Source organism: Acinetobacter sp. GQ146, assembly GCF_059758585.1.
The window spans coordinates 1-115,343 of the sequence record NZ_JCAXDV010000010.1; the positions used below are offsets into that span (position 1 = coordinate 1).

General features: G+C 40.6%; 106 protein-coding genes and 2 tRNA genes (1 of these 108 running past the window's edge). 64 read left to right on the forward strand and 44 right to left on the reverse strand.

The features are described 5' to 3' along the window. Positions 1–168: 168 nt before the first annotated feature. From AC6CHI_RS14335 to AC6CHI_RS14345, 3 genes are all read left to right on the forward strand, one after another. Positions 169–549, forward strand: a complete 381-nt coding sequence (locus tag AC6CHI_RS14335) for a SpoIIAA family protein (RefSeq protein WP_498122083.1) — start codon at positions 169–171, stop codon at positions 547–549. 125 nt (positions 550–674) lie between these two features. Then, positions 675–1,505: a class I SAM-dependent methyltransferase gene (locus AC6CHI_RS14340; protein WP_498122085.1), complete on the forward strand. Its 831-nt coding sequence runs from the start codon at positions 675–677 to the stop codon at positions 1,503–1,505. Positions 1,506–1,656: 151 nt separating this feature from the next. After that, positions 1,657–1,968 (forward strand): ankyrin repeat domain-containing protein, encoded by a 312-nt coding sequence (locus AC6CHI_RS14345; protein ID WP_498122087.1) that lies wholly within the window; start codon positions 1,657–1,659, stop codon positions 1,966–1,968. A 64-nt stretch (positions 1,969–2,032) separates the two neighbouring features. On the opposite strand, the gene AC6CHI_RS14350 is transcribed toward AC6CHI_RS14345, so the two are convergent. Together AC6CHI_RS14350 and AC6CHI_RS14355 are read right to left on the reverse strand one after the other, a co-directional pair. Beyond that, positions 2,033–2,518, reverse strand: a complete 486-nt coding sequence (locus tag AC6CHI_RS14350; protein WP_498122089.1) for a lytic transglycosylase domain-containing protein — start codon at positions 2,516–2,518, stop codon at positions 2,033–2,035. 527 nt (positions 2,519–3,045) lie between these two features. Continuing rightward, positions 3,046–3,723, reverse strand: coding sequence for a TIGR04219 family outer membrane beta-barrel protein (locus AC6CHI_RS14355; protein ID WP_458893176.1), 678 nt, complete (start codon positions 3,721–3,723; stop codon positions 3,046–3,048). Positions 3,724–4,507: 784 nt separating this feature from the next. Here AC6CHI_RS14355 and AC6CHI_RS14360 point away from each other — a divergent pair. From AC6CHI_RS14360 to zupT, 3 genes are all read left to right on the forward strand, one after another. Beyond that, on the forward strand, positions 4,508–5,986 hold the full coding sequence (locus AC6CHI_RS14360; RefSeq protein WP_498122091.1) for a sodium-dependent transporter: 1,479 nt from the start codon (positions 4,508–4,510) through the stop codon (positions 5,984–5,986). Positions 5,987–5,996: 10 nt separating this feature from the next. Beyond that, entirely contained in the window at positions 5,997–6,140 is a 144-nt protein-coding gene (locus AC6CHI_RS14365; RefSeq protein ID WP_498122093.1) for a methionine/alanine import family NSS transporter small subunit, read from the forward strand. A gap of 89 nt (positions 6,141–6,229) precedes the next feature. Continuing rightward, positions 6,230–7,039 (forward strand): zinc transporter ZupT, encoded by an 810-nt coding sequence (gene zupT, locus AC6CHI_RS14370; protein ID WP_498122250.1) that lies wholly within the window; start codon positions 6,230–6,232, stop codon positions 7,037–7,039. Positions 7,040–7,087: 48 nt separating this feature from the next. Here zupT and rsmB read toward each other — a convergent pair whose 3' ends face one another. Both rsmB and fmt read right to left on the reverse strand, forming a co-directional pair. Next, positions 7,088–8,395 (reverse strand): 16S rRNA (cytosine(967)-C(5))-methyltransferase RsmB, encoded by a 1,308-nt coding sequence (rsmB, locus tag AC6CHI_RS14375; protein ID WP_498122095.1) that lies wholly within the window; start codon positions 8,393–8,395, stop codon positions 7,088–7,090. Then, positions 8,395–9,354, reverse strand: a complete 960-nt coding sequence (gene fmt / locus AC6CHI_RS14380; protein ID WP_498122096.1) for a methionyl-tRNA formyltransferase — start codon at positions 9,352–9,354, stop codon at positions 8,395–8,397. Before fmt ends, rsmB begins: the two co-directional genes overlap by 1 nt. Positions 9,355–9,769: 415 nt before the next feature. Here fmt and ilvD (AC6CHI_RS14385) point away from each other — a divergent pair, with 415 nt between their 5' ends. From ilvD (AC6CHI_RS14385) to AC6CHI_RS14405, 5 genes are all read left to right on the forward strand, one after another. Next, the gene (ilvD, locus tag AC6CHI_RS14385; protein ID WP_498122098.1) at positions 9,770–11,599 is read left to right on the forward strand and encodes a dihydroxy-acid dehydratase; all 1,830 of its coding nucleotides are present in this window, start codon (positions 9,770–9,772) and stop codon (positions 11,597–11,599) included. A 342-nt stretch (positions 11,600–11,941) separates the two neighbouring features. Beyond that, entirely contained in the window at positions 11,942–13,627 is a 1,686-nt protein-coding gene (gene ilvD, locus AC6CHI_RS14390; protein ID WP_498122099.1) for a dihydroxy-acid dehydratase, read from the forward strand. Between the two features lie 150 nt (positions 13,628–13,777). Then, entirely contained in the window at positions 13,778–15,115 is a 1,338-nt protein-coding gene (locus AC6CHI_RS14395; protein ID WP_498122100.1) for a hypothetical protein, read from the forward strand. Further along, on the forward strand, positions 15,096–15,383 hold the full coding sequence (locus tag AC6CHI_RS14400) for a chorismate mutase (protein ID WP_458893168.1): 288 nt from the start codon (positions 15,096–15,098) through the stop codon (positions 15,381–15,383). Before AC6CHI_RS14395 ends, AC6CHI_RS14400 begins: the two co-directional genes overlap by 20 nt. Before the next feature lie 117 nt (positions 15,384–15,500). Next, on the forward strand, positions 15,501–16,649 hold the full coding sequence (locus AC6CHI_RS14405; protein WP_498122101.1) for an acetyltransferase domain-containing protein: 1,149 nt from the start codon (positions 15,501–15,503) through the stop codon (positions 16,647–16,649). A 63-nt stretch (positions 16,650–16,712) separates the two neighbouring features. Here AC6CHI_RS14405 and AC6CHI_RS14410 read toward each other — a convergent pair whose 3' ends face one another. The 4 genes from AC6CHI_RS14410 to ribF all read right to left on the reverse strand — a co-directional run bounded on the left by AC6CHI_RS14410 (position 16,713) and on the right by ribF (position 21,634). Continuing rightward, positions 16,713–17,195, reverse strand: coding sequence for an FKBP-type peptidyl-prolyl cis-trans isomerase (locus AC6CHI_RS14410; protein ID WP_498122103.1), 483 nt, complete (start codon positions 17,193–17,195; stop codon positions 16,713–16,715). Then, positions 17,188–17,730: a signal peptidase II gene (gene lspA, locus AC6CHI_RS14415; protein WP_458893165.1), complete on the reverse strand. Its 543-nt coding sequence runs from the start codon at positions 17,728–17,730 to the stop codon at positions 17,188–17,190. Before lspA ends, AC6CHI_RS14410 begins: the two co-directional genes overlap by 8 nt. Next, complete coding sequence (gene ileS, locus AC6CHI_RS14420) at positions 17,723–20,569, reverse strand: isoleucine--tRNA ligase (RefSeq protein ID WP_498122104.1); 2,847 nt, start codon at positions 20,567–20,569, stop codon at positions 17,723–17,725. Before ileS ends, lspA begins: the two co-directional genes overlap by 8 nt. A 63-nt stretch (positions 20,570–20,632) precedes the next feature. Further along, the gene (ribF, locus tag AC6CHI_RS14425) at positions 20,633–21,634 is read right to left on the reverse strand and encodes a riboflavin biosynthesis protein RibF (RefSeq protein ID WP_498122105.1); all 1,002 of its coding nucleotides are present in this window, start codon (positions 21,632–21,634) and stop codon (positions 20,633–20,635) included. Between the two features lie 209 nt (positions 21,635–21,843). Here ribF and AC6CHI_RS14430 point away from each other — a divergent pair, with 209 nt between their 5' ends. After that, positions 21,844–22,974 (forward strand): TDT family transporter, encoded by a 1,131-nt coding sequence (locus tag AC6CHI_RS14430; protein ID WP_498122107.1) that lies wholly within the window; start codon positions 21,844–21,846, stop codon positions 22,972–22,974. A gap of 108 nt (positions 22,975–23,082) precedes the next feature. Then, a complete protein-coding gene (locus tag AC6CHI_RS14435) occupies positions 23,083–23,655 on the forward strand; it encodes a phosphorylase family protein (protein ID WP_498122109.1) in 573 nt (190 codons plus the stop codon). Between the two features lie 56 nt (positions 23,656–23,711). Here AC6CHI_RS14435 and AC6CHI_RS14440 read toward each other — a convergent pair whose 3' ends face one another. The 13 genes from AC6CHI_RS14440 to ubiG form a co-directional block, all read right to left on the reverse strand. Further along, positions 23,712–24,335 carry a TetR/AcrR family transcriptional regulator gene (locus AC6CHI_RS14440; protein ID WP_458893160.1) on the reverse strand — a complete coding sequence of 208 codons (624 nt, stop codon included), beginning with the start codon at positions 24,333–24,335 and terminating at the stop codon, positions 23,712–23,714. A 282-nt stretch (positions 24,336–24,617) separates the two neighbouring features. Further along, positions 24,618–25,427 (reverse strand): ATP-binding cassette domain-containing protein, encoded by an 810-nt coding sequence (locus AC6CHI_RS14445; RefSeq protein ID WP_498122111.1) that lies wholly within the window; start codon positions 25,425–25,427, stop codon positions 24,618–24,620. 10 nt (positions 25,428–25,437) lie between these two features. Further along, the gene (gene ssuC / locus AC6CHI_RS14450; RefSeq protein ID WP_458893158.1) at positions 25,438–26,253 is read right to left on the reverse strand and encodes an aliphatic sulfonate ABC transporter permease SsuC; all 816 of its coding nucleotides are present in this window, start codon (positions 26,251–26,253) and stop codon (positions 25,438–25,440) included. Continuing rightward, positions 26,253–27,428, reverse strand: coding sequence for an FMNH2-dependent alkanesulfonate monooxygenase (ssuD, locus tag AC6CHI_RS14455; RefSeq protein WP_498122112.1), 1,176 nt, complete (start codon positions 27,426–27,428; stop codon positions 26,253–26,255). The genes ssuC and ssuD overlap by 1 nt, the downstream gene beginning before the upstream one ends. Positions 27,429–27,455: 27 nt before the next feature. Continuing rightward, on the reverse strand, positions 27,456–28,451 hold the full coding sequence (locus tag AC6CHI_RS14460; protein WP_498122114.1) for an aliphatic sulfonate ABC transporter substrate-binding protein: 996 nt from the start codon (positions 28,449–28,451) through the stop codon (positions 27,456–27,458). Between the two features lie 17 nt (positions 28,452–28,468). Next, positions 28,469–29,437 carry a sulfonate ABC transporter substrate-binding protein gene (locus AC6CHI_RS14465; RefSeq protein WP_498122115.1) on the reverse strand — a complete coding sequence of 323 codons (969 nt, stop codon included), beginning with the start codon at positions 29,435–29,437 and terminating at the stop codon, positions 28,469–28,471. Positions 29,438–29,875: 438 nt separating this feature from the next. Continuing rightward, a complete protein-coding gene (argA, locus tag AC6CHI_RS14470) occupies positions 29,876–31,225 on the reverse strand; it encodes an amino-acid N-acetyltransferase (protein ID WP_458893155.1) in 1,350 nt (449 codons plus the stop codon). Between the two features lie 130 nt (positions 31,226–31,355). Further along, a complete protein-coding gene (locus AC6CHI_RS14475; RefSeq protein WP_498122116.1) occupies positions 31,356–31,718 on the reverse strand; it encodes an RcnB family protein in 363 nt (120 codons plus the stop codon). 263 nt (positions 31,719–31,981) lie between these two features. Then, positions 31,982–32,380, reverse strand: coding sequence for an RcnB family protein (locus tag AC6CHI_RS14480; protein ID WP_498122117.1), 399 nt, complete (start codon positions 32,378–32,380; stop codon positions 31,982–31,984). Between the two features lie 257 nt (positions 32,381–32,637). Beyond that, positions 32,638–32,793, reverse strand: a complete 156-nt coding sequence (locus AC6CHI_RS14485) for a hypothetical protein (RefSeq protein ID WP_458893152.1) — start codon at positions 32,791–32,793, stop codon at positions 32,638–32,640. 178 nt (positions 32,794–32,971) lie between these two features. After that, on the reverse strand, positions 32,972–33,718 hold the full coding sequence (locus AC6CHI_RS14490; protein WP_458893151.1) for a YciK family oxidoreductase: 747 nt from the start codon (positions 33,716–33,718) through the stop codon (positions 32,972–32,974). 32 nt (positions 33,719–33,750) lie between these two features. After that, a complete protein-coding gene (locus tag AC6CHI_RS14495) occupies positions 33,751–34,440 on the reverse strand; it encodes an HAD family hydrolase (RefSeq protein WP_498122119.1) in 690 nt (229 codons plus the stop codon). After that, the gene (ubiG, locus tag AC6CHI_RS14500; protein WP_498122120.1) at positions 34,437–35,153 is read right to left on the reverse strand and encodes a bifunctional 2-polyprenyl-6-hydroxyphenol methylase/3-demethylubiquinol 3-O-methyltransferase UbiG; all 717 of its coding nucleotides are present in this window, start codon (positions 35,151–35,153) and stop codon (positions 34,437–34,439) included. The genes AC6CHI_RS14495 and ubiG overlap by 4 nt, the downstream gene beginning before the upstream one ends. A 177-nt stretch (positions 35,154–35,330) precedes the next feature. Here ubiG and AC6CHI_RS14505 point away from each other — a divergent pair, with 177 nt between their 5' ends. Beyond that, positions 35,331–35,948 carry a thiol:disulfide interchange protein DsbA/DsbL gene (locus tag AC6CHI_RS14505; protein ID WP_498122121.1) on the forward strand — a complete coding sequence of 206 codons (618 nt, stop codon included), beginning with the start codon at positions 35,331–35,333 and terminating at the stop codon, positions 35,946–35,948. A 40-nt stretch (positions 35,949–35,988) separates the two neighbouring features. On the opposite strand, the gene AC6CHI_RS14510 is transcribed toward AC6CHI_RS14505, so the two are convergent. After that, entirely contained in the window at positions 35,989–36,651 is a 663-nt protein-coding gene (locus AC6CHI_RS14510; protein WP_498122122.1) for a TetR family transcriptional regulator, read from the reverse strand. A gap of 205 nt (positions 36,652–36,856) precedes the next feature. Between AC6CHI_RS14510 and rph the strand changes: the two genes are divergently transcribed. Both rph and AC6CHI_RS14520 read left to right on the forward strand, forming a co-directional pair. Beyond that, positions 36,857–37,573: a ribonuclease PH gene (gene rph / locus AC6CHI_RS14515; protein ID WP_458893146.1), complete on the forward strand. Its 717-nt coding sequence runs from the start codon at positions 36,857–36,859 to the stop codon at positions 37,571–37,573. 150 nt (positions 37,574–37,723) lie between these two features. After that, on the forward strand, positions 37,724–37,885 hold the full coding sequence (locus AC6CHI_RS14520) for an ABZJ_00068 family colistin stress protein (RefSeq protein WP_498122124.1): 162 nt from the start codon (positions 37,724–37,726) through the stop codon (positions 37,883–37,885). 4 nt (positions 37,886–37,889) lie between these two features. Here the strand turns inward: AC6CHI_RS14520 and AC6CHI_RS14525 are convergent, their stop codons facing one another. Both AC6CHI_RS14525 and nadC read right to left on the reverse strand, forming a co-directional pair. Beyond that, complete coding sequence (locus tag AC6CHI_RS14525) at positions 37,890–39,731, reverse strand: LTA synthase family protein (protein WP_498122126.1); 1,842 nt, start codon at positions 39,729–39,731, stop codon at positions 37,890–37,892. Positions 39,732–39,858: 127 nt separating this feature from the next. Beyond that, the gene (gene nadC / locus AC6CHI_RS14530) at positions 39,859–40,704 is read right to left on the reverse strand and encodes a carboxylating nicotinate-nucleotide diphosphorylase (protein ID WP_498122128.1); all 846 of its coding nucleotides are present in this window, start codon (positions 40,702–40,704) and stop codon (positions 39,859–39,861) included. Between the two features lie 169 nt (positions 40,705–40,873). Here nadC and ampD point away from each other — a divergent pair, with 169 nt between their 5' ends. Next, positions 40,874–41,449 carry a 1,6-anhydro-N-acetylmuramyl-L-alanine amidase AmpD gene (gene ampD / locus AC6CHI_RS14535; protein WP_498122129.1) on the forward strand — a complete coding sequence of 192 codons (576 nt, stop codon included), beginning with the start codon at positions 40,874–40,876 and terminating at the stop codon, positions 41,447–41,449. 84 nt (positions 41,450–41,533) lie between these two features. Further along, positions 41,534–43,084: a murein biosynthesis integral membrane protein MurJ gene (murJ, locus tag AC6CHI_RS14540; protein ID WP_498122130.1), complete on the forward strand. Its 1,551-nt coding sequence runs from the start codon at positions 41,534–41,536 to the stop codon at positions 43,082–43,084. A gap of 98 nt (positions 43,085–43,182) precedes the next feature. On the opposite strand, the gene bamJ (AC6CHI_RS14545) is transcribed toward murJ, so the two are convergent. The 5 genes from bamJ (AC6CHI_RS14545) to AC6CHI_RS14565 form a co-directional block, all read right to left on the reverse strand. After that, positions 43,183–43,872, reverse strand: coding sequence for a BamJ family beta-barrel-assembly machinery protein (gene bamJ, locus AC6CHI_RS14545; RefSeq protein ID WP_498122131.1), 690 nt, complete (start codon positions 43,870–43,872; stop codon positions 43,183–43,185). Positions 43,873–44,043: 171 nt separating this feature from the next. Continuing rightward, on the reverse strand, positions 44,044–44,748 hold the full coding sequence (gene bamJ, locus AC6CHI_RS14550; RefSeq protein ID WP_498122132.1) for a BamJ family beta-barrel-assembly machinery protein: 705 nt from the start codon (positions 44,746–44,748) through the stop codon (positions 44,044–44,046). Between the two features lie 216 nt (positions 44,749–44,964). After that, positions 44,965–47,139, reverse strand: coding sequence for a polysaccharide biosynthesis tyrosine autokinase (locus AC6CHI_RS14555; RefSeq protein ID WP_498122134.1), 2,175 nt, complete (start codon positions 47,137–47,139; stop codon positions 44,965–44,967). Positions 47,140–47,157: 18 nt separating this feature from the next. Then, positions 47,158–47,586 carry a low molecular weight protein-tyrosine-phosphatase gene (locus tag AC6CHI_RS14560; RefSeq protein WP_498122135.1) on the reverse strand — a complete coding sequence of 143 codons (429 nt, stop codon included), beginning with the start codon at positions 47,584–47,586 and terminating at the stop codon, positions 47,158–47,160. Then, the gene (locus AC6CHI_RS14565; protein WP_498122136.1) at positions 47,586–48,689 is read right to left on the reverse strand and encodes a polysaccharide biosynthesis/export family protein; all 1,104 of its coding nucleotides are present in this window, start codon (positions 48,687–48,689) and stop codon (positions 47,586–47,588) included. The genes AC6CHI_RS14560 and AC6CHI_RS14565 overlap by 1 nt, the downstream gene beginning before the upstream one ends. Positions 48,690–48,883: 194 nt before the next feature. Between AC6CHI_RS14565 and tviB the strand changes: the two genes are divergently transcribed. From tviB to pgi, 12 genes are all read left to right on the forward strand, one after another. Continuing rightward, the gene (tviB, locus tag AC6CHI_RS14570; protein ID WP_498122137.1) at positions 48,884–50,161 is read left to right on the forward strand and encodes a Vi polysaccharide biosynthesis UDP-N-acetylglucosamine C-6 dehydrogenase TviB; all 1,278 of its coding nucleotides are present in this window, start codon (positions 48,884–48,886) and stop codon (positions 50,159–50,161) included. Positions 50,162–50,216: 55 nt separating this feature from the next. After that, a complete protein-coding gene (locus AC6CHI_RS14575) occupies positions 50,217–51,461 on the forward strand; it encodes an oligosaccharide flippase family protein (protein WP_498122251.1) in 1,245 nt (414 codons plus the stop codon). Continuing rightward, positions 51,449–52,414 (forward strand): glycosyltransferase, encoded by a 966-nt coding sequence (locus AC6CHI_RS14580; RefSeq protein ID WP_498122138.1) that lies wholly within the window; start codon positions 51,449–51,451, stop codon positions 52,412–52,414. Before AC6CHI_RS14575 ends, AC6CHI_RS14580 begins: the two co-directional genes overlap by 13 nt. Before the next feature lie 5 nt (positions 52,415–52,419). Then, entirely contained in the window at positions 52,420–53,490 is a 1,071-nt protein-coding gene (locus AC6CHI_RS14585; RefSeq protein WP_498122139.1) for a glycosyltransferase family 4 protein, read from the forward strand. Between the two features lie 35 nt (positions 53,491–53,525). Continuing rightward, complete coding sequence (locus AC6CHI_RS14590; protein ID WP_498122141.1) at positions 53,526–54,545, forward strand: EpsG family protein; 1,020 nt, start codon at positions 53,526–53,528, stop codon at positions 54,543–54,545. Further along, a complete protein-coding gene (locus AC6CHI_RS14595; protein ID WP_498122142.1) occupies positions 54,545–55,633 on the forward strand; it encodes a glycosyltransferase in 1,089 nt (362 codons plus the stop codon). Before AC6CHI_RS14590 ends, AC6CHI_RS14595 begins: the two co-directional genes overlap by 1 nt. Positions 55,634–55,658: 25 nt before the next feature. Next, positions 55,659–56,687: an NAD-dependent epimerase/dehydratase family protein gene (locus AC6CHI_RS14600; protein ID WP_498122143.1), complete on the forward strand. Its 1,029-nt coding sequence runs from the start codon at positions 55,659–55,661 to the stop codon at positions 56,685–56,687. Positions 56,688–56,690: 3 nt separating this feature from the next. Next, the gene (locus tag AC6CHI_RS14605) at positions 56,691–57,830 is read left to right on the forward strand and encodes a glycosyltransferase family 4 protein (protein ID WP_498122144.1); all 1,140 of its coding nucleotides are present in this window, start codon (positions 56,691–56,693) and stop codon (positions 57,828–57,830) included. Between the two features lie 65 nt (positions 57,831–57,895). Beyond that, positions 57,896–58,504 (forward strand): sugar transferase, encoded by a 609-nt coding sequence (locus AC6CHI_RS14610; protein WP_498122145.1) that lies wholly within the window; start codon positions 57,896–57,898, stop codon positions 58,502–58,504. Positions 58,505–58,542: 38 nt separating this feature from the next. Beyond that, a complete protein-coding gene (galU, locus tag AC6CHI_RS14615) occupies positions 58,543–59,421 on the forward strand; it encodes a UTP--glucose-1-phosphate uridylyltransferase GalU (RefSeq protein WP_498122146.1) in 879 nt (292 codons plus the stop codon). Positions 59,422–59,443: 22 nt separating this feature from the next. Next, positions 59,444–60,709, forward strand: coding sequence for a nucleotide sugar dehydrogenase (locus AC6CHI_RS14620; RefSeq protein WP_498122147.1), 1,266 nt, complete (start codon positions 59,444–59,446; stop codon positions 60,707–60,709). Next, positions 60,706–62,379 (forward strand): glucose-6-phosphate isomerase, encoded by a 1,674-nt coding sequence (gene pgi, locus AC6CHI_RS14625; RefSeq protein WP_498122149.1) that lies wholly within the window; start codon positions 60,706–60,708, stop codon positions 62,377–62,379. Before AC6CHI_RS14620 ends, pgi begins: the two co-directional genes overlap by 4 nt. 205 nt (positions 62,380–62,584) lie before the next feature. On the opposite strand, the gene AC6CHI_RS14630 is transcribed toward pgi, so the two are convergent. Both AC6CHI_RS14630 and AC6CHI_RS14635 read right to left on the reverse strand, forming a co-directional pair. Next, positions 62,585–64,768: a polysaccharide biosynthesis tyrosine autokinase gene (locus tag AC6CHI_RS14630; protein ID WP_498122150.1), complete on the reverse strand. Its 2,184-nt coding sequence runs from the start codon at positions 64,766–64,768 to the stop codon at positions 62,585–62,587. Between the two features lie 272 nt (positions 64,769–65,040). Continuing rightward, the gene (locus AC6CHI_RS14635) at positions 65,041–66,150 is read right to left on the reverse strand and encodes a polysaccharide biosynthesis/export family protein (RefSeq protein ID WP_498122152.1); all 1,110 of its coding nucleotides are present in this window, start codon (positions 66,148–66,150) and stop codon (positions 65,041–65,043) included. Positions 66,151–66,641: 491 nt separating this feature from the next. Here AC6CHI_RS14635 and AC6CHI_RS14640 point away from each other — a divergent pair, with 491 nt between their 5' ends. The 13 genes from AC6CHI_RS14640 to galE all read left to right on the forward strand — a co-directional run bounded on the left by AC6CHI_RS14640 (position 66,642) and on the right by galE (position 84,051). Next, the gene (locus AC6CHI_RS14640; RefSeq protein ID WP_498122154.1) at positions 66,642–68,156 is read left to right on the forward strand and encodes an MATE family efflux transporter; all 1,515 of its coding nucleotides are present in this window, start codon (positions 66,642–66,644) and stop codon (positions 68,154–68,156) included. Positions 68,157–68,991: 835 nt separating this feature from the next. Continuing rightward, a complete protein-coding gene (locus AC6CHI_RS14645; RefSeq protein WP_498122156.1) occupies positions 68,992–69,966 on the forward strand; it encodes a glycosyltransferase family 2 protein in 975 nt (324 codons plus the stop codon). Continuing rightward, positions 69,959–71,026 (forward strand): glycosyltransferase, encoded by a 1,068-nt coding sequence (locus AC6CHI_RS14650; RefSeq protein WP_498122158.1) that lies wholly within the window; start codon positions 69,959–69,961, stop codon positions 71,024–71,026. The genes AC6CHI_RS14645 and AC6CHI_RS14650 overlap by 8 nt, the downstream gene beginning before the upstream one ends. Then, entirely contained in the window at positions 71,019–72,128 is a 1,110-nt protein-coding gene (locus AC6CHI_RS14655) for a glycosyltransferase (RefSeq protein ID WP_498122159.1), read from the forward strand. The genes AC6CHI_RS14650 and AC6CHI_RS14655 overlap by 8 nt, the downstream gene beginning before the upstream one ends. Continuing rightward, complete coding sequence (locus AC6CHI_RS14660) at positions 72,118–73,227, forward strand: EpsG family protein (protein ID WP_498122160.1); 1,110 nt, start codon at positions 72,118–72,120, stop codon at positions 73,225–73,227. Before AC6CHI_RS14655 ends, AC6CHI_RS14660 begins: the two co-directional genes overlap by 11 nt. Then, on the forward strand, positions 73,211–74,086 hold the full coding sequence (locus tag AC6CHI_RS14665; RefSeq protein WP_498122162.1) for a glycosyltransferase family 2 protein: 876 nt from the start codon (positions 73,211–73,213) through the stop codon (positions 74,084–74,086). The genes AC6CHI_RS14660 and AC6CHI_RS14665 overlap by 17 nt, the downstream gene beginning before the upstream one ends. A 653-nt stretch (positions 74,087–74,739) precedes the next feature. Beyond that, positions 74,740–75,873, forward strand: a complete 1,134-nt coding sequence (locus AC6CHI_RS14670; RefSeq protein WP_498122163.1) for a glycosyltransferase family 4 protein — start codon at positions 74,740–74,742, stop codon at positions 75,871–75,873. Between the two features lie 2 nt (positions 75,874–75,875). Continuing rightward, positions 75,876–76,493 carry a sugar transferase gene (locus tag AC6CHI_RS14675; protein ID WP_458893107.1) on the forward strand — a complete coding sequence of 206 codons (618 nt, stop codon included), beginning with the start codon at positions 75,876–75,878 and terminating at the stop codon, positions 76,491–76,493. A gap of 160 nt (positions 76,494–76,653) precedes the next feature. Then, complete coding sequence (locus AC6CHI_RS14680) at positions 76,654–77,715, forward strand: GNAT family N-acetyltransferase (RefSeq protein ID WP_498122165.1); 1,062 nt, start codon at positions 76,654–76,656, stop codon at positions 77,713–77,715. Beyond that, positions 77,708–78,310, forward strand: coding sequence for a GNAT family N-acetyltransferase (locus tag AC6CHI_RS14685; RefSeq protein ID WP_498122167.1), 603 nt, complete (start codon positions 77,708–77,710; stop codon positions 78,308–78,310). Before AC6CHI_RS14680 ends, AC6CHI_RS14685 begins: the two co-directional genes overlap by 8 nt. Positions 78,311–78,319: 9 nt before the next feature. Next, positions 78,320–79,504 carry a DegT/DnrJ/EryC1/StrS family aminotransferase gene (locus AC6CHI_RS14690; protein ID WP_498122169.1) on the forward strand — a complete coding sequence of 395 codons (1,185 nt, stop codon included), beginning with the start codon at positions 78,320–78,322 and terminating at the stop codon, positions 79,502–79,504. Positions 79,505–81,056: 1,552 nt separating this feature from the next. Further along, the gene (locus AC6CHI_RS14695) at positions 81,057–82,931 is read left to right on the forward strand and encodes a polysaccharide biosynthesis protein (RefSeq protein ID WP_498122171.1); all 1,875 of its coding nucleotides are present in this window, start codon (positions 81,057–81,059) and stop codon (positions 82,929–82,931) included. A gap of 97 nt (positions 82,932–83,028) precedes the next feature. Beyond that, complete coding sequence (galE, locus tag AC6CHI_RS14700) at positions 83,029–84,051, forward strand: UDP-glucose 4-epimerase GalE (protein ID WP_498122173.1); 1,023 nt, start codon at positions 83,029–83,031, stop codon at positions 84,049–84,051. Between the two features lie 45 nt (positions 84,052–84,096). Here galE and AC6CHI_RS14705 read toward each other — a convergent pair whose 3' ends face one another. The 9 genes from AC6CHI_RS14705 to AC6CHI_RS14745 form a co-directional block, all read right to left on the reverse strand. Then, positions 84,097–85,467, reverse strand: coding sequence for a phosphohexomutase domain-containing protein (locus AC6CHI_RS14705; RefSeq protein WP_498122174.1), 1,371 nt, complete (start codon positions 85,465–85,467; stop codon positions 84,097–84,099). Between the two features lie 55 nt (positions 85,468–85,522). Next, on the reverse strand, positions 85,523–87,361 hold the full coding sequence (glmS, locus tag AC6CHI_RS14710) for a glutamine--fructose-6-phosphate transaminase (isomerizing) (RefSeq protein ID WP_498122176.1): 1,839 nt from the start codon (positions 87,359–87,361) through the stop codon (positions 85,523–85,525). Between the two features lie 12 nt (positions 87,362–87,373). Next, entirely contained in the window at positions 87,374–88,738 is a 1,365-nt protein-coding gene (gene glmU, locus AC6CHI_RS14715; protein WP_498122178.1) for a bifunctional UDP-N-acetylglucosamine diphosphorylase/glucosamine-1-phosphate N-acetyltransferase GlmU, read from the reverse strand. A gap of 19 nt (positions 88,739–88,757) precedes the next feature. Continuing rightward, positions 88,758–89,306, reverse strand: coding sequence for a phosphatidylglycerophosphatase A family protein (locus tag AC6CHI_RS14720; protein ID WP_498122179.1), 549 nt, complete (start codon positions 89,304–89,306; stop codon positions 88,758–88,760). Then, positions 89,257–90,174, reverse strand: coding sequence for a thiamine-phosphate kinase (gene thiL / locus AC6CHI_RS14725; protein ID WP_498122181.1), 918 nt, complete (start codon positions 90,172–90,174; stop codon positions 89,257–89,259). The genes AC6CHI_RS14720 and thiL overlap by 50 nt, the downstream gene beginning before the upstream one ends. Before the next feature lie 17 nt (positions 90,175–90,191). Continuing rightward, positions 90,192–90,641 carry a transcription antitermination factor NusB gene (nusB, locus tag AC6CHI_RS14730; protein ID WP_458893097.1) on the reverse strand — a complete coding sequence of 150 codons (450 nt, stop codon included), beginning with the start codon at positions 90,639–90,641 and terminating at the stop codon, positions 90,192–90,194. 3 nt (positions 90,642–90,644) lie between these two features. Next, complete coding sequence (gene ribH, locus AC6CHI_RS14735) at positions 90,645–91,115, reverse strand: 6,7-dimethyl-8-ribityllumazine synthase (protein ID WP_016165653.1); 471 nt, start codon at positions 91,113–91,115, stop codon at positions 90,645–90,647. 11 nt (positions 91,116–91,126) lie between these two features. After that, a complete protein-coding gene (gene ribBA / locus AC6CHI_RS14740) occupies positions 91,127–92,248 on the reverse strand; it encodes a bifunctional 3,4-dihydroxy-2-butanone-4-phosphate synthase/GTP cyclohydrolase II (protein WP_458893096.1) in 1,122 nt (373 codons plus the stop codon). Between the two features lie 313 nt (positions 92,249–92,561). Beyond that, positions 92,562–92,984: an Lrp/AsnC family transcriptional regulator gene (locus AC6CHI_RS14745; RefSeq protein ID WP_458893095.1), complete on the reverse strand. Its 423-nt coding sequence runs from the start codon at positions 92,982–92,984 to the stop codon at positions 92,562–92,564. A 205-nt stretch (positions 92,985–93,189) separates the two neighbouring features. On the opposite strand from AC6CHI_RS14745, the gene AC6CHI_RS14750 reads away from it, so the two are divergent. The 8 genes from AC6CHI_RS14750 to alr all read left to right on the forward strand — a co-directional run bounded on the left by AC6CHI_RS14750 (position 93,190) and on the right by alr (position 103,809). Continuing rightward, positions 93,190–94,461, forward strand: a complete 1,272-nt coding sequence (locus AC6CHI_RS14750; RefSeq protein ID WP_498122183.1) for a Glu/Leu/Phe/Val family dehydrogenase — start codon at positions 93,190–93,192, stop codon at positions 94,459–94,461. A gap of 67 nt (positions 94,462–94,528) precedes the next feature. Beyond that, positions 94,529–95,746 carry an aspartate aminotransferase family protein gene (locus AC6CHI_RS14755; protein ID WP_458893093.1) on the forward strand — a complete coding sequence of 406 codons (1,218 nt, stop codon included), beginning with the start codon at positions 94,529–94,531 and terminating at the stop codon, positions 95,744–95,746. Positions 95,747–95,758: 12 nt separating this feature from the next. Continuing rightward, positions 95,759–96,790 carry an arginine N-succinyltransferase gene (astA, locus tag AC6CHI_RS14760; protein WP_458893092.1) on the forward strand — a complete coding sequence of 344 codons (1,032 nt, stop codon included), beginning with the start codon at positions 95,759–95,761 and terminating at the stop codon, positions 96,788–96,790. Further along, positions 96,790–98,259, forward strand: a complete 1,470-nt coding sequence (astD, locus tag AC6CHI_RS14765; RefSeq protein ID WP_498122185.1) for a succinylglutamate-semialdehyde dehydrogenase — start codon at positions 96,790–96,792, stop codon at positions 98,257–98,259. Before astA ends, astD begins: the two co-directional genes overlap by 1 nt. Before the next feature lie 22 nt (positions 98,260–98,281). Beyond that, positions 98,282–99,622 (forward strand): N-succinylarginine dihydrolase, encoded by a 1,341-nt coding sequence (gene astB / locus AC6CHI_RS14770; RefSeq protein WP_498122187.1) that lies wholly within the window; start codon positions 98,282–98,284, stop codon positions 99,620–99,622. 21 nt (positions 99,623–99,643) lie between these two features. Further along, positions 99,644–100,615: a succinylglutamate desuccinylase gene (gene astE / locus AC6CHI_RS14775; RefSeq protein WP_498122189.1), complete on the forward strand. Its 972-nt coding sequence runs from the start codon at positions 99,644–99,646 to the stop codon at positions 100,613–100,615. Between the two features lie 407 nt (positions 100,616–101,022). After that, positions 101,023–102,522 (forward strand): amino acid permease, encoded by a 1,500-nt coding sequence (locus tag AC6CHI_RS14780; protein ID WP_498122191.1) that lies wholly within the window; start codon positions 101,023–101,025, stop codon positions 102,520–102,522. Positions 102,523–102,582: 60 nt separating this feature from the next. Next, positions 102,583–103,809 (forward strand): alanine racemase, encoded by a 1,227-nt coding sequence (alr, locus tag AC6CHI_RS14785; RefSeq protein ID WP_498122193.1) that lies wholly within the window; start codon positions 102,583–102,585, stop codon positions 103,807–103,809. Positions 103,810–104,007: 198 nt separating this feature from the next. On the opposite strand, the gene AC6CHI_RS14790 is transcribed toward alr, so the two are convergent. After that, positions 104,008–104,083 (reverse strand) — tRNA-Gly (locus tag AC6CHI_RS14790). A gap of 42 nt (positions 104,084–104,125) precedes the next feature. After that, positions 104,126–104,201: transfer RNA gene (locus AC6CHI_RS14795), tRNA-Gly, on the reverse strand. Between the two features lie 199 nt (positions 104,202–104,400). Here AC6CHI_RS14795 and AC6CHI_RS14800 point away from each other — a divergent pair. From AC6CHI_RS14800 to AC6CHI_RS14820, 5 genes are all read left to right on the forward strand, one after another. Beyond that, positions 104,401–104,709 carry a BolA family protein gene (locus tag AC6CHI_RS14800; RefSeq protein ID WP_498122195.1) on the forward strand — a complete coding sequence of 103 codons (309 nt, stop codon included), beginning with the start codon at positions 104,401–104,403 and terminating at the stop codon, positions 104,707–104,709. Between the two features lie 15 nt (positions 104,710–104,724). Further along, on the forward strand, positions 104,725–105,114 hold the full coding sequence (locus AC6CHI_RS14805; RefSeq protein WP_498122197.1) for a SirB2 family protein: 390 nt from the start codon (positions 104,725–104,727) through the stop codon (positions 105,112–105,114). 83 nt (positions 105,115–105,197) lie between these two features. Then, a complete protein-coding gene (locus AC6CHI_RS14810) occupies positions 105,198–106,037 on the forward strand; it encodes a ParA family protein (RefSeq protein ID WP_498122199.1) in 840 nt (279 codons plus the stop codon). A 14-nt stretch (positions 106,038–106,051) separates the two neighbouring features. Beyond that, positions 106,052–106,438, forward strand: coding sequence for a hypothetical protein (locus AC6CHI_RS14815; RefSeq protein WP_498122201.1), 387 nt, complete (start codon positions 106,052–106,054; stop codon positions 106,436–106,438). 222 nt (positions 106,439–106,660) lie between these two features. After that, positions 106,661–107,251 (forward strand): LysE family translocator, encoded by a 591-nt coding sequence (locus tag AC6CHI_RS14820; RefSeq protein WP_458893082.1) that lies wholly within the window; start codon positions 106,661–106,663, stop codon positions 107,249–107,251. Positions 107,252–107,255: 4 nt separating this feature from the next. On the opposite strand, the gene AC6CHI_RS14825 is transcribed toward AC6CHI_RS14820, so the two are convergent. Then, complete coding sequence (locus tag AC6CHI_RS14825; protein WP_498122203.1) at positions 107,256–107,891, reverse strand: DedA family protein; 636 nt, start codon at positions 107,889–107,891, stop codon at positions 107,256–107,258. A gap of 189 nt (positions 107,892–108,080) precedes the next feature. Between AC6CHI_RS14825 and AC6CHI_RS14830 the strand changes: the two genes are divergently transcribed. The 5 genes from AC6CHI_RS14830 to AC6CHI_RS14850 all read left to right on the forward strand — a co-directional run bounded on the left by AC6CHI_RS14830 (position 108,081) and on the right by AC6CHI_RS14850 (position 111,799). After that, a complete protein-coding gene (locus AC6CHI_RS14830) occupies positions 108,081–108,497 on the forward strand; it encodes a DoxX family protein (RefSeq protein WP_498122205.1) in 417 nt (138 codons plus the stop codon). Positions 108,498–108,686: 189 nt separating this feature from the next. Next, positions 108,687–110,255 (forward strand): glutamine-hydrolyzing GMP synthase, encoded by a 1,569-nt coding sequence (gene guaA / locus AC6CHI_RS14835; RefSeq protein WP_458893079.1) that lies wholly within the window; start codon positions 108,687–108,689, stop codon positions 110,253–110,255. Positions 110,256–110,507: 252 nt separating this feature from the next. Then, positions 110,508–111,038 (forward strand): PadR family transcriptional regulator, encoded by a 531-nt coding sequence (locus tag AC6CHI_RS14840; RefSeq protein WP_498122207.1) that lies wholly within the window; start codon positions 110,508–110,510, stop codon positions 111,036–111,038. Continuing rightward, positions 111,007–111,462 carry a transcriptional repressor gene (locus AC6CHI_RS14845; protein WP_498122209.1) on the forward strand — a complete coding sequence of 152 codons (456 nt, stop codon included), beginning with the start codon at positions 111,007–111,009 and terminating at the stop codon, positions 111,460–111,462. Before AC6CHI_RS14840 ends, AC6CHI_RS14845 begins: the two co-directional genes overlap by 32 nt. 25 nt (positions 111,463–111,487) lie before the next feature. After that, a complete protein-coding gene (locus tag AC6CHI_RS14850; protein WP_498122211.1) occupies positions 111,488–111,799 on the forward strand; it encodes a DUF3861 domain-containing protein in 312 nt (103 codons plus the stop codon). Between the two features lie 36 nt (positions 111,800–111,835). Here AC6CHI_RS14850 and AC6CHI_RS14855 read toward each other — a convergent pair whose 3' ends face one another. After that, positions 111,836–113,116: a GGDEF domain-containing protein gene (locus tag AC6CHI_RS14855; protein ID WP_498122212.1), complete on the reverse strand. Its 1,281-nt coding sequence runs from the start codon at positions 113,114–113,116 to the stop codon at positions 111,836–111,838. A 300-nt stretch (positions 113,117–113,416) separates the two neighbouring features. Here AC6CHI_RS14855 and AC6CHI_RS14860 point away from each other — a divergent pair, with 300 nt between their 5' ends. The 3 genes in view from AC6CHI_RS14860 to AC6CHI_RS14870 are tightly spaced (at most 57 nt apart) and all read left to right on the forward strand, a layout consistent with a single transcriptional unit that may run on beyond the window. Then, entirely contained in the window at positions 113,417–114,364 is a 948-nt protein-coding gene (locus AC6CHI_RS14860; protein WP_498122214.1) for a pirin family protein, read from the forward strand. A gap of 15 nt (positions 114,365–114,379) precedes the next feature. Then, the gene (locus tag AC6CHI_RS14865; RefSeq protein ID WP_498122215.1) at positions 114,380–114,787 is read left to right on the forward strand and encodes an OsmC family protein; all 408 of its coding nucleotides are present in this window, start codon (positions 114,380–114,382) and stop codon (positions 114,785–114,787) included. A gap of 57 nt (positions 114,788–114,844) precedes the next feature. Next, positions 114,845–115,343, forward strand: partial view of a glutathione S-transferase gene (locus AC6CHI_RS14870; RefSeq protein WP_498122217.1) — the 5' portion only. It continues 152 nt past the right edge of the window; 499 of the gene's 651 nt are visible here — the first part of the coding sequence; it begins with the start codon at positions 114,845–114,847; the stop codon falls past the right edge of the window.

A 115,343-nucleotide genomic window follows, 5' to 3' on the forward strand; every position in this document is an offset into this window, starting at 1 on the left:
TGGAAAAAATAAGGAAATTAAGACGAATACAGAATTAAAACCCGTTGTAACTAGAATAACTCCATAAAAAGACGGAAAAAGAGCAAAATTAATGAGTGAAAGGTTTTGCTATCTTATTTTCTATATTTTTCATGCTGTATTAGGACATATTAGAACGAGGTGGTTGCTATGAGTAAAGAGCATCACGGAATTACGATAGCTATTGAGACTATCGATTCAGAGTCAATTTGGATATTCAAAGTTACTGGAAAGTTAACCCATCATGATTATGAGCAAATTATTCCTGTTTTGGAGTCTAGCCTTAAAGATATCAACTCTGAACATATCAAAATGCTAGTTGATATAACTGATTTTTCAGGATGGGAACCACGAGCAGTTTGGGATGATTTTAAGCTGGGTTTAAAAATTGGTTTTAACATAGATAAAGTCGCAATCTATGGTGATCAAAAATGGCAGGAATTGGCGGCTAAGATTGGAAATTGGTTTATCTCTGGTGAAGTGAAGTTTTTCGATGATTATCAATCTGCTCATAAGTGGTTATTAGATTGATATAATTGAATTTTTATTAAAATGATTAGACTGATCTTTTTAGTAACATTGAGATTTTAAAAAAAATGGCATGATTTAAGTCAGTTGTGAAGAAAAGTGAACATTTTGATGAGGAGGTCTCATCGATGAAATCAGATGTCAATAATGTCATTCAGACGCATTATACTCGTATAAACTTGGGTGAGATTATCTTAGCTGCACTCGAAAAAGCAGGAAAAGATGTTCACTGTCTAACACCTGAGGATTTAGCCCCGATTGATGAATTTCATATTCGTGGAAGAGCTGCAACACTCGAATTAGCACGAGCAGTCGGGCTTGAAAAAAGCATGCATGTCCTTGATGTTGGTAGTGGTATTGGCGGAACGTCACGTTGTTTAGCTGAAGCTTTTGGCTGTCATGTTACAGGTATCGATTTGACAGAAGAATACTGTCAGGCTGCCGAGATGCTTTCTGCCCGAACAAACCTTCAGCATCTTGTTGATTTTCATCAAGGTGATGCAACTGAACTGCCATTTGCTGATCAAACCTTTGATGTTGTTTGGACTGAACATGTAGCGATGAACATTCCAGATAAGGCGCAGCTCTATAAAGAAATGTACAGAGTACTAAAGTCAGGTGGGACACTTGCGATTTATGATGTTCTTGCTGGTCCATCTGGGGAAGTGCTTTTTCCTGTACCTTGGGCAAAAACACAAGAGAGTAGCTTTTTGGTTGAGCCTGCTGAACTTCGTCAACTCTTGGTTGATGTTGGATTTACGATTCAAGATTGGTCGGATAGCACAGATGCAGCACGTAAATGGTTTGTGACACTTGCTGACAAGATTAAAAATGAAGGTTTAGCACCTCTTGGATTTCATCTTTTACTTGGACCAGAATTTCAAGTGATGGCACAAAATCAGCGGCGAAATCTTGAAGAGGGGAGAATTATTCTTGTACAAGTGATCGCAAAGAAATAGGTACTATCAAAGACAAGTTTAGGGTTGCTAGACATATTGGCGGTAAGCTTATTTTTAACCTTAGAAATTGATTCAATTTCCCTGTAGAACAGACATGAAATTTAGGTTCTAATTGTGATCTGAGAGCTACAATAAATAACGGTTATATCCTATGAAACTTAACTCTTTCTCACCAATCCCCGAAGATGATGAAGAACTTCATCTCCCAGAGCTTGTGTATTGGTCGTCTTTAGGTGATGCCGATCAAGTGCAACAATTATTACTTGATGGTGCTGATCCGAATCAAGCTGATGAAGATGGCTATAGTGCACTGCAAGCTGCAGCGGAGAATGATCATTTGGAGGTAGTGAAATTATTGGTCAGCAAAGGGGCGAGAATCGACTACCGATCCGAATATACTGCGCTTGAACTTGCAGAAATGGCTGAAAATAAAGCCATAATCGAGTATTTAAAAAGTTTATAAATGAAGAATTTTGAAAATAAGCCCAATTTCAAATTGGGCTTATAATCTTTAATAAAGATTAAATTTATAGTGATCCTTTTAATTTTTCTTCGTGTTGTTTGACTTGTTTGGCGTATTTTTTGCCCTGGCGGCGCATCTTCCAGCTTGATTCGTAACCAGTTGGCCCTACGTTATAGTAGGCAAGGGCTTTCTTCCAGCTTCCTGCAGATTGATTATATTTCGCCAAAATGTAAGTGCCACAATTAATATTACTGGCTTCATCAAATAAATCTCCAGGACACACTTGTTGCCAATATGTCGGCATGACCTGCGTTAATCCGACTGCACCAGCGGGTGAAATTGCATAATTGCGGTAACTTGATTCTTGCCGAATCATCGCGGCAATCAGTAAAGGATCGACCTGATATTGATCTGCACTTTGCACAATCATCGGTGCCACACGGTTTGCTGTTGTCGAGTCGACAGCGAAGGCCTTTTGAATGCCTGAAGATAGCTTGCCTGCACGCTTTTCAACAGAATTTCCCCCCAAACTAGAGCATCCGACCAGCATTAAAAGGCTGCAAGATAAAATGCCAACTTTAATTTCCGAAGATCTTGTTAGGGCAGTGGTATGTGTGAAGCTTTGTGAGCGTGACAAAATATTTTCCAGATTTAATTCAAATGATAAGGATGTTAGGCAGTGCCATATACTGCGTCAATATGAATTATTTTAATGAATTACAGCATTATGTAATTGATATGAGATGCCTTGAGCTTGATGAATTTTACATAGCGCGCTTTGTGCAAGAAAGAAAAGCCCCGTCATCCTGACAGGGATTTCTATATGCGGTGTTAGTCATCAACTGCTGTCAATTACGACCCTTCCTGCGATTTTTATGTTTATTTCATGAGACGTCCTGTCTCTGTATTTTTTCATTTTAATTCATTGATCATGCTGATAATAGGTGAAAATCTCCAGAGTTATCGTAAGTAAAAGCTTACATGGCACGATCATTTGGGTGTGAGCTTGGGATAAATGTAATCGCCAAAAAAAAAGCTGAATGTGCAACATTCAGCTTTTATTCTTTATTCAGGTGATTAGAAGTGCGCATCTAAACCAATATATGGACCTTTAAATTCAAGTTTGATGTCGCTATGGTCATAGTCATCTAAATCAACCGTAAAAATACGGTAACCTGCTTTAAGCCCGACATCGACCAACATCGTGTCAATGAAGTTGTATTGGATTTCAGCCAAAGCATCGGTTAATTGTGCATCATCAAAGTTGCTATAGGTTAATTCCGCCTTAGCACTTAAACCCGTCCAAGGAAATTTGCCGCCTACTGTACCGTAAAGAATAGGATAGGTTTCATCAATATTCGTACGTTTACTTAAACTGTTGATATGACCATTTAAGGTTGTTGCACCTGCACCGATATCAAGGTCGACCACATTATCTAAAATTTCGTAATAGAGAATGAAGTCAGCATGATCAAGATCGAGATCATAAGCATTATTTTTGGTTTGCGTATCCAAATTGACATAGCGAATTTTGGCATTTGGAATAATTGGTACGGGATGTTCAAAAGCCACTGAGAATTGCACCGCGCCATCATTGTCTAATTTCTCTTCTGTACCAGGCACAGAATTGGTCATTTCAGCATGACCATCATAAGCCCAATAACTTACATCACCTTTGAGAGCGATTAAGTCGGCTTGTGCTAAGCCACTTAATCCTAGGCCTAATGTCAATAATCCTGCTTGTACTGCTTTCATACTTTTATCCTAAATTGTGTTGTGTCTTGGTGTTAGAAAAGTTTTAAAAAATAGTCTTTCAGTTGTATTTCAGAGCATCATATAGCGATGTGATGCAAGATGCAGTAGTCAAAATGCTATTTTGCGTAAAGGAACAGATGGATGGTTCTTCAATTTGAGAAGTAAAATAAGTTTTAATATAAAAATCAGAAGTTTGTCGCAAAATAAATTCTGTGAGTCTAGAGATGAAGCCCGATTAAAATGATCTGAAGAGGAGAGGCTGAGTGGCGGATCAGCTCAATTTTAATGGTATGCATTGCGGAATAGTTGCAAAAGCGGAAACAACGCAATCATTTCTTGAAAACTAAGCTGAGTGGATAAATGGCTACACAAAGCAGATTCACTTGGGATAAGAAATAGTGGAAAAAATAGGAGAATTTTCTCGTTTTTTAAAGTTCTTGCTTTTTTTACTTTGTTAACCTATTTTAAAAAATAGATCACTTGAAGAGCTATATTTTGATCAATTGATTAAAAATAGAATATAAAAGCATGATCTTTCATCCAGAAATTACAGCAAAAAATAACAAAAGTGGGTATTGTTCAATTATTAAGAGGTGAAAAAAATCCAGAAGACTTTAACCAAGATTTTGTGTGCATTTCATCTGTTTGCAATTTAGAACGAGACACTCAAAAGGTGGAAGCTAAATCAAACAATAAAAAGATTTTTGAATGGTATTTTTTTGCTTGCCATATTAATCCGTATAACAAGCAGCAATAAAAATACCCCAAGGTTTAGGTGTGTTTCATGGCAGATTCTCGTGAAAACTGGACGTCACGATCTGGTTTTATTATTGCAGCCGTAGGTTCGGCTGTTGGTTTAGGTAATATTTGGCGCTTTCCTTACGTTGCGTATGAAAATGGCGGCGGTGCGTTTCTTATTCCTTATTTACTTGCATTGATTACTGCAGGTCTACCGTTATTATTCTTAGACTATGCCGTTGGGCATCGTAGCAACAATTCTCCACCAAAAGCCTATCGCTCTCTGTTCAAGGGCGGTGAGACCTTAGGCTGGTGGCAAGTATGTGTGTGTATCATTATTGGTTTGTACTATGCCAGCGTACTGACTTGGGCGGGAAGTTATGTGTATTTCTCGATTGGTCAGGCATGGGGTAATGATCCTGAAAGCTTTTTCTTCAGCACCTACTTACAGACTTCCAAGGCAGCAGGGATTGATTTCCAATTTGTCAGTCATTTATTCTGGCCAATCGTTGGAATTTGGGCACTCACACTGATTATTTTATTTGGTGGTGTGAAGAAAGGGGTAGAGCTGTCTAACAAAATCTTTATGCCTTTGTTATTCGTATTGTTCTCTTTCCTTGTGATTCAAGCTTTACGTTTGCCAGGTGCAGCACAAGGTTTAAATGCTTTCTTTACCCCAAATTGGGCGGGATTATTAGACTATAAAGTGTGGTTAGCTGCCTATGGTCATACCTTCTTCTCGCTTTCAGTCGGTTTCGGTATTATGGTGACGTATTCATCATATCTAAAACCAAAAACCAATTTAACGGGTTCAGGTTTAATCGTTGGCTTTGCCAATGCTTCTACTGAAATTCTCGCAGGTATTGGTATCTTTGCAGCATTGGGCTTTATGGCACATGCGGCTGGCACAGAAGTTAAAGATGTTGTCAGTGGCGGTATTGGTCTGGCATTTATTGCATTCCCTAAAATTATCTCGAGCTTAGGAGCAGGTGCGGACTTATTCGGTTTCTTATTCTTCTCGTCACTGTTTGTAGCGGGTATTTCTTCGATGGTCAGTATTTTGGAAGTTCCAATTGCGGCTATGCAAGATAAATTGAAATGGAGCCGTGCCAAAGCTGTATCGATTGTGGGTGGTGGTAGTGCATTAGTTTCGATCAGTATTTTCTCTAGTGTTAATGCCATTAAACTGGTTGATATTATTGATCACTTCATCAATAACATTGGTATTGTTGGCGGTGCATTAGCTTCAATTATCTGTATTGCTTGGTTTAAGCGTTCTGCATTGATTGAATTACGTGATCATGTGAACCGTATTTCGACCATTCAATTAGGTAAAGGCTGGGCATTTACATTAACTGTAATTACCACTTTGATTTTAATTACTACACTAAGCATGACCCTGTTCAACTTAGTGAAGAATGGTTACGACACTTATAGCATGAGCTTGCAAGGTGTATTTGGATGGGGCAGCGTGATTTTCTGTGCTGTTGTAGCAATCGTGCTCAGTAAAATGAAAGATCGATAGGAGAATAAGTATGAATACTTCTGCAATCATTATGATGATTATTTCGATCGTATTTTTATGGGGTGGATTGGCGCTCTCTATCGCCCATCTTATGAAACATCCTGAAGATTTGGATGATGTGCTGGAAGAAGTGAAAGACCAGCACACCTTATAAATAAATTGTTTCAGTAAATACTGAGCATATGCAAATGAAAGCCATTATCATTTAAGATAATGGCTTTCTTATTTTTAGAGCATGGCGGTATGGATCCTCTCTTGCCGTATCAGGTGTGGATCGCCTTTGGCGTGACTTTTCTTGCGGGACTGGCAACGGTTTTGGGAGGTGCACTGGTTTTGTTCTTTAAAAAACCCAGTTATCGTATTCTCTCTTTTGGTTTGGCATTTTCTGCTGGGGCGATGATTTATGTGTCCTTGACCGAAATTCTGAACAAATCCATCCAGTCCTTTACTCAAGCCTTTGATGACAAAACGGGCTATGCCTTAGGGACTTTATCCTTATTGCTCGGGGTCATTCTGGTCCTGATTTTAGATCGTTGTATTCCTAATCCGCATGAAACCATCGAAGAACAAAGTGCGCATGGCATTAACCAGCAACAATTGTTACGGACGGGATTACTGACCTTATTTGCCATTACGGCACATAATTTTCCTGAAGGATTGGCCACATTTTTCGCAACCTTGGAAAGTCCTGCATTGGGAGCACCGCTTGCTGTGGCCATAGCAATTCATAATATTCCGGAAGGGATTGCGATTGCTTTGCCTGTCTACATGGCAACACAGAAAAAAAGCTCGGCCTTAATCGCGAGTTTTGTTTCCGGTTTAGCTGAACCTTTAGGGGCGATGATCGGTTATTTTATTTTGGCACCGTATTTGAGTTTCAGTGTTTATGGGGCGGTGTTTGGCCTGATTGGCGGGGTGATGGTGTATTTGGCATTGGATGAACTGCTACCGACCGCGAAAAAATATGCACGAGGGCATGAAACCGTCTATGGTTTGGTTACCGGGATGGCATGTTTAGCGCTGAGTCTGGTGCTGTTTAAGTTTTTGAGTTAATGCAGTAATAAGGAAACAGAAGACTGAGCTTCTGTTTCCTTGTCTGGTTTAGGCAGTTTTTTCGATTAAGCAATAATAAAAACCATCGCCATGCCCTATTTGTGGGAACAATTGGCGACCATGAATCTGCTCAATCCCCCAATCGGCATTAATTTTAATTTCTTTAGCATCAATATGTTTGGCAAAGAAATCGACCATTTGCTGTTCATTTTCTGCTTTTAAAATTGAACAGGTAATGTAGAGCAATGTGCCGCCCACTTTGAGTTGTTGCCACATATTTTCAAGAATCTGCTTTTGGAGCTCAACGGTTTGGGCAATATCACTCGATTGACGTAGTAAACGAATATCGGGATGACGACGGATCACGCCAATGGCGGAACAAGGGGCATCGAGGACGATACAATCGGCAAGTTCAGGCGATGTCCATTTCACTGCATCGGCAGTGATAATTTCCACTGGCTCTTCGCTTAAAGCCAAACGTTCTAAGTTTTCAGCGACACGTTTTAAGCGTTTTTCATCTTGGTCGAGGGCGATCAGTTTTCTAGGCTGATATTTCTCTAAAATATGCGCTGTTTTGCCCCCAGGTGCTGCACAGGCATCAATCACAAATTTGCCATTTAAGTCGGGCAACAAGGTTGCACAGAGTTGCGCATGTTCATCCTGTACTGAAAAACCGCCCACTTCAAAACCAGGAAGGCTAGGCACATGAATACTCTCATCGAGCACAATACCGACATTAGAAAGTTCACATGCATGTGCTTCAATGCCTTCATCTTCTAAGATTTCCAAATATTCGTCACGGCTGACCTGTAAGGTATTGACGCGCAAGGTTAGGGGGGCAACTTGTTTTAGCTCATAGCTGATTTCAGCCAGTTGATCCCCCCAGTCTTTTTTCAAACGTTTGGATAACCAGCTTGGCAAATTCGAGGCTTGTTCTAAGACATCGTAGAACTGCTCTGTTTCTCGGGTTGCACGGCGCAAAATCGCATTGACCACACCACTTAAGCTTTCCATACCCAATTGTTTTGCAGCATCTACCGTTTCAGAAATCGCAGCGTGGGCGGCAACGCGAGTACACAGCAATTGGTATAGACCTACGTATAAACAGGTTTCAACCACTTGATTTTCTAATGGTTTAGACAGCAATGGTAAGGTCACCTGTTTCAGTGCATGCCATTGGCGTAAACAGCCAAGAACTAATTCATGGTACAAGGCACGGTCTTTGTCGGACACAATCGCCATGTGTTGTTGAAGCACCGATGCCAGTGATTGACCATTTTGGACCGCCAATAACGTTTTAACAACCTGAGCACGTAAGTTTAAGGTCTTACCTGAGGCGTGGGGAGATTGTTTCATTATAAAATTTGTCCAATATTCAGTTTTTGGGTTTGTAAAATTTGTACAGCATTCAGTGGCTTGCCACCTGGCCATTGTAACGTTGTGAGTATGATGACGGTATGATTGGCACAGGCAACATGTACACCGTGTTTATCAATCGCAATAATTTCACCCACTTGGGTCTTGTCTGTCATTTCATCTGACAAGACGGAATTCCAGACTCTTAAGTTATTTTGCTCATCGAGTGCGATAAATGCCACGGGCCATGGGTTAAAAGCACGAATATTACGATCAATGCTTATCGCGTCTTGTGACCAATCAATTTGTGCTTCAGCTTTGCTGAGTTTATGTGCATACACCGTTAAGGCTTCATCCTGCACTTCACGCTCGGCTAAATATTGTTGTAAAGTCTGTTCCGACTGCAATACCGCCACAATCGCTTCAGCACCTTGGATGGCCAATTTATCGTGCAGCGTCGCAGAGGTATCTGTGGCTTCGATTGGGCAATAGGTTTTGTACATCATGTCACCCGTATCTAGGCCTGCCGCCATTTTCATAATGGTCACCCCTGTTTCGGCATCGCCCGTAGCAATGGCACGTTGAATGGGTGCAGCACCCCGCCAGCGCGGTAACAGTGAGCCATGAATATTGAGACAGCCATATTTCGGGGTATCCAGCACCACTTGCGGCAAGATCAGACCATAAGCAGCCACCACCATCACATCAGCATTTAACTCTTTGAGCTGCTGTTGTGCGGCTAAGCCTTCTTCAGTGGAGGATTTGAAGTGTAAAGGTTGATAGACAGGTAAATCATGTTCCAGCGCCAACTGTTTTACTGCAGATGCTGTGAGCTTTTGTCCACGACCTGCTTTGCGGTCGGGTTGGGTGTATACCGCAACAATTTCATGTTCTGTTTTGAGTAAAGCAGCCAAAGCACAAGCAGCAAATTCAGGTGTACCTGCAAAGATGATTTTCACACATCAAATTCCATAGAAAATTGCGCCTATTATATGCCAAAACCAGCACCAATCCGACTGAAGAACATCTGCTGTAACATTCCAATGGCTGCTGACCTGTTTTTTTCACAAGCCCGTGGAGGCCAAGCTAGATTTGAAAACTTTTAGTTATGCAAAATTAAAAAAATATTCATGAAAGTTTTGTATTTAATTTGCCTTGCGCAGTTTATAGTAGGCTCAGTAGAGTTTTCTTTGAGATCATTTGTCGAAATATAGCCGGTATTTTGTGATGCAGCAAAGTGAAAAGCTGGTTGTCTGTTAAACACTTAAGTATGATGTTGCCTATGTTTCGACTGATTCAAGATCAAATATCAGTCTTCTTTAGCCAGAGTGAATCGCAGATTCATATCAAGCACAAACTTTGTTGGAAACGCAAATGCCTGATTATCGTTCAAAAACATCAACACATGGAAGAAATATGGCTGGCGCACGTGGTTTATGGCGCGCGACAGGTATGAAAGATGAAGATTTTGGCAAACCGATTATTGCGGTGGTCAACTCTTTTACCCAATTCGTTCCGGGCCATGTGCATCTTAAAGATTTAGGGCAGTTGGTTGCGCGTGAAATTGAAGCTGCAGGTGGTGTGGCGAAAGAGTTCAATACCATTGCGGTCGATGACGGGATTGCGATGGGGCATGATGGCATGCTGTATTCATTGCCATCACGTGATTTGATTGCCGACTCAGTTGAATACATGGTCAATGCACACTGTGCCGATGCCATGGTCTGTATTTCGAACTGTGACAAAATTACCCCAGGGATGCTGATGGCATCGATGCGTCTGAATATTCCAGTGGTGTTTGTGTCTGGCGGTCCAATGGAAGCGGGTAAAGTCAAAATCCGTGGCAATGAACACGCGATTGACTTGGTTGATGCCATGATTGTGGCGGCAGATGACAGCTTTACCGATGAAGAAGTGGCTGAATACGAACGTTCTGCATGTCCAACGTGTGGTTCATGTTCAGGCATGTTCACTGCGAACTCAATGAACTGTTTAACCGAAGCTTTGGGTCTTTCACTTCCAGGCAATGGCTCAACTTTAGCGACACATGCGAATCGTAAAAAATTATTCGAAAAAGCAGGTCAATTGATCGTTGAGATCACTAAACGCCATTACGAACAAAACGATTACAGCTTGTTACCACGTTCAATTGCCACCAAAGCAGCTTTTGAAAATGCCATGACTCTTGATATTTCTATGGGCGGTTCAACCAATACGGTTCTCCATTTGTTGGCGGCAGCGCATGAAGCTGAAGTCGACTTTACCATGACCGATATTGATCGTTTGTCACGTCAAGTACCTGTACTGTGTAAAGTGGCTCCTGCAAAGCAAGATGTTCACATGGAAGATGTCCACCGTGCGGGCGGTATTATGTCGATCTTGGGTGAGTTGGACCGTGCGGGCTTGTTAGATACGTCTGTACCGACTGTACATGAAAAAACCTTAAAAGATGCGTTGGACAAATGGGACATCATCCGCACTGAAGACGAAGAAGTGTATCAGTTCTTCCGTTCAGCACCTGGTGGTGTACCAACGCAAACGGCATTCTCACAAGATCGTTACTATTCACGTTTGGATGGCGACCGTAACAACGGTGTGATTCGTAATGCCGAACATGCGTTCTCTCAAGATGGTGGTTTAGCGGTGCTTTACGGCAACATCGCGCTGGATGGCTGTATTGTCAAAACCGCAGGGGTAGATGATTCCATCTTGAAATTCAACGGCACAGCCTGTGTTTTTGAAAGCCAAGATGCTGCGGTAGAAGCGATTCTGGGTGGAAAAATCACGGCAGGCGATGTCGTGGTGATTCGTTATGAAGGTCCACGTGGTGGTCCGGGGATGCAAGAAATGTTGTACCCAACCAGCTATTTAAAATCGAAAGGTTTGGGTAAAGACTGTGCCTTGCTCACCGATGGTCGCTTCTCTGGCGGATCTTCTGGTCTTTCGATTGGTCACGTTTCACCAGAAGCTGCTGAAGGTGGTGCCATTGGTTTGGTTGAAGATGGCGATCGTATCGAAATTGATATTCCAAATCGTAGCATTCACTTGGCCGTGGATGAGGCAACCATGGCAGCGCGCCGTGAAGCACAAGAAGCCAAAGGTTGGCAGCCAGCGGAACCGCGTCCACGTAAAGTGTCTAAAGCCTTAAAAGCTTATGCAATGCATACCACCAGCGCATCCAAAGGTGCGGTACGTGAAATTTAATTTGTAATGCTTTGACAGATTAAAAGGGCACTCCATTCGGGGTGCTTTTTTATGGGGGAATACAAATAGTACAGTCATATTGATCTTTAAGATTGGCCCGATTAGAGCGTAGAAAACTAACAAAACGCCTTTGTTTCCCCTGATATGGCATCCTGACCATACAGTGAAACAGCAAGATCTTTGTCGATTCATCCTATGAGCTGAGTTGGGTAGAAAATAAGAATAGCTGAATGGGATACATCGCAGCTGACTTTCATGTGCAGTCTACTTTCTATACAATTTAAAAAACAGAAGAAATAATCCAGACTCGCACATACGCAGCCCATGCCAAGGACCAATATAATGAGTAAAAACAATATCCGCGAACATTCGGCCCCTGTTTATGCAGGCATTGAAAATGCACCGGCACGTTCCATGATGCGTGCCACAGGCTTTCAAGATGCCGATTTTGACCGTCCTTTTATTGGGATCGCCTCGACTTGGGCCAATGTCACGCCGTGTAATATGCATATTGATGCCTTGGCTCGGGATGTAGAATCAGGTGTAAACACAGCAGGTGGCAAAGGCATTATTTTCAATACCATCACCATTTCAGATGGCATTTCCAATGGCACAGAGGGCATGAAATATTCCTTGCTGTCGCGGGAAATTATTGCGGATTCAATTGAAACCGTGGTCGCTTGCCAAGCCTATGATGCCGTGATTGCGATTGGTGGCTGTGATAAAAACATGCCAGGTTGCATTATGGGGATGGCACGCTTAAACCGTCCTGCGATTTTTATTTATGGTGGAACCATTCAACCGGGTGCAGGACATACCGATATGATTTCGGTCTTTGAAGCGGTGGGGCAATATGCCAAAGGCGAGATCAATGCCATTCAAGTCAAACAGATTGAAGAGGTGGCCTTGCCTGGTCCTGGCTCGTGTGGCGGCATGTATACCGCTAACTCCATGGCGTCTGCGATTGAAGCTCTGGGGATGAGTTTACCCGGTTCTTCTGCACAAGAAGCTATTTCTTCCGATAAGCAGCAAGATTGTCTGCGGGCAGGGGCGGCCGTGATGAATCTGCTAAAACTCGACATTAAACCACGAGACATTATGACCAAAGCGGCCTTTGAAAATGCAATTAAGGTCTTGATTGCTTTGGGAGGCTCAACCAATGGGGTGCTGCATTTAATTGCCATGGCCCATTCAGCAGGTGTCGAGTTGAGCTTGGATGATTTTGTGCGGATTGGGGCAGAAATTCCTGTGGTGGCCGATGTCCGTCCTTCGGGCAAATACCTGATGTCGGAACTGATTGCGATTGGCGGAATTCAGCCTTTGATGAAACGCATGCTCGATGCGGGCATGCTGGATGGCAGCTGTTTAACTGTCACAGGCAAAACCTTGGCTGAAAATCTGGCGGAGGTTGAGGACTATCCAGAAGGGCAGCAGATTATCCTGCCGTTTGCTGCTCCGATTAAAAAGGACTCGCATTTGGTCATTTTGAAAGGCAATTTGTCGCCCACAGGGGCTGTGGCCAAAATCACGGGAAAAGAAGGGCTGTATTTTGAAGGTCCTGCCCGAGTATTTGAGGGTGAAATCAGGGCTATGCGCGGTATTCTGGATGGTGAAGTCCAAGCCGGTGAGGTGGTGGTGATTCGAGGAGTTGGCCCCAAAGGGGGACCCGGCATGCCAGAGATGCTGAAACCGACTTCGGCCATTATTGGCAAAGGGCTGGGCAGTTCCGTTGCACTGATTACCGATGGACGCTTTTCTGGCGGCAGTCACGGCTTTGTGATTGGACATGTCACGCCAGAAGCTTATGACGGAGGACCGATTGGCTTGGTACAAAATGGCGACCGGATTTCGATTAATGCGGAAACCCGAGAAATGACTTGGCATGTCTCGGAACAAGAAAGAGCAGCACGGCAAAACCGCTGGGTCAAGCCAAAACCGAATTATACCCACGGTGCACTGGCGAAGTTTGCTAAACTCACCACTGGGGCTGAAAAGGGTGCAGTAACCGATTTAAATTTGGAACTGTAGCCTGTCGGGAAGGATTGAATATTTAGTCTTGAATTATGCTACGTTTTGCTTGAGACTTATTGTATTTTAAGACTTTCTGTTCACTGTACTGGTTATTTTTCTGCGAACTGGAAACCCTTTCATTCGCTATTTCTAGATTAGAGGCAACTCATGTCACTGTTACGCCGTTGGTTCGATCCGATCCGATCGAGATGGTTTTATCAAAAGCCAACTCGTCAAGAGGTGTTGCCTACGGAGCATGGTTTAAACATTCATTTACGTTTAGATGATGTGTATAGTTATTTGGCCGTGCAGCAGTTGCCGCAACTTGAAGAAATCTTGAGTGATGAACTTAAACCACTGAAAGTGATTATTTCCAGCCGCACGCCTGAACCTCCCAATCATATGTCGGCGCAGGAATGGCAACAGTATTGTTTGAATGATGCGCAGATCTTATCCAAGCAGCATCGCTTTAGTTTCCACGAAACCCCTGAACAGCCCTCACAAGAAGCGATTGCTCAGGCCGAAACCATTCTCAGAAATACCCCCTTGCAAGGGCAGGATTTCCTGTATTTGCTGGAAGATGTCTTCCATATGCTCTGGCAAAAGCAGTATGGCAAGTTGCGCACTTTATATGCCATGGCGAGCAAACATCATCAGGAACAGCATTTCCCAGAACGGGTGTTTAATGATGAGGCGGTACTGGCCAGTTATTTTGAATTCTCGGACCGTAAATATCATGCCGTGGATGATCTGCTACGTTTAACTCGTCGGTTAAAACGACAAAAACTGCTGATCGGCAACCCAATCTTCTTGATTAATCACATTGAATGGCGTGAGCATTTAATCAGTGATGCTGAAGAACTGAATGAGATTCAAGCCCTTGATCCTGAGCTGGATTTGTATATAGCCTTAGAAGACCCAATTTCGTGGCTGTTGCTGGCCTATATTAAGGAAGAATTGGCTGCTTACTATAATATTCAGTTGACGGTTTATCCGCTCAGTTATCATGGCCGTGACTGGTTTGACTGGAGTCTGGCGACGCGCTTGTCTCAACGTACCGAAGTGGCGTTTACCCCGTTCTGCCGTCCGACCAAAGAGTCGACCTATGCCATGGCCCAGTTGTATTACAGTGTGCCTGAAGAACAGCGGATTGAGAGCATGCACCGCATTTTGCAAGCGGTGTGGACGCAAGGGAAGGATTTGTCCTTTAAGGCACATTTTCAGGAATTACAGCATGAATTGGGCATCCTGCAATTGAGTCAAGATGACATTCAAGCCAAACTCAAAGAAAATGATGTGCTGTGTGAAATGAAGTCGCAGCCCGATTTCCCCGTACTCGAATTACGGATTGATGGGCAAAGTTATACCTTTAATAGTCTATATCGGGTCTGGATGATTGAAAGTATTTTCAGTAATGTGTTAGAAGAACAATATAAACTAGAAAATGAAGCGGAAAACTCCAGCTTAACACCAGAAGATCAAACCAATGCAGAAAGAGAAATGTGAGTCACTCGAGCAAGTTCGAGACAAAATTGATGTGATTGATCAGCACCTGATTGAATTAATTACCACCCGACAGTTTTACGTCGATCAGGCGGTACGTTTTAAACGGACTGAACATGAGGTTCAGTCGCCTGAACGGGTTGAACAGGTGATTGCCAAAGTTCGTCAGCAAGCGGAACAGAAGGGCACCGATCCTGACCTCATCGAACAGATCTATCGGGAAATGATTCAGCATTTTATTCGCCGCGAACTCAAAGAAATTCGTCCATAGACTGTATGTACATTTAGCCCATCTTACAACCTACGGACTCAGCCGTGGTTGAGGTTTCTTTTGGGTTCAAAACCGCATAGAATATGTAATATTATAACATATCTATTATATCTCATCATGTCTGCACTTTCTCAGCGCCTTCAGGCGATTGATGCACTGCGCGGTCTGGTCATTTTAATTATGATGGTAGACCATGTCCGTGAAACCTTTTATTTGCATCATCAAGTTTCCGACCCCATGAACATTGCTCAGAGCGAAACCAGTCTGTTCTTGAGTCGCCTGTTGGCGCATCTATGTGCCCCAATATTTGTGATTCTGACGGGATTATCGGCCTATTTATATCAAGCCAAGCACAATAGTCTGCGGATGACGCGTGAGTTTCTGCTGAAGCGTGGGCTATTTCTGGTGGTGCTGGAACTGCTGGTGATTAATTTTGCTTGGACAGGGCAGTTCCCTCCACAAGTGATTTATTTGCAAGTGATTTGGGCCATTGGGATCAGTATGATCGCCTTGGCGGTATTGATTGGACTGCCACAGAAAATCCTCTGGCTGATTGCGGGATTGATTATTTTTGCGCATAACCTGCTGGATCAAATCGCATTATCCCAGATTTCAATTTTGCAGCCATTTTGGCTGATCTTGCATGAGCGTGGCTGGATTGAGATTGGCGAGGTGATTAAACTGCGCACCTCTTATCCTGTATTGCCTTGGATCGGTGTGATTGTGCTGGGCTATAGTCTGGGGCAGGCTTTATTTCAGCCGAGTATCACCGAACAGCAACGCAACAAACGTTTATTGGGATTTGCCTGCGGCAGTCTAGTGTTGTTTTTTATTTTACGTAGTCTCAATGTTTATGGTGATACGGCTTGGCAGATGTTCCCAACACCGCTACAAACGCTGATGAGTTTTTTTAACCTGACCAAATATCCACCTTCTTTATTGTTTATTTTATGGAATGTTGGGGTGGGACTGCTGTTATTACTGGCTTTGGCAAAAGTGCAGCATCGGGCATGGGTACGTCCCCTGATTATTTTTGGTTCAGTACCGATGTTCTTTTATATTGTGCATTTATTGCTGTTAAAGCTGCTTTATCTCGGGGCTGTATCGCTATGGGGAAGCAATCAGGGCCATTATTTTGGGGTAGCTCAGGTCTCTACCCTTTGGTGGATTGCGATTATCCTATCCATAGGGCTTTATCCATTGATGCGCTGGTTTTCCAAATTTAAGCATCAAAACAAGCAGATTGCGCTGTTAAAATATCTTTAGTTTTTCCATGAAATAAAAAACCCTTCTTATGAGAAGGGTTTTTGGGGTTGTAAAAGCGAGCTTTTACATGAATTTCACGCCTTGCTGACCTGCAGGGGTGACTTTGAAGATTTCCACTTCAAAGGTAATATTTTTGCCCGCCAATGGATGATTAAAATCCACTTCGGTAATGTCATCCGCGACGGATTTCACCACGCCGTACAGGCTTTGTTTGGCCTTGTCTTCAAACTCGATCATGTGCCCTTCAACTGGACGCTGCTCAAATTTCACCGTGTCAAATTTCTGTACGTTTTCAGGGTTCCATGGGCCAAAAGCATCTTCTGGCGGCAGACTCACGGTACGGCGGTCACCCGCGCGTAGACCAAACAAGGCTTTTTCAAAACCAGGCAATAAACTGCCATCACCCATCACCAAGCTGACCGGTTCAGCACGGCTACGGCTATTGTCAATTTCTACACCATTTTCAATGGCGACTGAAAAATGAAGATCAACCTTTGAACCTTGTTCAATCCGGGTTTCTTCATTGGGATTCATAATTTCATTCATGATGTTGCGCATCCGCACGTTGAATTCGATGTTTTTCTAAGAAAAACGTATCTATAAGCAACAGAATGGTTCCGAGGGTAATGGCACTGTCGGCAATATTAAAGGCAGGGAAGTGACTATTGTTGTAATAGACATGAATAAAATCGACCACATAACCCAAGGTCACGCGATCAATTAAATTCCCTACAGCACCACCTAAAATCAGCGCAATCGCCATCGGTAAAATAGTGAGGTGTTTCGGCATACGCATGAGCCAAAACACAAAAATCACCGAAACCAATCCTGCAAGTGAGGTAAAGAAATAACGTTGCCAGCCGCCAGCATCGGACAAGAAACTAAAGGCTGCGCCATAGTTATGCAGTAAAGTCCAATTTAAAAAAGGCAGCACAGGTACCGGATCTGCATAATTCAAATGTGTTGAGGCAATCCACTTGGTCCATTGATCTAACACAATGGCCAAAATAGATAACCCCACCCACAGCAAATTGTGTGGGTAGAATTGAAACAGGCCCGCTTTCTGTTGTGGATTAGGCATATTTTCTCTCTTCGCCTTGACCAGTAGGGAGGTTAATAATACAACGCGCACATAAACCTGGATGTTCGTGATGTGTATTCACATCAGGAAGCACATGCCAGCAGCGCGCACATTTTTCACCTTCCGCAGCAGACACTTTCACCTGTAAACCGTCTAGATCAGATGCCTGACCTTGAGCCGTGTCAAAGGCATGTACCTGTACTTGTGAGGTAATCAGAACAAAACGCAGTTCATCGCCTAAACGATCTAACACAGTTTTCAGTTCTTGATTGGCCCAAAGCTCGACTTTGGCAGACAAGTTCGAACCCACCAGTTTTTCGTTACGTGCAACTTCAATATGCTTATTCACGGCAGACTTGACGGCAATTAGGGTTTGCCAGTCAGCTTCAGACAACAAGTTTGCTGTCGATGCCACAGGAATGTCATACCACTCTGTAGTGAACACGTATTTCTCAGTTTGTTCTGGAATGAGTGGCCATGCTTCTTGCGCGGTAAAGCTCAAGATTGGTGACATCCAACGCACAAAGGCTTGTACCAAGTGATACAACGCGGTTTGCGCTGAATGACGTGCTTGTGAATCCGCTTTGGTGGTGTACTGACGGTCTTTGATGATGTCGAGGTAGAAACCACCCAAGTCGTTAATACAGAAGTTGGTCAAGGCATTGGTGACGATATGGAAGTTCATATCTTCATAGGCCTGTTGAATGGTTTTCTGGACATCAGCGGCACGTTGCAAGATGTATTGATCGAGCGCAATCAATTGATCCACAGCTAAGGCGTCAGTTGATGGTTTGAAACCATTCAAGTTCGCCAACAAGAAACGCAGCGTGTTACGAATACGACGATAACCGTCAGAAGCACGGCTAAAGATTTCTTTACCCGCTGTCATTTCATAGCGGTAATCGGCTGAGGCAATCCAGAAACGTAAGCCGTCGGCACCCATGTCTTTAATGATGTCTTGTGGGGTAATGATGTTGCCCAAAGATTTTGACATCTTGCGGCCTTTTTCATCGACCACGAAACCATGCGTCAATAAGCCTTTGTATGGGGCACGTTGATTGATGGCTACCGAAGTCAATAAGGACGACTGGAACCAGCCACGGTGCTGGTCTGAACCTTCAAGGTACAAATCGGCTGGATCGGTCAGTTCTTCACGCTCACGCAGCACGGCATAGTGCGTTGTGCCTGAGTCGAACCAAACGTCTAAAGTGTCGCGTACGCAGTTGTACTGTTCAGCTTCGTCACCAATAAAGTCTTTGGCTTCACGGTTGTACCAGGCGTCAATGCCTTCTTGCTCAATCAGGGTGGCCACTTCTTCAATGAGTTCTGCTGTACGCGGGTGTAGCTCATTGGTGTCTTTATGCACGAAGAACGGGATTGGCACACCCCAAGTACGTTGACGCGAGATACACCAGTCTGGACGACCTTCGATCATGGCTTGAATACGGTTTTTACCCCAATCCGGGACGAAACTGATTTCGTTTTCAATCGCGTTCAAGGCACCTTGGCGTAAGCCTTTGGCATCCATGCTGATGAACCACTGCGGGGTCGCACGGAAAATAATTGGTGTTTTGTGGCGCCAGCAGTGCGGATAGCTATGCTTGATTGGCTTATGTGCCCACAATTTACCTGCATCGCCTAAAGCGGCAATGATTTGTGGGTTGGCTTTATAAATATGTTCGCCCGAAAAAATTGGAGAGCTTGGCAAGTAAACGCCATTGCCACCGACTGGGTTGTCAATGCTGAGGTTATAAGTCAAGCCGACTTTATAGTCGTCGACACCGTGTGCAGGTGCGGTATGGACTGCCCCTGTACCACTGTCGGCAGTCACGTGCTCACCTAAAATTACGGGCACTTGACGCTCAGCGATCAAGGGATGTTGCAAGCTTAAATGCTCAAGTTTGCTACCTGTGAACTCAGCCAAAACTTCAACGCTATTAAAACCATAACGTTCAGTTGCTGACTCCACTAAGTTTTTCGCCAAGATAAAGTTTTGTGGCTCTTTTTCTTCGCCACGTGCTTTCACCAACTGATACTCAAGTTCGGCATGTAAAGCCACCGCTTGGTTGGCAGGCAAGGTCCAAGGCGTGGTGGTCCAGATCACGATGTCGGTACGCTCGGCAACCGCTACGCCTAAACGTGCAGCAAGATCGGCTACATCGACAACACTAAAACCAACGTCAATCGCGTCGGATTTTTTGTCTTCATATTCCACTTCGGCTTCAGCAAGTGCCGAACCACAGTCTAAACACCAGTTCACAGGTTTCAGACCCGGTTCAATATGACCCGCTTTGGCAATTGCACCCAAAGAACGCACGATGTCTGCTTCTTGTTTGAAGTTCATGGTGAGGTAAGGATTGTCCCAATCCCCAAACACCCCCATGCGGACAAAGTCTTTCTTTTGCAGTTCAACTTGGGTGTAAGCGTACTCACGACAAGCTTTACGGAACGTTGAGGCATCGACTTTGACGCCGACTTTACCGACTTTTTCTTCGACTTTCAGTTCAATAGGCAGGCCGTGGCAGTCCCAACCTGGTACGTATGGCGCATCGAAACCGTCGAGGACACGACTTTTAATAATAATGTCTTTGAGTACTTTATTGACGGCATGGCCTAAGTGAATCTGACCATTGGCATATGGAGGGCCATCATGCAGCACATATTTTTTCTTGCCAATACGCGATGCACGAATCTGCTGATAAATGTTGTCGGCATACCACTCTTCTAACCATTTAGCTTCACGTACTGCAAGGTTTGCTTTCATTGCAAATTCAGTACCTGGGAGGTTTAGTGTGGCTTTATAATCCACTGCATTTTCAGGAGTTTGCTTATCGCTCATGCAAGATTTCTTCCAATTTAATCAGCTTTAAGACTGACGCGTTTTACATAAAATTTTCGGTATTTAAAAGGGAAAGGTTGGGTTGTTGTGACGAAACTCAAGGAGCTTCTCCACATCATCATCGATTCCCGCTTTTAGTGCTTCCAGCGAAGGGTAGTTCTTTTCACCATGTAAATAGTTCAAGAAGGTGACCCGCATTAACAAGCCATACAGATTAGCAGAAACATTAGGGAAATGTACTTCTAATCGCCACTCTGGATGTTCTTGTTGGATGGCTGGTCGTGTTCCAACGTGCCCCGCACCAAACAAAGCGTTCGCCTGATAACCCAAAACTCCTTTTTGTTCTGGGCTGTCTTGTCGCACTTTGTCTTGTAAAGAGGTGGTTTCGCAAATGACATCGACCCCATAAATCCCGTTCAGACACGGTTTATGACGGTTTAAACGGACATTAATGGTCGGAAAATCAAGGGTACGGCCAATTTGATCGCCGTATTGCACCCGCCCCGTAATACTATAAGGTCGTCCCAACAACTGGGCTGCCAGTGCCAAATCCCCGGCTTGCAGGGTTTGACGAATACGGGTTGAACTGACGCGTTCTCCATGCAGAGAAATGGTGGTCAAATTGGTGACTTGAAAACCGTAGTTACGTAGATATTCACTATTGCCTTGGCGGTTTTTGCCAAAATGGAAATCATCGCCCAGTACCAAATGTTCAGCATTGAGTTGATGTTTGAGTAAGTCGGCAAAAGCTTCTGCACTTAAACCACGGAAATAATGGTCAAATTTGGCCACGGCAATATAGTCCACCCCCAGCTCACTTAAATATTCGACTTTTTCGCGCAGTGAGGTAATACGAGGAGGTGCTTCATAACCTTGAAAAAATTCCAGCGGTTGCGGCTCAAAAATCATGACCAAGGTCTGCAGTTGTTGTTGTGCGGCCACACTTTTGAGTTGCTGAATCATGGCTTGATGCCCCAAATGCACACCGTCAAAATTACCAATCGTCACAGCGGTTTTGGGTAATTGAAAGTCTGGTGCTAAAGCATTCAGGCGGAGCAGCTTCATGGGCTAATCAATAAATGAAAAATAATCAGGCTTATATATTGCCATATTCTGTTCGTTTCGTCTTGTTGTTGTGTTTTTACTCAGTAAAATTTATTAATGTGGTAAATATTAATCAATAAAAATGATTTTAAAAATAAAAAATAATCAATTTTTCTTATTTATGCGGCGTTGTAAGATCAACATAACTGCTCATATTGGATGAAAACCCGATGAAAAAGCCTTTTTATCAATTACCCCAATGGCATGACCTGATTCGTCAGTTTACTCCAAACTGGTTTACTGTCTGTATGGGAACTGGCATTTTGGCTGTGATTCTGGCTGAATTTGACACTATTCATCCTTGGTTTGGGGCTGCTGGTGCCGCTTTATGGCATCTTAATCTGGTGCTCTTTACGCTGTTTAGTCTGCTTTATGGCTTACGTTGGCTCTTCTACCCGCAGGAAGCCAAGCAAATTTTTAGCCATCCGAGCATGAGCCTGTTTTTGGGTACGATTCCGATGGCATTGGCAACGCTGATCAATGGGAGCCTGAAATATGGTGTCACCCTGTACGGCCCGGCTGTGGTCGATATTGCTCAGTGGTTGTGGTATGTCGATGTCGTGCTGGCATTCAGTGTGGCGTTTGTGGTGCCCTTCTGTATGTTCAGTTGTCAGCAACATCAGTTATCTCAGATGACCGCCGTGTGGTTATTGCCGATTGTGGCGTGTGAAGTTGCCGCAGCGACAGGTGGTAGTTTATTGCAGCATTTACCTGCAAATGCGCATGCGCTCAGCATCTTATTCGGCAGTTATTTACTCTGGGGAATCTCAGTTTTTCCTGCCTTGCTGATTTTAGGGATTCTGTTTTTACGTTTGGCCTTGCATCAATTGCCGAATCAAGAACTGGCGATGACAGGCTGGTTAGCAGTGGGCCCAATTGGTACAGGCGCGTTGGCCTTGTTACTTTTGGGTGAGCAAGCGCAACGACTCAGCATGCAGTTGCCGATAAGCGGCTTGGGTGAATTCTTGCATCAGGCTGGGGTATTGAGCAGTTTGCTGTTGTTGGGATTTGGGCTGTGGTGGCTGGGTATCGCTATGTTGATTAGCCTGAAGCATGCCTTAAAGCATTTACCGTTTAATTTGGGCTGGTGGGGCATGACTTTTCCCTTGGGCGTCTTTAGTTTAGCCATTTTGCAGCTGGCACAGCAGTTACAACTGGATGGGTTACGCAGCATTGGCTATGGTTTCGCGATCTTATTAATGCTGTTATGGGGCTTGGTCATGAGTAAAACGGTAGCAGGCTTTTACGCTGGACGCTTATTCTTTTCGCCCTGCCTGCATCTGTATTTACAGCAAAAATAGGACAAAAATATCCGTGCGCGCCCCAGAGCTTTTAATGCAAAAATGGCCTGATTTGCAGCCTGCGTGGTTTTGATTTTTAATAGCAGGATTTTGTTTTGAGTGGTCCGCATGAAATCTCCATTAGCCTTAATTATGGCTTTACCCAATGAGTCGAAAGGTCTGTTTGAACAGGCTCAGATTGATGTGCATTACAGTGGCATTGGTAAAGTGAATGCCGCCTTTAAAGCCTTTGAGGTGATTCAGGCAACAGGCTGTAACACCTTGCTCAATTTGGGTAGTGCAGGCAGTTCGCATTTTGACCGACATGCCTTGGTTGAAGTCACCAGCTTCGTGCAACGCGATATGGATGTTTCACCCCTCGGCTTTGAAGTCGGGGTCACTCCGATGGATCATGACCATCCCGCAGCGATTGATTTAGAGCCTTATTTTAGCCAGTTACCAAAAGGCATTTGTGGGACAGGGGACAGTTTTGAAATCGGTCAGCCCAAAGTGCCTTGTAATTTGGTGGACATGGAAGGCTATGCGATGGCTAAAGTGTGTAAAAAGCTGGGGGTGCGTCTGATTTCAGTGAAATACATTACTGATGGCGCCAATGATACTGCGCATATGGATTGGGAAGAGAATTTACTGTTGGGGGCAGAAAAATTGTTGTCCTTATACCAATCTTTCAAAGCGGAATAATAGGCTTGGCGACCATAGAGGGCTATGGTCGTGTTGCCAATACAAGGGAGCAGGAATTAGCTATTTTGCTCGCGCGGTAAGATCCCGTAAAGCATCATGTGCACGGTATGCTGAATGACACGCTGTTGCATGCTGCGGTTACGCAAGGTCTTACCCGTCACCATTTCCATTTGCGTGGCAAAGTCGGCATAGTTTTGCGTCACGGCCCAAATGTTTAGAATCAGTAATTCTGGATCAATGTCTGCAGAAATTTTACCTTGTTCTTGCCACATGCTAATCACTTTGGCTTTGCGTTTTACCAGTTTTTTTAGTGGACCTTTTAAGATCTCTAAAATATGCGGCGCGCCTTGAATAATTTCTAAGGCAAATAAACGCGAAGCTTTCGGTTGCGTGCGTGACAGTTCAATTTTTTGCAGTAAATAATTGGTAATCGCTTCCGTCGGCTCTAATTCTGCTTCGAGCATTTGCAGAGGTGCTAACCATTTTTGCAAGACCGTGGTCAGTACTTCAACATACAATGCTTCTTTATTTTCATAGTAATAGAAAATGTTCGACTTATGCATTTCAGCAAGTTGAGCAATTTCATCTAAACTAGCCCCGTTAAATCCATATAAGGAAAAAACATCAAGTGCGGCATTCAGCAATTGATGGCGCTTTTGAGTACTCTTTTTTTGTTCCATTCGCAGCTTTAAAAAATTCAGGGAAGGCTAAATTGTACGGCAAATCATCAGATTTGTGCATCAACAAATCCAGTAATTTGATGAAATCCTGAAATTTCGGGATGAAATAATATGGCGTGATTTCACAATCTGCCAGTTAAAAAGATGAAACGGACAAATGTATCGGGAAATGCACCAATTGAGACCATATTTGTTTCAAATATGACATTTATGTGACATTTTTATGACAGTGAAATTTTGTCTTGAACCCGATCCTCATCCGAGGATTGGGTTGCGACATGATTATTTCGTGGCTAAAACAGCATTTAAAACCTGCTGTTCTAGCTCGGCAAATTGCCAGTTTTTTTCCCGTGGCCGTGGCAGGTCTACCTGAAATTGACGTGCGATATGACCCTGATCCAATAAAATAATCCGGTCTGCCAATTGTACCGCTTCGCTGACATCATGCGTGACCAAAATGGCGGTAAAGCCTTGTTCGCGCCACAGCTGTTCAATCAGTTTTTGCATCTCTAGGCGGGTGAGCGCATCTAAGGCACCTAAGGGTTCATCTAATAATAAAACCCGCGGCTGATGGGACAAGGCACGTGCGAGGGCGGTGCGTTGCCGCTGACCACCGGAAAGTTGCGCAGGCCACTGGTCGGCTTTCTCCTTTAAGCCGACTTTTTCCAGTAAGGCACTGGCCTGTTGATGTGCAGACTTGTTCAAACCCAAATGGACATTTTGTTCAATACTGCGCCAAGGTAACAGGCGCGGGTCTTGGAACATCACGCGGATATCATCACGGGTAATGCCTTCGCGCAGATGACGAGCCGACTTGAATTTGATTTCACCGTAGCTCGGCTGTTCCAGATCGGCAATCAGCCTTAATAAGGTACTTTTGCCACAGCCACTGCGCCCGACGATTGCCATAAACTCACCGGGTTGGATGTGTAAGTCCAAATCTTGCAAGACTTGGACATCGCCATAAAATTTATGCAGTTGCTCAATTAAAATTTCTGCACCCAGTAGCGCATTCGGTTGTATATCGGCAGGTTGATGTTTGGACTGTTGTATCTGTTCAGCGACATGCTCGCCAATGCTGAGATCGGTCATTTTCTGCTCCTTATTTTTGATAGCCAGGGTGCCAGCGCAATAAGTATTTTTCTAAGCTGACAGCCAGTACATCGGCCAGTTTACCGAGTAGGGCATATAGCAAGATGCCCACCAAAACCACATCGGTTTGTAAGAACTCACGCGCATTCATAGTCATATAACCAATTCCTGCTTGGGCTGAAATGGTTTCTGCTACAATCAGCAACACCCAAACCAAGCCGAGAGCAAAACGCAAACCGACCAAAATTGAGGGCATCGCCCCAGGCAGGATAATATTTTTATACAGTTGCCAACGACTCAGTCCGTAGCTTTTGCCCATTTCAATCAGTTGCGGGTCGACAGAGCGAATACCGTGATAGGTATTGATATAAATCGGGAAGAACACGCCCACAGCGACCAAGAACAGCTTGGCGCTTTCATCAATGCCAAACCAGAGAATCACCAGTGGAATTAAAGCTAAAGCTGGAATATTCCGAATCATTTGCAAGGTGGTATCGAGCAGGGTCGAGGCGGTTTTGGAGGAGCCATTCAACAGTCCCAAAGCTAAGCCCAGACCTCCACCAAGAGCGAGACCGAGTAAGGCACGTCCTGCACTGACTTGGACATGATGCCAAAGTTCACCACTGATCAGTAAGTGCCAGAATGCACTGATGACCGCCGTAGGCGCAGGCAAAATTCGACTTTGCAGCAGACCTGAAGTTGAGGCGATTTGCCAGAGCAGAATCAGCAATAAAGGTACCAGCCAGGGCAGCAAACGCTGCCCAAATTTTGTTCCACGTGAAACTTTTCGCTTGGGAAAAGTTCCAGCCGCAGTGATTCTAGACATTAGGCGGACTCCTTAATGGGACGTGCAGCCAGCGTCTGGCTCGGGACATAATTGTTCGCGACAATTTCACCGAAAGGCCCCGTGAGATTGGGTTGCGATAATTTTTTACGGGTTTCCAAAGGTAAAAGTGGGAAAACCAGTTCGGCAAAGCGAATCGACTCTTCCAAATGTGGGTAGCCAGAGAAAATAAAAGTGCTGATGCCCAAATCGGCATATTCCTGAATGCGATCTGCTACGGTTTGTGGGTCGCCCACCAGCGCCGTTCCTGCACCGCCACGCACCAGTCCTACACCGGCCCATAGATTTGGAGAAACTTCCAATTTGCTGCGGTCACCATTATGCAGTTCTGCCATGCGTCGCTGTCCAACCGAATCCATTTGCTTGAATTTTTGTTGTGCGGCAGCGATGGTGGCATCATTCACATACTGAATCAGCTCATGGGCGGCTTGCCATGCCGCTTCATTGGTCTCACGTACAATCACATGCAGACGTATGCCATAGTTGAGCTGGCGTCCTTTGGCGGCTGCTTTTTCACGCACTTGCGCCAGTTTTTCTTTGACCGCAGCAGGTGGTTCACCCCAGGTTAAATAGGTATCGACTTGCTCGGTTGCCAACTCAATGGCAGCATCCGATGAACCTCCGAACCAGAGCGGTGGGTAAGGGTGTTGGATTGGTGGATAGAGCAGTTTGGCATCATCAACCTTTAAGTGCTCGCCGTGAAAACTGAAGGCTTCGCCTGTATGCGAGCGAGTCAGAATTTCACGCCAGATTTTGGTGTATTCACTTGCGGTTTCATACCGTGTGGCATGGTCTTCATAAATGCCATCGCCTTTGAGTTCTTGTTCATCACCACCTGTGACCAGATTCAGCAGCACACGGCCATTAGAGAGGCGGTCAAATGTGGCTGCCATGCGTGCAGCCAATGCAGGTGTGGTTACCCCTGGACGCAATGCTACTAAAAATTTCAGATTTTGGGTGGCATCAATCAAACTGGCCGCCGTAATCCACGGATCTTCACATGAACGCCCCGTGGGAATCAGTACTCCTTCATAACCTAAATGATCTGCCGCAACGGCAATTTGCTTCATATAGGCATGATCCACTTGGCGTGCGCCTTTGCTGGTGCCTAAATAACGACTATCGCCATGTGTGGGAATAAACCAGAAAATTTTCATTATTAATATCCTTACATTATTTACAGATTAGTGCGCTTTCGGGGCTGTCCAAACGGTGCTTTGCACCTGAATATTTTTTGGAATCAGTTGCACCTGCTGGAACAGATCAGCGATTTGCTGCTGTGCCTGAATCACTTCAGGGTTTAAGGTCTGAATCGGTGACGGCTTTAGACGTTTATCAATCACGCGTTGTGCAATCGATGTTTGCAAACCCGTACTTTGGGTATAGACCGTTAAAGCCTGTGGCTGATTTTTGAGTACCCATTGATCGGCCTGATTTAAGCCATGTAAAAACTGTGCGGTGGCTTGCGGATGTGCCGCAATAAATTTGGGATTGCCGATGTAAAACGAGTAGGTTTTCGGGAAGGCGCTGCCATCGATCAGCACTTTGGCATGGGCATCCTGTTCAGCTGCACTGAGGTAGGGTTCCCAAATCGCCCAAGCGTCTACCGACTGTTTGTCAAAGGCTGCACGTGCATCGGCAGGCGGTAGCCAAATTGGTTGAATGTCCTGCCAGCTTAAGCCTGCCTGTTGTAAAATTTTGGCCAGTAATTCATGCGCACTGGACCCTTTTTGCACGGCTATGCGTTTGCCTTTTAGTTGTTGAATAGATTGAATGGCGCTGTTTTTGGGAATCAATAAAGCCTGAGAATTGGCAGGGACTTGTTCATAACCAACATAGCTCAATGCTTTACCAGCCGCTTGAGCAAAGATGGGTGGGGTGTTACCCACCGCACCAAAATCAACGGCACCGACAGCTAAGGCTTCTAGCATTTGAGGACCTGCAGGAAACTCTTTCCATTCGATTTTGGCTTGCGGAAATTCCTGTTCAAACAGTTTTTGCTGGCGTGCAACCAATAAATTGAGTGAAGATTTTTGGTAACCAATGGCCAAAGTTTCGACAGGAACCGTTGTGTCTTTGCCTGCTGCTGCAGTCTGATGCGATTCCGTTTTTTGACAGCCACTGAGGGCAATACTGAGTGTGGTTAAACCTACAAAGCTAATAGTTTTAAAATGTTGCATGAAGTTATTCCTCTTTATTATGGTGTTGTTTTTAAAATGGCAGTTTGAATATCAATTTGATTGGGAATCAGGCTTTGTTGATAAAAAGCATCCGCGATAAATTGCTGTTGCTGGGCAACTTCAGTTGAAATGGGTTGAACCCCGAATCCCATACGTGAGATGGAACGATTTAAAACTTCAACGGGTAAGCCAGTCGGTTTTTGCAGAAGTCGAGCTGACTCTTGCTGATGCTGTGCCACCCAAGTGGTGGTCTGATTTAATTCATTGACCACCGTTTTTAAAATGTCAGGATGTTGTTGGGCGAATTGACGATCTGCCAAATAGAACTGGTGATTGCTGACCAGTTTTTCACCGGTCGCCAGTACACGTGCCCCCAACTGCTGTTCGGCAGCAGCGAAAAACGGATCCCAAATGACCCATGCATCGACAGCACCTCGTTCAAAAGCCGCACGTGCATCGGCAGGAGGTAAGTACACCACTTCAATATCCGAAAGTTTGAGTTGATGTGCTTCCAGTACTTTCAACAGCAGGTAATGCACATTGGAACCTTTATTCAGCACCACACGTTTGCCTTTTAGGTCTTGAATACTGTGAATGTTTGAGTTTTTCGGCACAATTAGTGCTTCAGCCTGTGGGGCTGGTGGCTGATTGGCGACATAAATCAAATTAGAATTGGCAGCTTGGGCAAAAATTGGAGGTGCTTCACCAGCCTCACCCAACACAACACTGCCGATATTCAAACCTTCGAGCAATTGAGGGCCCGCTGGAAATTCGACCCAATTTACTTGTACCCCTTGGGCTGCTAAGGCTTGCTCTAAGCTGCCACGGGCTTTCACGATGGGTAAGATGCCGTACTTTTGAAATCCAATGTTTAAGGTGATTGTTTCAGCTTTTTGTGGGCTACAACCTGCCATGAGCATACTGCCAGCAACAACGGTCAAAACAGCCCATGGACGTGTTGTTGATGTAAAAAGACGCTTGCTCATGTTCAGGATGCTCCGCAACTGGTAAAGACTGATATTCGGTTGAGCAGATACGCTATAGCGCTTTGTTATGCGGAAAAAATAAAAAAATAGGGATTGGTCATGAAAAAAAAAGATAAATCAAAAAAAGCAAAACTTAGGTGTAAAATTCAATTAGCGTAAAAATAGAATATAAATTTATTCTTATTTAAGATTTTGAAAATATTAATTTTATTTTTTATTAAGCGAATCTGTATAAGTTTATGCAGTAGCGGAATATAGCATTTAGCCTGAATTAGCAAGCTGCAAGATATCCATAGCATAAATCTTGCTAAACCTTGGTCATGCGGCTTGTAAAAAACATCGGGCTATGTCGAGTAATTGTGCTTGGACTTGAGCAAGCTACTCTCGCTCAAGTCGTTGCTGTGCAGCTCAGAAATCTAAAGAAGTGCGATGAGGCGATTAAATCCGTTTTTTAAATACCAAAGAATTTCGTTGATAGTTATACAGGGCTTGCCGAGCATTGGGCAGATCATCGACATTGGCGGTTTCAAAGCCATGTTCCAAAAACCAGTGTGCGGTACGCGTGGTCAGCACAAATAATTGCTGTATGCCCATACTGCGGGCTTTTCCTTCCAAATAGTGCAGGATTTGACTGCCACGATTGGATTTACGGTAGCTCGGGTGTACCGCGACGCAGGCAATTTCTGCCGAACGTAATTCATTGGCTTGGGCGGGTATCGGATACAGGGCGGCGCAGGCGAGAATCATGCCATCACGCTCAATCACCGCGAACTGTTCAATTTCAGTCTCCAGTCGTTCCCGCGAACGGTAAACCAAAATGCCGTCTTCTTCGAGTGGGCGCAGTAAATTGATCAGTCCACCGACATCCTGAATATTGGCCATGCGCACATCTTCATAATGCGCATCGGTGACCATGGTGCCCGAACCATCACGGGTAAACAGCTCTTCCAGCAAAGCCCCGTCATACGTATAGGAGATCAGGTGGACGCGATGTACGCCTTTAAGCGAAGCCTCTTGTGCACTGCGGAGCTGTTGTGCCAGTTCGGGATTGCTGCCCTGCTGCTGAATATACTGATCTAAACGCTGCGGGGTAATTTCCCGTTGTAGTTGCCCTTGGGCATTTTGTAAACCATGTTGTTTACCAAGGAAAATCAGTTTATCGGCTTTTAAACTGATTGCTGTTCGGGTTGCCACTTCTTCCGCAGGAAGGTTAAAGACTTCCCCAGTCGTGGAGTAACCCACAGGGCCCAGCATGACAATGTTGTGCTGTTGCAGGTGTTTTTGAATGGCATCGGTATCGACACTGCGAACTTCACCAGTTAATTGAAAATCGATCCCATCCCGAATGCCATACGGTTTGGCAGTAATAAAATTACCCGAAACCACATCAATGCGTGCCCCGTACATTGGGGAGTTGGCGAGTCCCATCGACAATAAGGCTTCAATTTGCAAACGGACAGAGCCGACCGCGTTCATGACACAGCCTAGGGACTCGCGTGTGGTAATGCGACGATGCTGATGGAATGGAGTACTCAAACCACTACTTTTCAGGTTCTGATTAATTTGCTGACGCGCACCATGCACTAAAATCAGCCGAATCCCGAGGGAATTCAGCAGGGCAATGTCATGGATAATATGTTGGAAGTTGTCGTGCTGGACGGCTTCACCATCAAACATGATCACAAAGGTCTTATTACGGTGGGCATTGATATAGGGTGCAGAATGTCGAAACCAGTGCACATACTGTAAAGTTGTGCTGTGTGAAACATCGTTCGAATTCGCTTGCATGCCTATCTCAAAAAATTTGAATCAATAGTCGATTTTAATCAAAAAAATGCAGAGCGAACAATCTTAGATAAAAAAACACCTTAACTTTCGTTAAGGTGCCGAGGGAAGGAATCTATCGAGGCTGCAGAGATTAGCCAATAATATGCAGGATGCGGTTATTGCGCTCGTTGACTAAGACGTAATCGCCGTTAATTTTGTACCATTGTTGATTACGCGCTGGTTTGTGTAAGCGTTTCGCATCACGATAATTTACGGCATAGCGGGAAGAGTCATAACCACGTGGTAGGGTTTGACCGACACGCCAATCGCGGCTTGGGTTAATACGTTGATAACGTTTGTCATTCCAACGACCATCTTCTTTTTTCCAGTCGCGGTCATGCTGCTCGGCATAGTGGCGTTGGTCATAACGATGTTCATAAGCTGGCGCCGCAATTGCAGATGCGGTTACGGCTGTACCTAAAGTAAAAACGATTGCGGAAACTAATTTATTCATGCTGTGCCTCAATGTCTGTTGCTGTGTTTCGATGAGATCAAGGTAACCAACAACAGCAGAGAAATAATGAGAGCACTATTGTCGAAATGTGAATTTGATGAAGAAAAAACGGAGATTGTAAATGCGCGAAACACAGATGCTACAAAGGCATCCGCGATTTTTGTTGCCATTTACCCCCAGAGAATCGGTAACGTGTAGACATAAAAAAACCAGTCTAGAGATGAGCCAGACTGGCGAAAATGGTTAAGCGTTTTGCGATGTATTTAATCATTCACAATGCGTAGAATCCCATTGCTACCTGAATCAATTAAGATGTAGTCATTGTTGATTTTGTACCATTGCTGATTGCGTGCAGGTTTAGGCAAATTATGCTCTTTATACCCGACTTTGTAGCCGTTGCCGCGATAATGCTGCGGCATGACATAACCAGTTTGCCATTGATGCTGCTGTAGACGTTTCACCCCGCGTTCTTCACGCATGCGGCGTTTGTCTTGAATACGGTCATCATCTTGATCAAAATCACGAAAGTCTCGCCCCTTACCTTGATTATTGCGGGGATGGTCATCACCACCACGATGATCAAAGTGGGGTGCAGCAGAACTTAGGCTGCTTGCCATCAATGCACTGAAAGTAATGGTCAATATTGCCATCATCTTTTTCATGTTGACCCCTCGTTATCGATGTGTTCATTTCACAGTAAATAATGTACGAAAAAAATGCAGAGAAACTGTGAAGAAATTAGATTAATTCTTTAAAAAAATAGATAAATTAAGAATATTATCCATGAAATCATCCAGTTTTGGAAATCTTTCTGTGCTTACACGTTGCACACTGTGCTGAGTTTAATGAGTTTGAATCACATCGCTATTCAGCTTCAGTCCTGCATTTCATTGGTATTCGTACGAGGGGAAAACAGCAATTAATTCCACTGCTCGACCCAATGCTGCAAGCAAGCGACCGCTTCAATCACACGCTGTGCCTGTTGTGCATCATCTAAGGCGTGTAGCAGTGTTTCAGGCAGTTGCAGAGAGTGAATGGAGCGAATCAGCTCAACTTTGTGCTGTAGATCGGTCATGGCAAAAGGCTTCCTAGATATGTCGCTGAGAATGTCAGCACAGTGTAGAAAAGTTAGGTTGATTTATAAAACCGAATATTTTGGTTAGTTTAATAAATTAAAACGATTAATATCGCCAAAAAAAATCCTTTGTGTGACACAAAGGATTTTAACAGTGCGTATTTAAGACCGCAGGCAATCAATCTTGCGCATCAATACTTTGCCCACTCATCTGTAAACTGTCATCGCCCATTAAATATAAATAGGCTGGCATGATGGATTCCGGCGTTGCAAGTGTTTTAGGGTCTTCCTCTGGATAGGCTTTGGCACGCATTGCCGTCCGTGTTGCACCTGGATTAATACAATTGAAACGGACATTTGGATGCTGATTTTCTTTGGCAAACAACTGGCTTACGGCTTCAATGGCAATTTTAGACACCGAATAGGCACCCCATTTTTCTCGAACCTGACGCCCAACGCCTGAGCTGGCAAAAACCACAGAGGCATTTTCTGATTTTTGTAGCAGGGGCAACAATTCTTGCGTCAAGATGAAGGGCGCGCGCAGGTTAACGGCCATAACATCATCCCACACATCAATTGGATAATGCTCAAGTTCTGTACGCTCACCCAAAATGCCTGCATTATGCAAAATACCATCTAGACGACCAAATTGGGTCTCTAAAGTGTCGTATAGCAACTCATAATCCCGTGGTGAAGCACTGGAGAGTTGCAGAGGAAGGATGGCCGGTTGCGGTGCGCCTAAACTTTCGATTTCATCATAAATGACTTCGAGTTTGTTGAGGGTACGACCGTGTAACACTACGGTTGCCCCATGTAAGGCATAACTGAGTGCAGCTGCACGACCAATGCCATCGCCAGCCCCAGTAATTAAAATGATGCGATCTTTTAGGAGATCTGGGCGAGGCTGATATTCAGAATATTTCATGGTCACCTCCTTCTTATTTTACTCAATCAAGTTTAGGTATTTATTGGTGTATTCAACGACAGTTGTTGTTGAATCACCTGTTGTAATTCGCTCACTGTGTTCACTATACAATTCGCTTGCCAAGCTGTTAAGTCATCTTTGTATTCGAGTGGTAAATAGCCGTAGGCTGCCAAGATGGTGTACATCTGGGCATGACGTCCCGCATCAATATCACGCGGATGATCCCCGACATAGATACATTGCTCAGCGGGAAGCTGCAAGTGTTGTGCTGCCAGATACATCGGTTCTGGATCAGGTTTGGTTTTGCTGACATCTTCAGGACAAACCAAGACCGCACAGCGTTCGGTCAGATTCAACGCAGCCAGTAAAGATTCACTGAGGCCACGGGGTTTATTGGTCACGATGCCCCACGGTATATTTTGCTGTTCGAGCTCTGCTAACAGGGGATGCATGCCTGTAAACAAATCGGTATCCACCGCAATATCTGCGCCGTATAAATCGAGAAAGCGTTGGCGATGGGCCAGAAAAATCGGGTCATCCACGGCCAGTTCGGGATAGACCAGTTTCACCATGGCACGTGCACCTTCGGACACTTGGGTGCGAATCAAATCGGCATCCACCACGGTACGACCTGCTTCACGGCACATGCCCTGAATAATCCGGATAAAGTCTGCCGCGGTATCGATTAGGGTGCCATCTAAATCAAACAGGACGGCTTTCATTCTTCACCTGCTTTTACCGTGTAGACCATGTAGTTGACATCGACATTCGGCGCCAGCCAGTAGCGTTTGGTCAGTGGGTTGTAATGCAGTCCGATCATATCTTTCAGATTCAGTCCTGCCTGACGGATGTCATGCGCCAATTCAGACGGTTTAATGAATTTATGATAGTCGTGCGTACCTTTGGCCAACATTCTTAAAATGTATTCTGCGCCAATAATGGCAAATAAGTAGGATTTTGGATTACGGTTAATGGTCGAGAAGAAGACGTGACCACCTGGTTTGACCAAGGTTTGGCAGGCATGAATAATCGATGCAGGATCGGGCACATGTTCCAGCATTTCCATGCAAGTTACCACATCGTATTGTCCGGCTTGTTCTTTGGCGAGTTCTTCTACGGGCACTTGGCGATATTCAATATTCTGCACACCTTCTTGTTCAGCATGAATGCGTGCCACATTTAAAGGCGCAACGCCCATATCAATACCCAGCACTTGCGCACCACGACGCGCCATACTTTCAGCCAAAATGCCACCACCGCAGCCGACATCGAGGACTTTTTTACCAGCAAGACCATTGACTCGTTCATCAATCCAGTTGAGGCGTAGCGGGTTAATTTGATGTAAAGGTCGGAATTCAGAATGCTGATCCCACCATATAGCAGCGAATGCTTCAAATTTGGCAATTTCTTGCGGATCAACATTTAATTTCGACATTGGCGCCACCTCAATCAAGTTGCTTTGGTATAAAGATCAATATGGCTAGTGTAGCGTTAATTCTAAAAAAAGCGATAAAAGCAGTAAAAAAGTTCACAGAAGGAAAACGAAATCGACTAAATTGTTTTATAGTTTTCGCATAAGCTCATCATAATGATTTAGAGGACAACAAACGCAATGAAAAAATTCCTTTTGGGCAGTCTTGCAACGGCCGTATTGGCATTTTCTGGTAGTGTAATGGCAGCGGATTTTGTTGCGGGCAAAGACTATACTGTAGTCGCTAACCCAGGCAAAGTTGAAGTGCCAGGAAAAATCGAAGTGCGTGAATTCTTTTGGTATGGTTGCCCACATTGCTTCATATTAGAACCGCATATGCAAACTTGGTTGAAGAACATTCCTAAAGATGTACGTTTTGTGCGTACTCCAGCAGCCATGAACCCTGTGTGGGAGCAGGGGGCACGTGGTTATTATGTTTCTGAAGCATTAGGTGTACGCAAGAATACCCATTTACCATTGTTCCATGCGATTCATGTGAATGGTCAGCAAATTTTTGACCAGCAATCGCAAGCGAAATTCTTTAGCAAATATGGGGTGCCTGAAGCTAAATTTAACAGCATGTTCAACTCTTTCCCAATCACATCCAAAGTGGCGCAGTCACAGCAATTGGCAAGACAGTACCAGTTAACGGGCGTGCCTGCTGTCGTGGTCAACGGTAAGTACGTGGTGCAAGGTGAAGATGGTAAAGTGACGCAAGTGGTAAGCTACTTGGTAGAGAAAGAACGTAAAGCCAAATAATAGGTCAAGCGTTAAAAAACCTGCGATTTTGCAGGTTTTTTTATGTCTTTGCATCTGGATCTGGTGAGATAGGCTCAAGATGGGCAATCCCGGTCAATAACAGTTGAATTTGCCGCATGGTTTGCTGCTTAAACGCTTGCTGTTGAATCGAGGATGCTGGCGGTGAGCTGATACAAAAGTTCACCCAGGAAATGGCCCAATTAAAGGACAAATTAATCAGTAGATGTGAGAGCGCAGCTAAATCCTGCGCTGCATATCGCTGCTGCGACAGTTTCATTAAACTTAAATCTTGAGTCAGGTCCTCAATCAGTGCATCAATTTCACGGGCAATGGCCTGACGGAGCACGGGGGAACCACCCCAACGTTCCGCACTAAAAAATATCCACCATTCAGGATGTTGTTCGACGGCAGCAAAAAACTGATCTAGATGGGCTTCAAGATCGGCATCTGGCTGAAACAGGCTGGCCAGTTTTAATTGATGGAGAACGCGTTTGAGCTGAAGAGCGACTTGGTCGATCAGTTCCAAGCCCAATTGTTCTTTGTCCTGAAAATGCCGATAAAATGCCGTGGGTACGAGCCCAACGGGACGCGTAATATCCCTAAGGCTTAAGCTACTAAACGAATGTCCAGACGTCGTTAAACTTAACGCGGCATCCAATAGGGCTTGGTGGCTCTGCTGTTTTCGTTCATCCCGTATCGACATAGCTATTCTCGAAAGGCTTTATCAAAGTTTAACAAACTTAATGCTGAAAAAAACAGCAGATATGTAGCGGCTGGATCACATCTGATGGCTGAGGAAAATGCTGGGGTTGCGTTTTTTCTTGCTGATTCCTTGCAGAGACCAACCAAACAGTTGGCATCTGCTATACTTGAGCGCAACTGATTTCTATCAATATAAAAGGCGAATTATGCGTATCGACCAACGTACTCTAGATCAATTACGTGATGTAAAAATTACCCGCAATTACACACGTTATGCTGAAGGTTCTGTGCTGGTTGAATTTGGTCATACCAAAGTGCTTTGTACAGCCAGTATTGATAATTCTGTACCCCGGTTCCTGAAAGGTAAAGGACAAGGTTGGGTAACAGCGGAATACGGCATGCTACCACGTTCAACCCATACCCGTAGCGACCGTGAAGCAGCACGTGGCAAACAGTCAGGACGTACGCAAGAAATCCAGCGTTTGATTGGTCGTAGTTTACGAGCCATGGTGGACTTAAAGAAACTCGGTGAAAACACCATTACCATTGACTGTGATGTGATTCAGGCTGATGGAGGTACACGTACTGCGGCGATTACTGGTGCTGCGGTGGCATTGGTGGATGCCATGAATGTTTTGCTTGAACAAAAGAAAATTAAGCATGATCCATTGAAAGGTTTGGTGGCAGCAATTTCAGTCGGTATGTACAAGGATAAAGTCCTGCTCGACTTGTGTTATGAAGAAGATTCAAACTGTCAAACCGACTTGAACGTGGTTATGACGCAGGCAGGTGAATTCATTGAAATTCAAGGTACTGCAGAAGACAAGCCATTCACCCGTAGCCAAGCCAATGACATGCTGGAAATGGCGGAAAAGGGGATTCAAGCTTTAATTCAGAAGCAGCAAGAAGCGCTGGGCTGGTAATTGAATCTATAAAAAAAGCACCCTAAAGGGTGCTTTTTTTTTGCTTTACAAAACCTAATCAAATCAAGATCAATCGATAACAGGCACTTAATTGTATGATCATGATCAGCCTGTAGACTCATGCCATCAATTTTATTGGAGCAGGTTTTGATGGCTCAATTCTTTATCATTTTTTGTGCTGTGGTCACTTTTGCATTAATGGCGTGTGATCCACGTCCGACTGAAGCAAAGCCAGCGGATTCAGCATGGGGGCAAGCGCAAAACACCTCACCGACATCTCAATCCACGCCACAAGATGCATCTAAGCTTTAAACCATTATCCAGCTTTTTTCACCAATAATTGATAGCTATGGTTTTTCCCATTTAACACATCCATGTTCAAATCTTTATACTGATTCAGTAGTTGTGGATGTGGGTATTTACAATCTGGCTGAATGTCTACGCCCGTTTGATGAATCGCACTATAACAAGCACTGACTTCTTGAATAAATTGATAATAAGGCGGAAGGGGCAACTCTGCAGCAGCCAAGACTTTAGGCGCTAGAAAATGCGCAGCAATTTCTTTTTGCTGGAATAGACTACGATCAATCGGATAATTACTCCAGACGGTCAGAGGGGTGCTAAAGAAACGAACATCTTTCTTTTCAGCTTTTTCTTGTTCAGAAGCAAAGAAGTGATAGTCATCGTACACTTTGCCTAAACTCGGTAAATGGTCACCAAAGAAAATCACAATGGTCGGACGATCCAGTTGTTTCAAATCTTGAATCAGTTTTTCAACGTGTTGATCTGCACGCTGTAATCCAGTCAGATAAGTATTCAGTTGGCGTTTGGAGGTATCACTTAGTCCTTCTTGATCAATTTTGAAGTGATCTTTACCGTAGCGATCATCATTGTAATTAAAGTGATTTTCTACAGTAATCGCATAAATAAACTGTGGCTGTTCGGTATGTTTGAGTTGTGTGCGAATTGATTGATAGAGCAAATCATCCGTTGCCCATCCTGCTTGATTGATATATTTGGCACGCTCTTGTGCACTGGTCATGTTTTCCAGCGAAGTAAAACGGTGAAAGCCTAAGTTTTGATAGACCGCATTGCGGTTATAAAAGAACTTGCCGCTGTTATGCATAGCAGTGGTGTCATAACCCAAGCTATTTAAATACGTAGCCAAAGAATAGGTGGGACGCTTGAGTTTGGATACATACATCAGCTCATTATGGTTGAGGTAAATATTCAGACTGGTCAGCACTTCAAATTCTACATTGGCTGTACCGCCACCAAAACTTGGAGAAAGCAGGTTTGCAGTTTGGTAGCGATCCAGCGTTGGCGTGATGTTTTGTGGAATACTTTTGCCTAACTGACGTGCATCCCAATGTGCTTCACTCATGATCATCACAATATTGGGTTGCTGTTCAGCATGTGTAGATACAGTCGTTGTTTGGCTAAAAGGCGTATACAGCGCCTTAATGGTGGACTCAGGAATATTTTCGGTATTAAACAGTTGAGTATTCAGGCTATCCACAGACTTAGAAAAGAAGAATGGAATAAAACCAATTTTTTGGATGGTAAGGTGATCACCAATCCAATCCCCTTTGGTGTTTGGAAAAGCTTGACGATATTCACACAGCCAGCTTTGAGGATTTTGTTTACAGAGTTGGCCAAAATTATTACTAAAATTTGCGCTAATAAAAAAGCCTAAACCCAAGAGTGACAAGAGTGCATTGGAAAAGAATAATCTTTTTTTCTCTAAGCGCTCTTTACGGTATAAAAAAATCATCAGTGCGATACATAAAGCAACGCCTGTGAGCACCGAAAATTTAAGTAACCAAGGTGCGACTGTAAAAGTTTCTTTAATAAGTAAGAAATCACTCGGGACTAAACTGGCGGATAAATATTTTTCTTTTTGTGCGTTGATAAAAATCAGTAATAGGAAAATAAATTGGCTAAAGAAAATCGTAATAAACGTTTTGCGAAACAATAAGTAAAAGAAAGAAATTAGTGCGTAATTGATCAGAGCTGAAATAACAATTTTAGCTCCATTAAGATGCAAGTATTGCTCAGGATTATTCAGGATACGTGGAAGAGCAGGATAAAGGCAAAAAAAAGCCACAGACACGAGTGCGATCAGCAAAAACAAAGCTTGCTGTTTCCAAATATTCATAACAATGGTGCTGGAGGAGAAAGGCAAGCCGAAATTATAAAACCTTTAAGATAATTTTCAATCAACTTTACAGATCTTCGAGCGAGGGTGATCACACTCTTTCGTGATCACCCATTGCAATCAATGATTAACCATTAAAACGCATCGATAAATCAATCGCTTTAACGTCCTTGGTCAGTACACCCATGGAAATATAATCTACACCCGTGGTGGCAACTTGGCGTAAATTTTCAATGGTGATATTGCCAGACGCTTCGAGCTTACAACGCCCCGCAACATGTTTGACCGCATCAATCATTTGTTGCTGGCTAAAATTATCCAGCATCACAATATCCGCTTGGGCTTCAAGGGCTTGGTTTAATTCATCCCAAGTTTCCACTTCCACTTCCACCGGCTTGCCTGGTGCAATTTGATGGGCTTTGGCAATGGCTTCGGCAATACCACCTGCGGCTATAATATGATTTTCTTTAATTAAAAAGGCATCAAACAGGCCTAAACGGTGATTTTGACCACCACCTACGGCAACCGCATATTTTTGTGCAATCCGTAAACCCGGGATGGTTTTTCGTGTATCTAGCAGTTTGGTATTTAAACCATCCAGCTGTTTTACATAATCCGCAGTTTTAGTCGCTACGGCAGATAGAGTCTGGATAAAATTCAATGCAGGACGTTCGACGGTCAATAGGCTACGGGCAGAACCCGCGAGTTTTAAGAAGGCTTCATTGGCATGTACCAGTTCACCATCTTGTTTTAACCAGATGACTTCGACGGAAGCATCAAACGCCTGAATGAGGGCATTGACCCAAGGCTGACCGGCTAGAATCATCTCTTCACGGCTAATAATAGTCGCAGTGGCCTGTTCATCTGCTGGGGTTAATAAAGCCGTAATATCCCCATCGCCAATATCTTCTTGGAGTGCTTGTTGAATGTTGATTTGAATTGATTGTTCAAGCAGCGCTGGAGAAATGCTCATAGTCTTTCCGTGTCTTTTTTAACCCATGAAAATTGCGCGTTATCTTAACACTGTTCGCATATAAATAGCGTTGTTCTGAGTAGTTTATTCTGCGGATTTGAGATTTTGCTGCGAAAGTTTTAGCATGATGCCATGATAAACACATCCTCATGATGGATAGGAATGGATTATGCAGCAGACTCCTTCTTTTCAGGTTGTCGAAGGTCAACTCATCGGTGCGACGCAAATTCCATCGCCTAATTTTAACCTGCGACCCGAGGGGGCGAAGATAGAACTGGTGGTGATTCACAACATCAGTTTGCCACCGTCGCAGTTTGGGGGCGGTTATATCCAGCAATTTTTCCAGAACCAGCTCGATGCAACCGTACACCCCTACTTTGAAACCATTCAAGAACTCAAGGTTTCAGCACATTTGCTCATCTTGCGGACAGGAGAGGTACTGCAGTTTGTCAACTTAGAGCAGCGGGCTTGGCATGCGGGACGTTCCTCCTATTTGGGACAGCCTGAGTGTAACGACTATTCCATAGGGATTGAACTAGAGGGCAGTGATGATTGCGCTTTTGAAGAAACACAATATCAGGTGCTTACTCAGGTGTTGCTGAGTTTGCAACTCGCCTATCCAGCCATTCAGCAGCATGTGGCGGGGCATTCCGATATTGCACCCGGGCGTAAAACCGATCCGGGGCCATACTTTGACTGGGTCAAATTCCGAACGTTGCTTCAGCAGATGAAGAACGCAAAATAAAAAGACATTTCCGTTGAGTTTAATCATTTAACAACGATTTTTTTAAACCAGTTTCATTACAATAGCGACTTAATTTTTATTTGGGTGGATGCGATGGCGCTTTGGCGGTCGACCTTTATTGTCAGTGCAATGACCATGTTATCTCGGGTGCTGGGGCTAGTCCGCGATATCGTCTTGCTGAATGTGTTTGGTGCAGGTAAGGATTTCGATACCTTTGTGGTTGCATTCCGAATTCCGAACTTTTTTCGGCGTTTATTTGCCGAAGGGGCATTTTCGCAGGCTTTTATTCCTGTCCTGACTGAATATAAAACCAGTAAGGCGCACGAAGAAGTCCAGATTCTCATCAGTCGGGTCTTTGGTGGCTTATTAACGGTCATGACTTTGCTGACCTTTATTGCCATGATCGCCGCACCTGCCATTTTGTATATCTATGCACCAGGGTTCCACGCCGACCCAGAGAAATTTGATCTCGCGGTCAGCATGTTCCGCCTCACCATACCATATTTGATGTTCATGTCACTGACAGCCTTTGCCAGCAGTATCTTGAATAGTTATGGTTCCTTTTCTACCCCTGCTTTTGCACCAGTATTATTGAATGTCGCGATGATTGCGGGGGCATGGTGGCTCACCCCGTATATGGCTCAGCCCATTATGGCCTTAGGTTGGTCCGTGGTGGCCGCAGGGGTGTTGCAGCTCGCGATCCAGATTCCAGAACTGTGGCGCAAAAATTTATTGATTCCGCCGAAAGTGGACTTTAAGCACGAAGGTGTAGACCGCATCATGAAATTGATGCTCCCAGCCTTATTTGGTGTTTCTGTCACGCAGATTAACTTGTTGTTGAATACCATTTGGGCTTCCTTTATGCAGGATGGCTCCGTGTCTTGGCTATACAGTGCCGAACGCATGACTGAACTCCCTTTGGGATTGATTGGTGTAGCAATTGGCACGGTGATTTTGCCGTCTTTGTCGGCTCGCCATGCGGAGCAAGATCAACATAAATTCCGTGGCATGATGGACTGGGCTGCAAAAGTCATTGTATTGGTCGGTCTGCCTGCGAGTATTGCGTTGTTTATGCTGTCGACCCCGATTATTCAGGCCTTGTTCCAGCGCGGTGAATTTACCCTCGAAGATACCCAGATGACGGCATTGGCCCTACAGTGTATGAGTGCGGGCGTGATTTCATTTATGCTGATTAAAGTCTTTGCCCCTGGCTTTTATGCGCAGCAAGATACCAAAACCCCTGTGCGAGTCGGTCTAATGGCGGTTGCAGCCAATGCGATTTTAAACGTGGTATTTATTGGTTTCTTTAAGCTGATTGATTGGCATGCCGAACATATGGCTTTGGCACTTGCATCTTCAGGCTCGGCTTTGGTGAATGCGGGAATGCTGTATTTCTATTTACATAAACGAAAAATTTTCCGTTTTGGTGTGCATTGGCGCAAACTGTTTTTACAATATGCGATTGCCAATGTCGTAATGATTGCAGCATTGGCATACGGTCTAACTTGGTATGATGGTGCAGTTTCGCAGTGGATGCGTGTGGCAGAAGTGGCGGCTTTATGTATCGTCGGTGTGTTGGCGTATTTACTTGGACTGCTCCTGACAGGTTTTAGACCGCGCGATATTCGCCCATGATGTTGGATAGAGGCACGCCCTAGTGCTGCATTTTGCATTCACAGAATACGCAGCGTCAAACGTCAGGGACTGATACGGCATCAGTCCCTGAATTATTATTAAGGCAGTACTGCTAATAATTCGACATCAAAAATCAGGGTACTATTCGGTTCAATAATGTCGCCAGAACCAATCTGTCCATAAGCCAAATTTGCAGGGATAAAGAAGCGATATTTGCTCCCTTCTTTCATCAATTGTAAGCCTTCCGTCCAGCCTTGAATCACTTGATTTACTTGGAATTCGGCAGGGTGTTGACGAGCAATGGAACTGTCAAAAACGGTACCATCAATCAAGCGTCCTTCATAGTCTACTTTGACCTTGGAACTGATTTTAGGCGTTTTACCTGTACCCGCTTTCAGGACCTGATATTGCAGACCCGACGCAGTGCTTTGTACGCCAGCTTTTGTGGCATTCTCTGCCAGAAAAGCGGCACCAATTTTACTGTTTTCTTCGGCTTTTTTTCTGAGCTCGATAAGTTGTTGCGCTTCAGCCTGTTTTTTATATTGGGTTAAGACCCGCGCCATTTCTTCATCGCTCAGTGTCGCATCTTTACCTTGCGCAGCTTCTCTAAGACCTTGAATAAATGCCTCAAGGTTTAAATCCTTCAAGGAGTCAGCATTACTGCGCCCCATTAAATAACCAAAACTATAACCGACCTGTTCTGAGCTCGAACTTTTGCTGGTAATTGGTTTGGCATACGCAGTTGCGCTTAAAAAGAGCGCACATGCCAGTGTCATGTGTATTTTCATTAATCTTCCTAACGTATTTTTTATGGCTATGCTGGAACAACATGTCCTTGATTTCTTTTAGCTGTTGAACAAGCATATATGCGTCTGACTTTACGTCTTATTTCTAACAGCTTAGTGCAATTGAGGTCTTGTGCAAAGTGAAAAAAGGAGAGCCAAGCTCTCCTTTTATGCTTATTTCACTTTGATGAGTTCAACATCAAAGATCAGGGTGCTGTTTGCCGGGATGGTACCAGGCACACCTTGTTCGCCATAGCCAAGTTTTGCAGGAATGAATAGGGTTGCTTTACCGCCTTCTTTCATGAGCTGCAAGCCTTCAGTCCAGCCAGGAATCACTTGATTTAGTGGGAATTCAATGGGCTCGCCACGTTGAATCGAGCTATCGAAGACTTTCCCATCGACCAGTTTGCCTGTGTAGTGAACCGTCACGACGGAATTGGCTGCTGGCTGCTTACCTGTGCCTTCTTGGGTAATGAGGTATTGCAAGCCAGAAGCGGTCGTTTTGACACCAGGTTTCTTGGCATTTTCAGTCAGGAAGCTATCACTGGCTGTTTGTGTTTGTTGAGCTTGATCCGCTTGTTTTTTCTGCATTTCTTGCTGGAACTGCTGGTAAGCTTGTTGTAATTCTTCTTCTGTATATGCGGGTTGGGTACGCGCGTGCCCTTCACGGACGCCTGTGACAAAGCTGTTAATGTCGAGTTCAGGCGGTGTTTGATGTGCAACTTCATAACCTAAAGCATAGCTAATTTTTTCAACCGCTGATGCATTTTTTGAAGCTTTTGAGGTTACAGCTTCAGGATGTTGAGTTGCATAGTAAACTGGAACAAGTGCAGCACCGCCTAAAATTACAGCAACAGCGATGGGTAAGGCTTTACTCATAGGGTTTTCCAAAATTCATTATATTCATTAAAATTTGCCATAATTTTAGCAAAATTTAAGACTGTGAGATGGTCTTTTATACAGATCATATATTCATGCATCAATATATGCCTGTATGGCTGAAGAAGCTATAACGGACTGAATAGCTAAAACATTTTTTATACAATAAAAAGACCAGCACGAAGCCAGTCCTTTTATAAGAAAAATTAGTACAAATTAATCGTCAGTTGTGTTTTTGTAGGCATAAGCATAGTTATAACCATAACTTGAGCCTGCCGTACGTTGAATATCATTAAGAATAATACCCGTTACTTTAACGCTCGCTTGTTCAAAGCGATTGACTACCAACTCAAGTTCCTTAATTTGTGTCTTGCCATAGCGTGCAATGACAAGGTTAACGCCTGCATTTTGTGAAATGATAATACCATCAGTAACTGCTAGAATTGGTGGAGTATCCACAATAATATGATCGAACTGAGTAGAAAGCTGTTCAAGTAGGTCTTTAAAGCGATCAGTACTGAGTAACTCGGATGGATTTGCTGGACTTTTACCTCGAGTAATCACCGATAAATTTTCAACTTCAGTCGTTTTAACAATTTTATCGAGTGGTTGTTGACCATTCAGATATTCTGTCAGTCCAGCTTGATTATCCTGATGGAAATACTTATGTAAATACCCACGTCGTAAGTCAGCATCGATTAAGAGTACACGCTTATTGCTTTGCGCCATAATCACAGCAAGGTTAGTCGAAACAAAAGATTTACCGAGCTCTGGTGCTGGTCCAGAAATCATGATGACATTATTCCGCGCATTATTTAGTGCAAAATGAATGGCGGTACGCATACTACGTAAACTTTCAATCGCAATATCATCACTATTTTTGACGGCAAGAATAGGGATGTGTTTCTTCTTCTTGAGAATGTTGATACGGCTTTCTTGCACAGGCGAACGAGGAACTGTCGCATAAACAGGAAGATCAAGTTCAGTTTCAATTTGAGCGGAGTCTTTAATCCCTGTACGCATCATATTTCGCATTAATGCCGCAAGGACACCAATAAAGCCACCGACAAAAATCGATAATAGCAGTACCAATAACTTTTTAGGTTTAATCGGTTCAATTGGCAACACAGCGGTATCAACAATACGTACATTACCAATTTCACCCGCTTTGGCAATACGTAACTGTTGATAAGAATTTAATAGTGTTGTGTAAAGCTGTTGTTTAACCTCAACTTCACGATATAACTGTAAATAGCGACGTTGTAAGTCAGGTAATTGTTTAAGGGTTACATTCAATTCTTTAATTTTACTGTTAATTGCAGCAATTTGCGCATCAATTTGTTGCATTGCTGGATGTTCAGCAGTGTATTTTTCTGAAAGTTCAGCTTGTTTTTGCTCTAATGCAATTTTCTGTGTTTCAAGATTAATACTTTGGGTCAGATAGAGTTCAGATTCTTTGGTGACATCTACCGTATTGTACTGTTCACGGAATTTATTGAACTCGCGTTCAGCTACATCAAGCTGCTGTTTAAGCTCTGGAAGTTGTTCATCAAGGAATTTTAAAGTCTGAGCTGTTTCTGCAGAACGACGTTCAATATTCTGCTTACTATAGGCAGCTAAAATGGAATTTAGAACTTTAGTAATATGTTCTTTGTCCGACCCCTGGTAATTCAGCCCAAGTACACCTGTGAGTTTACCTCTTTCTGCTACAGAATAATTGTCAAGTATTGAATTTACTGCAGCAGGTAAAGACATTTTTTGAACATTATAACTTGAATTTAATGCGTCACGGCTGAATATAGCAATATTCCAACTACCTAAAACGGAGTTGCTCTGGTTCAAGGTCCCTTTAAAAATAACTTCATCTGTTTTTTGATCTGTAAGGGTAAATTGCTTATTCTCAAAACTTAAAAGTAGTGGTTGATCTAAATATTTAGCAGGGATATTAAACTTACGGATCTGAAAAGATTGTTCATTATTGTGAAAAGTTACTGATTGAGGTTGATACTCTGTTTGGAAGGTATCTTGATTCAGTAAACGATGAAGGACCGTATCGTCCGTAGATGAAATGTTAAAATCCAGATGTAATTGCTGGATAACCTGTCCAAGAACCAAACGCGATCTCAGGATCTCAATTTCTGCTTGGGCTGGTGATTTCTGGTCAACCATTGACGATAAATCACCCAGTAAAGCTGCGGTACCAGCGCCCTTGCTATCTTCAACCTGAATGAGCGCATCAACTGCATAAATATCTTGTGTTGTTCTTAAATAAAGCAGAGCACATACAAGACTAAGGATGATACATAATGCGATCAGTTTCCATTGAGCAATTAGCGAAAAGAACAGCTCTTTTAAATCAATTGTATCTTCTGTATTGGTATTTTGGCTCATAATTTTGCTATCAATGGGTTAAATATGTTTCTTCCAGTCACTTATACAGTTTTGTATAAGCTGACAGGTATCATCAAAAACGGCTTGCTCGTGCTGGTAAGGATCTGAGACATTTTTTCCTTGCCAATGGCCAAGTCGAAAGGTTTTTCCTTTGGAAAACGGCCAAGTTTGTTCAATATGTTTTTGCTGATTTTGGCTCATGACTAAAATTAAGTCGGATTTTTTTATTAACTCTGCATTTAATTTTTTAGCAACATGTGCCCGCATATCAATGCCATGTCTTTGCATACATAAAATCGCTTTATCATCGGCATTATGACCAATTAAACCAGAGATTCCAGCTGATTCAACATGAAGTTGAGGAAATTCCTGTTTTAAAAAATACTCAGCCATTGGACTACGACAAATATTTCCAATACAGACCACGAGAATATTTTGAATTTGCATTAGTTCCCCAACCGATCAATATTATATAAAGCATTAGAGAAAGGCAGTATTTGCGTCACAATACGTTGCCAACGTGTCAGTCCAGTTGAGTCAACATACACAATATCATTGCTACGCATTTTAAATTGATTGGCTAAACCAAAATCACCCAAACTAAGCAAGCTCATATGATAAAGTTCGGTCTGATGGGTTTTTGCATCGCTGCGTAAGACATATATACGGCTTGCACTGGCGGTATTTGGGTTTAAACCTAAACTTTCACCCAATACATCACTCAACGTCATACCTTGATCACGCATGAACAAAGATTGGTTCTTGCCTGACTCGCCCATCACATAAATTTTTTGATTTTCTTTAGAATTTACATATAAAGTATCATTAGGTTGAATTAATAGGTTGTGCAGCGAATAACCTGCTTTTTCTAAATCAATGCTATTTAACTGATAGGTACGACCTTGACGAACTAGGGTAATGGATGTGTTATCACCATATTGAGTATTGACGCCTCCTGCCAAGCCTAAAGCTGTATAAACACTCACTGGTTGATCACTCAGGAAGAATTGCCCCCCTTTCATCACATTTCCCTGCACAGAATAGCGTTGGCCTTGATAAGACAAGACGCGGGCAATGACATCAGGTGTCTTTAAATAGCGTGACAGTTGGCTACGAAGCTCTTGGTTCACTTGAGGAAGTGACTTTCCTGCAGCCTTATACCGTCCAATAATTGGAAATTGAATATAGCCGCTTTGATCAATTTGGAAACCATTCGCTTGAATAGATTGATCATTATTGGCATTGCTTATAGGTGGCGTAATTTCAGGATAAGCCCATAAATAGATTGATAAAATATCACCTGGATTGAGTTTATAGTTGAGTTGAGAGTGACGAAATAAACTAGAAATATCTTGAATATCAGTATTTTGGTCTTGTTGCAAGTGACGGAGTGTATTTTGATTTAACTGTACTACATTCACGGAGCTTCCTAGCTCAGTTTGATAGACTCCCTGTTCAGGTAAATCATATGTTTGTAGGCCGGGCGCTAAAGCACAACCGACAGTGCTGAGTGTGAACCCCAAAAGGCCAATATATTGTAGAAATTTCACTCTGAACCCTATTATAAAAATATTTCAATCTTTTGATCAGATTAAGTGTATCTAATTTAAAATTGGTTAACTATAACAAATTGTATAATCTGTTTGTAAAGATTTGCATGATCGGTATTAGTATTTTCTGGTATAGTGCATCTGTCTCTAAAGACACATCATACGTATATTAACAAGCATGGCAAGGCAGACAGATGTTGCAGCTTTCTGATTTAAAAATAGCAATCATTGGTTTAGGTTATGTGGGTTTGCCATTGGCAGTAGAGTTTGGAAAAAAAGTTCCTGTTATTGGATTCGATATTAATCAAAAGCGAATTGAAGAATTACAAAGTGGTCAAGATCACACTTTAGAAGTTTCGGTAGAAGAGTTGGCTCTTGCAAAAAAACTAAGCTTTTCTTCAAATTTGGATGATTTAAAAGAATGTAATTTTATTATTGTTACTGTTCCGACACCGATTGATGAATATAAACAGCCTGATCTTACCCCATTAATCAAAGCTTCGACCAGTATTGGTGCGATACTTAAAAAAGGTGATATCGTTGTCTATGAATCAACAGTGTATCCTGGTGCTACGGAAGAGGTTTGTATCCCAACCTTAGAACAAGTTTCTGGTTTGAAGTATAATCAAGACTTTTTTGCTGGTTATAGCCCAGAACGTATTAATCCAGGTGATAAATTACACCGTGTGACCAATATCTTAAAAATTACCTCAGGATCAACACCAGAAATTGCTGAATTTGTTGATCGTGTTTATAACTTGGTGATTGAAGCTGGAACGCATAAGGCATCCAGTATTAAAGTAGCTGAAGCTGCAAAAGTGATTGAGAATACTCAGCGTGATGTAAATATTGCCTTGATTAATGAGCTTACAGTTATTTTTAATAAAATGGGAATTGACACAGAAGAGGTACTCAAAGCAGCAGGAACAAAATGGAATTTTTTGCCATTCCGTCCAGGCTTAGTGGGGGGGCACTGTATTGGGGTTGATCCTTATTATTTAACACATAAGGCTCAGTCAATTGGTTATCACCCTGAAATTATTTTGGCTGGTCGACGGTTGAATGATAGTATGAGTGCCTATGTTGTTACCCAACTTGTTAAAAAGATGGTTAAACAAAAAATTCAGGTTGAAGGTGCAAGAGTGCTGCTTTTAGGGCTGAGTTTTAAAGAGAATTGTCCTGATATTCGTAATACAAAAATTGTTGATATTATTAAAGAATTACAAGAATATAATATTTCTGTTGATGTTTATGATCCTTGGATTTCTTCTGAGGAAGCTAAGTGTGAATATGGTATTACTCCAGTCTCAACATTAAGCGAGGCTAGTTATGATGCTATGATTTTAGCTGTAGCGCATGACCAATTTAAACAAATGGGTGAGGCTGGAATTCGAAAATTAGGTAAAAATGTACATGTTCTATACGACTTAAAGTATGTACTTAATCAGTCGGAATCCGATATTAGATTGTGATTTAATGAAAAGTTTTTTTCTTAATCTTTTTCGAAATTCTAGAATACAAAATGCAATGTGGATGATTCTCGAAAAAGGAATATCCTTTTTCGGTCTCATTTTTGTAGTATCAGCTGTGGCGAAGTATCTTGGACCAGATATTTATGGATATTTGGCTTTAGCTGCTTCTGTATTTGCAATTGTGAATGTCATTGCACGATTAGGACTTGATCAAGTCTATTTTAAAACTATAAGTAAAAATCAAAAAAACAATAATAATTTATTGAAAAATCTAGTTAATATTATTTCCTGTATATATTTTCCTCTGTCTATACTAGTTTTAGTTTGCTTCTCTGTAAAAATTGAGTTTAACTACTTTATTTTTTTTATTGCTACGGCTATAGCTAATTATTTTTCAGCTATTGATATTAGAAGCATACATTTTAATGCAATCTTAATGTCAAAATTAAATGTATTGGCAAATACAATAGGGTTGCTTTTGAGTTTGATTCTTCGTTACGAAATTGTATATTATAAATTAGATATAAAATGGTTATGTGTACCTATAATTTTTGTTACGCTCGTTCCATATCTAATAAGATTGTATATTGATTACAAAAAAGAAATTTTGAATAAAGTATATAGTTATAATGCTAGACATTTAAAAAAATATCGTATTTATTTTTTTAATGTAGGAGTGCCTTTAGTCATATCTATGTTATCAGTAAATATTTATTTACAGTCTGCAAATTTTTTTCTGGCTGCATTGAGCGGAAGTCATGATGTTGGGATTTATGCCGTAGCAAACATGTTGGCTGGAGCATGGTATTTTGTCCCAACGACAATAGTCATTTCATTCTTATCTTTAGTTTATAAAGCAAAAAATGATGAAGAATATATTATAAATTCTGGTCTAATTTTAAGGTATTTATTATTAATTACTTTAACAATAATTGCATTATTATATTTTTTAGCAGAATATATTGTAATCTGGTTGTATGGTGAATCTTTTCAAGAGTCAATTGCTGTATTTAAAATATTATTATTTTCTTACTTATTTTCCATTATTGGATTTTATTTTTATCGCTTAACTATGAAGTTTGGTGGCTATAGTTTTTTAGCGAAAAAAATGACTCTTACCTGTATATTAAATATATTATTATCTTATTTTTTTATTCGGGCGTATGGTGTAATTGGTGCTGCATATGCAGCATTAATTACAGAATTAATTTCAAATATTTTATTTAATTTATTCTATAAAAAAATGATGATGCCCAAGGTATTTTTGAAGGCTTTAGGTGGTAATGTATGCAAGAAATAATTTCATTAATTATTCCTATTTATAATGTAGAAAACTATATTGCTGATTGTTTGGATAGTGTATTTAATCAATTGGTTGATGGTGTGGAGATTATTTTGGTAAATGATGGTACACCAGATAAATCAATGGAAATTGCAGAAAACTTGATTCAAGCTCTTCCTTTGGCTTCTCAGAGGCAAGTTAAGACTTTACAGCAGAAGAATCAAGGGCAAAGTGTTGCTAGGAATAATGCAATAAACATAGCAACAGGTCAATATATTGCTTTTCTTGATTCTGATGATGTCTTAGAACCTACTTATTTCTCAGTTCTTATTAATAATATCTTGAAACATCAACCAGATATAATTCAATTTAAAAGCTTCAGATTTTCCACCAAAAACAATCATAAAGAAACCTTTCATGTGGGTGCTAAAATTCATGGTTATATGGAAAATACTTCGGAAATTCAAAAGCACGTTTTTAACCAAAGCGCGTGGTTTCCGTGGTTAAATATCTATAAAAAAGCATTGTTTTCGTCTGAAGATATTTTCCCTGCAGGTATTTATTATGAAGATGCAGCACTAATTCCTACGTTGTTTTTAAAAGCAAAGAATATCAATTTTTTGCCAGATGTATTATATGGTTATAGATATAATACATCTGGTAGTTTAATGAATATGTCAAGTAAAAACATCGAAAAACACATTATTAGTTTTAATTATGTTATTGAACTATATAGGGATAAAGTAAAAAATAACAAATTATATAGCTCAAGCATTGTGTCCCTGACACAAGGATATTTTAGTTTTTTATTGAAACATAAAGGTTTAAAAGTAGCTTTGAGAGAATATAAATATTATAAATTAGATAAAAAATATATTGATGAATATTATTTAGAAAAGCGTGGGAATATTCTATTTTATAAATTTGGTTTGTTTTTTTTGATATTTACCAAATTAATAGGTAAGGATTAATTTAAATGAAAAAGATCTGCTTTTTAATAGGAAATATCAACCTCACAGGTGGAACTGAGAGAGTAACGAGCCTTATTGCAAACCGGTTGTGCAAAGAAGATGAATACGAAGTTAGTATCTTAAGTCTAAGTGGAGGTATGCAACCAGCATTTTCATTAGATTCTAAAATTTCATTATGCTCAGTTTTTAAAGAAAAAAAATCAATGAAATATATGATCATTTCTTGTATTTGGAGAATTAGGCAGTATGTAATTAATCATAAAATTGATACCTTAGTAGTTGTTGATAGCATTTCCTGCGTATTTACTGTGCCTGCATTGTTTGGATTAGAAATTAAACATATTTGCTGGGAACATTTTAATTTTAATATCAATTTAGGCTCTACTTTTAGAAATTTTGGTAGAAAAATATCTACACTATTTTGTAATAAAATAGTAGTTTTAACAAATTCTGATAACATATTGTGGAACAATAAGTATTCGGGATTACTGGATAGAATAGTTACAATTGCAAACCCACTACCATTTGCAAATAGTTCTATGAAAAATGATCATGACTCTAAGATTGTTCTTGCAGTTGGAAGATTGGTGTGCGAAAAAGGTTTTGATCTGTTACTTGAGTCTTGGGCGAAATTAGAAGATAGAGATAATTGGCAATTAATGATTGTTGGTAGTGGTATAGAGTTAAATCACTTAGAGCAACAAGTACAAAATCTTAATATCCAATCGAGTATTACATTTATTCCTGCCACGAATGAGATAGAAAAATATTATCAAAGAGCTTCAATTTTATGTTTACCTTCTAGAATTGAGGGTTTTGGAATGGTTTTAATAGAGGCTCAATCCTTTGGTATCCCTACTATCGCTTTCGATATTGAAACAGGGCCTAAAGAAATAGTAGTTAAGAATACTGGTTTCTTAGTTAAACCATTTGATACAAAAGAGTTTTCTGAAAGAATATTTCAACTAATGAGTTTATCCGAGTATGAGAAAATTGAGACTACAAAAGCATGCAAAAGTAATGTCGAAAAATATCACATTGAAAATATTATAACTCAGTGGAAAGAGATTATATAAATGTTACTTTTATTTAGAATGTATGATGAGAGCTTATGATGAATAATATACAAGTACAGTCAAAGAATGCTTTGTATATATTAGTATCTTGTTTTTTTTCGCTCATATATATATATATATATATGAGTATTCCTAACTCTATTCTGCGTGATAGAGAGAATTACATTCTTTATGCATCTAATTATGATTTAATAATTAATGATAGAATAGGTGCTGGTCTTTTTTTTAATGAACCTCTTTTCTTATTAATTAATAAATCATTAAGTAATTTTGTATCAGCTGATAGTGTTCCGATTTGTTTTGTTTTTTTTAATTCAGCTATTTTAATGTTTATTTTGATCAAAAAAAGTAAAAATTTTTTAATGTTTTTTTTAGGTTTTTTATTGATCTTGTTTGTGCCTTATGCTTTTCAGGCGCAGCTTACGGCATTAAGGCAAAGTCTGGCTACAAGTGTTTTTTTGTTAGCATTTTTATATTTTAAAGATCACTGGAAAATATTAGCAACTTCATTTTTGTGTTGTTTTATTCATTCGGTTTTCTTTTTAATTACTGCATTATATTATCTTAATTTTTTTATTATTAGAGGATTGAGGTTTGAGTTAAAATTAATAATAAATTTTCTTGTTATGCTTGGGGTCTCGTTTTCATTTTTAATATTGGCACAAATTTTTAAAATGCGTCAATTTGATGTTTATCAAGATGTTGTTTCTGACAAAGGGGGAGGGGGTTTTTTATTGTTTTTTATTGTTTTTATTATTTTATTTTTTTTAAAAAAAGAACGTAATAAAGATATTTATTTATTTGTTATGGTTGGTATAATTTTATTTTTAACTGGTTATTTTATTAGTCCACTTTCTGGAAGGTTGTTTAATACTTTTTTCCCGTTTTTTGTGATTCTGTGTGTCTCTAAATTTTCTAAAGCATATTTTTGGTTGTTGTTATCTTTATCTATGATTTACGGTTTTTTGTATTTTAATGGTGCGTATAATGATATTTTATTATATAATCATTTAAATTTTAATGAGTTCTTTTCAAAGCTTGAGTTGAATTTTTAATGAAGTTAATTTTCTTTATAACAAGTCTTGGAATGGGTGGAGCTGAAAATATTCTTTCTAATCTTACGGATGGATTGGTTGAAAAAGGATATGATATTAAAATTGTATGTTTACGAGGTGATATTTTAGTAAAGCCTAAATCTAAAAATATTAAGATTGTAAATTTAAATTTTAATAAAATTAAAGATATTATAAAAGTTTTTAACCTTGCTAAGAGTGTTATTAGGGAGTTTAAGCCAGATATAGTGCATGCACATATGTTTCATGCTATTATTCTCGCACGACTATTACGTTTATTTGTCTATTTTCCAAAATTAATATGTACTGCTCATAGTAAATCTTTTGGTGGGATCTGGAGGTCCTATTTATATAGATTTACAGATTTGTTCTCAGATTTAAATACTAATGTAAGTGATGAAGCTACTGAATTTTTTATAAAAAATAGAATTTTTAAGCGCAGAAATACCATGACAGTTACTAATGGTATAGATACTGAAAAATTTAAAAAAAATGAAAGTATAAGAACAACATTACGCCAACAATTTGGTTTTTCTGATCAGGAATTTGTTTTTGTAGCTATTGGTCGTTTCAATGAGGCAAAAGATTATCCTAATTTACTTAGGGCATTTTCATTGTATCTACAAAAAAGTAGTCTCTGTTCAAAATTAGTTATTATTGGTGATGGGGAACTTAGAATTCAAATCGAAGCATTGATTATTGAATATAAATTAGAGAATAACGTCATTCTACTCGGTATTCGTAAAAATGTATCTGATTTATTAAATATAGCTGACGTGTTTGTATTGTCATCTGCTTGGGAAGGTTTTGGACTTGTGATTGCTGAGGCAATGTCGACTGAACGAGTTGTTATAGCTACGGACTGTGGTGGAGTCAAAGAAGTGCTTGGAGATGAACGTTTTTTAGTGCCAGTGGCTGACTCCAATGCTTTATCTGATAAAATGCTAGAAATCACTCAGTTAACAGATGCTGAACGTACTCAAATTGGTTATTACAATCGGCAACGTATTTTAAAGGAGTATTCTTTGAATACGATGGTAGACCAATGGTTGAAAATTTATACTTCTTAATTAAATGTGCTTTAGGTAAATATTAATGTCAAAATATCATGAAATATGTGAGGAATTATTAAGTAATCCGAAAGTTTGGCTTATTACAGGGGTAGCGGGTTTTGTTGGCTCGAATCTTTTAGAAAAATTATTACTACTAAATCAGAAAGTTATTGGTTTGGATAATTTTTCTACAGGGTTCCAGTCTAATCTTGATGAGGTAAAAAGCATTGTAACTATTAGCCAATGGAACAACTTCACATTTTTAGAGGGAGATATTTGCAATTTAGAGACTTGTAAGCAGGTCTGTAAAAATGTTGATTATGTGTTACATGAAGCAGCACTGGGTTCTGTGCCGAGGTCTATTCAAGACCCTATAGCAACAAATCATGCAAATATCAGTGGCTTTGTAAATATGTTGGTTGCTGCTAAAGACGCAGGAGTTAAAAGTTTTACTTATGCTGCGAGCAGTTCAACTTATGGGGATCATCCTGATTTACCTAAACAAGAAGATATTATAGGTAATCCACTTTCTCCTTATGCTGTGACTAAGTATGTAAATGAATTATATGCAAGTGTTTTTTACCGAGTATATGGATTTAATAGCATAGGATTGAGATATTTTAATATTTTTGGTAAGCGACAGACTCCTACTGGTGCCTACGCAGCAGTTATTCCAAAATGGACGAACTCGATGATTCTAAATGAAGATTTATTCATTAATGGTGATGGAACCACGAGTCGAGATTTTAATTTTATTGATAATGCAGTTCAAGCAAATATTTTAGCTGCAACAACTGTAAATTCAGAAGCAAAAAATCAGATATACAATGTTGCTGTAGGTGGTCGCACTGATTTGAATACACTGTATGCGATATTGAAAAATACTTTAAAAGTAAATGGTATTAGCTATGAAAAAAATCCAATTTATAGAGATTTTAGAGCTGGCGATGTTATGCATTCACAAGCGGATATTACTAAGATTGAAAAATTATTAGGATATAAACCAGAATTTGAAATTGCAGCAGGTATAGAAAATGCTATGCCATGGTATGTTGAAAATTTAAAAGGTTGATATATGAAATTTGTTCTAATTTCTAATAATTTAACTACAGTTCAAAAATTTCGTACAGATTTGTTATTAGAAATTGCCAAAAAGGGATATGAGATTTATGTGCTTGCGCCTGATTTTGATTTGTTTTTAGCAGAGAAGGAATATCTAGAGACACAAGGCTTTATTTTAAAAGAAATTAGGTTGCAAAGAGCGGGTACAAATCCTATCGCTGATTTAAAAACAGTTTGCGATATTTATCAACATTTAGTTCATATTAAACCAAATGTTGTTCTGAGTTATACAATTAAGCCACTAATTTATGGAACAATTTCTGCATATTTGGCAGGGGTATCAAAACGATTTACTTTGGTGAGTGGGTTAGGATTTGCATTTCAGGAACATGTAAATAACGCTAGTGTTGTAAAAAAAATTATTAATACCTTATATAAATTTGCTTTAAAGCGTTCAACAAAAGTTTTCTTTCAAAATGCTGATGATCTTAATTTATTGAAATATATGGGTATTTTAAGTGAAAAAACTCCAAGTTTGATTGTTAATGGATCAGGGGTAAATACCGATTATTTTTATCAGGCACCATTAAATATGGATGCGAATGATGTAATGACCTATAAAATAAGTTTCCTTATGGTGGCACGTTTGCTTAAAGATAAGGGAGTTTATGAATATTTTGCAGCAGCTAAAATTGTTAAAAGGGCTTTTCCTGATGTTGAATTTAATTTGGTTGGATGGATCGATGAAAATCCAGCAGCAATTTCAAAGCTAGAGTTAGATGAAATGATTTCCTCAAATATTATCAATTATAAGGGAAAGTTGTCTGATGTTCGTCCAGCGATAGCAGATAGTAATATTTTTGTTTTACCCTCTTATCGCGAGGGGGTGCCAAGATCTGTTCTTGAGGCTATGTCAATGGGCAGAGCTATCCTTACAACTAATGCTCCTGGATGTAAGGAAACGGTTGTTGATGGTCAAAACGGTTTCTTAGTAGATGTGCAATCAGTCGATGATTTAGTGAAAAAGATGTATCATTTTATCAATCATAAAAATTTGGTTGGTATAATGGGTGATAATTCGAGGCAACTCGTTTTAGATAAATATGATGTTGACAAGGTAAATCAACATATGATTTGTGAAATGCAATTATAATTGTGTTGGCATAAGTATCTAAATATTAAAATTCAAAATATATTTTTTTCATAAAGGTAATATACATGAAAAGGTTATTGGATATCCTAATATCATTGGCGGCATTAGTGATTCTTTTTCCAATTTTCCTTATTGTTGCTCACAAAGTGCGTAAAAATTTGGGTTCCCCTATTTTTTTCTGTCAGGAGCGCCCAGGAAAAGATGGTAAACTCTTTAAGATGATTAAGTTTCGTTCAATGAAAGATGCCTTTGATGCAGATGGGAACCTTTTGCCAGATGAAAAGCGAATCACATCCTTTGGTCAAAAATTGCGCTCTACTACATTGGACGAAATGCCTCAACTGATTAATGTACTCAAAGGGGATATGAGCATTGTTGGTCCTAGACCGCAATTAAAAGAATTTCTTGAACACTATACTCCTGAACAAATGAGACGTCATGAGGTTCGTCCTGGAATGACTGGGCTTGCTCAGGTAAGTGGTCGCAATAATTTAGATTGGGAAGATAAATTTAAATTAGATATTGAATATGTAGATACACATACTCTAGGTCTCGATTTACAGATTATGTTCAAAACGGTTTTAGTCATGCTTAAGAAAGAGGGCATTAATGCACCCAATCAAGTTGTTGGTGCGAGTCGATTTTCAAAAAATACTGAAAAAGTTGATGTATAATTTCTAACGTTTCATCTATTGTGCTGTGATTCTTATAAATGATTAAAAAAGCCATATTACCTGTTGCCGGTTTAGGTACGCGTTTTTTACCTGCAAGTAAATCTATTCCTAAAGAAATGGTGACTGTGGTTGATCGTCCAGCAATTGAATATGTGGTGCGTGAGGCGGTTCAAGCAGGAATTGAACAAATTATTTTAGTGACACATTCTTCAAAAGCATCTATTGAAAATTATTTTGACCGAAATTTTGAACTTGAAACCACCTTAGCACAAAAAAATAAAACTGATCTTTTGAAAGAAATTACCGAAATTTTACCTGCACATGTGAGTGTAGTGAGTGTTCGCCAGCCACAACCATTGGGGCTAGGCCATGCAGTGCTGTGTGCGAAAAGTGTAATTGGAAATGATGATTTCGCTGTACTACTTCCAGATGTATTGGTGAAAGCTAAATCAGACCAAAATGATCTTGCCTGTATGATTCAGCGGTATGAAATCGCGCAAGCGGCACAAATTATGGTTGAAGCCGTTCCTGAGCATTTGGTTGATCAATATGGCATAGTAGATGTTGCAAATTCACCTTTAGAAGGTCAAAGCATCATCATGCAGGGTATTGTAGAAAAACCTGCTGTAGGCACAGCACCTTCAAATTTATCTGTTGTGGGGCGTTATATTCTACCTGCCAAAATTATGCAGTTATTGGAACAAACGCCTAAGGGCGCAGGAAATGAAATTCAGTTGACTGATGCAATTGCCATGTTGCAGCGTACTGATTCAGTTGAAGCTTATCGTATGAAAGGTGAAACTTTTGATTGTGGCAGTAAGCTTGGCTATTTAAAGGCAGTTTTACACTATGGCATTGCTCATCCTAAATTAGGGCATGAGTTTAAGCAGTTAATTGCCGAATTAAATATCGAATAACAATAAGAATTGTGGGTGAATCATGAAAGTTGCGATATTAGGAGCGACACTGAATGCAGGTGTCATGGCTGTATTGTTGTCCGAATATGGCAATCAAGTGTATTGGTGCAGTCATCACAATAATGAACATTCCGCGCGGAAACGAGTTCAATATTTAGATGAAGATGTAAATTCTCGACTGAATCGACAGCATAAACTTGGACAGCTTCTTTATTGTTCTGCGGTTGAACTTCCTTTAGATGTCGATGTTTATTTCTTTTGTTATAGCCCAACAGAGATTGAGCTAGCGATTCAGTTCCTTAACACATTGGTTTTAAAACCGATTCTTCATCCAAGGTTGATGATTAATGCTGCAACTTTTGGATTAAATGGGACGAACAAGCTGAGTAACATTTCACCGCAAGATTACTGGGTCTATTTACCTGATGTGATTCAGGAAGGGAATGCGATTAATAGTGTACTCCATTTACAGCAGGTTATTGTTGGGGTAGAGCAAGAGCCGGCGAGAACAATGGTTGAAGAGTTGCTGCGTCCCATATTTAATAAAACTCACCAATATTTGTTTATGCCGATCCTTGATGCTGAATTTACAAAGTTGAGTATCTCAGGAATGTTGGCGACTCGAATTAGTTATATCAATGATCTTGCGCTAGTAGCTGAAAAATTGGGTATTGATATTACCAATGTGGTACAGGGGATGGGTGCTGATTCGCGGATTGGCTCGACGTATTTATCGCCTGGGGTGGGGTTTGGTGGTGAAAATTTTTCGCATGATATTTTGACCTTATCCAGTGAAGTCTCTAAAAGCGGTGCGAAAAGCCGTCTGTTGCAGCAAGTTTTGGATATTAATGAGCAGCAAAAAGAGATTTTATTTCGTAAACTCTGGAATTATTACCATTCGGATTTAAAAAATAAAGTTGTTGCAATTTGGGGAGCATCCTTCAAAGAAAATACCTCGAGTATTCATAATTCTCCAATTCATGCCATGCTCAATGCACTCTGGGCACAAGGTGTAAGGGTTAAACTTCATGATCCACAAGCGCTGCAGGAAATATATCAACAGTATGGTCATCGTGAAGATTTAATTTTGTGTACAGATGCTTATGATGCAGTTCAAGATGCGGATGCCTTATGTGTGATCACCGCGTGGAAACAATACTTTAGTCCTGATTATAAAAAACTACAGCAATTGATGCGTCATCCGCTTATTCTAGATGGACGTAATATTTATGATCCTCTCTATGTCAAAGCGCAGGGCTTTGCCTATGGGGGTGTTGGTCGAGTATGAGAGAAAATATCGAAAATTTTCCTAAGCAGGCATTTCATTCTACTGAGCAAAAACTGCAGCAGTTAGCACAACAAATGCAGTCGGTTCATTTGAACCAGCTTTTTGCTGAACAAGCACAACGTTTTGAAAACTTCAGTTTGCGTTGTGAAGATTTGCTTTTTGATTTTAGTAAGCAGCGTGTCAATTTACCTGTTACCAAAGGATTACTTTCCTTAGCAGATGCAAAACAATTAAAAACATGGATCAGTCGCTTATTTTCCCTTGAGCCAATTAATTACACCGAGCAACGTGCAGCGATGCATTGGGCTTTGCGCTTGCCTCAAGACTCCTCTGTTTTTCCTGAAGTATCGCAGCAAGTCCATAGACAATTAGACCGAATGTTTAATTTAGTCGAGAAAATTCATGCAGGACAATATCGTGGCGTGACGGGTGAGGTCATTCAAGATGTGGTAAATATTGGGGTAGGCGGCTCAGATTTAGGTCCCTTGATGGTTTCTCATGCCTTATCTGATTTTAAAGTCCAAACAGAGAAACCCTTAAATGTACATTTTGTTTCGACCATGGATGGCAGCCAGCTTTCCGAGCTCCTGCATCAGTTACGACCTGAAACAACTTTATTCATTATTTCTTCCAAATCTTTTGGAACGATTGATACCTTATCGAATGCTGAAACCGTGCGCCAATGGCTAGAGAATAGTTTAGGGCAACGTGATTGTGTTCTAAAAAGTCATTTTATTGGCGTGTCGACTAAACCTGAAAAAATGACAGCTTGGGGAATCCATCCTGATCACCAGTTCTTGTTATGGGACTGGGTAGGAGGACGTTATTCTCTGTGGTCTTGTATAGGATTACCTATCGCTTTACAAATTGGAGTAGAAGGATTTAAAGCCTTACTTTCGGGTGCACATTTGGTGGATCAGCATTTTCAAAATGCACCGTTTGAGCAAAATATTCCTGTACTGATGGGCTTGTTGGGGGTATGGAATACTAACTATCTGAATATGCAGACTCATGCAGTTTTGCCTTATGATGGTCGCTTGAAGTATTTTGCTGCGTATTTACAGCAGCTTGAAATGGAATCCAACGGTAAATCTCTACAACGTGATCATCAAAAAGTTGAGTCTGCGACGTGCCCGATTGTTTGGGGGGAAGTCGGTCCAAATGCGCAGCATGCGTTTTATCAGTTATTGCATCAAGGGACCCATGCGGTAAGTTGTGATTTTATCGCGCCAGTACAACGTTATAATGCCAAACAGTTTACGTATGTGGAAAATGCCGAAGCATTAATTGAGCAGCATCATTTGGCATTGTCCAATTGTTTGGCACAATCAAGGTTGTTGGCTTTTGGTAATCAAGCACTATGTGCCAATGAGGTGGAAGATCTGCCTGAATATAAAAAATATGAGGGAAATCAGCCCAGCACGACAATATTGGTCAACGAGTTAAATCCCAAAACGCTTGGTATGCTCATTGCGCTCTATGAGCATAAAGTGTTTGTGCAGTCTGTGATTTGGAATATTAATCCCTTTGATCAATGGGGCGTAGAAAAAGGCAAAGAAATCGCCAATCAGTTATTGCCAGTGCTCAATGGTCAGCAAACTGATATTGCGCAGTTTGATGCCTCGACCCAAGGTTTACTGAAAGTTTTATTAGGCAATCCACATCGCTAAAATTCTAGTCACAGGTAAAGTAGATTAATTCACTCTCATGTTTATTGTGAACAGTTAAATATTCTGCATAAGTGACCATTTGAAGATGTTAGAGAAGTATCTATCCAACTTTATTCGACTATTGTGTTGCACTTGATTTGATCATATCAGTAAGAAAGAACGGGTATGATGCTCGTTCTTTCTATGAATGGATTTTAAAAATAAATTAGCCTTTTTTCGAACGCTTATAATCATAAGCATAGTTATAACCATAATGTGAATCTACAGTAGGTTGAATATCGTTGATAATAATTCCCGTAATTTTTGTATTGGCTTGTTCAAACCGATGAAGAACAAGCTCTAACTCTTTCATTTGGGTTTTTGCATAACGTGCAATCACAAGATTCACACCTGCATATTGTGAAATGATAATACTGTCTGTCACCGCCAAAATGGGTGGTGTATCAATAAGAATATGATCGAATTGACCAGAGAGTTGTTCGAGTAGATTTTTAAAGCCATCCATGCTCAATAACTCTGACGGATTTGCTGGGCTGTTACCACATGTAATGAAAGATAGATTTTCAACTTCTGTATGTTTGATGATTTTTTCAATAGGCTGCTGACCATTTAAAAAGTCTGCCAAACCTGCTTGATTATCTTGATTGAAATATTGATGTAAATGTCCACGACGTAGGTTAGCATCAATCAATAATATACGCTTATTGGTTTGCGCTAGAATAACTGCAAGGTTAGTGGTAATAAAGGATTTACCCAGTTCTGGTCCTGGGCTAGAAATCATAATGATATTGTTAGGTGCATTATTCAGTGCAAATTGAATAGCAGTACGCATGCTACGTAAGCTTTCAATCGCAATATCATCACTATTTTTGACTGCAAGAATAGGAATATGTTTATGCTTTTCAAGCAGTTTACGATGGCTTTCTTGTATAGGTGAATGCGGAACAGTTGCATACACCGGTAGATTAAATACATTTTCAATTTGAGCCGCATCTTTAATGCCTGTACGTAGCATATTACGTAGAAAGGCTAAAAGTGTACCGAGGAAAGCACCCAAGAAAATAGCTAAAATTAAAATCTGTAATTTTTTAGGTGCAATCGGTCTAATTGGTTTGGTTGCAGTATCGACAATACGAACGTTACCAATTTCACCTGCTTTGGAAATACGCAGTTGTTGGTAAGAATTTAATAAGTTGGTATAGAGTTGTTGTTTAACTTCGACTTCACGGTACAACTGTAAATAGCGGCGTTGCAAGTCGGGTAATTGTTTAAGTGTTGTATTGAGTTCATTAATTTTATTGTTAATTGCTGCAAGTTGAGCATTAACTTGTTTCATTTCAGGGTGTTCAGCGGTGTATTTCTGTGCCAATTCAGCACGTGTTTGTTGTAGGGCGATTTTTTGAGTTTCAAGGTTAATACTTTGTGTCAGATAAAGCTCAGACTCTCTGGTAACATCAACCGTATTGTATTGCTCACGAAATTTGTTAAATTCACGTTCAGCAACATCAAGCTGTTGTTTTAGCTCAGGTAATTGCTCATCTAAAAACTTCAGTGTCTGCGCAGTTTCTGCAGAACGACGCTCAATGTTTTGTTGGCTATATGAGACTAAAATGGCATTCAATACTTTGCTAATATGCTCTTTATCTGTGCCTTGATAGTTTAGTCCTAGAATACCAGCGAGCCTGCCTTTTTCTGCAACTGAGTAATTGGTGAGGAGATTATCGACTGCAGCAGGTAAAGATTGTTTCTGAATGAGATAGGTATCATTGAGTTGATTTTGAGTATTAATCGTAATATTCCATACGCCATCAGCAGTACGCATGGTATTGGGTTGATTGACCTTGGCTGTAAGCAGGACTTGCTCAGTCGTGGGATCTGTTAAACTGAATTGATGATCTGTGAAGCGAAGTTCAAGGCTTTGATCTTCGTAGTTTTCTGGGACTTTAAATTGTGTTATTTCGAATGCTTTTTCGTTATCTTTAAACAGGACAGATTGAGTACTGTACTGGGTTTTATAAATGTGTGGTGAGAGTAAACGATCGAAAAATGAGTTTTCTGTCCCAGAGACTTGTAAGTCGAGGTTGAGATGTTGAATTACATTTCCGAGGACTAAGTGCGATTTTAGAATCTCGATTTCAGCTTGAGCCGTTGAGTTTTGATCTACCATGGATGATAAATCACCGAGTAAGGCAGCGGTACCGGCGCCTTTACTGTCTTCAACCTGAATTAAGGCATGCACTGCATAAGTGTTAGGTGTGCTTCTTAAATAAAGCAGTGCACACACCAAGCTTAAGATGGTGCATAACGCAATCAGTTTCCATTGAGCGATGAGTGAAAAAAATAGTTCTTTTAAATCGCTTGTTTCTACTTTATTGGTATTTTGGCTCATAATCTTATTATCTTTGGGTTAAATTTATTGTTTTCAGTCATTTATACGGGTTTGCATAAGTTGACAGATGTCATCAAAAACTGCTTGTTCGTGCTGGTAAGGATCTGAGATATTTCCACCTTGTCAGCGACTTAATCGAAAGATTTTTCCTTTGAAAAACGGCTAAGCTTATCCAATATGTAATTGAAGATATTTCTGCTTGAAAACGTATTTTGCCATCGAACTACGACATATATTTCCAATGCAGCCCGTAAGAATATTTTGAATATGTATTAGTTAGTTCCCAATCGATCAATATTATACAAAGCATTAGAGAACGGTAAAATTTGGGTAATGATACGTTGCCAACGGGCTAAGCCTGTAGCGTCAACATAAACAATATCATTGCTACGCATCTTAAATTGATTGGCTAAACCGAAATCACCGAGACTCATTAAATTCATATGATACAGTTCAGTTTGCTGCAACTTCGGGTCACTGCGTAGTACATAAATTCGGCTAGCACTTGCCGTATTTGAATCAATGCCTAAGCTTTCTCCTAGAACATCACTGAGGGTCATGCCTTGATCACGGATTGGCAAAGATTGATTTCTGCCAGACTCACCCATGACATAAATTTTCTGGTTCTCTTTAGAATTTACATAGAGCGTATCATTGGGTTGAATAAGAAGATTATGTAAAGAATAACCAGATTGTTCGAGCTGAATACTATTCAGCTTGTACGTTCGTCCTTGGCGAACCAACGTGATAGAGGTGTTATCCCCATATTGCGTATTAATCCCACCAGCCATGCTAAGAGCTGTATAGACGCTGACGGGTTGATCGCTCAGGTAGAACTGCCCACCGCTCATGACATTCCCTTGAACTGAATAACGCTGTCCTTGAAAAGACAACACACGAACTATGACATCAGGTGTTTTTAAATAACGAGAGAGTTGACTACGTATCTCTTGATTCACTTGAGAGAGTGATTTGCCAGCAGCTTTATAGCGTCCAATAATGGGAAATTGGATATAGCCGCTTTGATCAATTTGATAACCATTGGCTTGAGCAGATTGATCGCTGGAAACGTTACTCGTGGGAGGCGTAATTTCAGGATACGCCCATAAGTAAATGGATAGAATATCGCCAGGACTTAACTTGTATAAGCGTTGGGTTTGGCGAAATAAGCTGGAATAATCTTGTTGTATATCAATGTTTGAAGTTTGATTTAAGTCTCGTAAGATATTTTGATTGAGCTGAATGACATTCACTGTACTACCAAGTTCAGTTTGGTAGATGCCTTGTTCAGGTAAATTGTAAGTTTGAAGGCCCGGTGCTAGAGCACAACCGACAGTGCTGAGTGTGAACCCTAAAAGGCCAATATATTGTAGTAATTTCACTCCGTCCCCCTGTACCCTATTGTAAATTATAAATATATTTCAATCCTTGGGTGCGATTGAGGTTGTTTATTAAATATACTAATACATCGAATTATACAGTGCAATTATAATTTTAGAAGATAGTGCAAGCTTTACTACAGTCCAGTGGTAAAGATGCGGTATCACTGTGGTGTAATATTTGTATATATGATACAAGCAGGATATGATGGAAAGAGATTGAAATTTTCTGATCTACAATAATGACAGCCTAGTATTTCGTGATAGCACTTTATTATATAAAGTCATTAAACTAATTAAAAATGTATTAGATTAAAGCGATTTAAAATTTATTCAAAATTAATTAATCATAAAATCAATGTTGATAATATAGGGAACATATAGGCAAGAATGTTAAAAAATTTTTTAAAAATATAGATTGTTTTATTTGTTTTTGTAAAAATTAAATAAAACATTTTTTATATATTTAAGTATTAAAAAGTTGATTTTAAATTATGTCTAAAAATAAAATAATTTTAAATAATACTCTGGCTTTATATATTAGGCTTTTGGTTGCACTTTTTCTCAGTTTGTATTCAACGCGAATATTGCTAGAAAACCTTGGTGTAGAAGACTTTGGATTATATGGAACAATAGTAGGAGTCGTTGCATTATTTTCTTTTTTTCAAACCACTTTGTCTGGTGCAATGAATCGTTTTTTAAATGTAGAAATGGTAAAAGGCAGTATTTTTTATATTCAAAAAATATTTTTTACAGCTCTTATTTTACATATTCTGATTGGATTTTTTCTTTGTTTGTTGGTAGAGGTTGTAGGTCTTTGGCTGATTAACTCATATATTAACATACCATTAGATAGAATTAATATTACTTTTCAAGTTTTTCATTTATCTGTAATGTCACTATTCTTTTTGGTTATTACTGTTCCATTTGAAGCAATGCTAATGGCAAAAGAAAAATTTGGAATATATGCGATAATTTCTATAATTGATATAGTTTTAAAGTTACTATTAGCATATATATTAATTTTTTTTAATCATGATAAGTTATTATATTATGCTATCGGAGTTTTTTCCATAGTCATTTTTATAAGATTGATTTACGTAATTTATTGCGAATTAAATATTTTTGAAACAAGAATACAATTAAATAATATAGATAATGATTTTTTGAAAAAGATAATAATTTTTATTGGTTGGGATTTGTATGGGAATTTTTGTGTGGTTTTTAAAACACATGGAATAACTTTATTGATGAATAACTTCTTTGGGTTAATAGCAGTTGCGAGTATACAGGTAAGCAATCAGATTAATGCGGCTTTACAGAATTTATCAAGTAATCTTTTGATTGCGGTGAAGCCACAATTAATGAGAAGTTATGCTAATTCTGACACTGAGAGAATGAATCTATTAACATTTTATTCAGCAAAATATTCTTATTATTTGATGCTGATATTTTGTGCTCCCGTTATATCAAATATTGATTATATCTTGAGGTTGTGGCTTAAATCTCCGCCTGATTATGCAAAAACTATTATTGTTTTCATGTTAATAATAAGTTTGATTGATGTGATTTTTAGTCCGATTATTATACTAATTCATGCTACTGGTAATGTAAAAAAAATAAGTTTTTTAACAGGAACCATTATTTTTCTATCAGTTCCCTTGGTTTACTATTTGTTTGAATTGGGTTTTGATTATTATTATGCTTATATTATTTTTATTTTTAATAGTATATTGGGTGCGTTTATTAACATATGGATAGTAAAAAGCCTAATCGAAAAATTTAATGTTTCTGATTTTGTTAGAAGTGTTTTGATTAATATATTTATTACTACTAGTGCAATTCTTTTGGCTATAAAAATGATTGGCAATTATTTTGTTGTAAATGATTTTTATGATTTTATAATTATTTTTACAATTGAGACTTTGATTGTTATTTTATTAATATACTATTTGGGGGTGGAAAGAAATCATAGAATATTAATTAAGAGATATATCAAATTAAAATAATAAGGTGTTGATTTTTTTATTGAATAAAATTTTATTTTAAGGTTGTATGATATTGATGGGATTTTTTTGGGGTTTATTATATTGATTTAATGAGTTTAATTATTTTAATATTTTTGAATAACATTATTGCTATTTATTTTAATTATGTTGATAATTTTGTGATAGTACTTAATTATTATGCTTAAATTTAAATAAAGAAAACAATTCTATAAAGCAAACCAAGGCTTCTCTATGGAGGATAATTTTAGTTTAGACTTAGAGCTTTAGATTTATATGATTGCTACTAATTGATGCTGATAAATAATAATTTTCTCAATTTGTTCAGAAGTTGTTTTTGGTAAGCCTGGTTAAGATTTTTGGTTACTATAAAAGTATTGGCATAGGGAGAATTTTTAGTTATATTTTAGATTAAATTCTGGGAAAGAGAAAATCACAGGTGATATAAATAGTTATTAAATAAAAGGTTTTTACTATACAGTCTCATAAAATTAGAAAAGCATAGAATATTCACGAAAAAATGTATTGATATGTGTTTCATAAAATTTGAAAATTTTAAAAGCTCATAACATAAGGAAATTATTTTATTGTTAACTCATTACATGGAGTTATATTTGAAATAATTTATAACAAAATTTTTTAAATTAATAGAAAGGAAAGATGTGTGCTAGGTTTTAGTTTCACTCTTTACTATGTAAATATATTGATTAGAAAGGGTCGTGGATGTTGCTTCTAGCCTGAAGTCAACTTTATAAATAAAATTGACTATTGAAATTTAATATCTTATCGGAAGTTATAGAAAATAATTATGTGATTTTACTTTTATAGGTAGGTTAATATGCTTCAACCTAAAGTCACTATTGTAATTCCAGTATATAATACACAAAGTTATATAGATCAATGTTTATCATCTGTTGTAAATCAAACTTTCTCAAATATTAAAATTATTATCGTTAATGATGGAAGTACTGACAATTCATTGAAAATTTGTCAAAAATATGCGGATAATGATAATAGAATAACTCTAGTTAATAAGCCAAATGAAGGTGTAAGTATAGCTAGAAATGTTGGAATAAGTTTAGCTGAAGGTGAATGGATTTATTTTCTAGATAGTGATGATTATTTAGATAAAAATACTATTAAAAATTTATTAGATGAGGCTGAGTTATTTGATGCAGATATTATACAGTTTGGTGTTAGATCTTACATTGATTTAAATATAGTAAGTGAAAAAAAACCTAAAAATAAAAAACTATATGATAATTTGCATGATTTTTTACTTGAGAATGAGCTTAAGCCCATAAGTGCTTGGTTACATTTTTTTAATTTAAAAATAATTAAAGAGAATAAGATTTTATTTAATACTAAGCTTAAGCATGGTGAAGATATGTTATTTGTATATAGCGTATATTGCCATGCTTGTAAAATTTTGGTTTTAAATGAAATATTCTATAATCAAGTGCTAAGCCCTAATTCTGCAAGTCGAAAGCCTATTCAAATTGATGTGTTATTTGATACCATGTTGTTTATTGCTGAACTAACTGATTATGTTAAGAAAAGAAATCTCACTAATTGTTATTCTTTAGAATTAATTGAGTTGTCAAAGAGGATATTTGTTATTCCATTACTTTTAGAGAGTAAAAATGAGTTTTATGAAAATAAAAAATCTATACAGAGTTTGTATAATTCAATTTATGATAATAATAAATATATTTTTACTAAAATTTACCATAAGATTGCACGCATAGATATAGGGTTAATTGTTTATTTGTTAAAAATTATACACAAATTTAGAGGGGTTAAATATGCATAACTCGGTATTTAATAAGAAAGAGTTGGCTTTTTTGATTAATAACCTTTCTAACTCTGGAGGCACACAACGAATTTTATGTATTCTTTGTAATTTGTTAATAGATAGGTATGGTATTACAATTTTAGTTAATAAATCTGGTCAGTCATTTTATAAATTAGATACTCGAGTAAATGTTATTAGCTTATCAGAAACAAGGGGTGGGCTTCTTGGAAAGAATATTAAGATATATAATATTTTAAAAGAAAAAAAAGTCGATTTTTACATTAATCTTGATTCAAATTCAATTTTATTTAATGGTTTTATTTTGCCTAGAAAAACAAGATTGATTCTTTGGGAGCATTTTTCTTTAATTGGAAATTTTGATAAAATTTTGTTCAAGATATCTAGGTATTATGCTGTTTTAAAATGTTTCAAAATTGTTGTATTATCTCAATATGAAATTTATTCTTGGGAAAATTACAGTAAATTTTGTAAAAATAAATTATTATTAATATATAACCCATTAACAATTGATTCGGCTATAACCACCTCTAACCTTTCAGAAAATAAATTTCTTGCAATAGGGAATGATATAACAGTTAAGGGTTTTGATATTCTTTTAGACGCATGGGCACTTTTTAAAAGCAATGACTGGACTCTGCAGATAGTAGGTTTAAGAGATGATGATATTAATACGCTGAATCAAATTATTCATAAGGAAAAACTTAAAAATATTGAGTTGTTTGGTTGTATTAACAATATTGAAAATTTTTATCAAAATGCTACGGTATTTCTTTTACCATCACGGAAAGAAGCAACACCATTGGTATTAATTGAAAGCCAAGCTTATGGACTTCCAGCTATTGTCTTTGATCATTTACCAGGTGTTTTAGAACTACTTAATGAATCGGGAGTTGTTGTCAATTTTGGACATAAAGAGGTGGGTTTTGCAGCAGCAATGAATAAACTTGCAAATAATCATGAATATCTAAAATTACTTTCTGAAGCTGCGCTAATTAATTCAACCCGATTTAATACCGAAAATTTCAAAAATTCATGGCTAGGGATCTTTAATGATTAGAATTTTACATATAGTTGGTAAGATGGATCGTGCTGGTGCAGAAACCATGCTAATGAACTTATTTCGCAATATTGATCGTACATCAGTTCAATTTGATTTTATTACTTTTACTCAAGAAAAAGGTGACTATGACGATGAGATTTTTGAATTAGGTGGCAGAATTTTTCCAATTCTTGCAAAGAATCCAATTGAACGAATGTTTAAGCTAACCAATTTTTTAAGGCAACATTCGGAATATCGAATTGTACATGCGCATATGTTGCTAAGTAATGCTTTTCATCTGTTAGCAGCAAAAAGGGCTGGTGTTCAGCATCGAATTTCACACTCGCATAATACAAGCAATGGAAAATTAGGGGTTATTGCTTATTTATATGAAAAATTTGCAATATATTTAAATAAAAAATTATCAACACAAAAAATAGCTTGTGGTAAAGGAGCAGCAGAATACTTATTTGGTACGACAGAGCATGTGTGGATCTTAAATAATGCTATTGATTTAAAACTATATAGTCAAATCGCTGAAAAAAATAGAAATTACTGGAAAAGCATTAAAGAAGATATTCAAGGGTTGAAAATTATTCAAGTAGGAAGGTTGAGTGAGGTAAAGAATCATAGGTTCTCTTTAGAAATTGCTAAAAAATTAAAAGAGCAGGGTGCTTCTTTTACATTTCTTATTGTTGGTCATGGCTCATTAGAATGCGATATCAGAAAAATAATTCAAGATAATGGTTTAGATAAAAATGTATATTTATTAGGTATTAGAGACGACATAGCAAATTTAATGGCTGGAGCAGATGTTATGCTAATGCCTTCACTACATGAAGGATTTCCAGTAGTATTAGTAGAGAGCCAAGCAATTGGATTAAAATCTATAATATCTTCTAAAATTTCAAAAGAAGTTGATCTTGGTGTGGATCTTATTTATTTTAAAGAATTAAATGATATAGAGAAATGGATCGAGGAGTTTAAATATAAAAATCCAGTAAATTTAGAATGTAATATTGAAGTGCTGTCTAAGCATGGTTTTGATATAAAACAAAATGCTGTTCAACTTTTAGATTTTTATAAAAATATGGATAGAATATATAATTATGTTAATTGACAATACTGCTTTTTTTAATCTATATAATCTAATTTATTTTATTACAGCATGCTTGGTTGTAGCTTCTGTGCTATCTTCAGAAATCAAGAAAGATGTCTTGGTACAGAATAAATTAGGCCAATATTTAGTTTTTTTTCCTTTAATATCCTTAATAATTCTTGTAGGTTTTAGGGCATATGATGTTGGAACTGATACAGGAAACTATCTCAATATTCTTTGGTATGAAACACTTGAGGTAGATTTTAATGGTGATTTTTTATTTAGTTTAATTGCATTAGTACTCAGATTTTTTGATTTAAACTTTAGTTATTTTTTATTGTTAATTTCATTTTTATTTTATATATTCACTTACAAATCACTAAAGAACTATACTGACATATATGAATCAAACCTACTAATTTCCTTCTTTTCATGTATGTCCTTTTTCTTTTATTTAAGTATGAGTATTAATGTTATTCGGCAAGGTGTATCTTTATCTATTTTGTTATTTGCTTATTCTTTATGGGTTGGTAAGAAAAACAATATTTTAATTTTATTTTTTATCCTTTTGTCATTAGCATTTCATCTGACTACAATCATACCAATTTTAATATTTATTTCTTCTATTGCCATTAGTAAATTTAGAAGCCTAAATTTACTAATTCTTATTTATTTTCTTTTTGTAATTTTATCTTATTTTAATTATGGTTTTTTAAACTTCTCATCAATATTTTTAGATTTTTTAGGTGATGATAGGCATGCAGGTTATTTTTCTGAAGAAAGTTCTGAATACATCATTGGTTTTAAGCCGCAGTTTGTAATTTTTAATACTTTTTTTCTACTTGTATCTTTATATATTAAAAATAAGTTATCTGATAGTCACTTATTGACTCAATATAATATTCTTGTTTCTTATTATATTATTGCCAGTATTGTTATGTTTATGGCATTTCAATTGCCATTTTCAGATCGTTGGGGATTGTTCTCATGGTGTGCTATTCCATTGCTAATTTCACCATTATTTTATTCACCCTTTGTTAAGGAAAAAATACAAATTCATTATGTCTTAATGTTGATTCTAATTTACATTGGCTTTTATTTCTATGATAAATCAATCTGAAAATACACCTAGTATTAGTGTAGGTATTCCATTTTATAATGCTGAAAAGTTCTTAGCTTTTGCCATTCAGTCTGTACTTTGTCAATCATATAATAATTGGGAATTGATTCTTTTAGATGATGGATCTACAGATAATTCCCTGAAGATTGCTAAAGAGTTTGCGTGCAAAGATCAGCGGATTAAAGTGATATGTGATGGTGTAAATAAAAAATTACCCTATCGTCTAAATCAATTAATAACAGAATCAAAAGGTAAATTTATAGCAAGGATGGATGCTGATGATATTATGCATCCTAGTCGTTTAGAAATACAATTCAAATATCTTCTAGAAAATGATGCATTTGACCTGGTTTCCACAGGTTTAGTCTCTATCGATGATCAGAATAGAGTCTGTGGATTTAGATGTGTGAATTCACTTATTACTGAGATAGCTAAACCATTTAAGTTTCCGATTGCTCATCCAACTGTGATGGCTAGAAAAGAATGGTATCTACGAAATTTATATAGTTTAGACTATCCTCGTGCTGAAGATTTTGAGCTGTGGTGTCGTGCATATGCTAAAAATGATTTAAAAATAGCAATTCTTCCTGATTTACTTCTTTTTTATCGTGAATTTGGAAATATCTCCATCGATAATCTTTTGAAAACATGTTCAGATGAACATAAAATAAGAAATTATTATCAAGTGAATAATAGAATCTTTAATTTTATCTATTTTAACTTTAAATATTTTTTTATTTATACAATTGGTTTTTTGGGCTTGGGGCAGAATCTTTCGAAGAGAAGAAATAAAAATTTATCTGATCATGATGCAAAAGAGATGCAAGAATTATTAAATTTTTTTGTGAATAGAATGTAGGATCTTTGAGAATTTTATTTTGTAGATAAGCTAGTTTAATAAAAATAATCATATGCAAATTAATAAAAGTAGTGTGGTTATATAAATAAAGATATTACTGAAGAACTATTCATCAATATAATTTTCGATGGATACCCTGAATCTAAAAATTATTGCGCTAGGCATGGATGAGTTTACAATTAAGCTCAAATCAGTCGCTGGAATTTTGTGCTTTGATCTACAAAGCTTGCATTACGTCGAATCAAACGCGCTAGGTAAGGGGATAAGTCAGTTTGGTTTGGTATGGAAATTCAATCCTTTCTAATGAATAGATTAGAAATTTTCATTTTTACAGGGAGTTGCCGACTTTGCTCAAAGTTGTATGAGCTGTATGCTCATTCATCATTCTGAATAAATTTGCAAAATTTAGACAGACTTTATAACTAAGTTATATCTTGGTTTTTGTTACTTGGTGGAACTTTAATTTTTTAAAACTTTTTGCAACAAAATCGATGATTATTTAAAAGTATTTAACAGACATAGCTCCAAAAAAGTATTTTAATTAGAGAAGTTAAAAGAGACAATTGGAACACATTATTGAAAAAATGTTTTATTTCTGTCGCTTAAACGTATAGGGAATAATTTTTTAAAACAATTAAAAAAGCTGAAAAATTATGAGTACGATAGTGTTTATTGGCACGATAGCATCTAGCATTTATGATTTTCGTGCAGATTTAATCCGTAGCCTCTTAAAGCAGGGGCATCGTATCTATGCTTTTACATCTCAATACAATGCAGAAGATATAAATAAAATAGAACAACTAGGTGCTATTCCGGTTACATATACTTTAAACCGTGGTGGATTAAATCCACTGGCAGATATTGTCGCAACTTATCAACTTTTTAAAAAAATTAAGAATATAAATCCTGATGTGGTCTTTTCATATTTTTCTAAGCCAGTCATTTTTGGGACTCTAGCTGCGAAACTAGCAAAAGTACCTTGTGTAATCGGTATGCTTGAGGGGCTGGGTTACACTTTTACAGAGCAGCCAGAGGGTCTAAACCGTAAAACTAAATTGATCCGATACATTCAGGTTTTTCTTTACAAAATTGCATTGCCAATGCTGGATCAACTGATTTTCTTAAATCCCGATGATCCTAAAGACTTATTGGAAACATATGCTATAAAAGTAAAAAAAGTAGTGATCCTAGGTGGAATAGGTTTAAATTTACAAGAATATCCATATCAACCCGTAGATGATATTTCACTTCCTATTAAATTTTTATTCATTGGTCGGTTGCTTAAAGAAAAAGGAATACATGAGTTTGTTCAAGCCGCTAAATTGGTGAAAAAACAATATCCTAAAACACAGTTTACGATTCTTGGACAAATAGATACTTTTAATATTGGCGCACTACAACAAGCTGAGTTGGATGATTTGATTGCTTCGTGTGTTGTTGAGTATCGTGGTCAAGTGAATAATGTCAAAGACTGGATCACGAATAGTCATGTATTTGTATTGCCCTCGTATCGTGAGGGTGTCCCTCGGAGCACACAAGAAGCCATGGCCATAGGTCGTGCAATTATTACGACAGATGTTCCAGGTTGTCGGGAAACTGTAATTCAAAATCGGAATGGTTTCATTATTCCGCGGTGGGATTCCAAAACTTTAGCTGAATATATGATTTATTTCATTGAGAATCCTAAACAGATTCGATTTATGGGAGATGAAAGCCACAAAATTGCAATTGATAAATTTGATGCTGAAAAAGTAAATCAACGATTACAAAATATTTTAGGAGTCTGAAAATGATTAAACGCTTCCTAGATATTGTGATTGCTTCTTTTGCCCTCACTCTACTGTCGCCAGTATATTTATATGTTACATACAAGGTAAAAAAAAACTTAGGTTCACCGGTGTTATTCCGTCAGGTTCGTCCAGGGTTACATGGCAAACCTTTTGAAATGATTAAATTTAGAAGTATGCATGATGCTATCGATGCCCAAGGGAACCCTTTACCAGATATTAAACGATTAACAACCTTTGGTCGAATGTTGCGGTCTAGCAGTTTGGATGAATTACCTGAATTATGGAATGTGATTAAAGGTGACATGAGTATAGTCGGCCCACGTCCTTTACTGATGGAATATTTACCACTTTATAATGAAGAACAAGCCAAGCGGCATCATGTGCGCCCAGGCATAACTGGTTATGCACAAGTAAATGGACGTAATGCCATTAGTTGGGAGGAAAAATTTAAACTCGATATTTGGTATGTCGAAAATCAATCCGTTTGGTTGGATTTTAAAATTATGCTGAAAACGATCAAAGTTGTTTTGATGAAAGAAAATATAAATGATGAATCAGGTCACTCCATGCCTTTATTTACAGGGAATAAACAAGGTGACAAAAATAATGACCTCTAATGTGACATACTATTGGAATAGTGATAGATGATTAATCCAATTTCACAGTAGAAAAATAATTTTGATATATATCATTAAGTCAGGTTTTTAAAATTTCATCCATAATAGTAGAAGGCAGTGAGGGTGAAAGGTTAATTTCTAATTTTGAGGTTAACATAAAATGATAAAAATAGATTCTAAGGTGAAATGCTCTTTAATTGATATAAATGATCAATGGGATGTTGTAGTAAAGAAGTTTAATTTTGATATCTATCATTTAAGTGGCTGGCTAAAATCTTCAGTACTTATTGATGGTGGTCAGGCGAAAGGGCTAATTATTCAGTCAGAGAATAGTGAATTACTTTTTCCTTTAATTATCAGAAAAATAGATGATATATTTTGGGATGCAACCTCTCCATATGGTTATAGTGGTCCATTAGGAGATAGTGTATTAACTTATCAAGAGATTGATCAGTTATTAAAACATGCAATTCATTTTTTAAAAGAGCAGAATTGTGTTTCTTGGTTTATTCGATTACATCCAATATTAAATATCGGATGGAAGAGTACATTTGGTATTATTGTTGAGCATGGACCAACATTATCTTCAGATTTGAGTAAAACAGAAGAGGAACATTGGGCTGAAACTCAACATAGACATCAACGCGGCATTAAAAAAGCGTTAAAGTATTCTCTATATACAAAGATTGAAGAATTCAATGAAAATAATGCTTTGATTTTTTCTAAAATTTATACTGAAACTATGAAGCATTTAAATGCTTCAGATTTTTATTTTTTTGATGATTTATATTTTATACAGTTGGCAAAAAATCTAAAAGGAAGAATTCTATTAATTACAGCCTATCATATGGAAAATCCAATTGCTGCTTCAATTTATACCTATTGTAAAGAAAGCGGAATTATTCAATATTATTTAGGTGGTACTCTAGATGCTTATCGAAATTTACAACCTGCTAAGCTGATTACACACATCGCAAGAGCTTGGGGTCGTGAAAATAAATATTCCATCTTGCATCTTGGCGGAGGCCTAGGAGCATCTCTGGATTCATTATATGAATATAAAAAAGGATTCAGTTCGAATGAGCATTTATTTAAAACACATCGTATTGTCGTGAACTCTGATATTTATATCAAATTATCAAATAAAAATGGCAGGGTTGGACAGCTAACAGAATACTTCCCGCTTTATCGGGAACCAAATGGGAAATCTTCTCATGATTAAATCTAAAAATGTGTCTCTTAGACCAATTGAGTTACACGATGATATTTTATTGCAAAAATTGATGAATGATCCTTTTGTGGCTGGAAATGTAGCTGGATGGTCATTTCCTGTATCTGTTTTTTCCCAAAATAATTGGATTCAGTCAAATGCAGATGGTTCAACTTATCGCTTAATTATTGTAGATAATGAAACGAATGAAGCTGTTGGTGTCACTGGATTGTGGGCTATTGATTGGCATAATCAGTCAGCTAATATGCCAATAAAAATCTTACCTGAAAAAGGTAAAAAGGGCTTTGGTACAGAAGTCATTATGTTAACCATGGCGTGGGCCTTTTACAATGTCGGACTCAGACGTTTATATGGTCCAGTTTTAGACTTCAATGGGCCCAGTATGGGGGCTTATGTTAAAAAATGTGGTTGGAAAGTTGAAGGTCGACAACGTGAAGCGATTTTCCGTAAGGGAGAATGGCATGATGTATACGATATAGCAATTCTGAAGCATGAATTTGATGCTCTACCTAATGTTGCTGAGTTTATTCATGCGGTATGTCCTGTAGATACCACACCGAATATCAATTTCCAAGATTACCTTTAGAGCAAAAAGATGCTAAATACTTCATTTGAACCATGGCCAAGCTTCACAGAAGCAGAAGCAGATGCTGTAAAAGATCTGCTGCTTTCAAATAAAGTGAACTATTGGACTGGACAAGAATGTAGAGAGTTTGAGAAAGAATTTGCGCAATTTACCCAAACCCAATATGCCGTAGCATTAGCCAATGGTACGGTAGCACTTGATGTTGCTTTAAAAGCTTTAAATATTGGTGCTGGTGATGATGTAATTGTTACCTCCAGAACATTTCTTGCATCTGCCAGCTGTATTGTTACAGCGGGTGCTAATCCTATTTTTGCTGATGTTGAGCTAGATTCTCAGAATATTTCTCGAAAGACCATTGAAGCAGTATTAACCCCAAATACCAAAGCGATTATTTGCGTACATTTAGCGGGTTGGATGTGTGATATGGATCCAATCATGCAGTTGGCGGAAGAAAAAGGTCTCTTTGTCATAGAAGATTGTGCACAAGCGCATGGTGCACAATATAAAGGAAAATCAGCGGGTTCAATTGGTCATATTGGGGCATGGTCGTTCTGTCAGGACAAAATTATGAGCACGGGGGGTGAAGGGGGGATGGTCACTACCAATGATGAAAACTTATGGAAAAAAATGTGGTCCTATAAAGACCATGGTAAAAACTATGACAGCATTTACCATAAACAACACCCACCTGGTTTTCATTGGGTACATGACTCTTTTGGAACCAATTGGCGCATGATGGAAATGCAGGCCGTGCTCGGGCGCATGCAACTGAAACAAATGCCAATATGGACAAAAAAGCGTACACAGAATGCGCAGCGTATATTGGCTGTATTTCAAAATAGTCGTTATTTCTCGGTAAATTATCCAAACCAAGATTATGTACATGCCTACTATAAGTGTTATGTGCAGGTGAATAATCAACAATTACCGGCAGGTTGGTCACGTGACCGTATTATGAATGAAATTACTGCGCAAGGTGTACCATGTTTTATTGGTTCTTGTTCAGAAGTTTATTTAGAACAAGCATTTGAAGGTACTCCTTGGAGACCCAAAACACGCTTAGTGAATGCTCAACAATTAGGTGAAACCAGTTTAATGTTTTTGGTACACCCGACCTTAACAGAAGATAGTCTGGCAAAAACTGTGAATGCTATTCGGCAGGTTTTACAGAGGATGAATGCAATAAAAAATTAAACCAATTAAGGTGATCCTAGACAAAATATCGGATAAATAGCCCTTTTAAAAAATAATGGAATGTTAATTTTAGGGATATAGCTGGCTATCTTGGGCAGTATGACTGTTCCAGTTATGCATATCGATTCAAATCATCGTTTGCTTATAACGCAAATTTTATGGGATCGCCTATTTGAGTTATTCAGTTACGACTATTTGGACAGTAAATATTGCCTCTATTTGAATTAAAGAAGGCGAGTTGTATTTATTTGTATTAGAGAATTAATTTAGGCATCGTATTCGTGGTTGGAAAATTAGCTCACACATAAACTAGCACTTGATATGTGATGCATTTTATTATGCAATGGTTCGCTTGGAAACTCTATCAGGTGTAATGCTTATGCGCTTGTGAAGCTGTGCTTTTTAGGCTCGCGATACTGTATTGTGATGTTAGAGTAGTGTTGCAGATAAATAATGAAATTAAAATAATATTTAGGCGAATAGACTGCAGGGATAATGTAGTAATGGAACGCTTCTTTCATACATCCATCAAAATTCATGTGGTTCACGGCAGTCTATTTTCTACTTAAAAATGAGCCAATCAGGTTTATTTTAAATATCTTGAGATTTACTACAATCGAATCAGACAGCACTCTGCAAATAGCCGGTGGAGTTTGATAGCTTTTCAATAAAAATATTTGAAGTATTTAGAGAGATTATCTTTTGAGAATACTCTCTAAGGTCAATGTTATTTTTATTGGGATTAACCCATACATATGGACAATATATTATCGAAATATTCTGATGGTTTGTTGGATATAAATAGGGAAATAACTTTACAGCCGATTTCTGCAAATAATTTAATTTTTCTTAATGAGTCGTGGCAAAAAATTGCTCGTTCGTCCGCGTAAGACTTCCAGTTTAAATGCATCAGAGCCTCACAAGACTAGCCATGCCTAAAATTGATTGATTTAGGATTTACGTCCAGATAATTTTTGCTTTCAGCATTTAAGGCTGTTTTGGTCAGCTGTTTAATCCGAGACGTCAGAGCAAAAGTTTTGCTCGTGAGTGGTTGTTTTTACTGTAATTGTTTTTAAATTTGTTTAGAACTCAAAGTTATTATTTGTCATAAGATGTTATTAAAAATTTATTAAATTATTGAAACTATGATATTTTTTGATATAAGTCTCAATATAAGTAAAAAACAATATTAATTTATCAAATTTTACCAGTTTTTGGGGATTTATAGACCTTTGTGGTGATTCTATAGTGGTGCTATGTCATTCGTTTGCTTGATCTAGAAGGTTTGCTTAGAGACTTAACGTGTGCTTGGTAAATGCTCAATATCTAAGTGAAGCAAATTTAATGTTCTTGGTACATCTATGTTATGAGAAGAGAGTTTTGTAAAAACCGTGAATGTAATTAAGAAGATTGTGCAGGCGATTGATGCAATAAAAAGTTAATCCATATAAGGACAATATGGTGTCCTCATAAGGCTATCCCACTTAAACATGCATTTTTATTGACATAAAAATGGCGATAAAGATGCAATCCTGTAAAGGGGATCATCATTGTGAGAAATATAATTCATCAATTTGCTGCACAGCCAAGATTATATAAGCAACTTTTCCTAAGCTTTTTAGATTTATTGGCTTTCCCTGTAATTTTATGGTTGTGCTATGTGATTCGGTTATTTGATTTTCAAACTCCAATTATTTCAAGTGCAGCGTATGGCATTCTCTTAGTCAGTTTCATTGCAGTTTTGAGTTTAATGATCACAGGCGTTTATCGTTTTATTGTTCATACTTTTGAAGAAATCCTGATCTTGAAGTTAGCACTTGCTGTTGCTATCACGATGATCGCTTTATATGTACTGCGTACAAGTACAGCAACATTTGTTCCGATGTCTGTCCCATTTATATTCGGATTTATGATGTTTACATGGGTTTGGTTGAGTCGGGTATATATTCGTTTTCTAGTTAGAGCCTCATATTGTGCTGAAATTGGCAGTAAAAGAGTTGCAATTTATGGTGCAGGTGCAGCTGGTCAGCAAATTGAGGCGGCACTTAAATGTTCAGGCCAGTATCTACCTGTATTCTTTATTGATGATGATCCATCCTTGCAAGGAAGAATTATTGGCAGTATACCTGTTTATCCAGTTGATCAAGCATTACAACGCTTGAAGAAAGATAGAATCGACGAAATTTTATTGGCACTTCCTTCAGTGGGGCGTGTAAGAAAAGCAGAGATTATTCATGAGCTTGAGCCTTGTAGTTTAAAAATTACGGCACTACCGGGTTTGACCCAGTTGGTTCATGGTGAAATTACAGTTTCAGATATTCAGGAAGTGGATATTATTGATTTGTTAGGGCGTGATCCTATTCCCCCGATTTCGCATTTATTGACCAAAAATATTGAAAATAAAGTTGTGATGGTGACAGGTGCTGGTGGGTCTATTGGATCTGAATTATGTCGTCAAATTGTTAAGAATAAGCCGAAAGCGCTAGTGCTTTATGAACTGAACGAATTCGCACTGTATAACATTGATCAAGAATTACACTCGAGCTGTGATGTGACCATCATTCCCGTTTTGGGTTCTGTGCGGAATCAAGCCAAATTAGAGTACGAGATTGAACAGTATGGTGTTCAAACGGTTTACCATGCAGCGGCATACAAGCATGTGCCTCTAGTTGAATGTAATCCGCTTGCTGGATTGAAAAATAATGCGATTGGTACGGCATGTAGTCTCAATGCGGCAGTAAAAAAAGGGGTAGAAACATTTGTATTAATTTCGACAGATAAAGCAGTTCGACCCACCAATGTGATGGGGGCTTCGAAGCGGCTGGCAGAGTTATATTGTCAAGCTGTTGCTACAATACAGAAAAATATACATATCAGTATTGTTCGATTCGGTAACGTTTTAGGGTCTTCAGGTTCAGTCGTCCCTTTATTTAAACAGCAAATTGCCAATGGGGGTCCCATCACGGTGACTCATCCAGAGGTGACTCGTTACTTTATGACCATTCCTGAAGCCTCACAATTGGTGATTCAGGCAGGAGCACTTGGGCAAGGTGGAGATGTCTTCTTATTGGATATGGGGGAACCTGTATGCATTCAGAATTTGGCACGACAAATGATTAAACTAAGTGGTTTTACTGTGCGAGAAACTGGGTCGTTGAGTGGTGATATTGAAATCATCTATAGCGGCTTACGTCCAGGAGAGAAACTGTATGAGGAACTGTTGATTGACCAAGAGAATACAGAGTATACAGAGCATGCGCGGATTCGCCGTTCTTTTGAAAAAGATTATCCTTTACAAGAAATACAAATAGTATTTGATAGAATCAATCAAATGGATGCAGCAAAGCCAGATATTGATTGGCTGTTGACTCAACTTGAGCATTATGTCGATGGGTATAAACGGGGTAATCAAGTTATAATTAACTAAATTATAGTGATTCGCTTGATGAGTATAATATCCGTAGTACAGAGTTCATTTGATAGCTTTATTTAAGGCTTACTGAAAGTTTTGCAAGGAAAAAAATATGGCTAAAATTTTAGTCACAGGTGGCGCAGGTTACATTGGCTCACATACCTGTGTTGAGTTATTAACTGCTGGCCATGATGTTGTAGTGTTAGATAATCTCTCGAATAGTTCAGTAGAATCTTTGGCTCGAGTACAAGCACTGACAGGAAAATCTCTTGATTTTATTGAAGGGGATATTCGAGATGGTGAAACACTAGATCGTCTTTTTTCACAGCATACGATTGATGCCGTAATTCATTTCGCTGGTTTGAAAGCGGTCGGTGAAAGTCAGCAGATTCCGTTGACTTATTTTGATAATAACATTGCAGGTAGTCTAAATTTAGTCAAAGCTATGGAACGCGCTGGCGTCTTTAAGCTGGTATTTAGTTCCTCTGCGACCGTCTATGATGAAGCGAATGTTTCTCCGTTGAATGAAGAGATGCCGACGGGCATGCCATCGAATAATTACGGTTATACCAAACTGATTGTTGAGCAGATGCTACAAAAGTTAAGTGTAGCAGATGCACGGTGGTCGATTGCATTGCTGCGTTATTTTAATCCGGTAGGCGCGCATAAAAGTGGTCGAATTGGTGAAGATCCTCAAGGCATTCCCAATAATTTGATGCCTTATGTAACACAGGTGGCCGTAGGGCGTCGTGAAAAATTATCCATTTTTGGACAGGATTACGATACCGTTGATGGTACTGGGGTACGAGATTATATTCATGTGGTGGATTTAGCCAATGCACATCTGTGTGCCTTAAATAATCGTTTATCCGCGACAGGCTGTCGTGCTTGGAATATTGGTACGGGGCAGGGTGCATCTGTCTTACAGATTAAAAATACCTTTGAACAGGTTAATGGTATTGCAATTGCTTATGAGTTTGCACCGCGACGTGAGGGAGATGTAGCAACCTCATTTGCAGATAATACTCGAGCCGTGACTGAGCTCAATTGGCAGCCGCAATATGGGCTTCAGGATATGCTCGCGGATAGCTGGAACTGGCAGAAGCAAAATCCGCAAGGCTATGCAAAAGATTAATGCATCGTTTTGATTTAAAAAGGGAGCTAAGGCTCCCTTTTTATTTTAGTTTTGAATTAACTGAGTTAACTCATGCACATAAGTTTGCATCGGCTTTGGATTCTGATCCAAGCGGCTTTCAATATTCAGGCGTAACAGTGGCTCAGTATTGGATGCACGGACATTTAAACGCCAAGCGCCAAAGTCCAAGCTAACACCATCGGTACGATCGACTTGCGGATTTTGATCAGCATAATGATCAAAGATCTTTTGGACCGTAGCTTGAGTATCTGCGACTTTAAAATTGATTTCACCACTACAAGGGAATTTAGTGATCATATCCTCAACCAGGCTAGATAAAGATTGCTGTGTTTCCGATAACACGCTCAAAGCCAGTAACCATGGGATCATGCCACTATCACAGTAAGCGAAGTCACGGAAATAGTGATGCGCACTCATTTCCCCACCATAAACCGCATTATGCTCGCGCATGACATCTTTAATGAAAGCATGACCTGATTTAGACTGTACGGTAATCCCTTGATATTGATTAACAATATCTAAAGTATTCCAGACCAAACGCGGATCATGCACAATTTTTTCATTAGCTTGCTTTAATAGAAAGGCTTGTGCCAGTAAGCCGACAATATAATAACCTTCAATAAACTGGCCTTTTTCATCAAACAGGAAACAGCGGTCAAAATCACCATCCCATGCAATGCCCATATCTGCCTGATGTTGCAGTACCGCATTGCGTGTACTGTCCCGATTTTCAATTAAAATTGGGTTAGGGATACCGTTCGGGAATGTCCCATCGGCTTCATGATGAATTTTAATGAACTCAACTGGAATATTCAGTTGCTTAAATTGCGCTTCCAAAGCATCAATCACATGACCGGCAGCGCCATTGCCTGCATTGACCACCAATTTCAGTGGGCGAATTTTTTCTGGAGTGATATAGGTTAATAAGTGTTGAACAAACTCAGGCAAAATATTGTACGGTTGCACGCTTCCTTTTTGCTCAACAGCTTGAAACTCACCAGATTCCGCCAATGCTTGAATGTCTTTTAGACCCGTATCAGCACTGATGGGGCGGGCATTCTCGCGCACCAGTTTCATGCCGTTATAGTCAATCGGATTATGACTGGCGGTAATCTCAATGCCGCCTTGAACATCAAGATGAAAGGCACCGAAATAGACTTCTTCTGTTCCAGTCATGCCTAAATCTAGTACATTCACGCTTGCATCGGTCAGTCCTTGAATGGTGGCTTGTTTCAAACCTTCGCTGCTGAGACGCATATCGCAGCCAATCACCACGGTTTTAGGTTGGTAGATTTGACCATAGGCTCGGCCAATCTTATAAGCAATTTCTTCGTTTAATTCGGTGCCAAGTTTGCCTCGAATATCGTAGGCTTTAAAACAGGTCAGGCGTGTCATATTATTCAACTCATGCTTGTTTTATTAAAAAGGCTCGATTGACGAGCCTTTTGTTTTATTCAACAGTTACACTTTTGGCCAAGTTTCGCGGTTGGTCGACATCGGTGCCACGTAATACTGCGACATGATAAGACAGTAACTGTACCGGAACGCTATACACGATTGGTGCTAAAGTCGAAATGATGCTTGGTACACTGACCACATGTTGACGTTCTTTGCTTTGAATGCCGCTGTGTTCATCAGCAAACACAAACAGTTCGCCACCACGCGCTTGGACTTCTTCCATATTGGATTTGAGTTTATCCAGCATGTCATCCTGAGGAGCAAGAATCACCACAGGCATGTCATTATCCACCAGTGCCAATGGGCCATGCTTGAGTTCGCCAGCAGCATAGCCTTCTGCATGAATATAAGAAATTTCCTTTAACTTCAGTGCGCCTTCCAATGCGATCGGGAAGTGTGTGCCACGACCGAGGAATAAGCAGTGCTGCTTTTCTACAAACAACTCAGATAAACGTAAAATGGCTTGGTTATTTTGCAAGGTATCCAAAATAACTTTTGGCAAATGCCAAAGTTCTGCTGCAATGCTTTGAATCTGATGGTCAGAAATGGTTTGCTTGATTTGCCCGATTTTTAAAATTAGCAACATAAGTGCTGCCAATTGCGTCGTAAAGGCTTTGGTAGAAGCCACTCCAATTTCTGGTCCTGCCAACGTGAGTAGGCTATGACTGGTTTCACGGATCATGGATGACGTTGCGACATTACAAATGGCCATGGTCACAATGTTGATGTTCTTGTGAGCTGCACGCTTTTGCGTATCACGTAGTGCGGCTAATGTATCGGCAGTTTCACCTGATTGAGAAATACACAAGTAAAGGGTGTTATTCACAATTACAGGGCTGCGATAACGGAACTCGCTGGCGATTTCGACCTGACAAGGCACATCAATCAGTTGTTCAAACCAGTATTTCGCAATCATGCCCGCATGATAGCTGGTACCACACGCTAGAATTTGCACTTGCTGGATGTTGGCAAAATCCGCTTCAGCATGTTGCAGGAAATCGGCACGTAAAGCATTGCCATCCAGAGCTTGAGAAATGGTTTGTTGTAATGCTTCAGGTTGCTCGTAAATTTCTTTGAGCATGTAATGCTTGAATTCGCCTTTAGACGCATTGCTGACGGTAGCATCGAGTTCTTTGACTGGACGCTGTACCAATTGCCCATTTACAAACACTTCAATTTTGTCACGGGTCAAACGTGCGATATCACCCTCTTCGAGGTAGATAAAGCGATTGGTAATTGGTAATAAAGCCAATTGGTCCGAGCTAATAAAGTTTTCGCCAATGCCAACACCAATCACCAGAGGTGAGCCTTCACGTACCGTAATTAACTCATTCGGATAGTCGGTATGAATAATCCCAAGAGCATACGCACCTTTGAGTTGCGGCACCACGCTTTGTACCGCTTCTAATAAACTTGAGGTTGATTTCAAGGCATCATGTACCAGATGCGCCACTACTTCGGTATCGGTTTGTGAAGTAAACACATAACCCAATGCCTCAAGATCATCTTTGAGTTCTTGATAGTTTTCAATAATGCCGTTATGCACCACAGCAACATCGCCAGATACATGCGGATGCGCATTATTTTCAGTGGGTTTACCATGAGTCGCCCAACGGGTATGCGCAATCCCGAGTTTGCCAAAGATTTGCGATTCATTGACCGCTTGTTCAAGATTGGCGACTTTACCGACACGACGTTCACGAAGAATTTGGTCATGATTAACCAGTGCTAAACCTGCTGAGTCATAGCCACGGTATTCTAGGCGTTTGAGACCTTCAATGAGAATATTGGTAATACTACGTTCTGCAACGCCACCGACAATACCACACATAGGACGATCCTCTTATTTCTTCAATTTTTGTGGACGTTGAAAATTTTCTTTGATCAGTTGTTGAGAGCGCTCAACAGCTAAGCAGTGATCTTCGACATCGCGGGTAATCACGGAACCGGCACCAACGGTTGCACCATTGCCAATCCGGACAGGGGCAACCAGCGAGCTGTTGGAACCAATAAATGCAGCATCACCAATGATGGTCTTGAATTTGTTGGCCCCATCATAGTTGCAGGTAATGGTTCCAGCACCAATGTTTGAACCTGCACCGATTTCGGCATCGCCCAAATAGGTGAAATGGTTGGCTTTGGAGCCTAGACCGACACTGGAGTTTTTCACTTCAACAAAGTTGCCAATATGCACTTCATTGGCAAGTTTTGCGCCTGGACGTAAGCGTGCAAAAGGTCCAATTTGAGTATCTTCACCCACGATGGCTTGATCGAACAAACTATACGGTTGGACTTTGGTGCCTGCGGCAATTGTGGTGTTTTTAATCACACAGCCGGCACCAATTTCTACGTTGTCACCGAATTCGCAATCCCCTTCAATAATCACATTGATGTCGATACGGACATCTTGTCCGGCTTTGAGGGTACCACGCAAATCAAATCGGCTCGGATCGATTAGGTGTACACCTTGTTGCATCAATTGTTTAGCTTGAAACTGTTGATATTGACGTTCAAGTGCAGCGAGTTGCATGCGGTCATTGACGCCTTCAACCTCAAATGCCTGCTCAGGTTGTACAGAAGCCACTTCAAGTCCATCCGCCAGTGCCATCGCAACAATATCCGTCAAATAATATTCGCCTTGCGCGTTATTATTGTTGAGCTGAGGCAACCATTGATGCAATTTAGCATTGCTGACACAGTAAATTCCCGTATTGATTTCTTGAATCTGGCGCTGTTGCTCGTTGGCATCTTTGTGCTCAACAATCGCCTGAATTTGTCCATCTTTACGGACAATGCGACCATAGCCTGATGCATCATCGAGGGTTAGGGTAACCAGACCAATGCCTGTTCCACGTGAAGCCTCAAGGAGTTTTTGTAAGGTATTCGGTGTAATACAAGGCACATCACCAGATAAAATCAAGGAGATGCCTTGTTGCGGTAAAACCGGTAAAGTCATTTGTACAGCATGTCCGGTACCGAGTTGTTCAGCCTGTTCAACCCATTGTACCTGTTCATGCTTAAAACCTTGTTGAACCTGTTCACCGCCATGCCCATAGATGGTAATGATATGTTCTGCGTGTAATTGTTTGGCGGTTTCAATCACGTGGCCAAGTAAGGGACGTCCTGCTAGGGGTTGTAAGACTTTGGGTAGCTGGGAACGCATACGAGTCCCTTTACCTGCAGCAAGAATAATAACTGTTGTTGACATGAAGAATCCTAGTTTTGTTTTAAACCACGATGAACGTAAAATACAGATAAAGACACAATCCAGCCCAAAGCCCTGCAATAATGTCATCCAGCATGATGCCAAAGCCACCATGTACCTGGCGATCAATCACCCGGATTGGCCAAGGCTTCCACACATCAAACAGACGAAACAGCAAGAAACCAATCAGTGCCCAGAGCATGGTCATGTGTTCAAAATAGATCAATGGCAATAAGCTAATCGATTGTCCTGCGAATTCATCCCAAACAATGCGCCCATCGTCATGTACGCCCATGACTTTGGCGGTTTGGCCACAGATATAGATGCCGAGCAGTGACATCAGAATGATGGCGTATATGGAGTTGAGAAAGCCTAAATTCAACCATAAGGGAATAAACAGCAGAGCAAAGGCAGAACCAAAGGTACCGGGTGCTTTGGGTAATAAACCTGAGCCAAAACCGACACCGCAAAATACGATACAGCGGTTCGACCAAGACATGCGGTTAAACTGAATTGGAGGTTTATGCAAAGTGTTGATACCCTTGAAATTGAAGCGGATGATCTTTGCCATCTTTTTCAAATGTAAGCCCAGTTGAATTTGTAATTGTTCCAATCACCGTAATTTTTACATCTAATTGTTGTTGCAAAAGCTGTTGGTAATTTTGCGGGCTTATTGTAAAGCATAACTCATAGTCATCGCCACCTGCCAATGCGTATTGCCATTGTTGTGCCTGTGTTAACTGTTGCACATGACGATCAACGGGTAATTGCTCTAATTGTACCCGTGCTCCGACATGGGAGGCTTGCAGGATATGTCCAAGATCTTGTGCCAGACCATCGGAGACATCAATCATGGCGGAGGCGAGCCCTTTGAGCTGTTGCCCGAGTTGGCAGCGTGGGGTCGGATAGTCTAAGCGTTGCTTTAAGGGATGCTGCGGATGCTGTAAACCAAATGCAGCATCTCCGACTTGACCACTGACACAGATATAGTCACCTACTTGTGCACCAGAGCGTTTTACCGCGTGTCCCGTATCCACCCAACCGAGAGCAGTCACAGAAATGGTGAGATGAGGGCTTTGTGTGGTGTCGCCGCCAATTAAGCTCACGCCAAATTGATCACAGCAGTCATATAGACCTTGGCTAAAGTCTTTTAGCCAGTCATGATCGATTTGGGGTAGGCTCAAGGCCAATAAAATACTGTGCGGTTTTGCCGCCATGGCAGCAATATCAGAAAGATTGACTGCTACGGATTTCCAGCCAATGGCATGGGCTGGCGTATCGAGCGGGAAATGTCTTCCTGCAATGAGGGTATCGGTGCAGATCACCAATTGTTGCTGGGGAGGGGGGGTAAGTACGGCTGAGTCATCTCCGACGCCCAAGTCGACGGAAGCATGCTTCTGTCGATTAAAATAGGTCTCAATGATTGAAAACTCAGCCATATTACTTACTACACGTCTTATTGTGCTTGTTGCTTTTCTGCCGCACGAAGGCCGTTGGCTAAACGGTCTAATACACCATTGATGTATTTGTGACTGTCTGCGCCGCCAAAGTGTTTTGCAAGCTCAATCGCTTCATCTAAAACCACGCGATACGGGATTTCAAGATGTTCTTTCAATTCGTAGGCACCTAAACGAAGGGTCGCAAGCTCGACTCCGTCAAGTGCTTCGATTTGGCGATCCAGCACAGGAATAAGAAGCGCATCCAAAGCGTCATGATTGGCAACCACTTGAGTCAGCAATTCATGATAATAGCTTAGGTCCACTTTATGCATGGCATTTTCAACACGCGTACGTGCTTCAATTTCATGCACTGGGTTGCGGCTCATTTGCCATTCATAAATGCCTTGTACAGCAAAACGACGTGCTTTACGTTTTGCAGCATAAGCGGCTTGAAGTGTTTGCGACATGCTTTAAATAGCCTTTAACAAGTTAACCATTTCAATTGCAGTAAGAGCAGCTTCGCTACCTTTATTACCTGCTTTTGTTCCAGAGCGTTCAATCGCTTGTTCAATGCTGTCCGTAGTCAATACACCATTAATGACCGGTAGACCAGTGTCTAGGCCAACAACGCCCAAACCTTTGGCACACTCACCAGCAACAAAGTCAAAGTGAGGCGTGCTACCACGGATCACTGCCCCCAGTGCGATGATGGCATCAAAGCGGTCAGAGGCTGCCAGTTTTTTTGCAACTACTGGCAGTTCCCATGCGCCTGGTGCATGAACAACAGTGATATTATCCTCTGATACACCATGACGTTTCAATGTATCAATCGCACCTTCTAGCAAGTGTTCAACCACAAAGCTATTAAAACGACCAACTAAAATCGCGTAACGGCCTTCGCTCGCGAGATGTAATAAACCTTCAATTCGGCGAATCGCCATAGCAACCTCGATTATTTCGTTAATGTTTGTTGAGCGGTGACATATTCCACCACTTCAAGATTAAAACCTGATAGCGCGTTGAAACGAAGCGGTGAACTGAGCAGCTTCATTTTTTCAACACCTAAATCACGTAAAATTTGTGCGCCGACACCAATCGTTTGATATTGCTGTGAAAGCGCAGCACTCGATTTGGTTTTCTTCGGTGCAGTCAAACTGTCGAGCGCAGGACCTAAATCTTGTAAATGGCGTTGACCAATCCACACCAATACACCGCGATCGCTTTGGGCAACTTCTTTTAATGCCCGATCTAAATTCCAAGCGGGTTCGCCATCTTGCTTGTTGAGTTTGAGCAAGTCACGCGTTGGATTAAAGCCATGCACACGAACCGTGGTCACACCGTGTTTCGGCTCACCTTTGACCAAAGCCAAATGAATGTCTGGGTTGCCAATTTCACGGTAACGATACAGTTCAAAGGCACCATATTCAGTTTGGATGCTTTCTTGACTTAAGCGCTCAACCGTTTGTTCATTGGTCATGCGGTAATGAATGAGATCGGCAATGGTCCCGATTTTAAGACCATGCTTTTCAGCAAAAATTTCTAAATCTGGGCGACGGGCCATGGTGCCGTCTTCTTTGATGATTTCACAAATCACCGATGCGGGTTCTAAACCTGCAATACGCGCCAGATCACAGCCTGCTTCGGTATGACCTGCACGGTGCAGTACACCGCCGGGCTGAGCCATCAATGGGAAAATATGCCCTGGTTGGACAATATCGCTCGGTTTAGCATGTGCCGCAACCGCTGTTTGAATGGTGTGTGCGCGTTCTGCCGCAGAAATTCCCGTGGTAATGCCTTCCGCTGCTTCAATGGATAGTGTGAAGTTGGTGGCATGTTGCGCGCCATTGGCATCGACCATTAAAGGTAAATTCAATTGCTGGCAACGCTCACGACTTAAAGTTAGGCACACTAAACCACGCGCATGCGTGATCATGAAGTTGATGTCTTCTGGGCGCACATGTGTCGCGGCAATGACAAGATCACCTTCATTTTCACGGTCTTCATCATCCATCAGGATGACCATTTTACCTGCACGGATATCTGCTACGAGCTCTTCAACGGTATTGAGCGGCATCAATCTTCACCTTCTATTCATTTGCAAAGCACGCGGGCATTTGCATTTTTAATTGTGGCATAGTCTAACGCTTTTTTAGACAGTTTGCCTATGCTTTTACTTTGCTATACGGCGATTGTTATACACAGCCGCACCCGACTTTAAAAGAGTAGTGGTATTTAAAAATGATCAAACGATAAAACTCATGCGGTCAAAATCGCATGATCGGTGGACTTATATCAACATTCAGGCAGGCTTTGGCTGAATGCCAACAGGGGTTTGAGGACTATGGTTCACCCTGTATAAAGCGTTGATGACACGGGTTAGGTTGTCCTTAGGCCTTATAAGTCGAGAGTAAAATACTGGTTTCGGTGTTGTAAATGCCTGAAATGGTCCGAATGCGTTCTAGCGTTTTATCAAAACTTTCCAAATTGTCTGACTTTAATTCGACTAAGAGATCCCATTTACCATTGGTGGTATGCAGGGTATGTACCGAAGGGTCAATTCTGAGCTCTTTCACCACAGCATTGGTTTTAGTGCCTTCGACCATAATATTCATCCACGCTCGGATGCTGTTTTTTTCCGTGCCTGGTTTGGTGCGTACGGTATAGCCCGTAATGATGCCGCTACTTTCTAAATATTCAATGCGTTTTTGTACTGTATTTCTTGAAACCCGAACCTTTTGGGCAATGTCGGTAATTGACATGCGTGCATTGTCACGCAGTAAACCGAGGATTTGGCTGTCAGTATCGTTCATTTTGATTTTGCCTATCACCAGATTGATAAAATTTATTGCATTTTAATCAAAATTACAACTTTTTGGAGTCGTTTTGATTTTTCATACTATAGGGACTGGCTAATACTCCAGTTGGAACAGCACCGAGCTGAGGCGGTGCCCAATTAATAAGGTGTTTCAAATTTAAAATGGATTTGATTCACTCAATTTTCGAAGGGAAAATTCAATGTCTTTGTCATACGAAATGGACAATAGTGGTGCATGGCAGACTTATCTAGCTCAGATTAATCGTGTTGCGCCGTATCTGGAAGAAGACCTCATTCCATTTATCAATACATTAAAGCGTCCAAAGCGTGCACTCATCGTTGATGTGCCGATTGTAATGGACGACGGTTCAATTCAGCACTTCGAAGGTTACCGCGTTCAGCATAACCTATCGCGTGGACCAGGCAAGGGCGGTATTCGTTACCATCCAGATGTCGAGCTGAATGAAGTCATGGCACTCTCAGCGTGGATGACCATTAAAACAGCTGTTCTTAATTTACCATATGGCGGTGCCAAAGGTGGTATTCGTGTAGACCCACGTAAATTGTCTCCGCGTGAACTTGAACGTTTAACACGTCGTTTTACCAGCGAAATTAGTCCAATTATTGGCCCTCAAAATGACATCCCAGCGCCAGACGTAGGCACCAATGCCGACATTATGGGTTGGATGATGGATACCTATTCAAGCATTAAAGGTCATACCGTGACGGGTGTTGTGACGGGCAAACCTGTGCATTTGGGTGGCTCTTTAGGGCGTGTACGTGCCACAGGTCGTGGTGTATTTGTGACAGGTTTAGAAGTTGCCAAGAAAATCAACTTGCCACTTCAAGGTAGCCGTGTTGCAGTGCAGGGCTTTGGTAACGTAGGTAGCGAAGCTGCGTACTTGTTCCAAAAAGCCGAAGCTAAAGTGGTGTGTGTACAAGACCATACCGGCACGATCTTTAATAAAGATGGCATCGATATTAAAGCATTACAAGATTACGTCGCGATTCACAAAGGGATTGCGGGTTATCCAGATGCAAGCTTGATTGGAGATGATGCGTTCTGGGCAGTAGAGATGGATATTTTAATCCCTGCAGCGTTAGAAGGTCAGATTACGCCTGAACGTGCACAGAAACTTACTGCGAAATTGATCTTGGAAGGTGCAAACGGTCCAACGTATCCAGAAGCAGAAGACATCCTGTTAGAACGCGGCATCATGATTGTGCCTGACGTACTGTGTAATGCGGGCGGTGTAACCGTAAGTTACTTCGAATGGGTACAGGACATGGCGAGCTATTTCTGGACTGAAGAAGAAATTAACGAGCGTTTAGACAAACTCATGATTAAAGCAGTTGAAGACGTTTGGTTTAAAGCCAACGAAAAAGACTGCAGTTTGCGTACCGCAGCGTACATTTTGGCGTGTGAACGCATATTAAAAGCACGTAAAGAGCGCGGAATTTTCCCTGGTTAAGGGGAAATTCTCGTGGCTTAAGTGCCATTGAAACAACAACGTCAGATTTATTAAGGAAGAACATACCATGAGCCAGAATTACCAACCGACACGCCAAGATTTTAATCAATATATGGTGCCAGTGTTCGCGCCAGCGCCATTTATTCCTGTGCGTGGTGAAGGTTCTCGTTTATGGGATCAGCAAGGTAAAGAATATATTGATTTTGCTGGTGGGATTGCAGTAAATGCGCTAGGGCATGCACATCCTGTCGCGGTAAAAGCATTGGTCGAGCAAGGTCAGAAGTTATGGCATATCGGCAATGGCTATACCAATGAGCCTGTTTTAATGCTGGCAAAACAATTGGTTGAAAATACCTTTGCCGATAAAGTGTTCTTCTGTAACTCTGGTGCAGAAGCCAACGAAGCGGCTTTGAAGCTTGCGCGCAAAGTGGGCCTACTTTCAGGCTCAGCGCGCAAGAACAAAATTGTGGCATTTAAAAATGCCTTCCACGGTCGTACCTTATTTACGGTTACGGCCGGTGGTCAACCGAAGTACTCGCAAGATTTCGCCCCTTTACCAGAAGGGATTCACCATCTTCCATTTAATGATTTGGAAGCGGCACGTGCAGCAATTGATGCTGACACTTGCGCCGTGATTGTGGAGCCAATTCAAGGTGAGGGTGGAGTCATTGCGGCTACCGCAGAATTCTTAACGGGTTTACGTGAGTTATGTGACCAGCATGGTGCTGTACTGATTTTTGACGAAGTACAAACCGGTGTGGGTCGTACAGGGGCGTTGTATGCCTACATGAATACTGACGTGACACCCGACATTTTAACCACAGCCAAAGCCTTGGGCGGTGGTTTCCCCATTGGTGCCATGATTACCACAGACAAATATGCCAGCATGTTTGTTGTTGGTGACCATGGAACCACCTATGGCGGTAACCCATTGGCATGTGCGGTCGCGAATGCTGTATTCCAGTTTATTAATACCCCAGAAGTATTGAATGGTGTACGTACCCGCGCGCAATACTTTGTTGATGGTTTAAACCGTTTAAATCAACGTTTTGACTTGTTTGAGCAAGTGCGTGGTCAAGGATTGTTGATTGGTTGCGTATTAAAAGCTGAATATGCAGGCAAAGCCAAAGACATCGTGACGCTGGCGGGTGAAGAAGGCTTGTTGGCTCTGGTTGCAGGCCCAAATGTCGTTCGCTTTACGCCATCATTAATCATTCCTGAAGCAGATATTGAAGCAGGTCTACAACGTTTTGAACGTGCGCTTGCGCGTTTTGTTGGCGCGTAAAGGCTTCTGCATATGATGATTGTTAGACATGCAGAGTATCGGGATTTAGATGACATCTTTACTCTAGCGGGGAAGTCGGGCGTTGGTCTGACTTCGTTACCGCAAAATAAGGAGATTTTATCGGCTCGAATTGCGCGCACACAAAAGACTTTACACGGTCAAGCTGCACCACATGAGCAAGGGTACTTATTTGTTTTAGAAGATACCCAGTTACAGCGCGTGGTGGGTGTGAGTGCGATTGAAGTGGCAGTGGGTTTGACTGAACCTTTTTATAACTTCCATGTGGGCAAGCAAGTTCATGCCTCGCAGGCTCTGAATGTCTACAAAGCATTAAATACCCTGTTTTTAAGTAATGACCATACCGGGTGTAGTGAGCTGTGTACGCTATTTTTAGATCCTGATTATCGCAAAGATCAAAATGGCAAATTGCTCTCTAAAATCCGCTTCCTCTTTATCGCAGCATTCCAGCAGGCGTTCCAAAGCACCCTGATTGCCGAAATGCGCGGTTATTCGGATGACAATGGTCGTTCACCTTTTTGGGACGCTTTGGGCAACCACTTTTTCAATATGGACTTCGCCACTGCGGACTATCTCAGCGGTATTGGGCAAAAAGTCTTTATTGCGGAGTTGATGCCGCGTTTTCCGGTCTACACCGATTTGTTGCCGCTAGCCGCACAGCAAGTAATTGCGCAAGTTCATCCGCAAACAGTACCTGCGTCGCGGGTGTTGGAGTCGGAAGGGCTACGTTACCAAGGTTATGTCGATATTTTTGATGCGGGTCCAACCTTAGAAGCTGAAGTGAAAAACTTGCGTGCGGTGAATGAAAGCCAAATCCGCCGCGTAAGTATTGTAGACAGTGTGCCAGTGGGTGGTGAGCGTCATTTGGTCGCCAATGACCAGTATCACGATTATCGTGCCATTTTAATTCAGCATGCTGCGGATGCTGAAAGTTTGAATTTAACGGCTGAGCAAGCGCAGGCACTGGGTGTGCAGGCGGGGCAAAGTATTCGTATGTTGCCTTTAGATAAGGCGGAGCAAAAATAATGTCACAAGGAAATTTATATATTAATGGGACATGGTCTCCTGCGCATGGTGCAGCATGGAACAAACTGGATCCTGTCAGCCAAGAAATTATTTGGCAAGGTGCCGAAGCGACCGCCGCACAAGTTGAACAAGCATGTCAGTCGGCACGTGCCGCATTTGCCGCTTGGGCGCGTCGTCCGCTTGCAGAACGTATTGAGGTGATTCAGCGTTTTGCCAGCTTATTAGAACAAAATAAACAACAGTTAGCGACCGTCATCAGTCGTGAAACCAGCAAACCGATTTGGGAAACTTTAACTGAAGTTCAGTCCATGATTGCTAAAGTGGCGATTTCAATCCGTGCCTATCATGAACGTACGGGCGAAAGCGTGACAGAAATGGCCGATGGCGCAGCATCTTTGCGTCACCGCCCGCATGGCGTACTTGCGGTATTTGGTCCATATAACTTCCCAGGTCACTTGCCAAACGGTCACATTGTGCCTGCCTTAATCGCGGGCAATGCCATTGTGTTCAAACCAAGTGAGCTCACGCCGTGGACTGCGGAAGAAACCGTGAAGTTATGGCACGAAGCTGGGTTGCCTGCGGGCGTGTTGAACTTGGTGCAGGGCGGTCGTAGCACAGGTGAGGCACTGGCGCAGTCGCATGAAATTGATGGTCTATTGTTCACAGGGAGTGCCAATACGGGTTACCACCTGCACAAACAATTGGCTGGCGCACCTGAGAAAATTCTCGCACTCGAAATGGGTGGCAACAATGCGCTGATTATCGATGACATGAGCGATATCGATGCTGTGGTGAATTTAACCATTCAATCTGCCTTTATTTCGGCAGGTCAGCGTTGTACCTGTGCACGCCGTTTAATTATTAAAAATGGTGCTGCTGGTGATGCCTTCATTCAACGTTTGGTGGAAGTAAGCCGTAATTTGCTGGTGGGACAGTGGGATGCACAGCCACAACCGTTTATGGGTGGTGTGATCTCATTGCATGCTGCACAACAGATCTTACAAGCACAACAACGTCTAATCGATTTAGGCGCGCAAGTGTTATTGCCTGTGACTCAAGCAGATCCAAACAGCAGCTTATTAAGTCCTGGACTGTTAGAGGTCACAGGGGTGAATGAAGTTCCAGATGAAGAATATTTTGGTCCATTGAGCTGTATTTACCGTTATGACCATTTTGATGAAGCTTTAGCCTTAGCCAATGCGACTCGTTTTGGTTTATCGGTAGGCTTAGTTTCTCCAGAACGTGAATTATTTGAACGTTTATTGATTGAAGCCCGCGCAGGGATTGTGAATTGGAATAAGCCGCTTACCGGCGCTTCAAGTGCTGCACCATTTGGTGGTGTAGGTGCATCGGGTAACCATCGTGCTAGTGCGTTCTATGCTGCAGATTATTGCGCATGGCCAATGGCATCGTTGGAAAGTCCTCAGGTAGCTTTACCTGAAAAATTATCGCCAGGCATTGTGCTGTAGTCGACGGATAGGGAGTTTAGAAATGTCAGGCTATGAAATTAATTTTGATGGTTTAGTGGGTCCAACGCATCATTATGCGGGATTGTCATTCGGGAACGAAGCGTCCACTAAAAACCGTAATAATGTCTCTAATCCTAAGTTAGCGGCAAAACAAGGTTTGCTGAAAATGAAAGCTTTGGCAGACATGGGCTTAAAGCAAGGTGTGTTTGCACCGCAAGAACGCCCACATGTGCCAACTTTACGTAAATTGGGCTTCCGTGGCGATGATCACAGTGTGATTGAACAAGCCATGCGTACGTCACCAGAGCTTTTGTCTGCATTAAGTTCAGCTTCATGTATGTGGACGGCCAATGCTGCAACGGTTTCACCTTCGGCAGACAGTGCAGATGGTCGTGTGCATTTTACTGCAGCCAACTTGAACAATAAGTTCCATCGTTCAATTGAGCACGAAACGACTTCTCGTGTGATGGCAGCGATGTTTAATGATGAGCGTCATTTTGCACACCATGAAGCGTTGCCACCAGTGGCATTGTTTGGTGATGAAGGTGCAGCTAACCATAATCGTTTGGGCGGTGCTTATGATCAAGCCAGCGTTCAAGTGTTTGTTTATGGTCAGCAATTCATGGGTGGTGGTGTTGGTCCAAAACGCTATCCAGCGCGTCAATCACTTGAGGCGAGCGAAGCGGTTGCACGTTTGCACCAACTCAAAGCAGAACAGACGGTTTTTGTTCAGCAGCATCCAGATGTGATTGACCAAGGCGTGTTCCACAACGACGTGATTGCGGTGAGTAACCAAAATGTCTTGTTCCATCACCAACATGCATTTTTGAACCAAACAGCAGCTTTGGCAGAAATTCGTGAAAAGATGGCGCGCTTGGGTCAAGAATTCGTCGCGATTGAAGTGCCTGATCAACGTGTTTCTGTCAAAGATGCAGTAAATACCTACTTGTTCAATAGTCAGATTTTGACGCGCACTGATGGTGGCATGAGCATTGTGGTGCCAGAAGAATCTCGTCAAAACCCAGCAGTTTGGGGCTATTTGAATGACATGATTCAAATGGGTACGCCAATTGATGACATTAAAGTTTTCGACTTGCGTGAAAGTATGCGTAATGGCGGTGGGCCAGCGTGCTTACGCTTACGTGTAGCAGTGAATGAAGCGGAATTGAAGGCAATCAATCCGAATCTGTTTATGAATGATGCTTTGTTCACACGTTTAAATGCGTGGGTCGATCAACATTACCGTGATGAATTGAGTCAGCAAGATTTGGCTGATCCAAAATTATTAATCGAAAGCCGTACAGCGTTAGATGAATTGACGCAAATTTTAGGCTTGGGTTCGGTGTATCACTTCCAACGTTAATCAGCAAAGCAGGGAAAGCAAATGATGGATTTTTTAAGTGGTGTTTTAGAGCAAAACCTACCGACAGTGACGCGTGGTGAACAGGACGATTTTAGCTGGGAATGGCTGGCTGAGGGCGTACTTTGTTTTACTCCAAAACATACTTATAGCAAAGCCATCGTGCTTTCCGCAGGTGTACATGGCAATGAAACTGCGCCAATCGAGTTGTTGGCGCAGATCAGTCAGGATATTTTTTCTGGGGCACTGCCATTACAGGTTCGCCTGTTGTTGGTTTTGGGCAATCCAGTCGCGATACGTTCAGGTCAACGCTATGTTGAAAATGATATGAATCGCATGTTCTGTGGTGCACACAAGCAATATGCAGCAACCTTTGAAGCCAAGCGTGTTGCTGAATTAGAACAGATCGTGGCAGAGTTTTTCACGGCATGCCCAGCGCAGGTGAAGCGTTATCATTATGATTTGCACACTGCAATTCGTCCCTCTATAATGCCGACCTTCGCGTTATTCCCGTATCAAACCCATGCGTATGATGCGGGCATGTTGGCATGCCTTGAGTCTGCAGAATTGGATGCCTTGGTGTATCACAATGCCGCAGGTCGTACTTTTACCCATTACACCAGTTCAAGATTTCATGCCTCCAGTTCAACCCTCGAACTGGGTCATGCCAAACCTTTTGGTCAAAATGATTTATCGGCTTTTGCCGCCATTAATCAAGTGCTGCGTGCCGTGGTCAGTGAACAGCCTTTACCGACACGCCACAAACAGCCAATCAAAAGCTTTCGTGTCGTCGAATCAATTATCAAAACTGAAGATGATTTTCAGCTTAATCTTGCCGATTCTGCCCCGAATTTCTCGGTATTCGAATCCAATACAGTGATTGCACTACAACAAGGCAAACCCTATGTAGTTGCACCCGAACAAGTTTGGATTTTATTCCCGAATACCCAAGTGAAAAAAGGCTTAAGAGCCGGCTTGATGTTAACTGAGGTTTAAGTGTGATGATTTGCGTCGATTTTATTCAAGATGATGATGGTGGTTTATAGAACTTAAGTCGTTTGATTAGTTTTCAATGGAATTGAATATATGGATATTGAAAAAGATATGTATGCCTTTTTATTACCCAATGATCATAAGTGTGCTTATGACATTGGGTAAACTCGTATTGTGCATTAGCTAAATCATTGATTTTTAACATAAAATTAAGATTGCTAGCATAGGATTTGCAAGCTATGTAGTACTTGCTGTGTATTTGTCTGACAGGTAAATGGCAAGTTTTGAACATAGAAATTAATGTTATTGAAAGATAACAGTAGCTTAATTTTGGATTGGGATTAAAACGGATTTTATTTTAATCGCAGTCCCATATTTACGGTGATTCACTGTAAATTGGAGTAACAAACATGATGAATGGAAAGAATCTCAATAAGTCGCCAGAAGCCCTTGAGGGTGATTTACTGGGTGGACATCATTACGAGGCGGTTGAGGACGAAAAACTAGAACGCTCACTCAGCAATCGACATATTCAAATGATTGCGATCGGTGGCGCCATCGGTACAGGTCTATTTATGGGTTCGGGGCAAACCATTGCCAACTCTGGAACCTCAGTCATTTTGACTTATATGATCGTTGGTTTTGTCTTATTTTTTGTAATGCGTGCCATGGGAGAGTTATTACTTTCCAACACCAACTATAAGTCATTTGTCGATTTTGCCACCGATTACTTAGGTCCATGGGCGGGCTACTTTTTAGGCTGGACTTACTGGCTCAGTTGGGTCATCACCGCGATTGCCGATATCATCGCAATTGGCGGTTATATGCAGTTCTGGTATCCAGATATACCAGTGTGGTTGCCTGCTTTGGCGACGATCAGTATTTTGACCATTCTTAACTTATTAACCGTCAAAATGTTTGGTGAAACCGAATTCTGGTTTGCCATGATCAAGATTGTTGCGATTGTGGCCTTTTTAATCTTAGGTATAAGCTTGGTGGTGATGGGCTTTACATCACCGAATGGGGTTAAGGCATCAGTTTCACATTTGACTGATCCAGATGCATTTTTACCGCATGGTGTGACTGGTTTCTTGGCGGGTTTCCAAATGGCGGTGTTTGCCTTCTTGGGGATTGAATTGGTTGGTACAACCGCAGCAGAAACTAAAAATCCTGAAAAATCATTACCGAAAGCCATTAACTCAATTCCTTTGCGCATTCTGTTGTTCTATGTGGGTGCCTTAATCGTCATCATTTGTGTGACCTCTTGGAAGCAAGTTGACCCAGGTCAAAGTCCATTTGTCGCCATGTTCCAACTGGTAGGGCTGACTGCTGCTGCTGCGGTGGTGAACTTTGTGGTCGTGACTTCAGCGATGTCTTCGGCAAACAGTGGTATTTTTGCGACCAGCCGTATGTTGTATGGCTTGGCGGTTGAAAAAGATGCACCGCAACGTTTTAAAACCTTGTCTAAAGGCAAAGTACCTGTACAAGCACTGTTGTGTTCGATGATTTGTGTATTTATCGGCACATTGATTTTGTTTGTTACGCCAAATGTCATGTCGGCATTTAATATCGTGACGTCATTGACCTCAATTTTGACCGTGTTTGCCTTTGGTATGATTCTCGCATCGTATTTGGCGTATCGTAAAAAACGTCCTGATTTGCATGCGCAGTCGGTTTATAAAATGCCTGCGGGGATTTTTATGAGCTGGTTCGGGATTGTATTTATGGTGTTTGTGGTCGCGATTCTATGTCTTGATGAATATACGCGTATTTCATTGTTCGTTTCACCATTTTGGTTTATCGGACTATGGATTGCTTATAAGCGCCGTAACCGCAAAAACACAGAGCGTACCTGGATTTTAGAACATGGTCGCCGTGTAGAACATGAAGAAATGCCAGAAAATAATTAATGTAGCGTGAGAGAGGGTATTCTGCCCTCTCTTTTTTATAATCATGAAGAGGGACTTATCTTGAAAAAAGTAACATTATTAGCGTGTATGTTGGGGGCAGGGCTGCTGAATATGAGCAGCACCATGGCGGCACCATTATTAACTTCGCATGTTTCTGCGACACAGGCAACGGCACCGCAAGCCAATGCTTGGATTGAAATTAATGTTCAGTCTTTTGAGCAAAACATTCAGACTTTACAACAACAATTGCAGAATAAAAGCCAGATCTGTGCTGTAATGAAAGCTGATGCCTATGGGCATGGTATTCAATTGCTGATGCCGAGCATTATCAAACTAAAAGTACCATGTGTGGGGATTACCAGTAATGCCGAAGCGGCGCTGGTTCGCCAATCGGGTTATCAAGGTCGCATTCTTCGATTACGTGCAGCAACCGATCAAGAAATCCAGAATGCAGCATCCCTTCATATGGAAGAGTTGTTCGGTAACTACGAACAGGCACAGCGCGTGTCGAAATGGGCGAAACAACAAGGCGTGACCATCTCTTATCATTTAGGTTTAAATGCCGGTGGTATGGATCGTAATGGTTTGGAAATGAGCTCGGAAGTCGGTAAACAGCAGGCGTTGAACATGACCAAATTGCCGAACCTAAAACTGGTCGGCATCATGACGCATTATGCGGTTGAAGATGAAAAGTATGTGCGTGAGCATTTGGCAATCTTTAATCAGCAAACTGATTGGCTGATTAAAAAAGCCAAATTAAAACGTGAAGATTTAACTCTGCATACCGCCAATTCATTTGCCACTTTAACTGTGCCAGAGTCACATTTAGATATGGTCCGTGCTGGTGGGGTCATTTATGGTGATAGTATTCCAGACCGTGTGGAATATAAAAAGCTCATGACCTTTAAAACCCAAGTCGCTACTGTAAATGCCTATTTAAAAGGTACAACAGTGGGCTATGACCAAACTTACACTTTAAAGCGTGATTCTTTGTTGGCGAACTTGCCGATGGGCTATTCAGATGGCTACCGCCGTGTGTTTAGTAATAAAGCTTATGTGCTAATTCGCGGACATAAAGTACCGGTGGTGGGGCGTACTTCCATGAATACCACTATGGTGGATGTGACCGATTTTCCTGATATTCGTGCCAGTGATGAAGTGGTACTGTTTGGACAACAGGGCAATCAAAGCGTGAAACAAAGTGATTTGGAAGAATACAACGGTGCACTGCTTGCAGACCTCTACACCGTTTGGGGTAATTCCAATCCTAAAATAGCCGTGCGCTAATCTGACATTTCATTGTTAAAACCAGATTTTGCTCCATGTCTGAAAGTTCAGGCATGGAGTATTTTTGTATGGGGTGACTCATTTGCTATTTAAGACATGACGGTTGATGCTGTTGAGCAGCGAGTGAAGTCTTGAATGGGGTACATTTTTTGACAGCATAAAAAAACCCTAATCTTTCGACTAGGGTTTTTTAGAATCTGGAGCGGGAAACGAGACTCGAACTCGCGACCCCAACCTTGGCAAGGTTGTGCTCTACCAACTGAGCTATTCCCGCATATTGAGCAGTTTTTGCTAAAACTTACACTAAAAAATGATTTGGAGCGGGAAACGAGACTCGAACTCGCGACCCCAACCTTGGCAAGGTTGTGCTCTACCAACTGAGCTATTCCCGCATGCCGTGTATAATACAGTATGAAAAAATACGGTCAATATGTTTCTGAAAAAACTTGTATCAATTGCATAAAATAAAAGCATTTTATGCCAAATTTTCTAAAAAATCGGGCTTGCAGCGCGAAAAGCAAGTTCAGAATACAAAACCATCGGGCAGAACCGCTATACTGTAAGAAAGTGAAAAGATTAAGGCAGATCATCATGAGCTTAGAATTACAACTTCGAGACCGCTTACAGCAACTGGCTCCGACTTATTTAGAAATCGTGAATGAGTCTTCAGGACATGGTGGCTATTTCCCTGGTAAAGAATCGCATTTTAAAGTGGTCATTGTCAGTGAAGCCTTTGACGGCTTACGTTTAGTGCAACGTCATCAAAAAATCTATGCGGCTGTAGGGGATTTATTGGCACCGAGCCGGATTCATGCTTTAGCGATACATGCTTTTGTCGAATCGGATTGGCAGGGACGGGATACCAGCAGTCCAGAATGTGCCCATGCACCTAAAACTTAAGGAAATTGGGTCATTATGGATGCTCAAATGGTATTAATGTTGCATTGGGTTGCAGTGTTCTTCGCTGCTGTAGTGATTTTACTGCGCGCTCGAACGTTGTTTTCAGGAACTGAAGGGAATTTGCCCAACCCTTCTGCCCGAACCGTATTGGTCGCCTTACAACATAGCGCCATGACGCTCTTGGTGGTCACGGGTATCGCCTTATTGGTCATGAAAGATTTTGAGGTACAGTCTTGGTTTTATGCCAAAATTATTCTGTTCTTGGTGCTTTTATCTTCATTAAGTAAGGCGTATAAAAAACAGGATCAAATTGTCTTGGCACAGCGCCGTGCGGGGCTGTTCTTAGCGGTCGTGGCGTTTATCGCCATCTTGGGGCTGGTAATGATTCAGCCAAATTTTGGCTAATTGTCAGACATTTTCTACAGTGATAAAAAAACGATCGATTACACTGCGGATTGACAAGTAATAAAAATTGAGGGAGGGGGAATATGCGGACACGTGTGGTATTTAATCAGAAAGGTGGCGTAGGCAAGTCGAGCATTACGGTGAATTTGGCTGCGATTAGTGCGCATCAGGGATTGAAAACATTGGTGATTGATTTGGATCCGCAAGCCAACTCCAGTCAATATTTATTGGGCGATGATGCGACGTATTCGGTCGATAAACCTGCACTCGAACCCAATATTGAAAATTATTTTGAAGAGGTGCTGGGCTCAGCACAAAGCAAGGCAGGACTATTGGGCAATGCCATCGGATCTTTACTGAAAAATCGCGCCAAAGGTCTGGAAAGCTATGTGCATCAAACCCCGTTTAAACAGTTGGATGTGATTCCGGCAAGTCCGAGTCTGGGTGCTTTGGCTTATGCTTTGGAAGCCAAACATAAAATCTATAAATTGCGCGATGCTTTAAAGTTGCTGGAAGGTAAATATGACCGCGTGTACATTGATACCCCGCCAGCATTTAACTTTTTTACCTTGTCGGCATTGATTGCTGCAGATCGCGTGCTAATTCCCTTTGATTGTGATGTGTTTTCTAAGCGTGCCTTACAAAGCCTAATTGAAAATGTGATTGAAACCCAAGATGACCACAATGATCAGCTTGAGATTGAAGGCATTGTGGTGAATCAATATCAGGCACAAGCCAAGTTGCCGCGAGAAGTGGTACAACAGTTGAAAGATGAAGGTCTGCCTGTATTGGAAAATATGTTGCCACCTTCAGTCCTGATGAAAGAATCCCATCATCAAAATCAACCTTTAATTCATTTGGCGAAAGATCACAAATTGACGCAGGCCTATCTTTCATTGTTCAATGAAATTGAGCAAAAATAAGATTGAGAAAAGTTATGAAAAAAATTGCTTTATCTATGCTTGCTGCGAGTAGTGTATTGCTGACAGCATGTGCGACTACAGTAAAGCCGACCTATGTTTCGCCGACACAATACCAGTCTTTAAACTGTCAACAATTACAGGCAGAGTATGACCGTATTCAACAATATTTAGATCAGGGCGTGTCGACAGCAAAACGTACGGGAGTTGGGGTAGATGTTGGATTGGGTGGTGGTTGGAGCCATGGTGGCGGTTGGGGCTTTGGTCCGAGTGTTTCTTTAAATATGGGGCAATCTTCAAACACCAAAAAAACTGAAATTTCACGTTTAATGGGGCAGCAAGAAGCTGTAGTGCAAGCCGCCCAGTTTAAAAACTGTCCTATTCAGGTCGTGAATCAATCATAATTTGCGGGTATTTTTCACTCTGTCTGCTGGCTTTTGGTCGGATAGAGTGAGAAATATTTTTCAAAATATTTCAATAAAAATATAATTTAAACAGTGTTTTAGTGTTTTTTATAGGATTGAATTAAACCTATCGGTTCTCAATGGGGAGCGGGTTTGGCTTGTTCTGCAGGGCAGCTTTCATATAAGGTGTGCAACACTTTGGGCGTGGAATGATAGGTTTTTATGATTGAGAGTTGGCTATTTGTATTTGCGATGATTGCGGTGTTTCTCATTCCGGGACCCACGAACGCATTACTGGCAAGCTCTGCACATCAACAAGGGGTACTTAAAGCCAGTCTGCTTATTCCTGCGGAGTTACTGGGCTATATTTATGCGATTAGTCTTTGGTCGCTGTTCATTCATCTGACTAGCCCTGTTTGGCCGCACCTAATTACCTTACTGCATGTCCTCAGTGCCTTGTACGTGTTTTGGATGGCATTCCATTTATGGAAGTCGGTACATCTGGCATCCCATAATCAGAAGCATCCCTATATTCGTCCACACCAATTATTTGTCTCGACCTTGAAAAACCCTAAAGCCTTGCTTTTTGCCGCAGGTATTCTGCCGCCTGAAATGTGGAATAGCGCGTTGAGTGCAGGTTTGGTATTTCTGCTGTTTGCCTTAATTTTGATTCCTGCGGCTTTATTTTGGATGGTGTTTGGAAAAGCCCTTTTGGCGGGAAATTTAAAGCAAATAAAAGCCGATCATTTATATAAAGGATCGGCAATGTTATTGATTGTTTGTATGTTACCTGTGGTCATTCGCTTCTTTTAAAGCATCATTTTCCTTTTTGGGAAAGCTTTTGTCGTACAAAACCAATAATTCCGGGTAGCACACTAATAATAATGATGCCAAAGATCAGGTGCGTGAAATTGTCTTTTACAACCGGCATATTGCCAAATAAATAACCCAAGGTAATAAAAGACGCGATCCAGCAAAACGCCCCAATCACATTATAGCTTAAGAAAAACTTATAGTTCATTTGTCCTGCACCCGCCACAAATGGGGCAAAAGTACGAGCAAAAGGCACGAATCGGGCAAAAATAATGGTTTTGCCGCCATGTTTTTCAAAGAATTTTTGCGTATTAATCAGGTGCTGTTTATTAATAAAGCGTGAATCAATTTCAAATACGCGAGGTCCAATATATTTTCCGATGTGATAGTTTAAAGTGTCACCTAAAACCGCAGCAATAAACAGTAAAACACCCAATACCCAAGGGTCCATTGCACCTGTCGATGCCGCCAAGGCACCTGCAGCAAATAACAAACTGTCGCCAGGTAAAAATGGCATGACCACCAAACCGGTTTCGACAAAAATAATTAAAAATAAAATAGCGTAAATCCATACCCCATAATTTGTAATAAATTCGAGTAAATGGTCATCTACGTGTAAAATAAAATCAATGAGGTCCATGGGGTAAAACATCGCGAAAATGTAGCCAAATCCTAGCAGTCCATATAGGGAAAGTCAGTACTAAAACGTAATTAATTTGCCTGATCGTCGTTCTATATTTAAAACGATAAGTCTGAATAATGGATATTTATTCTATTATTAATAAAAACTAAGCTGTGCCTATCCACAAGATTAAGAAAAGGTTCAATTATGTTTAATCCCAATGTTGTTGTGAAAAATATCGTGGCTCAACCTACGCTCGACAGTCTCTTCAGTTTGATTGCCCGTGTGTTATTGGCGTATATCTTTTTGGTTGCAGGCTGGGGCAAATTGACGGCCTATAGTGCTACGGTGGGTTATATGGAAGCCATGGGGGTACCAGGCGCATTATTGCCACTCACCATCTTGGTTGAATTTGGTGGCGGCTTGGCGCTGTTATTGGGTTTTCAAGCCCGCTTTGCCGCACTCGGTCTAGGTGTGTTTAGTCTTATTACCGCATTCATTTTCCATGGTGGCGCGGATGATGCCATTAACTTTATGAAAAACTTTGCTATGGCAGGTGGCTTATTCTTCTTGATGCTGCATGGTGCGGGCAAATTCAGTCTAGACGCTCTACTTGAAAAATAATAGCTCTCATGATTGCTAGCGGGACAGTTATATCCAGTGCTACACAAAAAGCACCGAAGCGTTCGGTGCTTTTTATTTAAGTATTTGTTTTATATTTTTATTTATTGGTTGTCCAAATAGTGTGCTTAATAACTGGAAAAATGCTAGAATATGGCGCTTATATTCGTTTGCCTATCATAGTTGTTTGTCATGACTACCAATTCTCAAATTACTGAAGATCGTATCCTTATTTTGGATTTCGGCTCTCAATATAGTCAGCTTATTGCACGTCGCGTACGCGAGGCGGGTGTATATTCTGAAATGTATGCCTACGACATGTCTGAAGAAGACATCCGTGCATTTAATCCAAACGGTATTATTTTATCGGGTGGACCTGAAAGTGTTCATGTTGAAGGGAGCCCACGCGCACCGCAAGTGGTTTTTGAATTAGGCGTGCCAGTACTGGGAATCTGTTATGGTTTCCAAACCATGTCTGAACAGCTAGGCGGTAAGGTTGAAGCGGGTACAGTACATGAATTCGGTTATGCTGAAGTTGACATTCAGCAGCGCGACCATTTAATTGGCCAGCTTCAAGACCGCGAAAACCAATTACACGTGTGGATGAGCCACGGTGACAAAGTAAGCCGTTTACCAGAAGGTTTCTCAACGACGGCAAGTACACCAAGCTGTCCATTTGCTGCGGCATCGGATGAAAGCCGTCGTTTCTACGGCGTACAGTTCCATCCAGAAGTTACGCACACAGCAAAGGGTGCAGAGTTATTGTCTAACTTTGTTCACAAAATTTGTGGTTGTGGCGGTTTGTGGACACCAGAACACATTATCGACCTACGTGTAGAACAACTTCGCCAACAAATTGGTGATGAAAAAGTGCTACTGGGCTTGTCGGGTGGTGTGGATTCATCTGTTGTGGCTGCGCTTTTACATAAAGCGATTGGTGATCAGTTAACTTGCGTATTTGTAGATAATGGTTTACTTCGTTTGAACGAAGGCGATCAAGTGATGCAAATGTTCGCAGACAACATGGGTATCCGTGTAATCCGTGCCGATGCTGAAGAGCGTTTCTTGACAGCGTTGGCGGGTGAAGTTGATCCTGAGAAAAAACGTAAAATCATTGGTCGCGAGTTCATTGAAGTTTTTGCCGAAGAAGCGCGTAAACTTGATGGCGTGAAATTCTTGGCACAAGGCACAATTTACCCAGACGTAATTGAATCTGCTGCGAGCAAGCAAGGTAAAGCACACGTGATTAAATCACACCACAATGTGGGTGGTTTACCAGAAGATTTAGCCTTTGACTTGGTTGAACCGTTACGTGACTTGTTTAAAGATGAAGTGCGTAAATTGGGTACCACGTTAGGTTTACCACACAGCATGATTTACCGTCATCCATTCCCTGGTCCTGGTTTGGGCGTGCGTATTTTGGGTGAAGTGAAAAAAGAATATGCCGATATTCTTCGTCTTGCAGACGACATCTTCATGCAAGAATTGCGTGCTAGCGGTTGGTATGACAAAACTGCGCAAGCCTTTGCGGTATTCCAACCTGTGAAATCTGTGGGTGTAGTGGGTGATGGCCGCCGTTATGCATGGGTGGTTGCACTTCGCGCCGTTGAAACTGTGGACTTTATGACTGCACGTTTCGCACACTTACCGTATGAGTTAGTCGACAAGATCTCTACGCGTATTATGAATGAAATTAAAGATGTATCACGTGTTGTTTATGACGTGTCATCTAAGCCACCAGCAACAATTGAGTGGGAGTAATTCAGGGATTTCAAGAAGCGAAGCTTCTTGCCTGAATTACGCCAAGAGCTGTGCTCGCGGCAGAATAGAATGATTTAAAAAAAGGACGCGTCAGCGTCCTTTTTTATTGCTTAATTTTTTCTGTTCTGAACAAAAAATAACTTCCATCAAAAGTCAGGATCTTGAAGGTATCCACAAGAACAGTGGTTGCTTTAAGATATATAAAGATATATCTTTGTAAGCGTAATTTAATCAATATAGCAAAAAAGCATCATGAAACATGGTTCTCATCATGACTACGAGTCGTACTCCCATCATTCAGAACGCCCGCATGGTGGACGTCGTGGTCGTTTATTTGAAGCAGGGCGGATGAAGCTGCTGGTTTTGTATCTGATTGCCCAAGCTCCTAAACATGGCTATGAACTGATTAAAGACATTAGCGAGTTAGTCGGTGGGGGCTATAGTCCGAGTGCAGGTACCATTTATCCAACGCTGACCTATCTTGAAGACATGGGTTTTGTGCAGGTTAAGCTCACAGATGGGGAGCGTAAGCAGTTTTACATTACTGAGACTGGGCAAGGACATCTGAATGAACAGCAGACCGTGATTCAGCAGCTATTAGAGAAATTAGAAACCAAGCGAGAAATACAAACTCAAGATGAATTGCTAGATATTCATCGCGCTATGGAAAATTTAAAAACATCTCTACGCTTAAAGTTACATACCAAGTCGGTCGATGCAGAAACGGTCAGACGTATTGCAGAACAGATTGATGCTGCGGCAGTCGCCATCAGCCGACTTTAAGGATATCAAGCCAGATATGCAAAGTCAGGAATTGCTGAAACAGGCACATTTAAAAGTCTCTTTAGCCCGAAGCTCTGTCTTGCAGCAATTGCTGGATGCCACGACAGCCTGTAGTGCTGAGCAATTGTATTTGCAACTACAACAGCAACAGAGTGGCTTAAGTTTGGCCACAGTATACCGAGTGCTGACCGAGTTAGAGCAGGCAAAGCTGATCCAGCGACAATATCATCAGCGTGCCAAAGCCAGTTTTGTGATACGGCAACAACGGACGCCATTTCAAATCTTACATGTACAAAATGGGCAAGTTGAGACATTTGAACATCAAGATTTATCCAACTATTTGAATCAGTTGGCTGATGCCATGCAACAGCAGCTGATCAAAGTTGAACTCACCTTACATGTACAACCCAAAGTTGAGTTTTAAATTGATCCATTTAAAGGACTGTAAAATGAAACAGCACCAATATCATATTACGCTCGAACATCTTTGCGATGCCAAAGGGCAAGCTTCCACCTACACTGAAAAATTAGCGTTTAATGTAGGCAATCATGACGATATTCTGGCGATTGTTGCACGCATGCAGCAAGCTCAATTATTTGATGCGGAAGCCACGGCAGCTTTTGCGGTAGGCTTAAAGTTATTTGGGGAAACCTTACTGGAAAATCGCCAACATCCGTTATTTCAACAATTTTTGCCGCAGTTTGGGCAGTTTATGAAGCATTTGAAACAGACATTGGCAGAACACCAAGCACAGCAATAAGATCAGAATTTATTGTGTGCAAGTGCTGAGCTGCTCTTAAGCCTCATTCGGTAAAGGGTCAAAGGAGACCACTTGGTTTCGTCCATTTTGCTTGGCGCGATAAAGGGCGACATCGGCTTCTTTAATCAATAGATGCAAATCAATATCTTCGGGATTAAGCTGGGAAACCCCAATCGAAATGGTGAAATTGAGTTTAATATTGTTGCCAATACAGACCGTATTCGCCTCAATTTTCTGTCTTAATCGCGTGGCAATCATCATGGCATCATCGAGCGTTGTTTCAGGTAAGAGTGCGACGAACTCTTCGCCACCGAAACGGGCAAGCACGTCATCACGTCGCATTTCCTTGCGGGCAATTTCAGCAATTTTCTGCAACACCTGATCCCCAATATCATGCCCATAACTGTCATTGATGCGTTTGAAGAAATCAACATCGAACATCAGCAAGCAAATCGACTTGTATTGTGGCCATTGATGAATTTTTTGTTCTGCGATGAATTCAAATTGGCGGCGGTTATTGAGTTGGGTGAGTTCATCGGTATGTGCCAGTTCACGTAGCATATGTCGATCCCACTCATCTAACATCGAACGCAAAAATGTGCGTCGTGCATTTAAAGTGTTGTTCCAGCTAATGTATAGGCTGAAAATCAGAATCGGCACATATACCAATAAAAAGATTATGGTTTGATGCAAATTATTCATCTGCATCACCCCGGAAATAATCACAACACTGATCAGCAGGGCTGTCAGCACAGAGGGGCGAAAGCACACCTGAATTGACAAGCACCCCAACAGAATAAAAATGACTGAAGCATATTGATAGGAATAAACGCTGGAACTGCTGGATTGATGTAAGAGCCAGAACCAAACGCTGGCCGCAAAGGCACTGGATAGGGGCAGAAGCAAATCTAAGATCTGAATATTCTTCGAGTATTTAAACATCGCCCAGTTAATCAGAATAAAACCGAGGACGGCCATTACCCGCACGACACCAGATAAATAGGCAATGTCTGGTAGCAAAAACCAGTCTGCAAAAAAATAAGAAAGAAAGGAAAGTTGTGCTAAAAAATTAATTTGTCTTAAATGGCGACGCTGATGGGCGTTTTGATAGTCGAAATAACATTGCTGAAATTGGGTAGGAATGAATGCATTTGGATCCTGTAAGGCATTTGCAATGAGGATACGATTCTCAGGTTCACATAATTGAGAGGGCAAGATATAACTATGCTCAGGTGCATGTTGAATTTTATGTCGATCTTGCGCTGCAGAAGTATACTTATGACTCGATTCAGTCTGTCCATGTCCTCCTTTAATCATAGGCTACTCCATTGTATCTACAATGTATTCTTATGAAATAATAAACACTAATCCTAGTGTTGTATATAAAGTGTGCATTTTTCATTGGAATGATGCTGTAGATAGTCGTCTTTATTCTTGTCAAGATTTTTACTTATTCTAGGGGATAATCACGGTTCATCCTATAGACAGTTGTATTTTATTGTATTGAATTTTTATTTTTGGACAAAGATTGCATCCAAATTTGAATAGGTGCTAGTTTTTTCCGCAGTAGCCGTTATGCTGATGGAGGGCGTCAAACAAAAAATTTAGGATAAGAATATGACCAATAGCAATTATATTGAATTATCAGATTCAGACGACTGCGAAAAGTATATCAATCAAATGTTGTTGGAATTTCCCCTGCGTTCTGCCGAAATTGGACAAGGCACGATTATTAAACGGGCATTGCCTAGCCGACATAAACGGATGATTGGCGCATGGTGCTTTTTAGATCATGCAGGTCCGGTGAGCTTTCCGCAAGGTGAGGGTTTGGATGTGGGGCCACATCCGCATATGGGATTGCAGACCTTTACATGGATGATTGAAGGCACCATGATGCACACCGACAGCTTGGGCTCCAAGCAGTTGATACGCCCTAAACAGGTCAATTTAATGACTGCAGGTTATGGTATTTCGCATACTGAGGTTGCACCGGATACCGAAACCCATATGCATGCGGCACAGTTATGGATAGCCTTGCCTGATGATCAACAGAATATGGCGCCACGTTTTGATCATTACCCTGAATTGCCCACAGTCCAGCAGGATCAAGTTGAATTTACCGTGTTAGTTGGTGAGTTTTTACAGACTCGCTCACCAGTAAAAGTGCATACAGAGCTGTTGGGTGTCGATATGACGGCACAAGAAGCAACCGCGACACGGTTACCTTTGAATCCTAAATTTGAATATGGCTTTTTAGCGCTAGAAGGTACGGCTGTGGTCAATGGTCACGAATTAAATGATGATAATATGTTGGCACTTGAACCGGGTGTGACGGAAATTAGGATTGAGCTGCATCAGGGCGCGCGCATTCTATTGCTGGGCGGAGAGCCTTTTGCATCACCCATTTTATTGTGGTGGAATTTTGTTGGACGGACACAAGACGAGTTGGAACTGGCGCGCGAGCAGTGGGTGAATCAGGATGAGCGTTTTGGCACAATTCCGGATTATGATGGGCCACGCCTCGAAGCACCGGTGTTTCCAGAAAAAATGAAAGCATCCAAATAATCAAGGAAGAAACACATGACCATTATTGCGCAGGCTCAAGTGCGTACGCGAGCAGAGCATTGGCTCGGAGAGATTTCGACGGGTACCCATCATTTCCTTACGGACAAACCAGCCTCTTTTGGTGGGCAGGATCAGGGTGCTGCACCTTATGACTTTATTTGTTCAGGTTTGGTCTCTTGTACCATGATTACGTTAAGAATGTATGCCCAGCATAAGCAAATTGAATTGGGCGCTTTTAGCGTAGAGGCTGATTTTCATAGCAATAAAGAAGGCAGAGAATGGATTGAACGCCGTTTGTCTTTTCAGCAGCCTTTGTCGCAAGAGTTGCAGCAGAAAGTTCTGGAAATTAGTGCAAAAACGCCTGTGACCAAGACCTTGTTAAGAAGTCTAGAGATAGACACACAGCTGATTGCATCGGACTAGGTCAAGCAGGATATTAAATGAAGGCGCTCACGGCGTCTTATTGGGATATTGAGGCATATGATTACCTTGCATCATTTGGAGCAGTCGCGCTCTTTTCGTATTTTATGGGCTTTAGAAGAACTGAAGCTGAGCTACCAGATCCAGTATTATCGTCGTCTACCGACTTTGGCAGCACCCCCTGAATTAAAACAGGTACATCCTTTGGGCAAAGCCCCCGTATTAACGGATGGCGAGAGCAAGATTGCTGAATCTGCGGTCATTTTAGAGTATCTGCAAGAACAGCATGATTCGCAGCGGCAGTTCAAGCCACAAGATCAAGCCCTACAGCAGCAGTACCGTTACTGGATGCATTATGCCGAAGGGTCTTTAATGCCGCTCTTGGTCATGCAATTGGTGATGAGTAATGTGACTCAGCATATTCCTTTTCTGATTAAGCCAGTTGCCCAAAAAATTACCGATGGGGTGAAAGCTACTTTTATTCAACCTCGACTCAAAGACCACATCCAATTTTTGGAAAGCTATTTAGCATCACATGACTATTTTGCGGGTGAGTTTT

Excerpts from the sequence above, each read along its gene's own strand:
- AC6CHI_RS14405 (WP_498122101.1), top strand. The coding sequence starts at position 15,501 with ATGTCTGCACTTTCTCAGCGCCTTCAGGCGATTGATGCACTGCGCGGT.
- AC6CHI_RS14670 (WP_498122163.1), top strand. The coding sequence starts at position 74,740 with ATGAGTACGATAGTGTTTATTGGCACGATAGCATCTAGCATTTATGAT.
- AC6CHI_RS14410 (WP_498122103.1), bottom strand. The coding sequence starts at position 17,195 with ATGAATGAAATTATGAATCCCAATGAAGAAACCCGGATTGAACAAGGT.
- AC6CHI_RS14505 (WP_498122121.1), top strand. The coding sequence starts at position 35,331 with ATGAAAAAATTCCTTTTGGGCAGTCTTGCAACGGCCGTATTGGCATTT.
- astA (WP_458893092.1), top strand. The coding sequence starts at position 95,759 with ATGATGATTGTTAGACATGCAGAGTATCGGGATTTAGATGACATCTTT.
- ilvD (WP_498122099.1), top strand. The coding sequence starts at position 11,942 with ATGAGTAAAAACAATATCCGCGAACATTCGGCCCCTGTTTATGCAGGC.
- rsmB (WP_498122095.1), bottom strand. The coding sequence starts at position 8,395 with ATGAAACAATCTCCCCACGCCTCAGGTAAGACCTTAAACTTACGTGCT.
- AC6CHI_RS14860 (WP_498122214.1), top strand. The coding sequence starts at position 113,417 with ATGACCAATAGCAATTATATTGAATTATCAGATTCAGACGACTGCGAA.
- AC6CHI_RS14395 (WP_498122100.1), top strand. The coding sequence starts at position 13,778 with ATGTCACTGTTACGCCGTTGGTTCGATCCGATCCGATCGAGATGGTTT.
- rph (WP_458893146.1), top strand. The coding sequence starts at position 36,857 with ATGCGTATCGACCAACGTACTCTAGATCAATTACGTGATGTAAAAATT.
- AC6CHI_RS14350 (WP_498122089.1), bottom strand. The coding sequence starts at position 2,518 with ATGCTGGTCGGATGCTCTAGTTTGGGGGGAAATTCTGTTGAAAAGCGT.
- ssuD (WP_498122112.1), bottom strand. The coding sequence starts at position 27,428 with ATGAAAATTTTCTGGTTTATTCCCACACATGGCGATAGTCGTTATTTA.
- astB (WP_498122187.1), top strand. The coding sequence starts at position 98,282 with ATGTCAGGCTATGAAATTAATTTTGATGGTTTAGTGGGTCCAACGCAT.
- ribH (WP_016165653.1), bottom strand. The coding sequence starts at position 91,115 with ATGGCGATTCGCCGAATTGAAGGTTTATTACATCTCGCGAGCGAAGGC.
- ampD (WP_498122129.1), top strand. The coding sequence starts at position 40,874 with ATGCAGCAGACTCCTTCTTTTCAGGTTGTCGAAGGTCAACTCATCGGT.
- nadC (WP_498122128.1), bottom strand. The coding sequence starts at position 40,704 with ATGAGCATTTCTCCAGCGCTGCTTGAACAATCAATTCAAATCAACATT.
- zupT (WP_498122250.1), top strand. The coding sequence starts at position 6,230 with ATGGATCCTCTCTTGCCGTATCAGGTGTGGATCGCCTTTGGCGTGACT.
- AC6CHI_RS14525 (WP_498122126.1), bottom strand. The coding sequence starts at position 39,731 with ATGAATATTTGGAAACAGCAAGCTTTGTTTTTGCTGATCGCACTCGTG.
- AC6CHI_RS14580 (WP_498122138.1), top strand. The coding sequence starts at position 51,449 with ATGCAAGAAATAATTTCATTAATTATTCCTATTTATAATGTAGAAAAC.
- AC6CHI_RS14575 (WP_498122251.1), top strand. The coding sequence starts at position 50,217 with ATGTGGATGATTCTCGAAAAAGGAATATCCTTTTTCGGTCTCATTTTT.
- AC6CHI_RS14680 (WP_498122165.1), top strand. The coding sequence starts at position 76,654 with ATGATAAAAATAGATTCTAAGGTGAAATGCTCTTTAATTGATATAAAT.
- AC6CHI_RS14690 (WP_498122169.1), top strand. The coding sequence starts at position 78,320 with ATGCTAAATACTTCATTTGAACCATGGCCAAGCTTCACAGAAGCAGAA.
- AC6CHI_RS14630 (WP_498122150.1), bottom strand. The coding sequence starts at position 64,768 with ATGAGCCAAAATACCAATAAAGTAGAAACAAGCGATTTAAAAGAACTA.
- ubiG (WP_498122120.1), bottom strand. The coding sequence starts at position 35,153 with ATGTCGAAATTAAATGTTGATCCGCAAGAAATTGCCAAATTTGAAGCA.
- AC6CHI_RS14825 (WP_498122203.1), bottom strand. The coding sequence starts at position 107,891 with ATGGACCTCATTGATTTTATTTTACACGTAGATGACCATTTACTCGAA.
- AC6CHI_RS14705 (WP_498122174.1), bottom strand. The coding sequence starts at position 85,467 with ATGACACGCCTGACCTGTTTTAAAGCCTACGATATTCGAGGCAAACTT.
- AC6CHI_RS14830 (WP_498122205.1), top strand. The coding sequence starts at position 108,081 with ATGTTTAATCCCAATGTTGTTGTGAAAAATATCGTGGCTCAACCTACG.
- AC6CHI_RS14360 (WP_498122091.1), top strand. The coding sequence starts at position 4,508 with ATGGCAGATTCTCGTGAAAACTGGACGTCACGATCTGGTTTTATTATT.
- tviB (WP_498122137.1), top strand. The coding sequence starts at position 48,884 with ATGTTGCAGCTTTCTGATTTAAAAATAGCAATCATTGGTTTAGGTTAT.
- AC6CHI_RS14650 (WP_498122158.1), top strand. The coding sequence starts at position 69,959 with ATGCATAACTCGGTATTTAATAAGAAAGAGTTGGCTTTTTTGATTAAT.
- AC6CHI_RS14655 (WP_498122159.1), top strand. The coding sequence starts at position 71,019 with ATGATTAGAATTTTACATATAGTTGGTAAGATGGATCGTGCTGGTGCA.
- AC6CHI_RS14640 (WP_498122154.1), top strand. The coding sequence starts at position 66,642 with ATGTCTAAAAATAAAATAATTTTAAATAATACTCTGGCTTTATATATT.
- AC6CHI_RS14495 (WP_498122119.1), bottom strand. The coding sequence starts at position 34,440 with ATGAAAGCCGTCCTGTTTGATTTAGATGGCACCCTAATCGATACCGCG.
- AC6CHI_RS14460 (WP_498122114.1), bottom strand. The coding sequence starts at position 28,451 with ATGCAACATTTTAAAACTATTAGCTTTGTAGGTTTAACCACACTCAGT.
- AC6CHI_RS14645 (WP_498122156.1), top strand. The coding sequence starts at position 68,992 with ATGCTTCAACCTAAAGTCACTATTGTAATTCCAGTATATAATACACAA.
- AC6CHI_RS14800 (WP_498122195.1), top strand. The coding sequence starts at position 104,401 with ATGAGCTTAGAATTACAACTTCGAGACCGCTTACAGCAACTGGCTCCG.
- AC6CHI_RS14600 (WP_498122143.1), top strand. The coding sequence starts at position 55,659 with ATGTCAAAATATCATGAAATATGTGAGGAATTATTAAGTAATCCGAAA.
- AC6CHI_RS14355 (WP_458893176.1), bottom strand. The coding sequence starts at position 3,723 with ATGAAAGCAGTACAAGCAGGATTATTGACATTAGGCCTAGGATTAAGT.
- AC6CHI_RS14620 (WP_498122147.1), top strand. The coding sequence starts at position 59,444 with ATGAAAGTTGCGATATTAGGAGCGACACTGAATGCAGGTGTCATGGCT.
- argA (WP_458893155.1), bottom strand. The coding sequence starts at position 31,225 with ATGCAAGCGAATTCGAACGATGTTTCACACAGCACAACTTTACAGTAT.
- galE (WP_498122173.1), top strand. The coding sequence starts at position 83,029 with ATGGCTAAAATTTTAGTCACAGGTGGCGCAGGTTACATTGGCTCACAT.
- AC6CHI_RS14745 (WP_458893095.1), bottom strand. The coding sequence starts at position 92,984 with ATGAACGATACTGACAGCCAAATCCTCGGTTTACTGCGTGACAATGCA.
- AC6CHI_RS14855 (WP_498122212.1), bottom strand. The coding sequence starts at position 113,116 with ATGATTAAAGGAGGACATGGACAGACTGAATCGAGTCATAAGTATACT.
- glmS (WP_498122176.1), bottom strand. The coding sequence starts at position 87,361 with ATGTGTGGTATTGTCGGTGGCGTTGCAGAACGTAGTATTACCAATATT.
- AC6CHI_RS14850 (WP_498122211.1), top strand. The coding sequence starts at position 111,488 with ATGAAACAGCACCAATATCATATTACGCTCGAACATCTTTGCGATGCC.
- AC6CHI_RS14560 (WP_498122135.1), bottom strand. The coding sequence starts at position 47,586 with ATGCAAATTCAAAATATTCTCGTGGTCTGTATTGGAAATATTTGTCGT.
- thiL (WP_498122181.1), bottom strand. The coding sequence starts at position 90,174 with ATGGCTGAGTTTTCAATCATTGAGACCTATTTTAATCGACAGAAGCAT.
- AC6CHI_RS14595 (WP_498122142.1), top strand. The coding sequence starts at position 54,545 with ATGAAGTTAATTTTCTTTATAACAAGTCTTGGAATGGGTGGAGCTGAA.
- AC6CHI_RS14490 (WP_458893151.1), bottom strand. The coding sequence starts at position 33,718 with ATGAAATATTCTGAATATCAGCCTCGCCCAGATCTCCTAAAAGATCGC.
- AC6CHI_RS14660 (WP_498122160.1), top strand. The coding sequence starts at position 72,118 with ATGTTAATTGACAATACTGCTTTTTTTAATCTATATAATCTAATTTAT.
- AC6CHI_RS14815 (WP_498122201.1), top strand. The coding sequence starts at position 106,052 with ATGAAAAAAATTGCTTTATCTATGCTTGCTGCGAGTAGTGTATTGCTG.
- AC6CHI_RS14605 (WP_498122144.1), top strand. The coding sequence starts at position 56,691 with ATGAAATTTGTTCTAATTTCTAATAATTTAACTACAGTTCAAAAATTT.
- bamJ (WP_498122132.1), bottom strand. The coding sequence starts at position 44,748 with ATGAGTAAAGCCTTACCCATCGCTGTTGCTGTAATTTTAGGCGGTGCT.
- galU (WP_498122146.1), top strand. The coding sequence starts at position 58,543 with ATGATTAAAAAAGCCATATTACCTGTTGCCGGTTTAGGTACGCGTTTT.
- AC6CHI_RS14340 (WP_498122085.1), top strand. The coding sequence starts at position 675 with ATGAAATCAGATGTCAATAATGTCATTCAGACGCATTATACTCGTATA.
- AC6CHI_RS14685 (WP_498122167.1), top strand. The coding sequence starts at position 77,708 with ATGATTAAATCTAAAAATGTGTCTCTTAGACCAATTGAGTTACACGAT.
- astD (WP_498122185.1), top strand. The coding sequence starts at position 96,790 with ATGTCACAAGGAAATTTATATATTAATGGGACATGGTCTCCTGCGCAT.
- AC6CHI_RS14430 (WP_498122107.1), top strand. The coding sequence starts at position 21,844 with ATGAAAAAGCCTTTTTATCAATTACCCCAATGGCATGACCTGATTCGT.
- AC6CHI_RS14755 (WP_458893093.1), top strand. The coding sequence starts at position 94,529 with ATGAGCCAGAATTACCAACCGACACGCCAAGATTTTAATCAATATATG.
- AC6CHI_RS14400 (WP_458893168.1), top strand. The coding sequence starts at position 15,096 with ATGCAGAAAGAGAAATGTGAGTCACTCGAGCAAGTTCGAGACAAAATT.
- AC6CHI_RS14845 (WP_498122209.1), top strand. The coding sequence starts at position 111,007 with ATGCTGCGGCAGTCGCCATCAGCCGACTTTAAGGATATCAAGCCAGAT.
- AC6CHI_RS14365 (WP_498122093.1), top strand. The coding sequence starts at position 5,997 with ATGAATACTTCTGCAATCATTATGATGATTATTTCGATCGTATTTTTA.
- AC6CHI_RS14475 (WP_498122116.1), bottom strand. The coding sequence starts at position 31,718 with ATGAATAAATTAGTTTCCGCAATCGTTTTTACTTTAGGTACAGCCGTA.
- AC6CHI_RS14820 (WP_458893082.1), top strand. The coding sequence starts at position 106,661 with ATGATTGAGAGTTGGCTATTTGTATTTGCGATGATTGCGGTGTTTCTC.
- AC6CHI_RS14435 (WP_498122109.1), top strand. The coding sequence starts at position 23,083 with ATGAAATCTCCATTAGCCTTAATTATGGCTTTACCCAATGAGTCGAAA.
- AC6CHI_RS14585 (WP_498122139.1), top strand. The coding sequence starts at position 52,420 with ATGAAAAAGATCTGCTTTTTAATAGGAAATATCAACCTCACAGGTGGA.
- ilvD (WP_498122098.1), top strand. The coding sequence starts at position 9,770 with ATGCCTGATTATCGTTCAAAAACATCAACACATGGAAGAAATATGGCT.
- AC6CHI_RS14840 (WP_498122207.1), top strand. The coding sequence starts at position 110,508 with ATGAAACATGGTTCTCATCATGACTACGAGTCGTACTCCCATCATTCA.
- AC6CHI_RS14720 (WP_498122179.1), bottom strand. The coding sequence starts at position 89,306 with ATGGCAAAGATCATCCGCTTCAATTTCAAGGGTATCAACACTTTGCAT.
- AC6CHI_RS14665 (WP_498122162.1), top strand. The coding sequence starts at position 73,211 with ATGATAAATCAATCTGAAAATACACCTAGTATTAGTGTAGGTATTCCA.
- pgi (WP_498122149.1), top strand. The coding sequence starts at position 60,706 with ATGAGAGAAAATATCGAAAATTTTCCTAAGCAGGCATTTCATTCTACT.
- bamJ (WP_498122131.1), bottom strand. The coding sequence starts at position 43,872 with ATGAAAATACACATGACACTGGCATGTGCGCTCTTTTTAAGCGCAACT.
- AC6CHI_RS14810 (WP_498122199.1), top strand. The coding sequence starts at position 105,198 with ATGCGGACACGTGTGGTATTTAATCAGAAAGGTGGCGTAGGCAAGTCG.
- ileS (WP_498122104.1), bottom strand. The coding sequence starts at position 20,569 with ATGAGCGATAAGCAAACTCCTGAAAATGCAGTGGATTATAAAGCCACA.
- guaA (WP_458893079.1), top strand. The coding sequence starts at position 108,687 with ATGACTACCAATTCTCAAATTACTGAAGATCGTATCCTTATTTTGGAT.
- AC6CHI_RS14675 (WP_458893107.1), top strand. The coding sequence starts at position 75,876 with ATGATTAAACGCTTCCTAGATATTGTGATTGCTTCTTTTGCCCTCACT.
- AC6CHI_RS14590 (WP_498122141.1), top strand. The coding sequence starts at position 53,526 with ATGATGAATAATATACAAGTACAGTCAAAGAATGCTTTGTATATATTA.
- glmU (WP_498122178.1), bottom strand. The coding sequence starts at position 88,738 with ATGTCAACAACAGTTATTATTCTTGCTGCAGGTAAAGGGACTCGTATG.
- ssuC (WP_458893158.1), bottom strand. The coding sequence starts at position 26,253 with ATGTCTAGAATCACTGCGGCTGGAACTTTTCCCAAGCGAAAAGTTTCA.
- AC6CHI_RS14555 (WP_498122134.1), bottom strand. The coding sequence starts at position 47,139 with ATGAGCCAAAATACCAATACAGAAGATACAATTGATTTAAAAGAGCTG.
- AC6CHI_RS14480 (WP_498122117.1), bottom strand. The coding sequence starts at position 32,380 with ATGAAAAAGATGATGGCAATATTGACCATTACTTTCAGTGCATTGATG.
- ribBA (WP_458893096.1), bottom strand. The coding sequence starts at position 92,248 with ATGCCGCTCAATACCGTTGAAGAGCTCGTAGCAGATATCCGTGCAGGT.
- AC6CHI_RS14805 (WP_498122197.1), top strand. The coding sequence starts at position 104,725 with ATGGATGCTCAAATGGTATTAATGTTGCATTGGGTTGCAGTGTTCTTC.
- AC6CHI_RS14865 (WP_498122215.1), top strand. The coding sequence starts at position 114,380 with ATGACCATTATTGCGCAGGCTCAAGTGCGTACGCGAGCAGAGCATTGG.
- AC6CHI_RS14445 (WP_498122111.1), bottom strand. The coding sequence starts at position 25,427 with ATGACCGATCTCAGCATTGGCGAGCATGTCGCTGAACAGATACAACAG.
- AC6CHI_RS14520 (WP_498122124.1), top strand. The coding sequence starts at position 37,724 with ATGGCTCAATTCTTTATCATTTTTTGTGCTGTGGTCACTTTTGCATTA.
- AC6CHI_RS14510 (WP_498122122.1), bottom strand. The coding sequence starts at position 36,651 with ATGTCGATACGGGATGAACGAAAACAGCAGAGCCACCAAGCCCTATTG.
- AC6CHI_RS14345 (WP_498122087.1), top strand. The coding sequence starts at position 1,657 with ATGAAACTTAACTCTTTCTCACCAATCCCCGAAGATGATGAAGAACTT.
- AC6CHI_RS14335 (WP_498122083.1), top strand. The coding sequence starts at position 169 with ATGAGTAAAGAGCATCACGGAATTACGATAGCTATTGAGACTATCGAT.
- AC6CHI_RS14485 (WP_458893152.1), bottom strand. The coding sequence starts at position 32,793 with ATGACCGATCTACAGCACAAAGTTGAGCTGATTCGCTCCATTCACTCT.
- lspA (WP_458893165.1), bottom strand. The coding sequence starts at position 17,730 with ATGCCTAATCCACAACAGAAAGCGGGCCTGTTTCAATTCTACCCACAC.
- AC6CHI_RS14750 (WP_498122183.1), top strand. The coding sequence starts at position 93,190 with ATGTCTTTGTCATACGAAATGGACAATAGTGGTGCATGGCAGACTTAT.
- astE (WP_498122189.1), top strand. The coding sequence starts at position 99,644 with ATGATGGATTTTTTAAGTGGTGTTTTAGAGCAAAACCTACCGACAGTG.
- nusB (WP_458893097.1), bottom strand. The coding sequence starts at position 90,641 with ATGTCGCAAACACTTCAAGCCGCTTATGCTGCAAAACGTAAAGCACGT.
- AC6CHI_RS14440 (WP_458893160.1), bottom strand. The coding sequence starts at position 24,335 with ATGGAACAAAAAAAGAGTACTCAAAAGCGCCATCAATTGCTGAATGCC.
- AC6CHI_RS14780 (WP_498122191.1), top strand. The coding sequence starts at position 101,023 with ATGATGAATGGAAAGAATCTCAATAAGTCGCCAGAAGCCCTTGAGGGT.
- ribF (WP_498122105.1), bottom strand. The coding sequence starts at position 21,634 with ATGAAGCTGCTCCGCCTGAATGCTTTAGCACCAGACTTTCAATTACCC.
- AC6CHI_RS14610 (WP_498122145.1), top strand. The coding sequence starts at position 57,896 with ATGAAAAGGTTATTGGATATCCTAATATCATTGGCGGCATTAGTGATT.
- AC6CHI_RS14465 (WP_498122115.1), bottom strand. The coding sequence starts at position 29,437 with ATGAGCAAGCGTCTTTTTACATCAACAACACGTCCATGGGCTGTTTTG.